113 protein-coding genes and 1 tRNA gene (2 of these 114 running past the window's edge) are annotated in these 112,382 nt (G+C 66.1%); 63 read left to right on the top strand and 51 right to left on the bottom strand.

From position 1 onward, the window contains the following. The 3 genes from NX778_RS20405 to moaC all read right to left on the bottom strand — a co-directional run. Positions 1-240: the 5' portion of a hypothetical protein gene (locus NX778_RS20405; RefSeq protein ID WP_258813630.1), read on the bottom strand. It extends 1,209 nt beyond the left edge of the window; 240 of the gene's 1,449 nt are visible here — the first part of the coding sequence; it begins with the start codon at positions 238-240; its stop codon lies off the left edge, out of view. Positions 241-478: 238 nt separating this feature from the next. Then, positions 479-862, bottom strand: coding sequence for a VOC family protein (locus NX778_RS20400; protein ID WP_258813629.1), 384 nt, complete (start codon positions 860-862; stop codon positions 479-481). A 101-nt stretch (positions 863-963) separates the two neighbouring features. After that, positions 964-1,446, bottom strand: coding sequence for a cyclic pyranopterin monophosphate synthase MoaC (gene moaC / locus NX778_RS20395; protein WP_258813628.1), 483 nt, complete (start codon positions 1,444-1,446; stop codon positions 964-966). Positions 1,447-1,603: 157 nt separating this feature from the next. Here moaC and NX778_RS20390 point away from each other — a divergent pair, with 157 nt between their 5' ends. Continuing rightward, the gene (locus NX778_RS20390; protein WP_258813627.1) at positions 1,604-3,133 is read left to right on the top strand and encodes a beta-barrel assembly-enhancing protease; all 1,530 of its coding nucleotides are present in this window, start codon (positions 1,604-1,606) and stop codon (positions 3,131-3,133) included. Positions 3,134-3,182: 49 nt separating this feature from the next. Here the strand turns inward: NX778_RS20390 and NX778_RS20385 are convergent, their stop codons facing one another. From NX778_RS20385 to NX778_RS20375, 3 genes are read right to left on the bottom strand one after another with little or no spacing between them, the layout of a single operon-like run. Beyond that, positions 3,183-3,770, bottom strand: a complete 588-nt coding sequence (locus tag NX778_RS20385) for a DUF2946 family protein (RefSeq protein WP_258813626.1) — start codon at positions 3,768-3,770, stop codon at positions 3,183-3,185. 1 nt (position 3,771) lies between these two features. Then, positions 3,772-4,746 carry a YheT family hydrolase gene (locus tag NX778_RS20380; protein WP_258813625.1) on the bottom strand — a complete coding sequence of 325 codons (975 nt, stop codon included), beginning with the start codon at positions 4,744-4,746 and terminating at the stop codon, positions 3,772-3,774. A gap of 17 nt (positions 4,747-4,763) precedes the next feature. After that, a complete protein-coding gene (locus NX778_RS20375) occupies positions 4,764-4,958 on the bottom strand; it encodes a zinc-finger domain-containing protein (protein ID WP_258813624.1) in 195 nt (64 codons plus the stop codon). A 124-nt stretch (positions 4,959-5,082) separates the two neighbouring features. On the opposite strand from NX778_RS20375, the gene NX778_RS20370 reads away from it, so the two are divergent. The 12 genes from NX778_RS20370 to NX778_RS20315 all read left to right on the top strand — a co-directional run bounded on the left by NX778_RS20370 (position 5,083) and on the right by NX778_RS20315 (position 17,795). Next, positions 5,083-5,811 carry an AzlC family ABC transporter permease gene (locus NX778_RS20370; protein ID WP_258813623.1) on the top strand — a complete coding sequence of 243 codons (729 nt, stop codon included), beginning with the start codon at positions 5,083-5,085 and terminating at the stop codon, positions 5,809-5,811. Next, on the top strand, positions 5,804-6,148 hold the full coding sequence (locus NX778_RS20365) for an AzlD domain-containing protein (RefSeq protein WP_258813622.1): 345 nt from the start codon (positions 5,804-5,806) through the stop codon (positions 6,146-6,148). Before NX778_RS20370 ends, NX778_RS20365 begins: the two co-directional genes overlap by 8 nt. A gap of 33 nt (positions 6,149-6,181) precedes the next feature. Then, the gene (locus NX778_RS20360) at positions 6,182-7,387 is read left to right on the top strand and encodes a phosphoglycerate kinase (protein ID WP_258813621.1); all 1,206 of its coding nucleotides are present in this window, start codon (positions 6,182-6,184) and stop codon (positions 7,385-7,387) included. Between the two features lie 53 nt (positions 7,388-7,440). Then, positions 7,441-8,889, top strand: a complete 1,449-nt coding sequence (gene pyk, locus NX778_RS20355) for a pyruvate kinase (protein WP_258813620.1) — start codon at positions 7,441-7,443, stop codon at positions 8,887-8,889. Positions 8,890-8,916: 27 nt separating this feature from the next. After that, positions 8,917-9,981, top strand: a complete 1,065-nt coding sequence (gene fba / locus NX778_RS20350) for a class II fructose-bisphosphate aldolase (RefSeq protein WP_258813619.1) — start codon at positions 8,917-8,919, stop codon at positions 9,979-9,981. A 147-nt stretch (positions 9,982-10,128) separates the two neighbouring features. After that, complete coding sequence (locus NX778_RS20345) at positions 10,129-11,025, top strand: phosphoribosylaminoimidazolesuccinocarboxamide synthase (protein ID WP_258813618.1); 897 nt, start codon at positions 10,129-10,131, stop codon at positions 11,023-11,025. Position 11,026: 1 nt separating this feature from the next. Then, positions 11,027-11,527, top strand: a complete 501-nt coding sequence (gene purE, locus NX778_RS20340; RefSeq protein WP_258813617.1) for a 5-(carboxyamino)imidazole ribonucleotide mutase — start codon at positions 11,027-11,029, stop codon at positions 11,525-11,527. Next, positions 11,524-12,702: a 5-(carboxyamino)imidazole ribonucleotide synthase gene (locus tag NX778_RS20335; RefSeq protein WP_258813616.1), complete on the top strand. Its 1,179-nt coding sequence runs from the start codon at positions 11,524-11,526 to the stop codon at positions 12,700-12,702. The genes purE and NX778_RS20335 overlap by 4 nt, the downstream gene beginning before the upstream one ends. Further along, a complete protein-coding gene (locus NX778_RS20330) occupies positions 12,699-13,703 on the top strand; it encodes an L-threonylcarbamoyladenylate synthase (protein WP_258813615.1) in 1,005 nt (334 codons plus the stop codon). The genes NX778_RS20335 and NX778_RS20330 overlap by 4 nt, the downstream gene beginning before the upstream one ends. 290 nt (positions 13,704-13,993) lie before the next feature. Then, positions 13,994-15,502 carry an alpha/beta hydrolase family protein gene (locus NX778_RS20325; RefSeq protein WP_258813614.1) on the top strand — a complete coding sequence of 503 codons (1,509 nt, stop codon included), beginning with the start codon at positions 13,994-13,996 and terminating at the stop codon, positions 15,500-15,502. A 189-nt stretch (positions 15,503-15,691) separates the two neighbouring features. After that, positions 15,692-17,050, top strand: a complete 1,359-nt coding sequence (locus tag NX778_RS20320; protein ID WP_258813613.1) for an SGNH/GDSL hydrolase family protein — start codon at positions 15,692-15,694, stop codon at positions 17,048-17,050. Between the two features lie 61 nt (positions 17,051-17,111). Next, positions 17,112-17,795, top strand: coding sequence for an OmpW/AlkL family protein (locus NX778_RS20315; protein ID WP_258813612.1), 684 nt, complete (start codon positions 17,112-17,114; stop codon positions 17,793-17,795). Between the two features lie 67 nt (positions 17,796-17,862). Here NX778_RS20315 and NX778_RS20310 read toward each other — a convergent pair whose 3' ends face one another. Both NX778_RS20310 and NX778_RS20305 read right to left on the bottom strand, forming a co-directional pair. Next, the gene (locus NX778_RS20310; RefSeq protein ID WP_258813611.1) at positions 17,863-19,047 is read right to left on the bottom strand and encodes an acyl-CoA dehydrogenase; all 1,185 of its coding nucleotides are present in this window, start codon (positions 19,045-19,047) and stop codon (positions 17,863-17,865) included. Between the two features lie 137 nt (positions 19,048-19,184). Beyond that, complete coding sequence (locus tag NX778_RS20305; RefSeq protein ID WP_258813610.1) at positions 19,185-19,688, bottom strand: flavin reductase family protein; 504 nt, start codon at positions 19,686-19,688, stop codon at positions 19,185-19,187. Positions 19,689-19,826: 138 nt separating this feature from the next. Between NX778_RS20305 and msrA the strand changes: the two genes are divergently transcribed. Beyond that, positions 19,827-20,375, top strand: a complete 549-nt coding sequence (gene msrA / locus NX778_RS20300) for a peptide-methionine (S)-S-oxide reductase MsrA (protein WP_258813609.1) — start codon at positions 19,827-19,829, stop codon at positions 20,373-20,375. 147 nt (positions 20,376-20,522) lie between these two features. On the opposite strand, the gene NX778_RS20295 is transcribed toward msrA, so the two are convergent. After that, positions 20,523-21,725, bottom strand: a complete 1,203-nt coding sequence (locus NX778_RS20295) for a class I SAM-dependent methyltransferase (protein ID WP_258813608.1) — start codon at positions 21,723-21,725, stop codon at positions 20,523-20,525. Positions 21,726-21,770: 45 nt separating this feature from the next. Next, positions 21,771-22,961, bottom strand: a complete 1,191-nt coding sequence (pdxH, locus tag NX778_RS20290) for a pyridoxamine 5'-phosphate oxidase (protein WP_258813607.1) — start codon at positions 22,959-22,961, stop codon at positions 21,771-21,773. An 87-nt stretch (positions 22,962-23,048) separates the two neighbouring features. Between pdxH and tcdA the strand changes: the two genes are divergently transcribed. From tcdA to cysK, 3 genes are read left to right on the top strand one after another with little or no spacing between them, the layout of a single operon-like run. Then, the gene (gene tcdA / locus NX778_RS20285) at positions 23,049-23,915 is read left to right on the top strand and encodes a tRNA cyclic N6-threonylcarbamoyladenosine(37) synthase TcdA (RefSeq protein ID WP_258813606.1); all 867 of its coding nucleotides are present in this window, start codon (positions 23,049-23,051) and stop codon (positions 23,913-23,915) included. Positions 23,916-23,954: 39 nt separating this feature from the next. Continuing rightward, the gene (locus NX778_RS20280) at positions 23,955-24,446 is read left to right on the top strand and encodes an FKBP-type peptidyl-prolyl cis-trans isomerase (protein WP_258813605.1); all 492 of its coding nucleotides are present in this window, start codon (positions 23,955-23,957) and stop codon (positions 24,444-24,446) included. A 31-nt stretch (positions 24,447-24,477) separates the two neighbouring features. Beyond that, positions 24,478-25,410: a cysteine synthase A gene (gene cysK, locus NX778_RS20275; protein WP_258813604.1), complete on the top strand. Its 933-nt coding sequence runs from the start codon at positions 24,478-24,480 to the stop codon at positions 25,408-25,410. 62 nt (positions 25,411-25,472) lie between these two features. On the opposite strand, the gene NX778_RS20270 is transcribed toward cysK, so the two are convergent. Both NX778_RS20270 and NX778_RS20265 read right to left on the bottom strand, forming a co-directional pair. Then, on the bottom strand, positions 25,473-26,435 hold the full coding sequence (locus tag NX778_RS20270; protein WP_258813603.1) for a cation diffusion facilitator family transporter: 963 nt from the start codon (positions 26,433-26,435) through the stop codon (positions 25,473-25,475). Then, complete coding sequence (locus NX778_RS20265) at positions 26,432-26,749, bottom strand: ArsR/SmtB family transcription factor (protein ID WP_258813602.1); 318 nt, start codon at positions 26,747-26,749, stop codon at positions 26,432-26,434. The genes NX778_RS20270 and NX778_RS20265 overlap by 4 nt, the downstream gene beginning before the upstream one ends. Positions 26,750-26,985: 236 nt before the next feature. Here NX778_RS20265 and NX778_RS20260 point away from each other — a divergent pair, with 236 nt between their 5' ends. Further along, a complete protein-coding gene (locus NX778_RS20260; protein WP_258813601.1) occupies positions 26,986-28,383 on the top strand; it encodes an APC family permease in 1,398 nt (465 codons plus the stop codon). Positions 28,384-28,407: 24 nt separating this feature from the next. Here NX778_RS20260 and NX778_RS20255 read toward each other — a convergent pair whose 3' ends face one another. Then, complete coding sequence (locus NX778_RS20255; protein WP_258813600.1) at positions 28,408-29,271, bottom strand: DMT family transporter; 864 nt, start codon at positions 29,269-29,271, stop codon at positions 28,408-28,410. A gap of 155 nt (positions 29,272-29,426) precedes the next feature. Here NX778_RS20255 and NX778_RS20250 point away from each other — a divergent pair, with 155 nt between their 5' ends. Further along, positions 29,427-30,797, top strand: coding sequence for an aminotransferase-like domain-containing protein (locus NX778_RS20250; RefSeq protein ID WP_258813599.1), 1,371 nt, complete (start codon positions 29,427-29,429; stop codon positions 30,795-30,797). On the opposite strand, the gene NX778_RS20245 is transcribed toward NX778_RS20250, so the two are convergent. From NX778_RS20245 to NX778_RS20215, 7 genes are all read right to left on the bottom strand, one after another. Continuing rightward, a complete protein-coding gene (locus NX778_RS20245; RefSeq protein WP_258813598.1) occupies positions 30,767-31,939 on the bottom strand; it encodes a purple acid phosphatase family protein in 1,173 nt (390 codons plus the stop codon). The two genes, NX778_RS20250 and NX778_RS20245, sit on opposite strands and share 31 nt — an antisense overlap. A gap of 31 nt (positions 31,940-31,970) precedes the next feature. Beyond that, complete coding sequence (locus NX778_RS20240) at positions 31,971-33,254, bottom strand: DUF2264 domain-containing protein (protein WP_258813597.1); 1,284 nt, start codon at positions 33,252-33,254, stop codon at positions 31,971-31,973. Between the two features lie 116 nt (positions 33,255-33,370). Then, positions 33,371-36,187, bottom strand: coding sequence for a M16 family metallopeptidase (locus NX778_RS20235; RefSeq protein ID WP_258813596.1), 2,817 nt, complete (start codon positions 36,185-36,187; stop codon positions 33,371-33,373). Between the two features lie 30 nt (positions 36,188-36,217). Next, positions 36,218-36,676: a hypothetical protein gene (locus NX778_RS20230; RefSeq protein ID WP_258813595.1), complete on the bottom strand. Its 459-nt coding sequence runs from the start codon at positions 36,674-36,676 to the stop codon at positions 36,218-36,220. A 6-nt stretch (positions 36,677-36,682) separates the two neighbouring features. Continuing rightward, complete coding sequence (locus tag NX778_RS20225) at positions 36,683-37,411, bottom strand: nucleotide-binding protein (RefSeq protein ID WP_258813594.1); 729 nt, start codon at positions 37,409-37,411, stop codon at positions 36,683-36,685. 31 nt (positions 37,412-37,442) lie between these two features. Further along, entirely contained in the window at positions 37,443-38,330 is an 888-nt protein-coding gene (locus NX778_RS20220) for a metallophosphoesterase family protein (RefSeq protein WP_258813593.1), read from the bottom strand. After that, positions 38,330-38,812, bottom strand: coding sequence for a CinA family protein (locus tag NX778_RS20215; RefSeq protein ID WP_258813592.1), 483 nt, complete (start codon positions 38,810-38,812; stop codon positions 38,330-38,332). The genes NX778_RS20220 and NX778_RS20215 overlap by 1 nt, the downstream gene beginning before the upstream one ends. A 296-nt stretch (positions 38,813-39,108) precedes the next feature. Here NX778_RS20215 and NX778_RS20210 point away from each other — a divergent pair, with 296 nt between their 5' ends. Both NX778_RS20210 and NX778_RS20205 read left to right on the top strand, forming a co-directional pair. Continuing rightward, the gene (locus NX778_RS20210) at positions 39,109-41,082 is read left to right on the top strand and encodes a sensor histidine kinase, YfiR-like protein-associated (RefSeq protein WP_258813591.1); all 1,974 of its coding nucleotides are present in this window, start codon (positions 39,109-39,111) and stop codon (positions 41,080-41,082) included. Beyond that, the gene (locus NX778_RS20205; RefSeq protein WP_258813590.1) at positions 41,079-43,664 is read left to right on the top strand and encodes an EAL domain-containing protein; all 2,586 of its coding nucleotides are present in this window, start codon (positions 41,079-41,081) and stop codon (positions 43,662-43,664) included. The genes NX778_RS20210 and NX778_RS20205 overlap by 4 nt, the downstream gene beginning before the upstream one ends. On the opposite strand, the gene NX778_RS20200 is transcribed toward NX778_RS20205, so the two are convergent. Next, on the bottom strand, positions 43,661-44,542 hold the full coding sequence (locus tag NX778_RS20200; RefSeq protein ID WP_258813589.1) for a LysR substrate-binding domain-containing protein: 882 nt from the start codon (positions 44,540-44,542) through the stop codon (positions 43,661-43,663). The genes NX778_RS20205 and NX778_RS20200 overlap by 4 nt on opposite strands. Positions 44,543-44,630: 88 nt before the next feature. Here NX778_RS20200 and NX778_RS20195 point away from each other — a divergent pair, with 88 nt between their 5' ends. Continuing rightward, positions 44,631-45,398, top strand: coding sequence for a sulfite exporter TauE/SafE family protein (locus NX778_RS20195; RefSeq protein ID WP_258813588.1), 768 nt, complete (start codon positions 44,631-44,633; stop codon positions 45,396-45,398). 90 nt (positions 45,399-45,488) lie between these two features. Here NX778_RS20195 and thiL read toward each other — a convergent pair whose 3' ends face one another. From thiL to NX778_RS20175, 4 genes are all read right to left on the bottom strand, one after another. Beyond that, entirely contained in the window at positions 45,489-46,460 is a 972-nt protein-coding gene (thiL, locus tag NX778_RS20190; protein WP_258813587.1) for a thiamine-phosphate kinase, read from the bottom strand. Positions 46,461-46,627: 167 nt separating this feature from the next. Next, the gene (locus tag NX778_RS20185) at positions 46,628-47,794 is read right to left on the bottom strand and encodes an NAD(P)/FAD-dependent oxidoreductase (RefSeq protein WP_258813586.1); all 1,167 of its coding nucleotides are present in this window, start codon (positions 47,792-47,794) and stop codon (positions 46,628-46,630) included. 2 nt (positions 47,795-47,796) lie between these two features. Further along, positions 47,797-47,961, bottom strand: a complete 165-nt coding sequence (locus tag NX778_RS20180) for a rubredoxin (RefSeq protein WP_258813585.1) — start codon at positions 47,959-47,961, stop codon at positions 47,797-47,799. A 32-nt stretch (positions 47,962-47,993) separates the two neighbouring features. Next, entirely contained in the window at positions 47,994-48,473 is a 480-nt protein-coding gene (locus tag NX778_RS20175) for a rubrerythrin family protein (protein ID WP_258813584.1), read from the bottom strand. Between the two features lie 206 nt (positions 48,474-48,679). Between NX778_RS20175 and NX778_RS20170 the strand changes: the two genes are divergently transcribed. The 12 genes from NX778_RS20170 (at position 48,680) to NX778_RS20115 (ending at position 61,638) form a co-directional block, all read left to right on the top strand. Further along, a complete protein-coding gene (locus NX778_RS20170) occupies positions 48,680-50,992 on the top strand; it encodes an NADP-dependent malic enzyme (RefSeq protein ID WP_258813583.1) in 2,313 nt (770 codons plus the stop codon). Between the two features lie 279 nt (positions 50,993-51,271). Then, positions 51,272-52,315: a GDP-mannose 4,6-dehydratase gene (gmd, locus tag NX778_RS20165; RefSeq protein ID WP_258813582.1), complete on the top strand. Its 1,044-nt coding sequence runs from the start codon at positions 51,272-51,274 to the stop codon at positions 52,313-52,315. A 3-nt stretch (positions 52,316-52,318) separates the two neighbouring features. Continuing rightward, positions 52,319-53,245, top strand: coding sequence for a GDP-mannose 4,6-dehydratase (locus NX778_RS20160; RefSeq protein WP_258813581.1), 927 nt, complete (start codon positions 52,319-52,321; stop codon positions 53,243-53,245). After that, positions 53,242-54,384 (top strand): glycosyltransferase family 4 protein, encoded by a 1,143-nt coding sequence (locus NX778_RS20155; protein ID WP_370661355.1) that lies wholly within the window; start codon positions 53,242-53,244, stop codon positions 54,382-54,384. Before NX778_RS20160 ends, NX778_RS20155 begins: the two co-directional genes overlap by 4 nt. An 11-nt stretch (positions 54,385-54,395) precedes the next feature. Next, on the top strand, positions 54,396-55,544 hold the full coding sequence (locus NX778_RS20150; RefSeq protein ID WP_258813580.1) for a glycosyltransferase family 4 protein: 1,149 nt from the start codon (positions 54,396-54,398) through the stop codon (positions 55,542-55,544). A gap of 93 nt (positions 55,545-55,637) precedes the next feature. Beyond that, a complete protein-coding gene (locus NX778_RS20145; protein WP_258813579.1) occupies positions 55,638-56,390 on the top strand; it encodes a substrate-binding periplasmic protein in 753 nt (250 codons plus the stop codon). 150 nt (positions 56,391-56,540) lie between these two features. Then, complete coding sequence (locus NX778_RS20140) at positions 56,541-57,209, top strand: c-type cytochrome (protein WP_258813737.1); 669 nt, start codon at positions 56,541-56,543, stop codon at positions 57,207-57,209. 19 nt (positions 57,210-57,228) lie between these two features. Beyond that, positions 57,229-58,488: a c-type cytochrome gene (locus NX778_RS20135; protein ID WP_370661354.1), complete on the top strand. Its 1,260-nt coding sequence runs from the start codon at positions 57,229-57,231 to the stop codon at positions 58,486-58,488. Between the two features lie 10 nt (positions 58,489-58,498). Beyond that, a complete protein-coding gene (locus tag NX778_RS20130; RefSeq protein ID WP_258813578.1) occupies positions 58,499-58,681 on the top strand; it encodes a hypothetical protein in 183 nt (60 codons plus the stop codon). Beyond that, a complete protein-coding gene (locus tag NX778_RS20125) occupies positions 58,681-59,241 on the top strand; it encodes a cupredoxin domain-containing protein (RefSeq protein ID WP_258813577.1) in 561 nt (186 codons plus the stop codon). The genes NX778_RS20130 and NX778_RS20125 overlap by 1 nt, the downstream gene beginning before the upstream one ends. A gap of 16 nt (positions 59,242-59,257) precedes the next feature. Further along, positions 59,258-60,862 (top strand): cbb3-type cytochrome c oxidase subunit I, encoded by a 1,605-nt coding sequence (locus NX778_RS20120; protein WP_258813735.1) that lies wholly within the window; start codon positions 59,258-59,260, stop codon positions 60,860-60,862. Next, on the top strand, positions 60,859-61,638 hold the full coding sequence (locus NX778_RS20115; protein WP_258813576.1) for a c-type cytochrome: 780 nt from the start codon (positions 60,859-60,861) through the stop codon (positions 61,636-61,638). The genes NX778_RS20120 and NX778_RS20115 overlap by 4 nt, the downstream gene beginning before the upstream one ends. A gap of 194 nt (positions 61,639-61,832) precedes the next feature. On the opposite strand, the gene NX778_RS20110 is transcribed toward NX778_RS20115, so the two are convergent. From NX778_RS20110 to NX778_RS20095, 4 genes are all read right to left on the bottom strand, one after another. Beyond that, positions 61,833-62,393 carry a Spy/CpxP family protein refolding chaperone gene (locus NX778_RS20110; protein WP_258813575.1) on the bottom strand — a complete coding sequence of 187 codons (561 nt, stop codon included), beginning with the start codon at positions 62,391-62,393 and terminating at the stop codon, positions 61,833-61,835. Positions 62,394-62,480: 87 nt separating this feature from the next. Further along, positions 62,481-63,896 carry an ATP-binding protein gene (locus tag NX778_RS20105; protein WP_258813574.1) on the bottom strand — a complete coding sequence of 472 codons (1,416 nt, stop codon included), beginning with the start codon at positions 63,894-63,896 and terminating at the stop codon, positions 62,481-62,483. Between the two features lies 1 nt (position 63,897). Beyond that, positions 63,898-64,587, bottom strand: a complete 690-nt coding sequence (locus tag NX778_RS20100; protein WP_258813573.1) for a response regulator transcription factor — start codon at positions 64,585-64,587, stop codon at positions 63,898-63,900. Positions 64,588-64,764: 177 nt separating this feature from the next. Beyond that, positions 64,765-64,849, bottom strand: a tRNA-Leu gene (locus NX778_RS20095). 143 nt (positions 64,850-64,992) lie between these two features. Between NX778_RS20095 and NX778_RS20090 the strand changes: the two genes are divergently transcribed. Both NX778_RS20090 and NX778_RS20085 read left to right on the top strand, forming a co-directional pair. Next, the gene (locus NX778_RS20090; protein WP_258813572.1) at positions 64,993-66,963 is read left to right on the top strand and encodes an APC family permease; all 1,971 of its coding nucleotides are present in this window, start codon (positions 64,993-64,995) and stop codon (positions 66,961-66,963) included. Then, the gene (locus NX778_RS20085) at positions 66,960-67,115 is read left to right on the top strand and encodes a hypothetical protein (RefSeq protein WP_258813571.1); all 156 of its coding nucleotides are present in this window, start codon (positions 66,960-66,962) and stop codon (positions 67,113-67,115) included. Before NX778_RS20090 ends, NX778_RS20085 begins: the two co-directional genes overlap by 4 nt. A gap of 3 nt (positions 67,116-67,118) precedes the next feature. On the opposite strand, the gene NX778_RS20080 is transcribed toward NX778_RS20085, so the two are convergent. The 8 genes from NX778_RS20080 to hutC all read right to left on the bottom strand — a co-directional run bounded on the left by NX778_RS20080 (position 67,119) and on the right by hutC (position 73,336). After that, positions 67,119-67,601, bottom strand: a complete 483-nt coding sequence (locus NX778_RS20080) for a hypothetical protein (RefSeq protein ID WP_258813570.1) — start codon at positions 67,599-67,601, stop codon at positions 67,119-67,121. 146 nt (positions 67,602-67,747) lie between these two features. Further along, a complete protein-coding gene (locus NX778_RS20075; protein WP_258813569.1) occupies positions 67,748-69,472 on the bottom strand; it encodes an ArnT family glycosyltransferase in 1,725 nt (574 codons plus the stop codon). 119 nt (positions 69,473-69,591) lie between these two features. Next, entirely contained in the window at positions 69,592-69,861 is a 270-nt protein-coding gene (locus NX778_RS20070; RefSeq protein ID WP_258813568.1) for a type B 50S ribosomal protein L31, read from the bottom strand. Positions 69,862-69,995: 134 nt separating this feature from the next. After that, complete coding sequence (locus tag NX778_RS20065; RefSeq protein WP_258813567.1) at positions 69,996-70,244, bottom strand: hypothetical protein; 249 nt, start codon at positions 70,242-70,244, stop codon at positions 69,996-69,998. A gap of 35 nt (positions 70,245-70,279) precedes the next feature. Then, on the bottom strand, positions 70,280-70,627 hold the full coding sequence (locus NX778_RS20060; RefSeq protein ID WP_258813566.1) for a hypothetical protein: 348 nt from the start codon (positions 70,625-70,627) through the stop codon (positions 70,280-70,282). Between the two features lie 6 nt (positions 70,628-70,633). Beyond that, a complete protein-coding gene (rho, locus tag NX778_RS20055; RefSeq protein WP_258813565.1) occupies positions 70,634-71,896 on the bottom strand; it encodes a transcription termination factor Rho in 1,263 nt (420 codons plus the stop codon). A 134-nt stretch (positions 71,897-72,030) separates the two neighbouring features. After that, positions 72,031-72,357, bottom strand: coding sequence for a thioredoxin TrxA (gene trxA / locus NX778_RS20050; RefSeq protein ID WP_258813564.1), 327 nt, complete (start codon positions 72,355-72,357; stop codon positions 72,031-72,033). Between the two features lie 259 nt (positions 72,358-72,616). Then, a complete protein-coding gene (hutC, locus tag NX778_RS20045) occupies positions 72,617-73,336 on the bottom strand; it encodes a histidine utilization transcriptional repressor HutC (RefSeq protein WP_258813563.1) in 720 nt (239 codons plus the stop codon). A 127-nt stretch (positions 73,337-73,463) separates the two neighbouring features. Here hutC and ada point away from each other — a divergent pair, with 127 nt between their 5' ends. The 9 genes from ada (at position 73,464) to hutI (ending at position 84,321) form a co-directional block, all read left to right on the top strand. After that, the gene (ada, locus tag NX778_RS20040) at positions 73,464-74,525 is read left to right on the top strand and encodes a bifunctional DNA-binding transcriptional regulator/O6-methylguanine-DNA methyltransferase Ada (protein WP_258813562.1); all 1,062 of its coding nucleotides are present in this window, start codon (positions 73,464-73,466) and stop codon (positions 74,523-74,525) included. Beyond that, positions 74,525-75,205 carry a 2OG-Fe(II) oxygenase gene (locus tag NX778_RS20035; protein WP_258813561.1) on the top strand — a complete coding sequence of 227 codons (681 nt, stop codon included), beginning with the start codon at positions 74,525-74,527 and terminating at the stop codon, positions 75,203-75,205. The genes ada and NX778_RS20035 overlap by 1 nt, the downstream gene beginning before the upstream one ends. A 91-nt stretch (positions 75,206-75,296) precedes the next feature. Further along, a complete protein-coding gene (locus tag NX778_RS20030; RefSeq protein WP_258813560.1) occupies positions 75,297-76,943 on the top strand; it encodes an amidohydrolase in 1,647 nt (548 codons plus the stop codon). Between the two features lie 109 nt (positions 76,944-77,052). Continuing rightward, on the top strand, positions 77,053-78,765 hold the full coding sequence (hutU, locus tag NX778_RS20025; RefSeq protein ID WP_258813559.1) for a urocanate hydratase: 1,713 nt from the start codon (positions 77,053-77,055) through the stop codon (positions 78,763-78,765). A gap of 8 nt (positions 78,766-78,773) precedes the next feature. Beyond that, entirely contained in the window at positions 78,774-80,321 is a 1,548-nt protein-coding gene (hutH, locus tag NX778_RS20020) for a histidine ammonia-lyase (RefSeq protein WP_258813558.1), read from the top strand. Between the two features lie 29 nt (positions 80,322-80,350). Continuing rightward, positions 80,351-81,139: an N-formylglutamate deformylase gene (hutG, locus tag NX778_RS20015; protein ID WP_258813557.1), complete on the top strand. Its 789-nt coding sequence runs from the start codon at positions 80,351-80,353 to the stop codon at positions 81,137-81,139. Further along, positions 81,136-82,503, top strand: coding sequence for a formimidoylglutamate deiminase (locus NX778_RS20010; RefSeq protein ID WP_258813556.1), 1,368 nt, complete (start codon positions 81,136-81,138; stop codon positions 82,501-82,503). The genes hutG and NX778_RS20010 overlap by 4 nt, the downstream gene beginning before the upstream one ends. Beyond that, the gene (locus NX778_RS20005) at positions 82,500-83,078 is read left to right on the top strand and encodes a HutD/Ves family protein (RefSeq protein WP_258813555.1); all 579 of its coding nucleotides are present in this window, start codon (positions 82,500-82,502) and stop codon (positions 83,076-83,078) included. The genes NX778_RS20010 and NX778_RS20005 overlap by 4 nt, the downstream gene beginning before the upstream one ends. Beyond that, on the top strand, positions 83,071-84,321 hold the full coding sequence (hutI, locus tag NX778_RS20000) for an imidazolonepropionase (RefSeq protein ID WP_258813554.1): 1,251 nt from the start codon (positions 83,071-83,073) through the stop codon (positions 84,319-84,321). Before NX778_RS20005 ends, hutI begins: the two co-directional genes overlap by 8 nt. A gap of 4 nt (positions 84,322-84,325) precedes the next feature. On the opposite strand, the gene NX778_RS19995 is transcribed toward hutI, so the two are convergent. The 5 genes from NX778_RS19995 to NX778_RS19975 all read right to left on the bottom strand — a co-directional run bounded on the left by NX778_RS19995 (position 84,326) and on the right by NX778_RS19975 (position 87,325). Next, a complete protein-coding gene (locus NX778_RS19995) occupies positions 84,326-84,523 on the bottom strand; it encodes a hypothetical protein (RefSeq protein WP_258813553.1) in 198 nt (65 codons plus the stop codon). 284 nt (positions 84,524-84,807) lie between these two features. After that, positions 84,808-85,296 (bottom strand): GNAT family N-acetyltransferase, encoded by a 489-nt coding sequence (locus NX778_RS19990; RefSeq protein ID WP_258813552.1) that lies wholly within the window; start codon positions 85,294-85,296, stop codon positions 84,808-84,810. Then, positions 85,293-86,231 carry a DMT family transporter gene (locus NX778_RS19985; protein WP_258813734.1) on the bottom strand — a complete coding sequence of 313 codons (939 nt, stop codon included), beginning with the start codon at positions 86,229-86,231 and terminating at the stop codon, positions 85,293-85,295. Before NX778_RS19985 ends, NX778_RS19990 begins: the two co-directional genes overlap by 4 nt. Positions 86,232-86,330: 99 nt before the next feature. Beyond that, positions 86,331-86,780, bottom strand: a complete 450-nt coding sequence (locus NX778_RS19980) for an outer membrane lipoprotein (RefSeq protein WP_258813551.1) — start codon at positions 86,778-86,780, stop codon at positions 86,331-86,333. Between the two features lie 98 nt (positions 86,781-86,878). Continuing rightward, positions 86,879-87,325, bottom strand: a complete 447-nt coding sequence (locus tag NX778_RS19975) for an Mpo1 family 2-hydroxy fatty acid dioxygenase (protein WP_258813550.1) — start codon at positions 87,323-87,325, stop codon at positions 86,879-86,881. A 107-nt stretch (positions 87,326-87,432) separates the two neighbouring features. Between NX778_RS19975 and NX778_RS19970 the strand changes: the two genes are divergently transcribed. Both NX778_RS19970 and infA read left to right on the top strand, forming a co-directional pair. Beyond that, complete coding sequence (locus NX778_RS19970; RefSeq protein WP_258813733.1) at positions 87,433-87,936, top strand: DNA-deoxyinosine glycosylase; 504 nt, start codon at positions 87,433-87,435, stop codon at positions 87,934-87,936. A gap of 280 nt (positions 87,937-88,216) precedes the next feature. After that, on the top strand, positions 88,217-88,477 hold the full coding sequence (infA, locus tag NX778_RS19965; RefSeq protein WP_258813549.1) for a translation initiation factor IF-1: 261 nt from the start codon (positions 88,217-88,219) through the stop codon (positions 88,475-88,477). 43 nt (positions 88,478-88,520) lie between these two features. Here infA and NX778_RS19960 read toward each other — a convergent pair whose 3' ends face one another. Together NX778_RS19960 and NX778_RS19955 are read right to left on the bottom strand one after the other, a co-directional pair. Continuing rightward, entirely contained in the window at positions 88,521-89,687 is a 1,167-nt protein-coding gene (locus tag NX778_RS19960) for a tetratricopeptide repeat protein (RefSeq protein WP_258813548.1), read from the bottom strand. Positions 89,688-89,743: 56 nt separating this feature from the next. Then, positions 89,744-90,598: an HDOD domain-containing protein gene (locus NX778_RS19955; protein ID WP_258813547.1), complete on the bottom strand. Its 855-nt coding sequence runs from the start codon at positions 90,596-90,598 to the stop codon at positions 89,744-89,746. A 157-nt stretch (positions 90,599-90,755) separates the two neighbouring features. Between NX778_RS19955 and NX778_RS19950 the strand changes: the two genes are divergently transcribed. Continuing rightward, positions 90,756-91,331, top strand: a complete 576-nt coding sequence (locus NX778_RS19950; protein ID WP_258813546.1) for a DNA-3-methyladenine glycosylase — start codon at positions 90,756-90,758, stop codon at positions 91,329-91,331. Between the two features lie 135 nt (positions 91,332-91,466). Here NX778_RS19950 and NX778_RS19945 read toward each other — a convergent pair whose 3' ends face one another. Together NX778_RS19945 and NX778_RS19940 are read right to left on the bottom strand one after the other, a co-directional pair. Continuing rightward, positions 91,467-93,158, bottom strand: coding sequence for a methyl-accepting chemotaxis protein (locus tag NX778_RS19945; RefSeq protein WP_258813545.1), 1,692 nt, complete (start codon positions 93,156-93,158; stop codon positions 91,467-91,469). A gap of 53 nt (positions 93,159-93,211) precedes the next feature. After that, on the bottom strand, positions 93,212-93,664 hold the full coding sequence (locus NX778_RS19940) for a cache domain-containing protein (RefSeq protein WP_258813544.1): 453 nt from the start codon (positions 93,662-93,664) through the stop codon (positions 93,212-93,214). 269 nt (positions 93,665-93,933) lie between these two features. On the opposite strand from NX778_RS19940, the gene NX778_RS19935 reads away from it, so the two are divergent. From NX778_RS19935 to NX778_RS19925, 3 genes are read left to right on the top strand one after another with little or no spacing between them, the layout of a single operon-like run. Continuing rightward, positions 93,934-95,346, top strand: coding sequence for a KamA family radical SAM protein (locus NX778_RS19935; protein WP_258813543.1), 1,413 nt, complete (start codon positions 93,934-93,936; stop codon positions 95,344-95,346). Between the two features lie 6 nt (positions 95,347-95,352). Beyond that, positions 95,353-96,654 (top strand): MFS transporter, encoded by a 1,302-nt coding sequence (locus tag NX778_RS19930; protein WP_258813542.1) that lies wholly within the window; start codon positions 95,353-95,355, stop codon positions 96,652-96,654. Further along, complete coding sequence (locus NX778_RS19925; protein WP_258813541.1) at positions 96,623-97,474, top strand: fumarylacetoacetate hydrolase family protein; 852 nt, start codon at positions 96,623-96,625, stop codon at positions 97,472-97,474. The genes NX778_RS19930 and NX778_RS19925 overlap by 32 nt, the downstream gene beginning before the upstream one ends. 55 nt (positions 97,475-97,529) lie before the next feature. Here NX778_RS19925 and NX778_RS19920 read toward each other — a convergent pair whose 3' ends face one another. Together NX778_RS19920 and NX778_RS19915 are read right to left on the bottom strand one after the other, a co-directional pair. Beyond that, entirely contained in the window at positions 97,530-98,855 is a 1,326-nt protein-coding gene (locus tag NX778_RS19920; RefSeq protein WP_258813540.1) for an aspartate aminotransferase family protein, read from the bottom strand. Positions 98,856-98,983: 128 nt separating this feature from the next. Continuing rightward, positions 98,984-99,910, bottom strand: coding sequence for a LysR family transcriptional regulator (locus NX778_RS19915; RefSeq protein WP_258813539.1), 927 nt, complete (start codon positions 99,908-99,910; stop codon positions 98,984-98,986). Positions 99,911-100,086: 176 nt separating this feature from the next. Here NX778_RS19915 and NX778_RS19910 point away from each other — a divergent pair, with 176 nt between their 5' ends. The 8 genes from NX778_RS19910 to NX778_RS19875 all read left to right on the top strand — a co-directional run bounded on the left by NX778_RS19910 (position 100,087) and on the right by NX778_RS19875 (position 107,218). Then, positions 100,087-100,779: a hydrolase gene (locus NX778_RS19910; RefSeq protein ID WP_258813538.1), complete on the top strand. Its 693-nt coding sequence runs from the start codon at positions 100,087-100,089 to the stop codon at positions 100,777-100,779. A 64-nt stretch (positions 100,780-100,843) separates the two neighbouring features. Further along, a complete protein-coding gene (locus NX778_RS19905; RefSeq protein ID WP_258813537.1) occupies positions 100,844-101,116 on the top strand; it encodes a XapX domain-containing protein in 273 nt (90 codons plus the stop codon). A gap of 144 nt (positions 101,117-101,260) precedes the next feature. Next, positions 101,261-103,156, top strand: a complete 1,896-nt coding sequence (locus tag NX778_RS19900; protein ID WP_258813732.1) for an amidohydrolase — start codon at positions 101,261-101,263, stop codon at positions 103,154-103,156. 11 nt (positions 103,157-103,167) lie between these two features. Continuing rightward, the gene (locus NX778_RS19895; RefSeq protein ID WP_258813536.1) at positions 103,168-103,620 is read left to right on the top strand and encodes a DoxX family protein; all 453 of its coding nucleotides are present in this window, start codon (positions 103,168-103,170) and stop codon (positions 103,618-103,620) included. After that, on the top strand, positions 103,617-104,711 hold the full coding sequence (locus NX778_RS19890; protein WP_258813535.1) for a porin: 1,095 nt from the start codon (positions 103,617-103,619) through the stop codon (positions 104,709-104,711). Before NX778_RS19895 ends, NX778_RS19890 begins: the two co-directional genes overlap by 4 nt. A gap of 51 nt (positions 104,712-104,762) precedes the next feature. Continuing rightward, entirely contained in the window at positions 104,763-105,428 is a 666-nt protein-coding gene (locus tag NX778_RS19885) for a YoaK family protein (protein WP_258813731.1), read from the top strand. Between the two features lie 26 nt (positions 105,429-105,454). Further along, positions 105,455-106,606 carry a low temperature requirement protein A gene (locus NX778_RS19880; protein ID WP_258813534.1) on the top strand — a complete coding sequence of 384 codons (1,152 nt, stop codon included), beginning with the start codon at positions 105,455-105,457 and terminating at the stop codon, positions 106,604-106,606. A gap of 57 nt (positions 106,607-106,663) precedes the next feature. After that, positions 106,664-107,218: a carboxymuconolactone decarboxylase family protein gene (locus NX778_RS19875; RefSeq protein ID WP_258813533.1), complete on the top strand. Its 555-nt coding sequence runs from the start codon at positions 106,664-106,666 to the stop codon at positions 107,216-107,218. A 103-nt stretch (positions 107,219-107,321) separates the two neighbouring features. Here NX778_RS19875 and NX778_RS19870 read toward each other — a convergent pair whose 3' ends face one another. From NX778_RS19870 to yjgA, 3 genes are read right to left on the bottom strand one after another with little or no spacing between them, the layout of a single operon-like run. Continuing rightward, positions 107,322-107,987, bottom strand: coding sequence for an alpha/beta hydrolase (locus NX778_RS19870; protein ID WP_258813532.1), 666 nt, complete (start codon positions 107,985-107,987; stop codon positions 107,322-107,324). A 3-nt stretch (positions 107,988-107,990) separates the two neighbouring features. After that, complete coding sequence (mog, locus tag NX778_RS19865) at positions 107,991-108,608, bottom strand: molybdopterin adenylyltransferase (RefSeq protein WP_258813531.1); 618 nt, start codon at positions 108,606-108,608, stop codon at positions 107,991-107,993. Next, entirely contained in the window at positions 108,592-109,182 is a 591-nt protein-coding gene (gene yjgA, locus NX778_RS19860) for a ribosome biogenesis factor YjgA (RefSeq protein WP_258813530.1), read from the bottom strand. Before yjgA ends, mog begins: the two co-directional genes overlap by 17 nt. A gap of 90 nt (positions 109,183-109,272) precedes the next feature. Between yjgA and pmbA the strand changes: the two genes are divergently transcribed. The 4 genes from pmbA to NX778_RS19840 form a co-directional block, all read left to right on the top strand. After that, entirely contained in the window at positions 109,273-110,625 is a 1,353-nt protein-coding gene (gene pmbA, locus NX778_RS19855; protein ID WP_258813529.1) for a metalloprotease PmbA, read from the top strand. Positions 110,626-110,811: 186 nt separating this feature from the next. Then, positions 110,812-111,816 carry a DUF4214 domain-containing protein gene (locus NX778_RS19850; RefSeq protein WP_258813528.1) on the top strand — a complete coding sequence of 335 codons (1,005 nt, stop codon included), beginning with the start codon at positions 110,812-110,814 and terminating at the stop codon, positions 111,814-111,816. 100 nt (positions 111,817-111,916) lie between these two features. Then, positions 111,917-112,111: a YgaP family membrane protein gene (locus tag NX778_RS19845; protein ID WP_258813527.1), complete on the top strand. Its 195-nt coding sequence runs from the start codon at positions 111,917-111,919 to the stop codon at positions 112,109-112,111. Between the two features lie 2 nt (positions 112,112-112,113). Then, positions 112,114-112,382, top strand: partial view of a carboxymuconolactone decarboxylase family protein gene (locus NX778_RS19840; protein ID WP_258813526.1) — the 5' portion only. The gene runs 97 nt beyond the window's last position; 269 of the gene's 366 nt are visible here — the first part of the coding sequence; the start codon lies at positions 112,114-112,116; its stop codon lies beyond the right edge, outside the window.

Genomic DNA, 112,382 nt, shown 5'->3' with positions numbered 1-112,382 from the left:
CTGCAATCCGACCTGGTCCGGCTGGCGCCCCAGCAGCCACCAGTACAGACCGGTGATCTGGTCGGACAGCGCGGCCGGCGCCACAACCGGGGCCTGCGTTGTTTCCGAGGCCGCCAATTGGGTAGCCGACGGTGACGCCGGCGGCGGCGAACCCCCGCAGGCGGCCAGCAAGGCAAACATGGCGCAACAGGACAGCATCCCGGCGCGGGCATCCGATGCCAAACGACTCAGCATATTCATCGCGTCTTCCTTCTTGTTCTTCATGGGTTGGGAAAAGCGCCGACGAATGCATGCATGCTGTTCAATTCAGCGCAAGCATTTGAGAGGGGGATACTGATGCGGTTCATTGCGCGAAGGCTGAGCCTGCGCGGGATCAAGCGCTGAGGTTGGCTTTGCGGATTGCGGGCTCGACGGAGCCGGTGGAAGACAAAAAAAATGCCCCGCCTGGCGCGGGGCATCGCTGGTGGCGAGCGGAGACTCAGGTCATCGAGTGCAGGCCGACCATGTTCCCTTCGGTGTCGTTGACCAATGCGATAAAGCCATATTCGCCGATCGAGAACTTGTCCTTGAAGATCTTGCCACCGCTGGATGCCGCCCTCGCAGCCGCGGCAGCGCAATCGTCCGTGATGAAGTAGACCAGCACGCCGTTCCCCCCAGGGACAAAGCCTTCCATCTTCACCAAGGCACCGGGCGAACCATAGGCATTCTGCTGTGCCGGGAAGGCGTACATCAGCGGGCCGCCATCGCTATGGTCGGGCGAGTGCATGTTCGTCAGTTGCGTCTGCAAGACGGTTTCATAGAACCGCCGCGCGCGGTCCATGTCCTGTACATAAATCTCAAACCAGCCAACCACGTTGTTCATGGCATTCCTTTCGAGGAAAAGATGGAACTACAGGGTGTGACAAGGGGGGAGTGTACCTCAGCCTGTGTCAGACCAAGGCCCGCATTCGTGCGCCCCCGTCGCTAGAGTGCCGCCGTCCAGTCGCCGCTCTTGCCGCCATGCTTTTCCAGCACGCGCACATTGGTCATGACCATGCCGCGGTCGGCCGCCTTGCACATGTCATAAATCGTCAGCAGGCCGACCTGCACCGCGGTCAGCGCCTCCATCTCAACCCCGGTCTTGCCCACCGTTTCCACCTGCGCCCGGCAGTGCACCGCGCTGGCCTCCTGGTCCACCTCGAAATCGACGGCGACCCGGGTGATCGGCAGCGGATGGCACAGCGGCACCAGGTCGCTGGTGCGCTTGGCGCCCATGATCGCGGCGATCCGCGCGATGCCCAGCACGTCGCCCTTTTTCGCAGTGCCGGACACGATCAGCGCCAGCGTCTCCGGTTTCATGCGGATGGTGCCGGCGGCCACCGCGGTGCGGTGCGTGTCGGCCTTGGCGCCGACGTCGACCATGTGGGCCTGGCCGGCGGCGTCGAAATGGGTGAGGGGAGCGGTCATCGATTGTGGGAAAAATAAGCCTGTGTAACAAAATATCGGCCAGCCGTTCAACGGCCGCCGATGAGGGTATGATAGCACCGTGAAATCGAAACCCGTCCCAGCGATGACGCCGCCAAAGGCCAGGTGGCCCCGCGCTCTGACTGCCGTCTGCCTGTCCATGGCAGCTGCGTTCGCCGTCGCCTCCAGCGGCGGCGCCGACGTCTACCGCAAGCCGCCCGATACCACCAACCTGCCGCGGCTGGGCGATGCCTCGCGCGAGGACCTGTCGCCGATCCTGGAGCGCAAGCTGGGCGAAGAGATCATGAACGACATCCGGCGCGACCCGGACTACCTCGACGATGATCCGACCCTCGAATACCTGAACAATTTCGGCAGCGCGCTGGTCGCCGCCGCGCCGGACGCGCGTGGCGAGGCCAACCTCAATTTCTTCTTCTTCGCCGTGCGCGACCCGATGATCAACGCCTTCGCGCTGCCGGGCGGTTTCATCGCCGTGCACTCGGCCCTGCTGATCGCGGCGCAGAACGAGTCGGAACTGGCCTCCGTGATGTCGCACGAGATCGGCCACGTCCAGCAGCGCCACATCGCGCGCCAGCTGGGCAAGCAGCGCGAGGACATGCTGCTTCCGCTGGCCTCGCTGATCCTGGCGGCGCTGGCGGCCAAGGCCAGCCCGGACGCGGCGATGGGCATCGCGCTGGGTGGACAGGGGCTGGCGATCCAGCGGCAGCTCAACTTCAGCCGCGACGCCGAGCGCGAGGCCGACCGGGTCGGCTTCCAGATCATGAACTCGGCCGGCTTCGACACGTCCGGCATGGTCGCCTTCTTCAAGCGCCTGCAGAACGCTACCCGCCTGTACCCGGACCCGCCGCCCTGGCTCAGCAGCCACCCGATGACCGAGGAGCGTATCGCCGATATCCAGGCCCGCATCCGCACGGCGCCGCACCACAAGCCGCGGCCGGACTCGCTCGACTTCCACATCATCCGTGCCCGGGCGCGCGTGCTGCAGGACGGCAGTGTGAAAGGGAACGATGACAACAAGGCCTTCTTCGAAAGCCAGCTGACGCAGCCAAACCGGCAGGAGCAGATCGCGGCGCAGTATGGCATGGCCTTCCTCGCGCTCAAGAAAGGCGACCTGGCCGGAGCGCAGAACTGGCTGGACAAGGCGCGCGGCGCGCTGAAGCCGAAGCCGGGCGTATTCTCGGCCGAAAGCGATGGCTCCGACGGCGCGCCCCTGTTTGCCGGGCTGCAGCTGGAAATCGAGCTGGCGCCCGGGCAGTCGGACGCGGTGGTGCAGCGCGCGGTGAAGGACGCGGCCATGGCTTATCAGCAGTTCCCCTTGTCGCGTGCCATTGCGCATCAAAACGCGGAGGCGCTGATCGCCGCCGGCAAGTACGAGGAAGCGGCGCGTTTCCTGCGCGACCAGATCCAGCAGTACCGCGCCGAGCCCAAGCTGTATGACACGCTGGCTCGCACCTATGCCAGGGAAGGCAAGATCGCCCTGCAGCACATGGCGCTGGCGGAGTCGTATGCGCTGAGCGGGGCGCTGCCCGCGGCCATGGACCAGCTCGGCCTGGCGCGCAAGGCGAAGGATGTCTCGTTCTACGACCAGTCGGTGATCGACGCGCGCGAGCGGGAGATCAAGGCCAAGCAGAAGGACGAGAAGGACGAGAAGAAGGACAGCAAGTTCTAGCTATAAGATGCCGTCGATCCCGCGCACGCGGGAACGACGATTGGTTGGGTTAAGGTGCGGGATTTCTAGCGAACTCGAACCGCGAAGCCACTTCTCTGCTGGCAATGCGGTCAAGTGAGACGCGCCGCTCGCCCAAGCGCAGCACCATCTTGCCGCTGCCGCCATCCAGCCACGCCATCAATGCATCGTCCGATGCCGGCTTACCCTCACACTCCAGCAAACCCAGCACCTGCGCCACGTCCCGGTCATCGACCTGCGCGACGGTCTCGCCCGCTTGCAGGACCACGGCCCCGGCTTCGGTCATGAACGCATGCTCCACCGCCCCCATCGGCTGTCCCGTATGCAACACGAACCCCGCCACCGGATCGGTGCGTGCAATGAACGGCGTGGCCTCCAGTATCACGTACACCCGCTGCGGCCCGTTCTGGAAGTACCAGCAGCCCCGTGCACCACGCTGGTAATTGCGGTTGATGAAACCCACCAGCGCCGCATTGGTCAGCTTGTCCCCGGGCCTGTTCGCGCGCTGCGCCGCCTCGTCGCGCATGCGCCAGCTGCCGCGCGCGTCGAGCGCGAGCCAGTCGTAGCAATGCGGCACATTCGGCCACTTGGCCATGGCCTGTTTGACGATCTCATCCATGTCAGCCTCCGGCAGGTCGGGCGTGCTCGAAGAAATGCAGCAGGCGGCGCGGCAGCCAGTCGATCCGCCCCGGCGGTGCGCCGACCGCGAAGCCCACGTGGCCGCCGGTCTCGGGATATTCCAGCACCACGCAGGATGCGGCCTCCTGCGGCAGGTGAATCCCCGGCATGAAGGGATCGTTGCGGGCGTTGAGCACCAGCGTTGGCACCGTGATGTCGTTCAGGATGTGCTTGGCGCTGGCGCGGTCCCAATAATCGTCGGTATCGCGAAAGCCGTGCAGCGGCGCCGTGACGATATTATCGAATTCGTAGAGATTGCGCGCCGAGAGCAGGGCGTCGCGGTCGAACAGGCCGGGGAAGTGTTCCAGCTTGGCCAGGCATTTCGGCTTCATACTGCGCAGGAACATGCGCGTGTACAGCATATTGAAGCCGGACGACAGCGACTCGCCGCCGCGCGCCAGGTCCATCGGCGCCGACACGGCGCAGGCGATGTCGACGATCTCGGCCTGGTGCTGCGATTCGCCCAGCCAGCGCAGCAGGGCATTGCCGCCGAGCGAGACGCCGGCCACGAAGAACTTGCCGCCGGCGCGGGCGCGCAGGCGGCGCAGGATCCAGTCGAGTTCGGCCGCATCGCCGGAATGGTAGAAGCGGGCCGCGCGGTTCAGTTCGCCCGAGCAGCCACGGAAATGCGGCACCGCGCCCGACCAGCCGAGCGCGGCGACGGCTGCCATCAGGGAGCGCGCATAGTGGCTGTCCGACGAGCCTTCCAGTCCGTGGAACAGCACCACGAAGGGCTGCCCAGGTGCGCCATCGACGAAATCGACGTCGATGAAGTCGCCGTCCGGCGTATCCCAGCGCTCGCGCCGGAACGCCACCTTCGGCTTGGGTGTGAAGGTGGCCGGGACGATGGTCTGCAGGTGGCCGTTCGGCAGCCAGCGCGGCGCGCGGTATCCGGGGCGGTCGTCAGCGGGGTTCATGGCGCCCCGCGACCGGCTTAGTGGTGGCCCGGTTCGACGCCCGGCGCCAGCTTGTACTGGGTGCCGCAGTACGGGCATTTGGCTTCGCCGTGGTGGTCGAAGTCGAGGAAGACGCGCGGATGCGACGACCACAGCGGCATGGCCGGGTTGGGGCAGTAGGCCGGCAGGTCCTTGGCCTGCAGTTCCACTACGGGGATCGTCTTCTCAGTCATTCTGGTTCTCCGTCAGGCAATGCGCAAAACCACGATTCTAACGGATTCGGCCCGGTTGCCGGAATGGCCGGGTACAATGTCGGGCTCAGCAGATTGCCAGTTCGTCCGTTTTTTTCCAATGAATATGTCGCGTAAAGACGCCATCGGCCTGCCCGGGCCGCCACTGTGGCGCGAGGGCCTGCGCGACGGCATGCCGCTGCTGCTCGGCCTGGCCGCGTGGGCGGTGGTGGTCGGCGTCACCATGGTCAAGAGCGGGCTCACCGCGGCCCAGGCCAGCGGCATGACCCTGCTGGTGTACGCAGGATCGGCCCAGCTCGCATCGCTGCCCCTGATCGCGCTGCACGCGCCGATGTGGCTGATCGTGCTGACCGGGCTGGTGGTCAACCTGCGCTTCGTGATCTTTTCCGCCCTGCTGGCCCCGCATTTCGCCCACCTGCACTGGCGCCGCCGGCTGCTGCTCAGCTACATCGCCGGCGACGGCACCATCGCCCTCTACCTGCAGCGCTTCCCGGCCCCCGGCATGGACCCGGGCCAGCTGTCCTACCTGAAGGGCCTGCTGTATTCGAACTGGATCATCTGGCAAGTGTTCTGCATCGCCGGTGTGCTGCTGGGCAGTGTGATCCCGGCCAGCTGGGGCCTCGATTTCGCGGGCACCGTCGCACTGCTGTGCATGACGGTGCCAATGATTACCAGCAACGCGGCCCTGTGCGGCGTGGCCGTGGCGGGCGGGGTCGCGGTGCTGGCGTTCGCGCTGCCCTACAAGCTCGGCCTGCTGCTGGCGGTCGTGGCCGGGATGCTGGTGGCGATGGCCGTGCAGGCCAACAATGACAAGCGCAAGGAGCGCCATGCCTGAGCTCGACACCTGGATCGTGATCGTGGCGCTGGCCGCCACCACCGTGCTGACCCGCAGCGGCATCGTCCTGCTCGGCCACCGCGTGATGCTGCCGCGCCGCGTGCAGGAGATGCTGCGCTTCGCCCCCGCCTGCGCCTTGGCCGCGATCGTGGTGCCGGACCTGGTCGTGAACCACGCCGGCCAGCCCGACCTGCGCCTGGCCAACCCGCGTTTGCTGGCCGCGCTGCTGGCCCTCGGCTACTACTTGCTGCGGCGCAATCTGTTGCAATCCATCGTGTTCGGGATGCTAGTGTTCACACTCCTGCGCGTGTTTCACGTTTTTGGCGCGGTGGGCTAGGTTAGAATACCAATTTTTCAAGCTGAGCAAGCCATGGACGCCGTTCTCAACTTCACCCGTTTGCAAGACCTGATCGCCCAAGGCGCACTCAAGGGCAAGCGCGTATTCATCCGTGCCGACCTGAACGTCCCCCAGGACGCCGCCGGCAATATCACCGAAGACACCCGCATCCGCGCCTCCGTGCCGGCGATCCGCGACGCGCTCGCGGCCGGCGCCGCGGTGATGGTCACCTCCCACCTGGGCCGCCCGACCGAGGGCGAGTTCAAGCCGGAGGACAGCCTGGCGCCGGTCGCCAAGCGCCTGTCCGAGCTGCTCGGCCAGGCGGTCGAGCTGAAGCAGAACTGGGTCGACGGCGTCGAGGTCGCGCCGGGCCAGGTCGTGCTGCTGGAAAACTGCCGCATCAATAAGGGCGAGAAGAAGAATTCCGACGAGCTGGCCCAGAAGATGGCCAAGCTGTGCGACATCTACGTCAACGACGCCTTCGGCACCGCGCACCGCGCCGAAGCCACCACCCACGGCATCGCCAAATACGCGCCGGTGGTGTGCGCCGGCCCGCTGCTGGCGGCCGAACTGGACGCGCTGGGCAAGGCCCTCGGCAAGCCGGCGCGTCCGCTGCTGGCCATCGTGGCCGGTTCCAAGGTCTCGACCAAGCTGTCGATCCTGCAGAGCCTGGCCGACAAGGTGGACAAGCTGATCGTCGGCGGCGGCATCGCCAACACCTTCATGAAAGCCGTCGGCCTGCCGATCGGCAAATCGCTGGCCGAGGCCGACCTGGTCGAGGATGCCAAGCGCATCATCGACCTGATGGCCGCGCGCGGCGCCCAGGTGCCGATCCCGGTGGACGTGGTGTGCGCCAAGGAGTTCTCGCCGACCGCCACCGCCACCGTCAAGGACGTGGCCGACGTTGCCGACGACGACATGATCCTCGACATCGGCCCGAAGACATCCGCCCTGCTGGCCGAACAGGTCGCCAAGGCCGGCACCATCGTCTGGAACGGCCCGGTGGGCGTGTTCGAGTTCGACCAGTTCGCCGAAGGCACCAAGACCCTGGCGCTGGCGATTGCCGCGTCCCCGGCGTTCTCGATCGCCGGCGGCGGCGACACCCTGGCCGCGATCGCAAAATACAAGATCGCCGACCAGATCGGCTATATTTCGACTGGCGGCGGCGCCTTCCTGGAGTTCCTCGAAGGGAAGACCCTGCCGGCGGTGGAAATCCTGCTGCAGCGCAGCGCCAAGTAAGTAGCTCACAGCGCAGCCCGATGGCTGCGCTTTTCCATTTCGAAGGATCCCTCATGTCTCGTGGTACCAAGATCGTCGCAACCATCGGCCCAGCTTCTTCTGACTTCGATGTGCTCGTCCGGATGATCCGGGCCGGCGTCGACGTCGTGCGCCTGAACTTCTCGCACGGCCGCGCGCAGGACCACATCGACCGCGCCAACCTGGTGCGCCGCGCCGCCGCCGAATGCGGCCGCGAAGTGGCGATCATGGCCGACATGCAGGGGCCGAAGATCCGCGTCGGCAAGTTCGAGAACAACAAGATCGAGCTGACCAACGGCGACAAGTTCATCCTCGACGCCAAGTGGGGCGACAACGGCGAGCTGGGCAACCAGGAACGCGTCGGCCTCGACTACAAGATGCTGCCGCGCGACGTGCGTCCCGGCGACACCCTGCTGCTGAACGACGGCCTGATCGTGCTGATCGTCGAGCGCATCAGCGGCAGCGAGATCCACACCGTGGTCAAGGTCGGCGGCGAGCTGTCCAACAACAAGGGCATCAACCGCATGGGCGGCGGCCTGACCGCGCCGGCCCTGACCGCCAAGGACATGGAGGACATCAAGACCGCGATGCGCTTCCAGGCCGACTACCTGGCGATCTCCTTCCCGAAGAGCGCGACCGACATGGAAATGGCGCGCCAGCTGGCCAATATCGCCGGCGAGCCCTACCACCACAAGCCGCTGATGATCGCCAAGATCGAGCGCGCCGAGGCGATCCCCGTGCTGCAGGAAATCCTGGACGCGTCGGACGGCATCATGGTCGCGCGCGGCGACCTGGCGGTGGAAGTGGGCAACGCGGCCGTGCCGGCGCTGCAGAAGCGCATGATCCAGATGGCGCGCGACTCCAACAAGCTGGCCATCACCGCGACCCAGATGATGGAGTCGATGATCGTCAACGCCGTGCCGACCCGCGCCGAAGTGTCGGACGTCGCCAACGCCGTGCTGGACGGCACCGACGCCGTGATGGCCTCGGCCGAGACCGCCGCCGGCAAGTACCCGGTCGAGACCGTTGAAATGATGTCCGCGATCTGCCTTGAAGCGGAGCGCTCGGAATACAACAAGCTCGAAGCGGACTTCCTGAACATGCAGTTCACCCGCATCGACCAATCCATTGCTTACGCGACGCTGTTCACGGCACACCACCTGAACGTGAAGGCGATCGTCGCCCTGACCGAGTCCGGCTCCACCGCATTGTGGATGAGCCGGCACCGCGTCAACACCCCGATCTTCGCGCTGACGCCGTCCCAGACGACACAGCGCAAGGCATCGTTGTATCGTAACGTGCAAGCTTTCCATTTGTTGCAGGAAGGCGGCAGCCACGCCGTGCTCGCCAAGGCCGAAGAACTCCTGACGAAGGAAGGCATGGTCAGGAAAGGCGACATGATCGTGGTCACCTGGGGCTCCCCGATGGGCCAGGCCGGCGGTACCAATGCCCTGAAAATCGTGCGGGTGGGGGAATACGAATAATCGATTTCTTATCTCTGGAGTAATACCATGGCACTCGTATCAATGCGTCAGTTGCTGGACCATGCCGCCGAAAACGGTTATGGCCTGCCGGCATTTAACGTCAATAACCTGGAGCAGGTGCAGGCCATCATGGCCGCCGCCGACGCGGTCGGCGCGCCGGTCATCATGCAGGCCTCGGCCGGCGCCCGCAAATACGCCGGCGAAGCCTTCCTGCGCCACCTGATCGAGGCGGCGGTCGAGGCATACCCGCACATCCCGGTCGTCATGCACCAGGACCACGGCCAGTCGCCGGCGGTGTGCATGACCGCGATCCGCTCCGGCTTCACCTCGGTGATGATGGACGGCTCGCTGGAAGCCGACGGCAAGAGCGTCGCCAGCTACGAGTACAACGTGGCCGTGTCGAAGGAAGTGGTCAAGTTCTCGCACTCGATCGGCGTCACCGTCGAGGCCGAACTGGGCGTGCTGGGCTCGCTCGAAACCATGAAGGGCGACAAGGAAGACGGCCACGGCGCCGAGGGCACCATGACCCGCGAGCAGCTGCTGACCGACGTCAACCAGGCCGCCGACTTCGTCGCCCAGACCCAGTGCGACGCGCTGGCGATCGCGATCGGCACCTCGCACGGCGCCTACAAGTTCACCCGCAAGCCGACCGGCGACATCCTCGCCATCGACCGCATCAAGGAAATCCACGCGCGCATCCCCAACACCCACCTGGTGATGCACGGCTCGTCGTCGGTGCCGCAAGACCTGCTGGCCATCATCCGCGAATTCGGCGGCGACATGAAGGAGACCTACGGCGTGCCGGTCGAGGAGATCCAGGAAGGCATCAAGCACGGCGTGCGCAAGGTCAATATCGACACCGACATCCGCCTGGCGATGACGGCCGCGATCCGCCAGTACATGGCGCAGAACCCGTCCAAGTTCGACCCGCGCGACTACCTCAAGCCGGCCCGCGAAGCCGCCATGAAGATCTGCAAGGAGCGCTACCTGTCCTTCGGTTGCGAGGGCATGGCCGCCAAGATCAAGGCGATTCCGCTGGACAAAATGGCTGAGCGCTACAAAGCCGGCGATCTGGCCCAGATCGTGAAGTGAAGTAAAATAGCGTTTTCCCGGATATAAATAAGCGCTTTCGCGCATATAAGTTACCGTCGTTCCCCGCCTGCGGGAACGGCGGAACCGACTTTCGGATACACCGTGACCGGCGACCTTCGCCGGTTCCGTTTTTCTAGAATCCCTTCTATGAACAGCCTCTACGAATCCACCATCAAGTCGCTGCCCCTGCTGGGCCGTGGCAAGGTCCGCGACAACTACGCCGTGGGCGACGACAAGATCCTGATCGTCACCACCGACCGCCTGTCTGCCTTCGACGTTGTGATGAACGAGCCGATCCCGGGCAAGGGCATGGTGCTCAACCAGATGACCGATTTCTGGTTCGACAAGCTCGGCCACATCGTGCCGAACCACCTGACCGGCATCGCCCCCGAGTCCGTCGTGGCCCCCGATGAAGTGGGCCAGGTCAAGGGCCGCGCCGTGGTCGCCAAGCGCCTGAAGCCGATCCTGGTGGAGGCGGTGGTGCGCGGCTACATCATCGGTTCCGGCTGGAAGGACTACCAGGACACCGGCGCCATTTGCGGCATCCAGCTGCCGGCCGGCCTGCGCCAGGCCGACAAGCTGCCCGAGCCGCTGTTCACCCCGGCCGCCAAGGCCGACCTGGGCGAGCACGACGAGAACATCAGCTTCGCCGAGATGGAACAGCGCATCGGTTCGGAACTCGCGAACAAAATGCGCGACATCAGCATCCAGCTGTACAAGACCGCGGCCGATTATGCCGCGACCAAGGGCATCATCATCGCCGACACCAAGTTCGAGTTCGGCCTGGACGACAACGGCGTGCTGCACCTGATGGACGAAGTGCTGACCGCCGACTCCTCGCGCTTCTGGCCGGCCGACTCGTACGCGCCGGGCATGTCGCCGCCGTCCTTCGACAAGCAGTTCGTGCGCGACTACCTCGAAACCCTGAAGGACTGGGGCAAGACCGCGCCCGCGCCGGCGCTGCCGCCGGAAGTGATCGAAAAGACCCGCGCCAAGTACTTCGAGGCGATCGAGCGCCTCACCGGCGACAAGCTGAAGGCATAAGATGAGCGACCAGGCCAAGCCGCTGGTCGGCGTCATCATGGGTTCCTCGTCCGACTGGGACGTCATGCAGCACGCGGTCGCCATCCTCAAGCAGTTCGGGGTGCCGCACGAGGCGCAAGTGATTTCGGCGCACCGCATGCCGGACGAGATGTTCGCGTATGCCGAAGCCGCGCGCGGACGTGGCCTGCGCGCCATAATCGCGGGCGCCGGCGGCGCCGCCCACCTGCCGGGCATGGTGGCCGCCAAGACCATCGTGCCGGTGCTGGGCGTGCCGGTGCCGTCCAGGTACCTGCGCGGCGAGGATTCGCTGCTGTCGATCGTGCAGATGCCCAAGGGCGTGCCGGTGTCGACTTTCGCCATCGGCGAGGCCGGCGCGGCCAACGCGGCGCTGACGGCGGTGGCGATGCTCGCCGCGACCGATGACGCGCTGGCCGCCAGGCTGCAGGAATTCCGCAGCCAGCAGACCGCGGCCGCCAAGGCCATGCATCTTCCGAACGTATGAGCGAAGCGTTTCTTCCCGACGCGAATCCGCCCACCTGGCTGGGCGTGATGGGCGGCGGCCAGCTGGGCCGCATGTTCGCGCAGGCCGCGCAGATGATGGGTTACCGCGTCGCCGTGCTGGAGCCGTCGCAGGACTGCCCGGCGGGCCTCGTGGCCGAGCGCCTGGTCGAATCGGCCTACACCGATGCCGCCGGCCTCGATGCACTGGCGGCGCAGTGCGTGGCTGTCACCACCGAATTCGAGAACGTGCCGGCGGAATCTTTGTCCCGCCTCGCCGAACGCGTGTTCGTCGCGCCGAACGCATCGTGCGTCTCGATCGCCCAGGACCGCATCCTCGAAAAGCGCTTCTTCGTCGAGTGCGCGCCGCATTCGGGCGTGATGCCGGCGCCGCACAAGGCGATCGCTTCTCACGCCGACATCGACGCCATCGGCGACAATCTGCTGCCGGGCATCCTGAAGACCGTCCGCATGGGCTACGACGGCAAGGGCCAGGTGCGCGTGAAGAGCCGCGAAGACGTGCGCGCGGCCTTCGACCAGATGGGCGGTGTTCCCTGCCTGCTCGAGAAGATGCTGCCGCTGGCGTACGAAGTGTCGGTGCTGACCGCGCGCGGCGCCGACGGCGTGTCGGTGGTCTATCCGATCGCCGAGAACGTTCACCGCGACGGCATCCTGTTCACCACCACGGTGCCGGGGCCGAACGTATCCGACGACTGCGCGAAGAAAGCGCAGGACGCGGCCACCGCGATGATTGCGCAGCTCGGCTACGTGGGCGTGCTGTGCATCGAATTCTTCGTGCTGAAGGACGGTTCGCTGGTGGTCAACGAGATGGCGCCGCGCCCGCACAACAGCGGCCACTACACCATCGACGCCTGCATCACCAGCCAGTTCGCGCAGCAGGTGCGCGCGATGGCGCGGCTGCCGCTGGGCGACACGCGCCAGCATTCGCCGGCCGTGATGCTCAACATCCTTGGCGACGTCTGGTATGAAGGCGAGACCGTGCGCGAGCCGGCATGGGACCAGGTGCTGGCGCTGCCCGGCGCCAACCTGCACCTGTACGGCAAGGAAGAACCGCGCCGCGGCCGCAAGATGGGCCACGTGACCTTCGTCGCCGAGACGCTGGCCGACGCGCAGGATCACTTGCAAGCCGCCTGCATCATCCTGGGCATCGCGCCGTGAGCGAGGCGCAGCAGATCGGGCAGGCCGCGCGCCTGCTCGAAGAAGGCAAGCTGGTCGCGTTCCCCACCGAGACCGTCTATGGCCTGGGCGCCGACGCCGAGAACCCGGCGGCGGTGGCCAGCATCTACGCCGCCAAGGGACGTCCGCAAGACCATCCCGTGATCGTGCACCTGGCGCCGGAAGGGCGGCTCGACTACTGGGCCGCCGACATCCCCGGGCAGGCGCGCGCGCTGGCGCAGGCGTTCTGGCCCGGGCCGCTCACCATGATCCTCAAGCGCGCACCTGGCATCCCGGACGCCGTCAGCGGCGGCCAGGACACGATCGGCCTGCGCTGCCCTTCGCACCCGGTGGCGGTGGCGTTGCTGCGCGCCTTCAAGGGCGGGCAGGGCGGCATCGCCGCGCCGTCGGCCAACAAGTTCGGACACGTGAGCCCGACGCTGGCCCAGCACGTGCGGGACGAATTCGCCGGCGGCGAGCTGGCGCTGGTGCTCGACGGCGGCGCTGCGCAAGTGGGCATCGAATCGACCATCGTCGACCTGTCGCGCCTCGCGACGCACGGGCCGGTGCTGCTGCGGCCCGGACATATCAGCGCGGACGACATCGAAGCCGTGATCGGGCAGCGGCCTGCCGCGCCGGATGCGGCCGCGCCGCGCGCATCGGGCACGCTGGAATCGCACTATGCGCCGCGCACGCCGGTGGTGCTGATGGAGCGCGCCGATTTGCCGGCGACGCTGGCACGGCTGGCTGCCGCCGGGCGCAAGGCGGCCTTGATCCACTTCTCCGGTGTTCACCCGGCACACGCCGAAATCGGCTTGTCGGCCAATCCGCACGGCTACGCGCACGACCTGTACGCCGCGCTGCGCGCGATGGATGGTGTGAGCGCGGACGTGATCCTCGTCGAAACTCCGCCGCAGGACGCCGCCTGGCTCGGCGTGAACGACCGCCTGCGCCGCGCCGCGCACGGCTCGGAGCGCGTGCTCGACACCCTTCTTCACTCCTAGTATTCCAGCACGTCGTCCCCGCGCAGGCGGGGACCCATAGAACGCGTGCTTTGTCGACAACCATGCGCCTGTGGCGATTCGTATAATGTTTCCGGATTAGCTGCCGTCACTCTCCGTGGCCCATCAGCAACATCCATCCCTCCACCCAGCTCATCAGTGGTACGATTTTGAACGTACCGGCCGCAGCAGCAGCCATCTCCGCCTCAACCCCATCGCCGCACCCGCATCCCGCCTTGGCCGCCTGTGGCGCCGCGCGTCCGCGTGCCTGCAACACAAACACTGGAATCACCATGCGCAGCACCCCATTCGCTTTCGCCCTGACCATCTTGCTTGCCGCTTGCAGCGGCGGAACAACGGTCGGCGGCACGCCGGAAGGCGTCGCCAATGCGAACCAGGTCGCCGCGCCCGCCCGCGGCAGCCTGATTGGCGGCGTGACGCCGGTGCCGATTGCCCTGTCCGCCACGGTCAGCGCCAGCACCGCGCAGCCGTCCGCGCTGGGCGATTTCTTCAACGCCGCGCAGGCCGGCACCACCGACATCTCGGGCCCGCCGCAATGTGCGGTGTCGGTCTACCGCGTGCATTACAACACGGTCGGCGGCGCCGGCGAGCCGACTGACGCCAGCGCGACCGTGATGGTGCCCTCCGGCAGCGGCACCTCGTGCGCGGATTCGCGCCCGGTGCTGCTCTACGCCCACGGCACCTCGCTGCAAAAGTCCTACGACATGGCCGACCTCGCGAACAACACCGAAGCGCGCCTGGCCGCCGCCGTGTTCGCGGCGCAGGGCTTCATCGTGGTCGCGCCGAACTACACCGGCTATGGCGGCTCCTCGCTCGGCTACCATCCCTACCTCGACCGCGATGCGCAAGCGGCTGACATGATCGACGCCCTGCGCGCCGCCCGCGCCGCCTTCCCATCGATCGGTGCGCGCGATTCCGGCAAGCTGATGGTGACCGGCTATTCGCAGGGTGGCTACGTGGCGGTGGCGACCCAGCGCACGATGCAGCTGCAGGCCGGCGCTGAATTCGCCGTGACCGCGGCGGCCGGCATGTCCGGCCCCTATGCGATGGTGGAGTTCGGCGACCAGCTGTTCGGTGGCGCACCGCGCGACGGCGCCACCGTGGTGGTTCCCTTCATCATCAATGCTGGCCAGCACGCCGGCGCCAGGCTGTACAACACGCCCGGCGACATCTACGAGAGCCAGTACGCCGCCGGCATCGTCGACCTGGGCCCGGGCACGCTCGGCAGCAGCGATTTGGTGAACCTTGGCAAGCTGCCCGCGACCGCGCGGTTCGCCGCCGATTCGATGCCGCAAACGGCCGGCTACACGCAGTATTTCGGCCCTGGCAACCTGATCCGCAGCGCCTACCGCGCCGCCTACCTGGCCGACATGGCCGCGCATCCGTGCAGCCAGAACGCACCGTCGCCGCTGGCCTGCGCGCCGGCCCAGGCCCTGCGCGCATGGCTGGTGCGCAACGACCTGCGCAGCTACAAGCCCGCCATGCCCCTGCTGTTGTGCGGCGGCGACGGCGACCCGACCGTTCCCTGGTTCAATACCGCCGACAGCTACATCTTCTTCAAGGCCAGCGGCGCCGACGTCATCCAGCTCGATATCGACTCCTCGCTGGACGGCATCAACGACTTTTTCCGCCTGCCCAAGATCGGCTTCGCGGCGGCCAAGGCGGCCCTGCGCGCCTCGCAGGGCGGGGATGCGGTGGCGTCCAGTTACCACGCCGGGCTGGTCGCGCCGTTCTGTATGGCGGCCACGCGCGATTGGTTCCAATCGATCCTTGCACGCTAGTCAACTCGCAGGCTGATGGGCTTGTTATAATCGCGCCCTCCGGCAGACTTAACGTTTCAAGCTTGTGGTTTCACATATACGTTTGCGAAAGTTTTTCTATATACAAGCAAGCAGAACACTGGCATATTAGTCGCGACACGAATAGCACGGCCGTTCGTTTCAACAAGAACATTCAATCTAGGAGACACAATGCGTCACACCAATCTCGCGCTCGCGCTGCTGACCGCGGCGGTCCTCACTGCGTGCGGCGGCAGCGGCAGCAAGCCGGGCGACCAAACGCTCAAGACCAAATTCAGCTCCATGGTGACCTTCGGCGACAGCCTGGCTGACGTCGGCACCTACGCCGTGGGCGGCGTCGCGGCGCTGGGCGGCGGCAAATGGACCATCAACGGCGACAACACCGCCAAGGAACCGACGCTGACGGGCAAGAACTGGAGCGAGCTGGTGTCGGCGCAGCTGGGCCTGGGGGCATCGTGCGCCGCCCAGACTGGCCTGGTCGGCACCGGAACCTTCGCGGTTGCGGTCACCAACCACGCCGGCTGCTTCAACTATGCGCAGGGTGGCGCGCGCGTCACGATTCCTTATGGCCCGGGCAACCCGGCAATCCAGCCGGGCGGCTTCGAAATGACGGTGCCGGTGGTGACCCAGGTCGCCAACCACCTCGCCGTTTCCGGCGGCAAGTTCAGCGGCACCGAGCTGGTGACGATCACGGCTGGCGGTAACGACATCCTCACCCTGATGGGCGGTCTGTCGGCAGCGGCTACCGCGGCCGGCACCGCGGCCGGTTCGACCGCCTTCGCCACCTCGCTGACCACCCAGCTGGCGGCCGGCGCCACCAACCCGCTCACCGCCGCGCAAGCGATCGGCCTGGCGATCCAGACGGAAGCGGCCAAGCCCGGCCATACCGACACCAGCGTCGTCACCGCCGCCGTCACCGCCGCGGTGCAGGCCGGCAATCTGGCGGCGGCATCGCCGACCGTCTACGGCCCGATGGTCGCCAAGGCCCAGGCCGACGCCAGCGCCGCCGGCGCCAAGGCCGGCGCCGACTACTTCGCCGCCAACGCCCCGGGCGTGGTTACCGCGATGGCCACCGCCGGCACCGAGCTGGCCAACCTGGTCAAGACCCAGATCATCGCCAAGGGCGCGACCAAGGTGGTCGTCAACAACCTGCCGGACGTCGCCAGCACCCCGTCTTCGATGGCCCAGACGGCGGACGTGCGTGCCCTGATCGCCTCCGCGGTCGACGCCTTCAACAAGGCGCTCAGCGCCGGCCTGGCGGGCCAGTCGCAAGTGCTGTACGTCGACCTGTGGTCGATCAGCCACGACCAGATCACGAACCCGGGCCCGTATGGCCTGACCAACACGAAGACCCCTGCTTGCGGCCCCAACGCGCTGGGGACCACCTCGCTGGTCTGCAATGGTTCGAACGTGATTGCCGGTGACGTCAGCCACTACATGTTCGCCGATTCGATCCATCCGACCCCATACGAGAACTCGCTGATCGCGCGCTACGTGCTCGAACAGATGGTCGAGGCGGGCTGGCTCTAATCCATCACGGCGGGCCCGCCCTCGGCGGCGGGCCGTTCCACCATAAGAATCAGGAGATAAAATGAAAGTACGTGTGAATAAAGTCGTGAAGATGCTGGTGCTGGCGGGGGCGTTCGGCGTGGCTTCGGCCGCGTCGGCACAGTCGGCCGGCCAGTGGACCGCGGCAATCGGCGCCAACAAGGTCACCCCGCACGTCGTGAGCGGCGACATCAGCGCCCCGGCGCTGCCGCACTCGCAGGGCACCATCGACAGCAACACCCAGCCGGTACTCGTCGTCACCTACAGCTTCACCGACAATATTTCGCTCGAAGGCGCGATCGGCACGCCGTACAAGCACAATATTTACGGCGCCGGCGCGATTGCCGCCACCGGCAAGCTGGGTTCGGCCGAAGTCCTGCCGCCGACCCTGTTCGTGCAGTATCGCTTCTTCTCGCCGAGCTCGAAGCTGCGCCCCTTCGTCGGCTTTGGCCCGACCTACGCCCGCTTCCAGAAGGCGACCGGCTCCGGCCAGATAACGGCGCTGACCAACCCGGGCGCCGGCGTGCCGACGACCTTCAAGCTCGACAACAAGTTCACCTATTCCGGCCAGATTGGCCTGCAGGGGAATTACGACGAGCGCTGGTTCGCTTCGGTGGCGTACATCAAGACCAAGCTGTCGACCGATGTGCATTTCTCCAGCGGACAGGAACAGCATATGAAGCTGGATCCGAGCTCGGTGATGCTGACCGTCGGCTACCGGTTCTGAGCTGAAAGGCAGCCAAAAGAAAAACCCCGCCGCGGCGGGGTTTTTTTGTTGTTACCTTGCTGAGTACTTAGAATGCAGCGATACCGGTCTGGGCGCGGCCCAGGATCAAGCCGTGGATATCGTGCGTGCCCTCGTAGGTATTGACCACCTCCAGGTTCAGCATATGCCGCACGATGCCGAACTCATCCGAGATGCCATTCCCGCCCAGCATGTCGCGCGCCACGCGTGCGATGTCGAGCGACTTGCCGCAGGAATTGCGCTTCATGATCGAGGTGATCTCGACCGCGGCCGTGCCTTCGTCCTTCATGCGGCCCAGGCGCAGGCAGCCTTGCAGCCCCAGCGTGATCTCGGTCTGCATATCGGCCAGCTTCTTCTGCACCAGCTGGTTGGCGGCGAGCGGCTTGCCGAATTGCTTGCGGTCCAGCGTGTACTGGCGCGCCGTGTGCCAGCACGCTTCGGCGGCGCCCAGTGCGCCCCAGGCGATGCCGTAACGGGCCGAGTTCAGGCAAGTGAACGGACCCTTGAGGCCGCGCACGTCCGGGAAGGCGTTCTCTTCCGGGCAGAACACTTCATCCATCACCACCTCGCCGGTGACCGAGGCACGCAGGCCGAACTTGCCATGGATCGCCGGCGCCGACAGGCCCTTCATGCCTTTCTCCAGCACGAAGCCGCGGATCTCGCCTTCGTCGTCCTTGGCCCAGATGACGAACACGTCGGCCACGGGCGAGTTGGTGATCCACATCTTGCTGCCGGTGAGCGAGTAGCCGCCGTCGACCTTGCGCGCGCGGGTGACCATCGAGCCGGGGTCGGAGCCGTGGTTCGGCTCGGTCAGGCCGAAGCAGCCGATCCATTCGCCGGTGGCGAGCCTGGGCAGGTATTTCTGGCGCTGCGCTTCGGTGCCGAACTCGTAGATCGGGATCATCACCAGCGAGGACTGCACGCTCATCATCGAGCGGTAGCCGGAGTCGACCCGCTCGACTTCGCGCGCGATCAGGCCGTAGCTGACGTAGTTGAGGCCGGGGCCGCCGTACTGTTCCGGGATGGTCGGGCCAAGCAGGCCCAGTTCGCCCATTTCGCGGAAGATCGAGGTATCCATCCGCTCGTGGCGGAAGGCCTCCAGGATGCGCGGCTGCAGCTTGTCTTGCGAGTAAGCGTGGGCGGCGTCGCGCACCATGCGCTCTTCTTCAGTCAGCTGTTCGTTCAGCAGCAACGGATCGTCCCAGTGGAACTGGGCTTTGCGGGAAGGCTTCATTGGCGGGGTCCTGTCTCAGTCGGGTTCTTATCGGATAGACGCGGGCCGGCATGGCCGCCCGCGGGCTTGCCCATTATAGAAAGCCGCCCCGGCCGCATCTTTTCAATCTGCGACAGGCATTTTCATTTTTGCCAGCGCTAGCTGGTGCTGCCGAACTGGCCGCGATGGAACAGCAGGGCCGCTTGCGGCATCGCCGCGCATTCCTCGACTTCGCCGACGAAAATCACGTGATCGCCTTCCGGATAGCGGCTGCGGTTGTGGCATTCAAACCACGCCGCCACGCCCGGCAGGATGGGCTGGCCGGTGCGCGACAGGGTGAAGCCGAGGTCGCCGAAGGGGTCGGTGCTGCGGCGCGAAAAGCGGTCCGCCAGTTCCTGCTGGCCGGCCGCCAGCACATTGATGACGTAATGCGAATTGCCCGTGAAGATGGGCAGGCTGTTGGCGGCGTTGCCCAGGCTCCACAGCACCAGCGGCGGATCCAGCGAGACCGAATTGAAGGAGCTGGCCGTCAAGCCGCGATAACTGCCATCGGCCAGCCGCGTGGTGATGACCGTGACGCCGGTCGCGAACTGCGAGAGCGCGCGCCTGAACTGGATGGAATCGAAACCGCGTTCATCGGCGCGGGGAAAGCTTGTGTTCATGGGAAGCCTGAGAAGTTCCTGCCATTATGCCATTGCCGGGCAGGGGCCGCAGGTCCCCCAGCCGGATTGTTAACGCACAACACAAGCAGTTTGCGATACAGTGAATGGCATGGGGAATATCGTGGCGAGGGGTGTGTAATGACGCAGCAATCAGCGACCGAAGTGGCCATCTTGGGTGGCGGGTGCTTCTGGTGCCTGGAAGCAGTCTACCTGGAGGCACGCGGCATCAAGCGCGTGGAATCCGGCTACATGGGCGGCGACGCTGCCGACCCGACCTACGAGCAGGTGTGCGCGGGCAGCACCGGGCACGCCGAAGTGGTGCGGCTGGAGTTCGATCCGCATGTGATCAGCTACCGCGACATCCTGGAGATTTTCTTCACCATCCACGATCCGACCACGCTGAACCGCCAGGGCAACGACGTCGGCACCCAGTACCGCTCGGTGATCTTCTTCACCTCGCCCGAGCAGGAAGCGACCGCGCGCAAGGTGATGGCGGAAATGGCGGCGGTGTGGGATGCGCCCATCGTCACGCAGATCGTGCCGGCCTGCGCCTGGTACAAGGCCGAGGCGTATCACCAGGATTACTTCAACCAGCATCCGCTGCAGGGTTACTGCGCTTTCGTGGTCGCGCCGAAAGTGGCCAAGTTCAGGAAGATGTTTGCGGATCGCTTGAAAGACCAGGCTTAGCCCGTCGCCAAAAAAGTTACCGTCGTTCCCGCGCAGGCGGGAATCCATGCTGAGTTAGCAGTCCTGCTGCCCATACCATCGGTCAGGCGTTCCATGGATCCCCGCCTGCGCGGGGACGACGTGCATAATTGCGGACTCAAGACGGACTTACTGGTACATATACTGCCGCGACCACGGAATCTGCACCGGATCCTGCCCCGCCTTGCCGCACACGATCTGGTACAGGCTGATCCAATCGTGCGCGAACGCGTAGGCGCAGCCGGCCAGGTAGACCCGCCAGATGCGGTAATGCTTCTGGTCCGTCATTGACTTGATCTTCTCGGCGTTGTTCTCGAAATTGTCCGACCAGGTGGCGCAGGTGCGGGCGTAGTGGCGCCGCAGGTTCTCCACGTCGCGCACCTCCAGCCCGCCTTGCTGCATGGCCTTGATGACGGTCGACAGGTGCGCCAGCTCGCCGTGCGGGAACACGTACTGGTCGATGAATTCGCCGCCGCCGTAAGGCGTCGAGCGCGACTCGATGTCGGTGGTGGTAATGCCGTGGTTCATCACTACGCCATTCGGCCCCAGCAGCTTGTTGACGCGCTCGAAGTATTCCGGCAGGTTGTCCACGCCCACGTGCTCGAACATGCCGACGCTGGTGATGCGGTCGAACTGTCCCTCGACGTCGCGGTAGTCCTGCAGGCGGATCTCGACCATGTCCTGCAGCCCCAGCCTGGCGACCCGTTCGCGCGCCAGCGCAGCCTGGTTCTCCGACAGCGTAACGCCGATGCAGCGCGCGCCGCGCTGGGCCGCGCGGATGACCAGCGCGCCCCAGCCGCAGCCGATGTCGAGCAGCGAGTGCCCCCGCTGCAGGCCGATTTTATTGAGGATGTGGTCGATCTTCTTGACCTGTGCATCGGCCAGGTCTTCCGCGCCGGTGTCGAAGTAGGCGCAGGAATAGACCATGTTCGGGTCGAGAAATTGCTGGTAGAACTCGTTGGAAACGTCGTAGTGGTAGCGGATCGCCTCGGCGTCCTTTTCCCTGGTGTGCTGCGGGATCAGGTGCAGGGCGCGCGACAGGCGCCCCGGCACCTTGGCCGACGAGGCCGCGAGTTCGTTGCCGATGCTGATGATGTCCGCCACCCGCCCGTGCAGGTCGATCGCGCCTTCGACGTAGGCGCGGCCGAGGTTGTACAGGGATGGCACCATCAGGTAGCGCATGGCCGACGGGCCACTCACCTTGATGGTGACGCGCGGCGGGTCGGAGGACAGGTCGAAGGTCTGTCCGTTCCACAACTCGACCCGCAAGGGCAGCTTGAGTTTGCTGCGTACGCCCGTGGTCCAGGCGGAAAGCTTCATCTCGGTGAACACGCATGACCTCCGGCTTGACGGCAAGCCGGCCTAGCGCCGGCCAGCCTACGGTTGTAAACGTTGCCGCGTCCAGCTCCCGTCCGCCTGCCGCTCGTACACGATGCGGTCATGGAAACGGGAACGTCGTCCCTGCCAGAATTCGATGCGCTCCGGCACGAGACGGAACCCTCCCCAATGCTGCGGGCGGGGCGGCTCCTCGCCATACTGCCCTGCTACTGCTTCGTAGTTCTGTTCTAGCGCAGCGCGGCTCGCGATCGGCGCGCTTTGGTGGGAAGCGATGGCCGACAGCCGGCTTTGCAGCGGCCTGCTGTGGAAATATTTGTCGCTTTCCTCGGCCGATGTCAGCTCTACCTTGCCTTCGATCCGCACTTGGCGTTCGAGTTCGCTCCAAAAGAATAGCAAAGCGGCAAATGGGTTGGCGCTCAATTGCTTTCCTTTTTGGCTATCGTAGTTTGTGTACCACACGAAACCACGTTCGTCGAAATGTTTTATCAGGACGATACGCGAGCTTGGCCGGCCATCGGGCGCGACCGTGGACAGCGTCATCGCGTTCGGCTCATTGACCTCGGCCTTGAGCGCCTCCTCGAACCAGGCGGCGAACTGGTCGACCGGATCCTCGTCGACGTCCTCTTCCGACAGGCTGGCCTGGCCGTAGTCTTTACGGAGGTCCGCGACCCGCGCGCCGACCGCGACCGGGGCCGCTTCGCCAATCCCGCGCCGCGCCTGCATCGATTGGCCCATGCGCTCCATCTGTTCCGGGCTGAACAGGCGCAGGGCCATCGGCGCGATCATTGTCTCCTCGCGTTCCATATGCCCGGTGTAACGCTCGGCGAAGCGGCGCGCGTTGTCGGCCGACAGGGAGCGGCCGCTGCCTTCGGCGATCAGCTGCAGCTCGGGGCGCAAGGCGTTCCACAGCGCATCCATTTCCTGGTGGTCCTGCAGGATCGAGGGCACCAGCGCATCCAGCGTCGCCGCGTCCTCGCCGGTGGCGACGGCGCGCAGGGTCGGGATCAGGTCGCGCTCCTCGTCTTCGTGATGCAGGTGGGCCGCCTTGTCGAAATAGTTGAGGATGGAGGTCGCCGCCTGCTGGGCCTGCTGGTCGGCGCCATGCGCGGGCAGGTGGGCGAGCAGCTTGTCGAGGGTGGCCAGCTGCTTGCGGATGCGGCCATGGCAATGCTTGAGCACGGCGATCGGCTGGTCGAATCCGGGCGCCGCTTCGGGAAGGAGGTTCTGCATGTGCGGGTTTCTGACAGGAGAAAAAAATTGCTTGACGAAGAGCTATTTTAGGCCAGTCCGTACGGAAACGTCCGCTAGAATTCAGGAATGAGTACAAGCAATTCCCAAATTCTCGCCGCCGCACTGGACGACGAGGTCGATTTCGCGCGCCGCTTCGGCGGCATTGCACGCCTGTACGGCGAGCGTGCGCTGGAACGATTCCGCACGGCGCACGTTTGCGTGATCGGCGTGGGCGGCGTCGGCTCCTGGGTGGTCGAGGCGCTGGCGCGCAGCGCCATCGGCCAGCTGACCCTGATCGACCTGGACAACGTGGCCGAGTCCAACATCAACCGCCAGATCCAGGCGATGTCGTCGACCGTCGGCCTGCCGAAGATCGAGGCGCTCAAGCGCCGCATCGCCGAGATCAACCCGTTCTGCGACGTCACCCTGGTCGAGGACTTCATCGACCCGGACAACCTCGATACCCTGATCGGCATCGACCGATACGACTACGTGATCGACGCGATCGACGGCGTCAAGGCCAAGGCCGCGCTGATCGCCTATTGCGGCAAGCACAAGATTCCGCTGCTGACGAGCGGCGGCGCCGGCGGCCAGCTCGACCCCACCCGCGTCGAAGTGCGCGACCTCGGCCGCACCGAGCAGGAACCGCTGCTGAAGAAGGTACGGAAGATCCTGCGCGCCCACTACGGTTTTGCCAAGGGCGAGAAGAACAAGTACCACATCGATGCCGTGTTCTCGACGGAACCGTTGCGCTATCCGGACAGCGGCGACGCCTGCGCCGTCGATGCCAACAGCGTGACCGGCCTCAATTGTGCGGGGTTCGGATCCGGTATGGTGGTCACCGCGACTTTCGGCATGGTCGCGGCCGGCCATGTGCTGCGCCGCCTGGCCGAGGCCGCCAATGCCCCCGTCCCGGTAGAAACTGTGCAACAGGAAGCAGCCTTGCTATCATAAGGATCGGTTTGAAATCTTTTCATTGAAGAAAGAGCCAACATGATCCGTCGTTCCGTATGTATCGCCCTGCTGTTCGCCGCGGCCGCCGCCAGCGCGCAAGAGGGCAGCCAGCCAGCCGCCGGCGCCGACCAGGCCGGCAGCGCGCAAGCCACCGCCACCGGCCAGGCCCAGCCGCAAGGCCCGCAGCTCCAGGTCATCGACCACGTGGTCGGCAAGGGCAAGGAAGCCGAGCCCGGCAAGACTGTCGTCGTCCACTACACCGGCTGGTTCTACAAGCCGCTGCTGGTCAGCCACCACGGCCGCAAGTTCGATTCCTCGCGCGATCCGGGCCGCACCCCGCTCGACTTCAAGCTCGGCGCCGGGCAGGTCATCAAGGGCTGGGACCAGGGCGTGGCCGGCATGAAGGTGGGCGGCAAGCGCACCCTCATCATCCCGAGCGACCTGGCCTACGGGCCGCGCGGCGCGGGCGGCGGCGCCATCCCGCCGAATACGGACCTGATTTTCGACGTGGAACTGCTGGACGTGAAGTAAGCTTTTCCACACCACCAGCGGGAGGCCGGCAATGCGAATCGCGAACGATGTCACTGAACTGATCGGCAACACTCCGCTGGTGCGTATCGGCCGCATGGCGCGCGGCGCCGGCGCCGAGGTGCTGGCCAAGCTCGAGTTCTACAACCCGGCGCACAGCGTCAAGGACCGCATCGGCCTGGCGATGATCGAAGCGGCCGAGGCCGCGGGCCGGATCGGCCCGGACACCATCATCGTCGAGCCCACCAGCGGCAACACCGGCATCGCGCTGGCGATGGTATGCGCCGCACGCGGCTACCGCTGCCGGCTGGTGATGCCGGAAACCATGAGCAGTGAGCGGCGCATGCTGCTGCGGGCCTACGGCGCCGAGCTCGTGCTCACGCCGGGCTCCGAAGGCATGGTCGGCGCCATCAGGCGCGCCGAGGACATCGTCGCGGCCGATCCCAACTGCTTCATGCCGCAGCAATTCAACAATCCCGCCAACCCGGACGTGCACCGGCGCACCACGGCCGAGGAAATCTGGCGCGATACCGACGGCAAGGTGGACATCCTGGTCGCGGGTGTCGGCACCGGCGGCACCATCACCGGCGTTGGCGAAGTGATCAAGGCGCGCAAGCCCGGCTTCCAGGCGATCGCGGTGGAACCGGACGCCTCGCCCATCCTGTCGCGGGGCACCAAGGGACCGCATCCGATCCAGGGCATCGGCGCGGGCTTCGTGCCGGAAGTGCTCAACACCAAGGTGTATGACGAGGTCATCACCGTCAAGAACGAAGACGCGTTCGAGACGGCCCGCGCGGCCGCGCGCGAGGAAGGGCTGCTGGTCGGCATCTCGTCCGGCGCGGCGCTGTGGGCCGCGCTGCAGGTGGCGCGGCGGCCCGAGAACGCGGGCAAGATGATCGTGACCATCATCCCCTCGTTTGGCGAACGCTACCTCAGCACCGCGCTGTACGCCAACCTCGGCAGCTGAACAAAAGAAATTTGTGAAGGAAAGAGAACGACGTTCTCTTAATTCAAGCTTTGCATCGGCGCTCAGTGCGCCCCGCCATGCAGCACGCACCCGTGATCCGTCGTGCCTTCCTCCACCTGCAGCGTGCAATGGTGGATCTTGAAGTCATGCCGTAGCTCCTCCACGATCGCATCGATGGCCGCATCGCCCGGATAGCCGCCGGGCATGACGATATGCGCGGTCAGCGCCGATTCCGTCGTGCTCATCGCCCAGATGTGCAGGTCGTGCACCTCCGACACGCCAGCCCGCTGCGCCAGGAAAGCCCGCACCTTGGCCGCATCGATATGGGGCGGGACCGCGGCCAGCATCAGCTGCGCCGACTCGCGCAGCAGCGACCACGTTCCCGCCACGATGATCACGACGATGGCCAGGCTGGCCGCCGAATCCAGCCAGGCCCAGCCGGTCCACATGATGGCCAGGCCCGACACCACCACGCCCAGCGAAATCGCCGCGTCTGCCGCCATGTGCAGGTAGGCGCCGCGCACGTTCAGGTCATCCTTGCGGCCGGCCATGAACAGCAGTGCCGAGAAACCATTGACCAGCACGCCGATGCCGGCTACCACCGACACCGTGAGTCCGGCCACCGGCGGCGGGCTGCTGAAGCGCAGCACGGCTTCCCACGCGATCGCGCCGCACGCGACCAGCAGCAGCAAGGCATTCGCCAGCGCCGCCAGGATCGACGAGCTGCGCAGGCCGTAGGTGTAGCGCTCGTCCGGCTTGGACTTGGCCAGCATGGCCGCGCCCCAGGCCATCAGCAGGCCCAGCACGTCCGACAGATTGTGGCCGGCGTCGGCCATCAGCGCGGTCGAGTTGGCGATGAAGCCGTAGACGAATTCCACCACCACGAACAAGGCATTGAGCGCGACCGCGATCGCGAAGGCGCGCGTGTTGTCGCCCGGCGCCGGGTGGTGGTGGTGGTGGCCATGCCCATGGTCGTGATCATGGTCGTGGTCGTGGTCGTGATGATGGTGATGATGGAGGCTCATGCTTCGGAATGGTGCGCCGGTTCGGCGATGTGTTCGGCCATATTGGCCAGGAGGTTGCTGATGTGGGCATCGGCAGCCGAGTAAAAGACCTGCTTGCCCTGGCGCTCGGCCTTGACGATGCGCGCGGCGCGCAACAGCCGCAGATGGTGGCTGACCAGCGAGCTGGACAGTTCAAGCGAGGCCGCGATATCGCCGACCGCGATCGGCTGCTCAAGGCAGGCCAGCACGATACGCAAGCGCGTCGGATCGCCCAGCAGGTGGAACAGGTCGGCCAGTTGCTCGATCCAGTCGTCGGGAGGAGGGTGATTGTTCATGATAAACATGTGAAGATACGTTCACATGTTAAGCCAGAAGCGCGATGTCCACAAGGGCCATTGCTGTTTCGTGCGGATGGAAGTTTGGACAAACGGCCGGCTGTTTTCGATGACGATGCTTCTGCATAAATCCGCTCTCGGAAAAATGGCGCGTCACTATAATCAAAGACATCTTGGCAATCACCCTCTCGTGAACCGACGTTTCTCCTTGTAATCATGGACTGATTGGGAGGTATATGGATCGGGATGAGCTCACGCCGCAAAGGCATTCGGCAGGGGAGGGCCTGGAAGAAAATTCGCTGGGCCTTGGCGAGTCGGTGGTGATGGGGGTGGCCGGTACGGCGCCGGCCTACAGTATCGAGATCACGACATCGACGATCATCGCGACAGCAGGAGTGTTGTCGCCGGCGAGTATCCTGACGTGCGGACTGATCATGTTCGGCATTACGTTCGCCTTCATCAACCTCAACAAAGCGATCGCGAGTGCGGGAACGTCCTATGCCTGGGTGAGCCTCGTCTTTGGAAAAACCCTCGGATTCTTCGCCGGATGGGCGCTGCTCGTCCTGTGCTGCGTCTTCATGGTGTCCGCAATGATTCCGGTCGCAAACGCGACCCTCCTCATCTTCAAGCCCGCGCTGATGAATAATGTGCACCTGGTGACGATCATTGCGGCGCTATGGCTGACCGCGATCAGTGCCGTCATTGTCAAGGGAATCAAGCTCACCAGCTACGTGCAGGTGATCATGACGATCATCGAAGGGATTATTCTTCTCGCGATCATTGTGAGGAGTTTCGTCGTCTTCCCGCATGCACAACAACATGCCTTTTCATGGAGCTGGTTCTCCCCATTCAATTTCACTCCGCAGCTCTTTGCCAATGGCGCGCTAGTGGCAATATTTTTCTACTACGGATGGGATGTCACGATGAACTTGAGTGAAGAAACCAGGGAGCCGAACCGCACTCCCGGGCGAGCGTCGTTCTGGGCGATGATCTTTCTGATGGCTTTTTTTGTCGTCTTCATTGTTGTCACGCTGCTGGGACTTTCCGACGCAGAGATCCGGCATTACAACACCAATATTATTTTTGCGATCGCCGAGAAACTGTTTGGAGCAACGTGGGGGTATGTCGCGATCGTCGCGGTGCTGCTCAGCACGGTGGGAACGGTGGAGACGCAGATGCTCCAATTTACGCGCACGCTCTTCGCAAAGGCACGTGACGCAACGATCCATCCCCGGTATTCCAAGCTCCATCCAAAGTGGCGCACGCCGTACATCGCCATCTTCTTTATCTGGATCACGGGGCTGATGCTTCTTTTTATTTCGTCCTATCTCCCGACCATCAACGTGATCCTGCAAGATTCGATCGCCGCGATCGGCTTTCAAATCTGCTTCTACCTCGGGCTCACCGGGCTGGCCTGCGCGTGGTACTACCGCACGATGATCAGCAGCAGGACATGGTCATCGCTCACCCACGTCATCTGGCCAGCCTTGAGCGGACTTTTCCTCTTCTTCATTGCGCTCTATAGCATCCCGACATTCGACCTGATCACCAACATTGTGGGGATAGGCGGCATCGCCATCGGGGCCGTGCCGCTTCTCCTCAATCGCAAGCATATTTGGAGGACCCAAGCCTGACGACTGCCGGCGAGCGCCCTTGGGTCAGCTGGCGAATTTCTTCGCCCCCGCGACACAGATCACCGCGCCCAATGTCACCACGATCATTGCCCCGTTGACCTTCTCATGAAGCAGCAAGGCCGCGAGACCGAGGCCCATGAATGGCTGGAACAATTGCAGTTGGCCGACGGCCGCGATGCCGCCCTGCGCCAGGCCGCGATACCAGAACAGGAAGCCGATGAGCATGCTGAACACCGAGACGTAGGCGAGTCCCATCCATGCCGACGACGCGACCAGGCCCGGCGCAGCGGGCATGGTCAGCAGCGCAAGCGGCAGCATCACGGGCAGCGACAGCGCCAGTGACCAGCTGATGACCTGCCAACCGCCCAGCGTGCGGGTGAGGCGCGCGCCCTCCGCATAGCCGAGTCCGCACACGACGATGGCGGCCAGCATCAGCAAGTTCCCTTCCAGCGAAGGCCCGACACCGCCGCTTGCCGCATAGCCGGCGACGACAGCGGCGCCGACCAGCGAGAAAGCCCAGAACGGCGCCCGCGGACGCTCGCCGCCACGCATCACGGCGAAGCTTGCCGTCGACAATGGCAGCAGGCCCAGGAAGACGATCGACTGGGCCGACGTGATGTGCTGGAGCGCCAGCGCGGTCAGCAGCGGAAAACCCAGCACCGTGCCGAAGGCGCCGATGGCCAGCGAGGGCAAGTCGGCCGCTTTCGGCCTCGGCTGGCGGAACAGGAGCAGCATTGCCAGGCCGAGCAGAGCGGCGATGGACGCCCGCGCGCTCGTCACAAAGGCCGGCGACAGGCCGGCCACGGCCACCCGTGTCGCCGGCAATGACCCTGCGAAAATCGTCACCCCAATAAATCCGTTGATCCAGCCGTTCGCCGTCTTTTCCATCAAAAACTCCATCGTTGACAGCTTCCAGTAGAGCATCGGCGACGGTGGCCCCGCCAGACACAATCCAATACAATTGAAAAGAACTGTTATGTACATCAGGCCAGTACGGCCGGGGAGGGGAAGTGAGGCGAGGCGGCACGAGGATCAATGCGGTGATGGCCGACATCCGGTCGCGGATTGCATCGCGCGCCGACCTGCCCGGAGCGCGCCTGCGCTCGGTCCGCGCGCAGGCGCAGGCGATGCAGGTGTCGGTGTCGACCGTGGTCGAGGCTTACGAAAGGCTGGCCGCCGAAGGCGTCATCGTGTCGCGTCCCGGATCGGGCTTTTATGTGGCCGGGCCGGTCGCGCCGCTGGCCCTGTCGCGGATCGGACCCAAGATCGACCGCGAAGTCGATCCCTTGTGGATCTCGCGCCAGTCGCTGGAGAACGAGGCCGACGTCCTCAAGCCGGGCTGCGGCTGGCTGCCATCCGACTGGCTGTATGAGGAAGGGATGCGCCGCGCCCTGCGTTCACAGGCGCGTGCCGATACGCTGGAACTGACCGACTACGCGACCCCGCTCGGCCACCCGGAATTGCGCCGCTTCCTGTCACGGCGGCTGATGGGTAACGGCATCGAGGCCCCGCCCGAACAGATCATGCTCACCGACTCGGGAACGCAGGCGATCGACCTGATCTGCCGCTACCTCCTTCAGCCAGGCGACACCGTGCTGGTGGACGATCCCTGCTACTTCAATTTCCACGCGCTGCTGAAGGCGCATCGCGTGAAGGCGGTGGGCGTTCCGTACACGCCGGCGGGACCGGATGTCGAGGCCTTCGGGGCCGCCTTGCAGGAGCACGCGCCACGGCTCTACATCACCAATTCTGGTCTCCATAATCCGACCGGCGCCGTGCTGTCGCCCGTCACCGCGCACCGGATCCTGAAACTCGCCGACAGCTCGGATCTCGTGATCGTCGAGGACGATATCTTCGCCGACCTCGAAGTCAACCCGGCGCCGCGGCTGGCTGCTTTCGATGGCCTGTCGCGCGTGATCCAGATCGGCAGCTTTTCCAAGACCATCTCGGCCTCGGTGCGCTGCGGCTACATTGCGGCACAGGCCGACCGGATCGACAGCCTCGCGGACCTGAAGCTCGCCACCTCGTTCAGCGGCAGCCGCCTGGCGGCCGATCTGGTCCTTCGCGCGCTGACCGACAGCGGCTACCGCAAGCACATGGAGGCAGTGCGCTTGCGGCTGGCGGAGCAGATGGCGAAGACGATCACCCGGCTCGCGACGATCGGCATCAAGCCCTGGCTGGTGCCGCAGGCCGGCATGTTCCTCTGGTGTCGATTGCCGCATGGGGCCGATGCGGCCGGCGTCGCGCGGGCATGCCTGGAAGAGAAGGTGGTGCTCGCGCCCGGCAACGCGTTCAGTCAGTCACTGAGCGCACGCGACTTCGTGCGCTTCAACGTCGCGCAATCGGGCGACGACCGGATCTTCAAGGTCCTGGCACGCGCGCTTCAGCGGCGTGCCGGGATCGTGAGCGTGTAGACCGGCGCGCCTTTGTCCGTGCTCACCTTCACCGTCAGCACGCGGTCCGTCGCGTCTACGCGCGCAAGCTGGTCCTGCCCCAAGATCAATTGATGGTAGCTGTGCTGCTGGTTGGGGGCCTCGTAGGAAAACTTGTGATCATGGCCGGCGATGATCAGGTCGATGCCCGCCTGGTTGGCCAGCGCGGTCCATGCCGCGCCCTTGTCCGGCAGCGCTCCCCAATCGCTTTGATGCATCGCCACCACGCGGAACGGCGCATTCGCCAGGTGCTTGTCGCCGCTTACCTGGCCGCGCAGCCACGCCAGTTCTTCTTCGCGATATGGCTGCGTGCGATTCAGTTGCGCATAGACGTTGGTGTCATCCGGCTTGTCCTCGGCCGTATCGAGCACCAGCAGGTGCACCGGCCCCATCGCACGGGAATAGTAATAAGTCCCTTCGGGCGTTGGCACGTAGCCGGACAGCTGGCGTGCGAAGGCGCCGCGCAATTCATGATTGCCGCGCGCGTACAGCAAGGGTTTGCCGGGGCCCATTGCCGCAAATGTGGGACGCAGCCATTTGCCGAACAGCTGCTCTTCCGAATCGAGCCAGTTGAAGGCGTCGCCCAGATGGACCAGCGCGTCGGTGCGGCTCCAGTCGACGAGTTTCAGCAGGCGCCCGATGCGGGCCGTGTCCTCGTGAGTATCCGTGATGACGCTGAACGAGGCCGCGGGTTGGCGGGCGCTGAAGGTCGTGAAACTGGCGGCCGGACTGCTGATGCTCAGCCCTTTGTCGGGCCAGTAGGGCTTCAGCTTGACGACCCGGGTGGCGATGGCCTCGTAGGAGTAGCGCGTGCCCGGCGCCAGCCCGGTGATGGTGACGACGTGCCGCAGGCCGACCGGCACCAGGCCGTCGACCTGCGGTTCGATCTCGCGCACCTTGCTGCCGTCGTCCAGGCGCACCTTGGCATGGCTTGGCGCATCGGTCATCCACACCACCGACACGGCGGTGTCGGACATGGCGACCAGATAGGGGCCTTCGGTGATGACGGGCTTGGTGTCGAATACCTTGTACGGTTCGGACTGGGCCTGGGCCACCTCGTGCGCGGCCAGCATCGACAAGCTGGCGCAGAGCGCGGCCAGGGCCTTCTTCATTTTGGAAATCAAGCTGGGTTCCTTTTTATTGTCTGCACGCGAATCAATAATTGACGGCGTAGTCCTTGGGGAAGGGCTGTCCCGCAAACGCCTTCTTCTGCGTCCAGTCCAGCGCCGGGCTGGTCCAGTAGGAGTCGCTCGCCGGCAGGCCGAGGGACAGCAGGCCGGTCGAAGCGATGTACATGCTGCCGTTGTTCGAATAGGAGTCCGCGATCTGCGGATTGTGGCCGGCGAAACCGAGCGTCAGGAATCCGTCCGCGGTGAAATTGGTCGGATTGCGCCACACCGCCGTGTGCACGGCGTGCAGGGCGGCACGGACCTGGCCTTCCGGCAGCGACGCCGGCAGTTGTTTGCGCAAGGCCAGCAAGGCAAGCGGCTGGAACGCCGCCGTGCGGTAGGTCAGCGAGCGGCCGATGGTCGGATAAGTTCCTTCCGGCGAAATCAAGCGCTCCAGGTGTTCGCAATAGCGCTGCATGCGCTTGAGCGCTAGGTCGCGGATGTCCTCCGGCTTCCGGTAGAAAATCGCGCGCTGATGGCCGGCCATCTGCTCCAGGATTTCAAGCAGCATCGGATGGATGACGTACGAATTGTAGTAATCGAAGTGGAAGGCTTCGCCATCCTTGACCCAGCCATCGCCCGCGTACCACTCCTCCATCTTGCGCACGGCGGTATCGATGCGCAGGATGTCGAACTCCTCGCCGATGGACAGCAGCCACGCCTCGTTCATGGCGGCAAACAGCAGCCAGTTGTTGTAGCCCAGCTCGTAGCGGCGCACGCCCTTGATCTCCGCGATGATGCGCTTCTTGGTCACCGCGTCGAGCGGATCCCACAGGGCCTTCGGCGCCCGCATCAGCGCGTTCGTGAAATAGGCGGAGTCGACCAAGGTCTGGTTGCTCGACACCCAAGCCAGGTAGTCGGGGTTGGCGGGGTCGACCGAATTGGCGAAGCTTTGCAAGGCAAGCTCGCGTAGCTGGCGGCGCAGCTTGCCTTCCGCGCTGTCGTCATCCGGCAGGGCCAGCCAGGGCGCGAGGCCGGCGATCAGGCGTCCGAAGCATTCAAGATAGGCGACCCGCGTGTCCGCCTTGCCCCAGCTGGGGCTCAGTTCAAGCGGGAACTTTTTCTTCAACTGCCCCCTCGCCATGTTTTCCAGCACGGGCATGGCCATTTTCCGCAAGAGCTCGAGCTGGTAGGCGCGCGCATCGCTCGCAGGCGCAGACAGCGACAGGCTTGCTCCGTTTGCTTCGCTGGTGCCGCGCGCTTCGCTCCCGGCGCTTGCGCCCAGTCCCGCGCAGCTCATCATCGCGCCAAGAAAATGTCGGCGTTCCATGGGTCTCCTTTATGAGGTTTTTGAAAATGTAATCAATAAGCTCGATAAAGGAAAGAAAAATTTAGCGATTCGTAAGCATGCTCTTTCGAATCAGCTTATAACGAAAGAACTTTATTTCATTTTCCTGTTTGCTCCAGCAACTGCCCATCACTGTCGCGCAACTCCATCTTGCCGAGCCTGAGCGCATCCAGCTGCGGCTGGATCTTGGCGCGATCGCCCACCGCCACCACCACCATCTGCTCGGGCGCCAGATACTTTCGCGCCACCGCCTGCGCCTGCTGCGCGCTCACGGCCGACAGGCGCGCCGGCAGCTGCTGGTAGTAATCCGCGGGCAGGCCGAACACGAACAGGTCGGCCATGCTGCCGCTGATCGCTTCATCGGTCTCGAACAGCGCCGGCAGGGACAGAATCTGCGAGTTGCGCGCGCCTGCCAGTTCCTGCTCGCGCATCGGCTGCGCGCGCATGCGCTCGACCTCCTTGAAAATTTCGCTCACCGAGGCGCCGGTGACGTCGCCGCGCACGCTGCCGGACACCGCGAACGGCCCCGCGGTGCGGTCGTAGCGGAACTGCGAGAACATGCCGTAGCTGTAGCCTTTCTGCTCGCGCAGCTTGTTGTTGATCCGGCTCGAAAACAGTCCGCCGAGCGCCGCGTTCATCACCTCCAGTGCGGGATAGTCCGGCGTCGTGCGGGCCGCACCGATGCTTGTCACGCGCAACGCGGTCTGCGCCGCGCCCGGCTTGTCGACCATGACGACGCGCGCCTGCGTGGTCTCCGGCGCGCCCGGGCCGGAGCCGTCGCGTAGCGCGCCGGACCAGCCCTGCAGCTGCGATTGCGCCAGCGTGCGCAGCTCGTCGCGTGTGATGTCGCCGGCCACCACCAGCGCCGCATTGGCCGGCACGTAGTGGCGGCGCCAGAAGTCCAGCAGGTCGTCGCGCGTCACGGCGCGGATCGCAGGCTCGGTGCCGAGGCGCCCGTAGCCGTAGGGATGATCGGCGCCGTACAGCGCGCCACTGGCGGCCACCGCCGCCACCAGCTCAGGTTCGTCGCGTTGCTGTGCCAGTTCGGCCAGGCGGCTGGCGCGCTGGCGCTCGACTTCGGCGGTGGGGAAGGCCGGACGCAGCGCGACGTCGGCCAAAATCTCGAAGCCGCGCGCGAAGTTCGATTTCAGCGCGAACAACGATACCGCCGAGGCGTCCGCCGTGCTGCCGCTGCCGAACGAGGCGCCCAGCTGCGCGATCTCGTCGGCCAGCTGCGGCGCGCTGCGCGTGGCCGTGCCTTCGTCCAGCGTGGTGGCGGTGAAGTCGGCCAGGCCCGGCAGGTCGGCAGGATTGGCATCGGTGCCGCTGCGGACCACCAGCCGCGCCGCCACCAGCGGCAGCGCCGGATTGTAGTAGTGGATCACCGTGAGCCCGTTCGCGAGCTGGAAGCTGTTCGCCTTGGGCGGCGTGAAGCGCGGCGCCGGGCCGGCCTTGGGCGCCTTGTAGCGCCAGGCTTCGTCGCGGTTGATGCCCGCCACCGGCGCCGCTTTCTGCTTGGACGGCGGCGGCGCCGGCACGTCGGGCGGCAGCTGCTGCTTGCCGGGCACGCCCTCGACCACGGCGCGCGCATTGCGTTGCAGGTACTGGCGCGCCGCGCGCTGGACGTCGGCGGCGCTCACGCGGCGCACGCGCTCCAGGTCCTTCTGCAGATAGCCCGGGTCGCCCGTGTACTGGTTGTAGCGGTTGACCAGGTTGGCCAAGCCTTCGCCGCCGAGCTTCTGGACCTGTGCCACCAGCCGCGTCTCGATGGTGTTGCGAGCCCGTTCGATTTCGCGCTCGGTGGGGCCGTTGTCGCGCAGCGCCGCGAGCTCGGCGTCGACCGCGGCCTCGATGTCATGCAGCGACTGGCCCGGCCGCGCGGTGACGTCCACGACGAAGGTCGAGGCGAGCGCGTACGAGTTCTGCGACGCGTTCACTTCCTGCGCGATCTGGCGGTCGTACACCAGCGTCTTGTACAGCCGGCTCGACTTGCCGCCGGCGAGGATCTGCGCCAGCACGTCCAGTTCGGCGTCGCCCGGCTGGTAGGCCGGCGGCGTCAGCCAGCCGATGAACACGCGCGGCAGCTCGATCCGGTCCGGCACCGTCACGCGCCGTTCGCTGGTAATCGCCGGCGTGGCTACCGTGCGCCGCGCGACCGGCTCGCTGCGCTTGAAGCTGCCGAAGTATTTGCGCACCAGCGCGAGTGTCTTCGCTTTGTCGATGTCGCCGGCGATGACGACGCTGGCGTTGTTCGGCCCGTAGTAGCGGCGGAAGAATTCGCGCACGTCGGCCAGCTTCGCGCCCTGGATGTCGGCGTGCGATCCCATCACATCGGCGTAGTAGGGATGCTCCTTCGGGAACAGCGTGTGGTAGAGCGCCTCCTCGACGATGCCGTAGGGCCGGTCCTCGATGTTCTGGCGGCGCTCGTTGCGCACCACGTCCTGCTGGTTCGACAGCGCCGCCTGGTCCAGCACGTCGAGCAGGTAGCCCATGCGGTCGGCGTGGACCCACAGCGCCAGTTCGAGCTGGTTGGACGGCGCGGTGTCGAAGTAGTTGGTGCGGTCGAAGTCGGTGCTGCCGTTGCTGTCGGTGGCGCCGGCGCCTTCCAGCAGGCTGTCGGCCATCCCGCGTGGCACGTGGCGCGTCTGCGCGAACATCATGTGTTCGAACAAGTGGGCGAAGCCGGTCAGTCCCGGCGCCTCGTTGGCCGGCCCGACGTGGTACCAGATATTGACCGCGACCACGGGCAGCCGGTGGTCCTCGACCAGGATCACTTCCAGCCCGTTGGCCAGCACCGTCTTCTGGTAGTCGATGCGCACCGTGGGCGCGGGCGGCACGGCGGGGGCGGCGGCCGGAACGGGGCCGCACAGCCCGGCCAGCAGCAGGGTGGCGGCGAACAGCAGTCCAGGCTTCATGTCGTCCTCCATGCGGCCCGGGCGGCCGCGTCAGGGTTTCTGCATTTCGGCTTCGATGGCGCTGCGGGTTTTTTTGTCCAGTTTCGAGACGATGCGGGCCAGCTTTTCGCCCTGCTGGAGCGCGGCGCTTTGCTCGGGCGTGAGTTCCTTCGCCTGCAGCACCGGCGCGGCCGCCGGGGCGGGCCGGAAGAACAGGGCCTGCCCGACCAGCACCAGCACCGCGCCCAGTACGGCGGCGCCGCCTGCCACCAGCAGCATGCGCCGCTCACCGCCGCCATGCGCCACCGGCGCCGCGTCGGCGCGGCCCTGCAGCGAGGCCACCTTGCCCGCCAGCGCGCCGCTGGCTTCGTGCAGCAGGCCGACGTGGCGCTCGACCGCTTCTTCCAGCACCGCCTCGTTCAGCGCGACCAGCGCGAACACGGGATCGTCGACGTCGATCTTCACGCCGGTCTTTTCGAACACCAGGGTGCGCAGTTTTTGCTGGTCCATGGTGGTTTACCAGCCGGCCTTGTCGAGCTGCTCGAACAGGTCGCGGAATACGACCTTGATGCGCTGCTTCTCCATCACGTTGAAGCGTTCGCTCTCACGCACTTCGGACAGGGTCAGGCGGCCGGTGTTCATCTTCTTGATGTCGGCGCCGAAGGTGTCCGGGTTGCGCGCCGCCAGCACCACCCGCCCACACACGCGCGTCGCGTGATCGAGGTAGGTCTGCGCTTCGGTGAACACCTTGCCGCTGGGGGAGGCGAGGCGGCCGAAGTGCTCGTTCTCCCACAGGATCAGCGGCACGTGCGTGGCCTTGGCGGTGGCCGCGAAGCCGGTGGCGGTGTCGTGCAGGGTGTCGCCGCCGCCGACGATGGTGTGGATGTAGACCTTGCGCCCGGCTTCCTCGAGCATCGCGAAGCAGTCGTTCTCGATCAGGTAGGCCATCAGCGGCGTGAAGCTGTTGGCGCCGTTGTCGACCACGCAGTCGCCTTCTTCTTCCAGGATGTCGATCATCAGCGCGTCGAAGCGCTTGGGGTCGATGTTGCGGGTGTCGGTCATCACCGGCACGTGCTTCACATTCAGGGCCTTGTAGCGCGAGAAGGTGGGGTTCTCCTGGTCGGTGTCGAAGCAGCGCAGCCTGGCGTCGTCCTTCTGGGCCAGCCATTGCGCGAGGATGGTCGAGACCAGTGTCTTGCCGATGCCGCCCTTGCCCTGCAAGATGAAGTGAACCGTGTTGTGCATCCCTAAGCTCCAGATATATTTTTTGTGTGCGTCAGTGGCAGCGCCCGCTGCCGTGGTCCGGCTCCGGCCCCTGGCCCTCGGTCCCGGCCACCGGCAAAAAGCGCCACTCGTAGCCGCCGTCCGCCAGCTTCAGGCGCAGCACGCCGAAGCGGGAATTCTCCCGCGATTCGGTATGCGCGACCGGCCAGCGGAACGGCGTCGGATAGGCGCCGCCGGTCCCGACCACGAACTGGCGCAGGCCGTGCGCCTCGTCCAGCCGGCCGTCGGCGTCCTGCGGCGCGAAGCGTTCGTAATCGTGGTCGTGGCCGGACAGGACCAGGTCGGCGCCGGCCTGGTACAGGATGCGCCATGCCTCGCGCATGACCGGGTTGGGCGCGTGTCCGCCTGAACTATACAGGGGGATATGCCAATAGGCGAGCGTGCAGCGGGCCTTGCGGCCGGCCAGGTCCTGGCGCAGCCACGCCAGCTGCTCGCGCATCGGCGCACCGGACAGGCCGCTGTTCAGCGACACCACATGCCAGGCGCCGAGTTCGACGCTGTAGTAACCCTTGCCGGCGCGTTCGCCGAAGTAGGCGAAGTAGGGCGCCGCGCCCTTGCTGGCGTATTCGTGGTTGCCGGGCGAGGGCCAGGTGCGGTCGCGGAAGCGGCCCCAGGTCGGCGCATAGCAGGTGTGAAATTCGGCGGTGCGACCGTCGGGATAGGTGTGGTCGCCCAGTGTCAATACGGCGGCCGACGGATCCTGCGCCAGGCCGTGCGACACGATGGCGGCGGTGGCCGCGGCGCCGGACCATTTCGGGTCGGCCGAACCACAGCGCGCGATGTCGCCCGCCGCATACACGGTCACCGCGGGCGCCGCGTGCGCGCCAGCGCCGGCCAGCGCCAGGCTGGCCGCGGCCGTGCGCCAGGCCAGCCGGCGCACTACTCGATGAAGCGCAACAGCCCGCGCAGCGCGTAGGCCACCGTCTGTTCACGCACCGCCGCGCGGTCGCCCGAGAACACCAGGCGCTCGGTGTGGGTGGTGTCGCCGCGCGACCAGCCGAAGCACACCGTGCCGACCGGCTTGCCCGGCACCGCGCCGCTGGGTCCGGCGATGCCGGTGGTCGAGATGGCGATGTCGGCGGTGCTGTTGGCCAGCGCGCCCTCGGCCATCGCCGCCGCCACTTCCTCGCTGACCGAGCCGAATTGCGCGATCAGCGCGTCCGGCACCTGCAGCATCTCGGTCTTGGAGGCGTTGGAATAGGTCACGAAGCCGCATTCGAACCACCCGGTCGATCCCGCGATCTCGGTGATCGCCTGCGATACCCCGCCGCCCGTGCACGACTCGGCGGTCGCCAGTGTCAGCCGCTTGCCCTCCAGCGCCCGGCCAACCTTGGTGGCCAGTTCGATAAGTTCGTTCGTCACATTTCGCTCCTTGATCCGTGGCTGTGGAAGCGCGCTCGCGCGTCTCCATTCTACTGCGCAGCGCGGCGAACTGTGTTGCAAAACGTTCATTCGTGACGCGGCCATGGTGGACGCCCGTTCGATCGTTCCGTGCGACATGACGCGGGCGCCTGCTGCTATCCTGAAATGCGCCTTCACGAAGGCTTTCTCCAACTATCACCACGACCCGAGATGCCATACTCCCGTATTGCATGTCCGCGGCCGACACGGCAGTGATCAGGCTGCGTTCAATACGCACGAAGCTGATGGCGGTTGTGATGTCGACCACGTTCGCCGCCACCGTGGTTTCGGTCGGCACCGTGATCGGGTACGACCTGCGCAGCTACCAGCGCACCCTGAAGGCCGACCTGGTGACCGAGGCCGAGCTGCTCGGCCACATGACCGCGGCCGCCCTCAATTTCGACGATGCGCGGCTGGCGCGCGAGAACCTGTCGACGCTGCGTAGCCGCTCCACGGTGCGCGCCGGCGCCATCTACAACGCGTCCGGCCGGCTGTTCGCGACCTATGTGGCCCCGGGCGAGCTGCCGGCCTTTCCGCTGCATCCGCCCGGCGGGCCGCCGCGCGCGCATGGCGACAACGTCGAGATGGCGGCGCCGATCATCGACAATGGCGAGATGCTGGGCATGGTCTACCTGCGGGTCGAAAACACCCTGCTCGACCGCACCGCCGACTACCTGCTGATCGCGGCCGGGGTCACCCTGCTGGCGCTGGCCACCGCCTGGCTGGTCGTGCGCCGCCTCGGACGCGTAGTGACGACGCCGATCGTGGCCCTGACCGGCATCGCGCGCGACGTGGTCAGCACCCGCGACTACTCGCGCCGCGCACAGCGCATCAGCAACGACGAGGCGGCCGACCTGGTCGACTCCTTCAACACCATGCTGGGCGTGATCCAGCAGCGCACCCGCGACCTGGAAAACTCCTACCGCGACATCGCGCGCGAGGCCGAGGAACGCGCCAGCGCGCAAAAGGAAGTGATGCGCCTGAACGCCGGGCTGGAGCAGCGCGTGCACGAGCGCACCGGGCAGCTGGAGCAGGCCAATGCGGAGCTGGAGCGCGCCATCGACGAGGCGCGCCGCGCCGACCAGGCCAAGTCGGCCTTCCTGTCCTCGATGAGCCACGAGCTGCGCACGCCGCTCAACGCCATCCTTGGCTTCGCCCAGATCCTGAACTCCGACGCGCTGCCCGCCAGCGACGACCAGAAGCGCGAGTTCGCCGGCCACATCGTCAAGGCCGGGCGCCACCTGCTCACCCTGATCAACGAGATCCTCGACCTGGCCAAGATCGAGTCGGGCGCGGTGTCGCTGTCGGTCGAGCCGGTCGGGGTCGACGAGCTGCTGGCCGAGTGCCGCGTGATGATCGAGCCGATGGCGGCCGCGCGCGGCATCCGCACCCTGTTTCCGGAGCCGTCCGGCGCCATGGTGCGGGCCGACCGCACGCGCCTGAAGCAGGTGCTGCTCAACCTGCTGTCGAATGCGGTCAAGTACAACCGCGAGGGCGGCTCGGTGGTGCTGGCCTGCGTGCCGGGCGATCCGGGGCGGCTGCGGCTGTCGGTGCAGGACACCGGCATGGGCTTGTCGCAAGCGCAGCTCGGCCAGCTGTTCCAGCCCTTCAACCGGCTCGGCCAGGAGAACGGCGCGCAGGAGGGCACCGGCATCGGGCTGGTGGTGACGCGGCGGCTGGTGGAGCTGATGGGCGGCGAGATCGACGTCGCCAGCAGCCAGGGCGTCGGCAGCACCTTCTCGATCCAGCTCGACGCGGCGGTGGCGCCGCAGCTGGGGACGCGCCAGGAGGCGACGGCGGAAGCCGCCGCGGATCCCGCGCCAGGGCCGGACCTTGCGCCGCACCTGCTGCTCTACATCGAGGACAACCCGGCCAACCTGCGCCTGCTGGAGGAGATCGTGCGCATGCGCGCCGACCTGCGCCTGCTGACCGCGCCCGACGCCAAGCTGGGCCTGGACATGGCGCACGCGCACCGCCCCGAAATCATCCTGATGGACCTGAACCTGTCGGGCATGAGCGGCTACCAGGCCGTGCGCGCGCTGCGCGAAGACCCGGCCACCGCCACCATCCCGGTGATCGCGCTGACCGCCAACGCGATGCCGCGCGACGTCGAGCGCGGGCTGGCCGCGGGCTTCTTCCGCTACCTGACCAAACCGATCGACATCGCCATGTTCAACCAGGCCATCGACAGCACGCTGGCGCACCTGCGCGAACGGGAGAGCGCCGCATGATCTCGCAAGCCGACATCCGCCGCGCCCGCATCCTGGTGGTCGACGACCAGCAGGTCAACGTGCAGCTGCTGGAATACCTGCTCAAGACCACCGGCTACGACAATGTCGACAGTGTGACCGACCCGCGTCAGGTCGCCGAGCTGCACCGCGAGAAGCAGTACGACCTGATCATCCTCGACCTGCACATGCCCTTGATGAGCGGCTTCGAGGTGATGGAGCAGCTCAAGGAAGTCGAGCCGGGCGCCTGGCTGCCGGTGCTGGTCGTGACGGCCGAGCCGGACAAGAAGCTCGCCGCGCTCAAGGCCGGCGCGCGCGACTTCATCAGCAAGCCCTTCGACACCGTGGAGGTGATGGCGCGCATCCGCAACCTGCTCGAAGTGCGCCTGCTGCACCGCGAGTCGAACGACTACGGCGCGCGCATGGAACGCAAGGTGAAGGAGCGCACCGCCGAGCTGGCGCGCTTTCGCGGCGCGATGGATGCCACCGCCGACGCCATCTTCCTGATCGACGCCGCCAATATGGCGATGGTGGACGTGTCGGACGGCGCCTGCCGCATGCTCGGCTTCTCGCGCGACGCGCTGCTGCGGATCGACCCGGTGGCGCTCGGCCTGGCCACCCGCGAACACCTGCAGCGCCTGCTGCGCGACGAGGGCACGCCGCGCGAGCACGACGTGGTCGAGACCGACCTGCTGCGCGCCGACGGCCAGGGCTCGGTGCCGGTGGAGATCGGCTGGCAGAAGCTGAGCGAGGGCCACAGCCACATGCTGATCGCGGTGGCGCGCGACATCAGCGAACGCATCCACGCCCAGCAGCGCCTGAAGCACCTGGCCCACTACGACGGCCTGACCGGCCTGCCGAACCGTTCGCTGTTCTTCCAGAACCTGCGCGACGCGATCGAGCTGGCGCGCGACAAGCAGTGGCGGGTGGCGGTGCTGTTCATGGCGATCGACCGCTTCAAGATCATCAACGATTCGCTCGGCCCGGCGCTGGGCGACGAGCTGCTGCGCCAGTTCAGCACGCGGCTGGTGCGCTGCGTGCGCCTGCGCGACACGGTCGGGCGCCTCGGCGGCGACGAGTTCGCGCTGATCCTGACCATGGCGCGCGACCAGCAGGAAGCGGTCAACACCGCCAACGAGGTGCGCGAGTCGATGCGCGCGCCGTTCGACCTGCACGGGCAGCAGGCCGCGCTGACCGTCAGCATCGGCATCGCCATGTACCCGGACGACGCCACCGATCCCGGCACCCTGGTCAAGTACGCAGACACCGCCATGGTGCGGGCGCGCGAGGCCGGACGCGACGGCTTCCGCTTCTTCACCGCCGGCATGAACGTGCAGGTGCTGGCGCGGCTCGACCTCGAACTGGCGCTGCGCAGCGCGCTCGACGACGACCAGTTCGAGCTGCACTACCAGCCGAAGATGGACCTGAACACCGGCCGTGTCAGCGGGGTCGAGGCGCTGCTGCGCTGGAACCGTCCCGGCTTCGGCCTGGTGTACCCGGCCGAGTTCGTGCCGGTGATGGAGGAGACCGGCCTGGTGGTGCGGGTCGGCGAGTGGATCATCGGCGAGGCCTGCCGCCAGATCGCGGCCTGGCAGGAGCAGGGCCTGCGCGACCTGCGGGTGGCGGTCAATGTGTCGAGCCGCCAGTTCGCGGAGGGCGACCTGGGACAGACCGTGCACGAGGCGCTGGAGCGCCACGCGGTCGAGCCGGCGCTGCTGGAGCTGGAGCTGACCGAGAGCGCCCTGATGCGCCAGGCCGAGCACACTATCGAAGTGCTGGCGCGCCTGAAGCAGATGGGCATCAAGGTCGCGATCGACGACTTCGGCACCGGCTATTCGAGCCTGGCCTACCTGCGCCGCTTCCCGATCGACAAGCTGAAGATCGACATCGCCTTCGTGCGCGACATCATCACCAATCCGGACGACGCCGCGATCGCGCAGGCCATCATCAACATGGCGCACAGCCTGCACATGCTGGTGATCGCGGAAGGGGTGGAGACGCGCGCCCAGATGGCCTACCTGCGGCGCCACCGCTGCGACGAGATCCAGGGCTTCCACTTCTCGCGCGCGCTGACGCCGGACGCGCTGGTGGCGATGGTGGAAGAAAACCGCAGCCAGCCCGACAAGCCCTCGGCCGACGACCGCAATGTGCAGACCCTGCTGGTGGTGGACGACGACGTCAACGTGCTGGGCGCGCTGCACCGGCTGTTCAGGCGCGACAACTACCGCGTGCTGACGGCGGCGTCCGCGGCCGAGGGCTTCGAGCTGCTGGCGCTGCATAACGTGCAGGTGATCCTGTGCGACCAGCGCATGCCGGTGATGAGCGGGACCGAATTCCTCAGCAAGGTCAAGGAGATGTACCCGGACACGATTCGCATCATCCTGTCCGGCTACACCGAGGTCGGCACTGTGCTCGAATCGATCAACCGCGGCGCGATCTACCGCTTCTACACCAAGCCCTGGGACGACGACGAGCTGCGCGAGAACGTGCGCCTCGCCTTCCGCCACTACTGGCTGCAGCACGGGCCTTACGACGACCGCAAGACCCCGCGCATGGGCGAGGGGCCGGCGCCGAGCGAGCGCTAGGCGGCCTGCTGCAAGAGCTGCTGCGCCAGCAAGTGCGTGTGCGGCGGCAGAGCGGCGAAATCGCGCGCGCACAGGTAGATGCGGCGCGTAGCCCACACTTCGGCCAGCGGCAGCACGGCCAGGTCGCGGTGCAGGGTGCGCGCCGCCGCATCGGACATGATCGAAACCCCGATGCCGGCTTCGACGTGCATTGCCACCATTTCCGTGCTGCGCAGCTGGACCCGGTAATCGAACTGGCGGCCCAGGCGCGAGGCGCGTTCCGCGAGGTGGGTTTCGAGCGCGGCGTCCTTCAGGCCGACGAACGGTTCGTCGAGGACTTCGGAAAAGGCGACGGCTGCTTGCCGGGCCAGGCGGTGCTTGTGGGCTGTGAGGACGACCAGCTTGTCGGTGGCGATCAGGTGGGTCTGCAGCATGCCCAGGTCGGTGGTGTCGGCGACGATGCCGAGGTCGGCGCGGCGGGTGACCAGTGCCTGCACGATGCCGGTGCTTGTCAGCTCCTCCAGGTCGACCGCCAGGTCGCGGTGGGCCGCGAGGAAGCGGCACAGCTGCTGCGGGAGAAAGGTGGACAGGGCGCCGCTGTTGGACAGCAGCCTGACGCGGCCTTTCAAGCCGGTGGCGTAGGTGCGCAGTTCGCCGCGCATCTGCTCTACCTGGCCGAGGATCGAACGCGCGTGCCGGACCAGGGCTTCGCCGGCGGCGGTGGCGCGCACGCCGCGCCGGTTGCGCTCCAACAGCGGCGCGCCGAGGGCCGCCTCCATGCCGGCGATGCGTTCGCTGACCGAAGCCAGCGCCAGGTGCATCGCGCGTGCGCCCTGGGTCAGGCTACCGCACTCCACCACGGTCAGGAACAGCCGCATATCGGTCAGGTCGAAGCGCATCGCAAAGCCTTCTGCATTCGGAATTTCCGAAGTGTAGCACCGGAATTGCCAGATTGCGGAGGCGTCCCACGGGCACTACCATGACTGGATGAACACGATGATCCTGGTGCTTCTGGCCGGAGTGGTGGCGGGGGCGATGAATGCGTTGGCGGGCGGTGGCTCCTTCGTCAGTTTGCCGGCGATGATCGCGGCCGGCGTGCCACCGGTTCAGGCGAATGCTTCGAGTACGGTCGCACTGTTTCCCGGCGGGCTGGCGAGCGCCTGGGCCTACCGCGACGGCTTGCGTCCGGTGGGCGCTGTATCGCTGCGCGCGCTGCTGGGCGTGACTGTGTGCGGCGGCCTGGCCGGGGCGCTGCTGCTCCTGCGGACTTCGTCGGCGGCCTTCACGTTCGTGCTGCCCTGGCTGCTGCTGGCCGCTTCCATTGCGCTGGCGTTCGGGCGGCGCATCGGCGAGGCGATGCGGGCACGCTTCCACGTCCATGCGCGTGCGGTGCTGGCCGTCCAGTTCGCGCTTGGCGTCTACGGTGGCTATTTTGGCGGCGCGGTCGGGATCATGATGATGGCGATGTGGGGACTGCTCGACAGCTGCGAGCTGAAGGAGCTCAACGCGCCGCGCACGCTGCTGGTCAGCGCGGCGAACATGGTGGCCGTGGTCGCCTTCATCATCGCCAACGCAGTGCACTGGCACGAGACGCTGGCGATGCTCATCGGTGCGGTCATCGGCGGCTATGGCGGCGCGCATCTCGGGCGGCGCGCTTCGCCGCAGCTTATCCGCACCGTCACGCTGCTCGCCACGTCCTGCATCACGCTGGCGTTCTTCATCAAGGCCTACGCGCCGGCGCTGCTGCAGCGCTGATTCAACGGGAGGGAAGCATGATCGACGTATTGCTGGAAACGCTGGGAGCGCTGGCGATGGTCGCCAGCCTCGCGGCCAAGTTCGCCCGGCCTACTGCTGGAAGTGATCCCAGCCGCGCAGCGACAGCGCAAGCGGCACGCCATGCGCGTCGACCAGGCGCAGCCCGGGCGCGGCTTCGATGCGTCCGACGCGCGTGACCGGGGTGGCGCTGGCGCGCCCGGCATCCTCGATCGCGGCGCGCTGTGCCGGTGCGGCGGTGAAGCACAGCTCGTAGTCGTCGCCGCCCGCGAGCGTGAAGCGGCGCCGCAGGGCCTGGTCCTCGCGCTGCAGGGCGAGGCCGGCCGGCAGCGCATCGACGTCGAGCGTGGCGCCGACCCGCGATGCGGCCAGGATGTGGCTAAGGTCGCCGATCAGGCCATCCGAGATATCGAGCGCGGCACGGGCCAGTTTTTGTTCGGCCAGCAGGCGGCCCAGCGCCACGCGCGGCGTCGGCGTGTGCATGCGTGCGCCGGCCTGCTCGTGGCTGGCGGCATCGAGCCAGGCTTCGTTGCGGTAGCCGGCCAGCGCCAGGCGCGCGTCGCCCAGGGTGCCGGAGATCCAGATGTCGTCGCCGTCGCGGGCCGCGTCGCGCCGCAGCGCGTGGCCCGGTTCGATTTCGCCGAACACGGTGATGCAGATATTGAGCGGGCCGCGGGTGGTGTCGCCGCCGATGAGTTCACAGCCATATTCGTCGGCCAGCGCGAACAGGCCTTCGGAGAAGCCGGCCAGCCAGTCGGCATCGGCCTGCGGCAGCGCCAGCGCCAGCGTGAACGCGAGCGGGCGCGCGCCCATCGCGGCCAGGTCCGACAGGTTCACGGCCAGGCACTTGTGCCCCAGCTTGCGCGGGTCGGCGCCGGCAAAGAAGTGGCGGTCCTCGACCAGCATGTCGGTCGATACCGCCAACTGCATGCCGGGCGTGGGCGCGAGCAGGGCGCAGTCGTCGCCGACGCCGAGCACGGTCGAAGCGCGGCCGGCGCGCTCGCGCGTGAAGTAGCGTTTGATGAGGTCGAATTCGGAGAGCATGGCGGCGTCATTGTACTCCGCAGCCCTTTGCCGTCGTTCCCGCGCAGGCGGGAACCCCATTTTGGCGGCGCAGTGCTAACGCATCGAGCACACGTAGCGTCTGCTCAGCGAAATGGGGTTCCCGCCTGCGCGGGAACGACGGTCTCTTACTTTGCACGAATTAGTGGCTACGCAGCCCTGCCCAGCTCCGCCAGCAACTGGTTGCGCAGCGCGGGGGTGTGCTGGGTGAGGCCGAAGCCGCGCAGCACCCCGTCCTTGTCGTGGAAGCGCGCTATGATCCGCTCGCCTTCGGCTTGCGCCAGCCAGCTGCCCGCCACGCCGCGCGGCGGCGGGAGCAGGGCCAGCTTGCAGCTCGGCGTCTTGACGATCACCGCTTCCTGCTTGAGCACGATCGGCGTCGGCGTGCCCGCCAGCGTGGCCGCGATCGCACGCGCCGCCACCAGCATCGGCGCCACGAAGGGCATCACGGCGCTGCCATCGCCCACGCTGTATTCGGCACAGTCGCCCAGTGCGTAAATATCATCTGCGCTGGTCTTGCCGAAGTCGTCGATGCGAATGCCGCGCGCGACCTCCAGCCCGGCCTGCATGGCCAGCGATACGGACGGCCGCAGCCCGACCGCCGAAACCACCAAATCTGCCTGCACCAGCGTACCGTCGGCCAGCGTCAGTTCGTAGGCATCGCCGTCGCGCGCCACGCTGTCGACTGTGGTGCCGAGCCTGAGCGTGACCGGGCGCGCCGACCACGCCTGCACCAGGGCCTCGCCCAGCACCGGCGCGGCCAGTGCGGACAGCGGCAGCGAACCGGGATCGACCAGCGTGACCCGGTAGCCGGCGCCCGCCAGGTCGTCCGCGAATTCGCAGCCGATCAATCCGGCGCCGATGATGGCCACGCGCGCCGCCGCTCCAGCGGCCGCAAGGCGCTCGCGCAGCAGTGTGTAGTCGTGCAGGTCGTTGACCGACATGACATCGGCCGCGCCATCGCCGGCGAGCGGCAGGCGCACCGGATCGGCGCCCAGCGCGAGCACCAGTTGGCTGTAGGTGAAGCGGCCTTGCGCGGTGTCGATTTCGCGCGCCTCGTGGTCGATGGCGGTGACCCAGGTGTTGGCCAGCACGGTCATGTCCAGCGTGTCAGCCATCTGCTCCGGCCCGGCCTGCACCAGCGCATGCGGCTCCTTGCCCAGCGCCAGCGCATTCGACAGCGCCGGCTTGGCGTAGGCATGGGCGGCGCCGCCCGCGACCAGCATCAGCGGCGTGGCCTGGTCCAGCTTGCGGAACTCGCGTGCCAGGCTATAGGCGGCCATGCCGGCGCCGATGATGATGACCGGATCGCGCATGCTCAGACCTCGACCATCTCGAAGTCGGCCTTGGCCACGCCGCAATCCGGGCAGGACCAGTCGGCCGGGATGTCGTCCCAGCGGGTGCCGGGGGCGATGCCTTCGTCCGGCATGCCGGCCGCTTCGTCATAGATGAAACCGCAAACGATGCATTGGTAGGTTTTCATGGTCTTCCTTTCTTTCGAGTAGTCGGTGGTGCTCAGGCGGCGTTCAGCTTGTCGAGCGCGGCCTGGTAGTGGTTGGCGTGGCGCTCCTCGACCTTGGCCAGCGCGGCGAAGCGCTTGGCGGCCAGTTCCAGGGTGCGCTTGAACTGCTCGGCGTGTTCCTTCGATTCGGCGATCTGCTCGTCGTATTCAGCCACCGCGGCGCGGTTGCCTTCCTCGACCGCGAGGTGGCGGAACTTGGGGTACATCTCGGTGTACTCATAGGTCTCGCCCTCGATCGCGATCTCCAGCGCGCGCGCCGGGGTCAGCTTGTCCTTGGGGTAGAGCAGGTCGAGGTGGCCGAAGGCGTGCATCACTTCCTGGTCGGCGGTCGCCTCGAAGGCTTCGGCCACCTCGATGGCGCCGGCGGCGCGCGCCATGCGGGCGAAGTAGCGGTATTTGATGTGGGCCATCGATTCGCCGGCAAAGGCGGCTTCGAGGTTTTCGATGGTCACGGATTGGGTCTGCTTGGCCATGCTGCTCTCCTGTTTGATTAAGGAAGTTAATCGGTATGGAGAGGATGATAGCCAGTTCTTTTCAATTTAAGAAATTGATTATTCTCATCGAATTGATCAGTTTTTCTTATGAAGTATCGACAGTAAGGAGAAATACGTAGGGAGCCACCACCGCCTAGCTCTGATAGAATCGACAGCCCCCACCGCAAGTTCAGGAAGGCTGTAGCATGGATTCATCAATGGACAAAAAAGAAGAACTCCGCCAACAACTTCGTGCTGCAGCACTGGTTTATCACGAGACTCCGCAGCCGGGCAAAATCAGCGTCACGGCCACTAAACAGCTGCTCAACCAGCGCGACCTGGCGCTGGCCTACTCGCCCGGCGTCGCCGCGCCCTGCGAAGAAATCGTCAAGGATCCGGCCGCTTCGTATAAATACACGTCGCGCGGCAACCTGGTGGCGGTGATCAGCAACGGCACCGCCGTGCTTGGCCTGGGCAATATCGGCCCGCTGGCGTCCAAGCCTGTGATGGAAGGCAAGGGCGTGCTGTTCAAGAAGTTCGCCAACATCGACGTGTTCGATATCGAGATCAACGAGACCGATCCCGACAAGCTGGTCGACATCATCGCCTCGCTGGAGCCGACCTTCGGCGGCGTCAACCTGGAAGACATCAAGGCGCCGGAGTGCTTCTACATCGAGCGCAAGCTGCGCGAGAAGATGAAGATCCCGGTGTTCCACGACGACCAGCACGGCACCGCGATCATCGTCGGCGCCGCCATCCTGAACGGCCTGAAAGTGGTGGGCAAGGACATCAAGCAGTGCAAGCTGGTGGTGTCCGGCGCCGGCGCGGCCGCGCTGGCCTGCCTCGACCTGCTGGTCGACCTCGGCTTCCCGATCGGGAACATCTTCGTCACCGACCTGGCCGGCGTGGTCTACAAGGGCCGCACCGAGCTGATGGACCCGGACAAGGAACGCTTCGCGCAAGAGACCGACAAGCGCTCGCTGGCCGAAGTCATCCCTGACGCCGACATCTTCCTCGGCCTGTCCGCCGGCGGCGTGCTCAAGCCGGAGATGGTGGCCAAGATGGCGCCCAACCCGCTGATCCTGGCGCTGGCCAACCCGACCCCGGAGATCCTGCCGGAAGACGCCAAGGCGGTGCGCGGCGACGCCGTGATCGCGACCGGCCGTTCGGACTATCCGAACCAGGTCAACAACGTGCTGTGCTTCCCCTATATGTTCCGCGGCGCGCTCGACTGCGGCGCCACCACCATCACGCGCGAGATGGAAATCGCGGTGGTGCATGCGATCGCCGACCTGGCCCACGCCGAGCAGTCGGACGTGGTGGCCAGCGCCTACGGCATCTCCAACCTGTCGTTCGGCCCCGACTACCTGATTCCCTATCCGTTCGACCCGCGCCTGCTGACCCACATCGCGCCGGCCGTGGCCAAGGCCGCGATGGACGGCGGCGTGGCGACGCGCCCGATCGCCGACCTGGCCGCCTACGCCCAGAGCCTGGAGCAACTGGTCTACCGTTCCGGCAGCTTCATGAAGCCGCTGTTCGCGATCGCCAAGAAGGCCCCGGCCGAACTGAAGCGCATCGTGTTCGCCGAGGGCGAGCAGGAACGCATCCTGCGCGCGGTGCAGGTGGTGTCGGACGAGAACCTGGCGCGCCCGATCCTGGTCGGCCGCCCCAAGATCCTGGAGCAGCGCATCGAGCGCTTCGGCCTGCGCCTGAAGCAGGGCGTGCACTACGAGGTGATCAGCCCCGAGTATGACGAGCGCTACCGCGACTACTGGCAGACCTATTTCGAAATGACCTGCCGCAAGGGCGTGACCCAGGACTGGGCCAAGCTCGAAATGCGCCGCCGCCACACCCTGATCGGCGCGATGATGGTGCACAAGGGCGATGCCGACGGCCTGATCTGCGGCACCATCGGCGCCACCCACTTGCACCTGAACTTCATCGACCAGATCCTGGGCAAGCGCCCCGGCTCGAACGTGTATTCGGCGATGAACTTCATCATCACCCCGGACCGCCAGCTGGCCCTGGCCGACACCCACGTCAACGAGAACCCGAGCGCCGAGGAGATCGCCGAGATCACCCTGATGGCCGCGCAGGAGCTGGAAAAGCTGGGCATCCCGCCGAAGGTCGCGCTGCTGTCGCACTCGAACTTCGGCTCGTCCAACAGCGAGTCGGCCCGCAAGATGCGCGCCGCGCTGGCGCTGGTGCAGCAGAAGTCGCCGGACCTGGAAATCGACGGCGAGATGCATGGCGACACCGCGCTCGACGCCAAGACCCGCAACCAGGTCATGCCGAACTCGACTCTGAAGGGCGACGCCAACCTGCTGGTGATGCCGAACCTGGATTCGGCCAACATCGCCTATAACCTGCTCAAGACCGCGGCCGGCAACGGCATCGCGGTGGGACCGGTGCTGCTCGGCTGCGCACGCCCGGCCCACATCCTCACCCCGTCCGCCACGGTGCGCCGGATCGTCAACATGACGGCCCTGTGCGTGGTGGACGCGGTCTGCGGACGCTGATATTTACGCGCGCCGGCCGGACTCAAAAAGTTCGGCCGGCCGTGCCATGTATTGACGCCTCTCACCGCGGCGCCCGATCGTGCGCCTGCTCATCCTGAATGACGTAACAATTCGTTTCGCCGCTGGGATATGCATATTTTTGCCGGGATAATTGTCAGAAACTTTTCTCATTCTGTCACACTGTATTTTCCCTAAAGGTGGCGGACAACTGCTCTGTTACAATATTGTGTTGTCAGTAGCTACTCGCCTGATTGGGCGATCACCACCAAGAACTTGAACATGCAAACAAAAAAAAGAGCCCTGGTCACTGGCATCACCGGGCAGGACGGCGCGTACCTGGCGGAGCTGCTTCTGGAAAAGGGTTACCAGGTCACCGGCACCTTTCGCCGGTCCAGCTCGGTTAATTTTTGGCGCATTGAAGAACTCGGCATTGCCAACCACCCGGACTTGTCCCTGGTCGAGTACGACCTGACCGACCTGTCCTCCAGCGTGCGCCTGATCCAGAGCGCCGCCCCGGACGAGGTGTACAACCTGGCCGCGCAGAGCTTCGTCGGGGTGTCGTTCGAACAGCCGGTCGCCACCGCCTCGATCACCGGCCTCGGCGTGGTCAACCTGCTGGAAGCGATCCGCATCGTCAACCCGGCGATCCGCTTCTACCAGGCCTCCACCTCCGAAATGTTCGGCAAGGTGCAGGCCGTGCCCCAGGTCGAGGACACGCCCTTCTATCCGCGCAGCCCCTACGGCGTCGCCAAGCTGTACGCGCACTGGATGACGGTCAATTACCGCGAGTCCTACGGCATCTTCGGCTCGTCCGGCATCCTGTTCAACCACGAGTCGCCGCTGCGCGGCCGTGAATTCGTCACCCGCAAGATCACCGACGCCGCCGCCAAGATCGTGCTGGGCAAGCTCGACGTGTTAGAGCTGGGCAACCTGGACGCCAAGCGCGACTGGGGCTACGCCCGCGAATACGTGGACGGCATGTGGCGCATCCTGCAGGCCGAGCAGCCCGACACCTATGTGCTGGCCACCAACCGCACCGAGACCGTGCGCGACTTTGTCAGCATGGCGTTCAAGGGCGCCGGTGTCACGGTAGAATGGACCGGCAGCGGCGAGCAGGAGCGCGGCTTGTGCGCCAGGTCCGGCAAGGAACTGGTGCGCGTGTCGCCCCGCTTCTACCGCCCGGCCGAGGTCGACCTGCTGATCGGCGACGCGTCCAAGGCCAGGCGCGAGCTGGGCTGGGAGGCGCAAACCACGCTCGAGCAGCTGTGCCAGATGATGGTCGATGCCGACCTGCGCCGCAACCAACAGGGCTCTTCCTTTTAAGCCATGACTCCGCTAGCCACCGAAGCTGTCCCGCGCGAAGGCGAGGGCAGGCGCGCGCTCATCACGGGCGTGCGCGGCTTCACCGGCTACTACCTGCAGCGCGAGCTGGAACAGGCAGGCTACGAGGTGTACGGTACCGTGCTGCCGGGCGAACCCGCCGGCGGCCGCCTGTTCGCGATGGACTTGCTGGACCAGGCCTCGGTCGAGGACGTGATCCGCCAGGTGCGCCCGGACGTCGTGGCCCACCTGGCCGGCATCGCCTTCGTCGGCCACGGCGACGCCGGACAGATCTACCAGGTCAACGTGGTCGGCACCCGCAACCTGCTGGCGGCGCTGGCGTCCTGCCCCTACCGCCCGTCCTGCGTGCTGCTGGCTTCGTCGGCCAATGTGTACGGCAATGCCGACGTCGCCGTCATCGACGAGCACGTGCTGCCGGCCCCGGCCAACGACTATGCGGTCAGCAAGCTGGCGATGGAATACATGGCCCGGCTGTGGATGGACAAGCTGCCCATCGTCATCGCGCGGCCGTTCAACTACACCGGCCCCGGCCAGACCGAAAACTTCCTGCTGCCCAAGATCGTCGCCCACTTCCGCCAGGGCGCGCGCCAGATCGAACTGGGCAACCTCGCCATCGCGCGCGACTTTTCCGATGTGCGCATGGTCGCCTCCTGCTACCGGCGCCTGCTGGCGACGGCGCCGGCCGGCCAGACCTTCAACGTCTGTTCGGGACGCTCCCATTCGCTGGCCAGCGTCATCGAAATGGTCGAGGACCTGGCGGGCTACCACATCGAGGTGCGGGTCAACCCCGCCTTCGTGCGCGCCAACGATGTGCTCACCCTGGTCGGCAGCAACGATCGCCTGACCCAGGCCATCGGCCCCACCCGGCCGGTCCCGCTGGCCGAGACGCTGCGCTGGATGTACCAGGCGTGAGCGCGGCCCCGCTGGCCGTCGGCCTCGGCACCAATATGGTCGAGCCGGGCCTCACGGGCGGGCGGCTGGATGGCATCGGCGTCTACACCCAGGCCCTGCTGCGCCACCTGCCGCGCGCAGGCTGCGCGGTGCAGGGCTATTCCTGGCCGCGCGCCTTCGGCAGCGGCGCGGACGCCATCAGCGTCGGCCAGCCCATGCCGCAATCCTTCGAGGCCGCCTCGCTGGTCGACCTGTTCACGCCCGGCGCGCACCGCGTGCACATGCCGGCCGACCTGTTCCACGTTACCGATTACCGCGTGGTGCGCATGGACTGCCCGCTGGTGGCCACCTTGCACGACGCGCTGCCGATCAAGTATCCCGAGTGGTGCAATCCGCGCCTGCGCCAGCTGAAGAACTGGCTGCAGCGCAAGGCCGCGCAGAAGGCCGACCATGTGATCGCGCTGTCGCATTTCGCGGTGGACGAGCTGGTCGAGTGCTTCGGCGTCGATGCGCGGCGGGTGTCGGTGGTGCCCTGCGGCGTCGACGACGAATGGCTGGAGGCGCCGGACCCGGCCGCCGTGCAGGCCACCCTGTCGGAACATCGTTTGACGCCGGGTTATTTCCTGTTCGTCGGCACGCTACAGCCGCGCAAGAACGTCGAGCGCCTGCTGCAGGCCTGGTTGGCGCTGCCGCGCGAAGTGCGCCAGGCGCACCAGCTGGTGATCGTCGGCGCCCCCGGCTGGCGCTGCGAGGAACTGGTGGCGCGCATCCGCGCCGCCCAGGCCGAGGGCGAACCGGTGGCCTGGCTCGACCGCCTCACCGACGGCCAGGCCCTGCGCCATCTGTACGCCGGCGCCGGCGCCTTCGTGTTTCCCTCGCTGTACGAAGGCTTCGGCATCCCGGTGGTGGAAGCCTTCGCCTCCGGCGTGCCGGTGGTGTCCTCCAACGCCAGCTCGCTGCCGGAAGTGAACCAGGGCGCGGCGCTGGAAGTCGACCCGCTCGACGCCGGCGCCCTGGGCGAGGCGATGCTGGCGCTGGTGCGCGACCAAGCCCTGCGCGCGCGCTGCATCGCGGCCGGCCGCGAGAGGGCCGCACGCCTGACCTGGCTCGAAACGGCGCGCCAGACCGCAGCCGTGTACCATACCGTTCTTAACCGTTGAGTAGTCAGCCGATGCGCGTCCTTCATTTCTACAAGACCTACTATCCCGATTCGCTGGGCGGCATCGAGCAAGTGATCCGCCAGCTGTGCAACGGGACGGGCAAGCTGGGCGTGCGCAACGAGGTGCTGTCGCTGTCGCGCCAGCCCAATCTGCAGCCCTACGAGCTGGACGGCACCCGGGTGCACCGCGTGCCGCTCGACTTCGAGATCGCCTCCAACGCCTGCTCGCTGGCCGCGATCGGCGCGCTGGCGCGGCTGGCGCGCGAGGCCGATGTGGTGCACTACCACTTCCCGTGGCCGTTCATGGACCTGGCCCACTTCCTGGCCCGCATCAAGAAGCCGAGCCTGGTTACCTACCATTCGGACATCGTGCGCCAGAAGCACCTGCTGCGCCTGTACCAGCCGCTCAAGCACCGCTTCCTGCAGAGCGTGGACACGATCGTCGCCACCTCGCCCAACTACATGGCCTCGTCGGCGGTGCTGGACCGCTACCGCGACAAGACCCGCGTGATCACCTACGGCCTCGACCGCGCCACCTATCCCGAGCCCTCGCAGGAGCTGGTCGACCAATGGCGTGCCCGGGTCGGCGACAAGTTCTTCCTGTTCGTCGGCGTGCTGCGCTACTACAAGGGCCTGCATATCCTGCTCGACGCGGTCGAAAAGCTGGACTACCCGGTGGTCATCGTCGGCGCCGGCCCGATCGAGCAGGAACTGAAGGCCCACGCCGAACGCCTGGGACTGAAGCACGTGCTGTTCGTCGGCGCACTGGACGACCCGGACAAGGTGGCCCTGCTCAAGCTGTGCTACGCGGTGGCCTTCCCCTCGCACCTGCGCTCGGAAGCCTTCGGCATCTCGCTGCTGGAAGGCGCGATGTTCGGCAAGCCCATGATCTCCAGCGAGATCGGCACCGGCACCACCTACATCAACGTCGACGGCAAGACCGGGCTGGTGGTGCCGCCGTCCGACCCGCAGGCGCTGGGCGCGGCGATGCGCACGCTGTGGGAAAATCCGCAGCTGGCGGCCGAGATGGGCGCCCGCGCCGCCGAGCGCTACCGCGAGCTGTTCACCTCCGAGCAAATGGCGGCCAGCTACAGCGCGCTGTACCAGGAGCTGGTGCGGCGCCATGCCGGCGGCCTGGTGCCGGCCGGCGCCGGCGCCTGAGCGCCGTGCGGCGATTTCTTGCCGCCGCTGAGTTCTTGCTGCTATGCTAGGCCCAACCGCGCTTCCCGCAGCGCACCCGGATTGGGGCCATCCATGCCGATGAAACGACGCGTGTTCGCCATCCTGCTGGCCCTGGGCGCCGTCGCGGCGCATGCCGAGCCCCGGCTCTACCTGGCCACCGAACACTCGCCGCCGTCCAGCATGCTGGAGGACGGCCGCGTGGTCGGCATCGGCACCGACAAGGTGCGCGAGATGATGGCGCGCGCCGGCATCGCCTACACCATCGAACTGCTGCCCTGGAAGCGCGCCTACACCGCCGCGCGGGAACGGGCCGACGCCTGCGTCTACTCGACCACTCGCACGCCCGAGCGCGAGGCGCTGTTCAAGTGGATCGGCCCGACCGACGAGGCCGACTGGGTGCTGGTGGCGCGCGCCGGCAGCGGCATCCAGCCGCGCAGCCTGGACGAGGCGCGCCGCTACACCATCGGCACCTACAACGGCGACGTGCGCGACCAGTACCTGCGCGAGCGTGGCTTCAAGGTCGACCCGGCGCCGGACGACCTGATCAACCCGAAGAAGCTGATGATGGGCCGGATCGACCTGTGGGCCGCCGGCCTGCGCCGCGGCGGCAACCTGCTCGAACGCCACGGCTGGGACAAGCAGCTGGTCCGGGTGCTGACTTTCAACCAGATCCGCGTCTACCTCGCCTGCAACCCCGGCGTGCCGGACGCGATGGTCGCGCGCATGAACGCCGCACTCGATTCCATGCGCCACGACGGCACCATGCGCCGCATCGAACGCAATTACGAGAACTGGGTGCAGGCGCCGGCCGGCGCCAAGCACTGATCCGGGGCCGCCGCGCGAGCCGAACCGTGCGGCGCGCTTCCCCAGCCTTTGTTACGCTGTCCAGACGTTGACACGAGCGGTGAGGGGCGGGCACGCCCGGGCCGCGGGAGAGGTGCGGTGAAGTTTTTCTTCAATCGATTTCTCATCCTGATGGCCTGCGCAGCGCCGGCGTTCGCGCAGCAGGGCGTGCCCGAGCGCATCCCCGACACCATGGAGGCGCGCGTGGCCGCCTGCATCGGCTGCCATGGCGACAAGGGGCGCGGCGTCGAGAACGTCTACTTCCCGCGCCTGGCCGGCAAGCCCGCCGGCTACCTGTACAACCAGCTGGTCGCCTTCCGCGAGGGGCGCCGCAAGTACGTGCCGATGAACTACCTGCTGGAATACCTGCCCAATGCCTACCTGATGCGCATGGCCGAGTATTTCGCCGCGCAGAATCCAGCGCCGCTGGCGCACGCCAGGCCCAACGCCGGCGCCCGGCAATTGCGCGACGGCCAGCGCATCGTCACCGGCGGCCTGCCCGGCAAAAAGATCCCGGCCTGCATCGCCTGCCACGGCGCCGAACTCACCGGGCGCGAACCGGGCATTCCCGGCCTCCTTGGCCTGCGCGCCGACTATGTCAGCGCCCAGCTCGGCGCCTGGCGCTACGGCGTGCGCACCGCGCTCGCGCCCGACTGCATGCAATTTGTCGCCTCCAGCCTCAGCGAGCCCGAAGTGGCGGCGGTGGCGGCCTACCTGGCCTCGCTGCCGACGCCGGGCGCGCGCCCGGCCCCGCGCGGCGGCCCGCGCCTGCCGCTGGCCTGCGGCAGCCAGCCGCAATAGCCGTAAGGAAAGCCAGAACATGCTGACACGCCATTTCGCCAGTCTTGTCTTGCTGATGTGCGCGCTGCCCGGCCTGGCCCAGGCCCAGCAGCGGAACCGCGCGCCCGCCGCCCCGTCGCAAGTCGAGCGCGGGCGCTACCTGGCCCAGGCCGGCGACTGCATCGCCTGCCATACCATCCCCGGCGCCAAAATCTTCTCCGGCAACCGGCCGATGCCGACCCCGTTCGGCACCCTGTACTCGCCCAATATCACGCCCGACAAGGAAACCGGGATCGGAAAGTGGAGCGCCGAAGAGTTCTACCAGATGCTGCACACCGGCCGCTCGCGCAACGGCGACCTGCTGTACCCGGCCATGCCGTTCGCGTCCTACACCCGGGTCACGCGCGCCGACAGCGACGCCATCTTCGCCTACCTGCGCTCGGTGCCGCCGGTGCGCCTGGCTTCGCGCCCGCACGATTTGCGCTTCCCCTACAACAACCGCTCGCTGCTGATCGGCTGGCGCACCCTGTATTTCAACGAAGGCGAGTACCAGCCGGACCGCGGCAAGTCGGCCGAATGGAACCGCGGCGCCTACCTGGTGCAGGGCCTGGGCCACTGCGCGATGTGCCACACCCCGATCAACGCGCTGGGCGGCTCGTCCGAGGCGCAGGCTTTCCAGGGCGGCCTGATCCCGATGCAGAACTGGTACGCGCCCTCGCTCACCTCCAACCGCGAGGCTGGCCTGGGCAACTGGGAAATCCGCGACATCATGGACTTGCTGCAGGCCGGCGTGTCGGCCCGCGCCACCGTGTACGGGCCGATGGCCGAAGTCACCTACAACAGCCTGCAGTACATGACGGACGAGGATATCCGCGCGATGGCGGTCTACCTCAAGAGCCTGCCGGCGGACCAGCCGGTGTCCGCCGACACCGCCAAGTCGCCGCTGCGCGCCGACGTCAACCAGGCCGCCAGCGAGGGCCGCCGCATCTATGGCCAGCGCTGCGCCAGCTGCCACGGCGCCGAGGGGCGCGGCAAGCCGCCGCACTATCCGCCGCTGGCCGCCAACCAGTCGATCGGCATGACCTCCGACGTCAATCCGATCCGCATGGTGCTGAACGGCGGCTACCCGCCGGGCACCAGCCGCAACCCAATGCCGTACGGAATGCCTCCGTTCGCGCAAGTCCTCAACGACAACGAGGTCGCGGCCGTGGTCACCTTCATCCGCACCGCCTGGGGCAACCGCGGCGCGCCGGTGTCGGTGCGCGACGTCAACCGGCTGCGCGCCGCCACCGTCGAATGAAAGGGCAGCCATGATCCATGAACCGACCGAACTGGACGCCGATCCGGCCGAGCAGCAGCGCCGGGTCGACGCGATCGTCGCGCGCGGGCCGGGCGGCGCCTTCGCCGTGGCCGGAGTGGGGCTGGCCGTGGTGATGCTGTGCTGGCTGGTGTTCTTCTTCTACGTGTTCGTCGGCCGTGGAGGCGGCAACTGATGGCCACCCACGACACCCACCCGTCCGAATCCGTCGCCGTCGCCGCCGAACGGCGCTGGGGCATGGTGGTCGGCGCCGTCATCCTGTTCCTGCTGTGCATGATGGGCTATATGAGCCTGCACTGGGCCTCGATGCCGCCGGTGCGCACCGAAACCATCGATCCCTCGACCCTGCACATCGCCGGCGAATTCGTCGAGACCAATCTCGGCAGCGCGGTCGAGAACGACGGCTCGGTCACGCTGCGGGTGCTGGCCAACCAGTATTCCTTCACCCCGCAATGCATCCTGCTGCCGGCCGACACGCCGATCCGGGTCCGCGCCACCGCGGCCGATGTGGTGCACGGCTTCTCGATCGACCGCACCAACGTCAACATGATGCTGGTGCCGGGCTACATCTCGAACTTCCGCACCCGCTTCTCCGAACCCGGCGAGCACGTCATGCCCTGCCACGAATTCTGCGGCACCGGTCACGCGGCCATGTGGGCCCATGTGCAGATCATCGACAAGGCCGATTTCCTGCGCCGCGCCGCCACCTCCAGGAGGTTGAGCTGTGTTGAGTAACGAGACCAAACGCCTGGTGCTGGCCCACTTCTGGGTCGCGTTCGCCGCCTTCTTCGCCGCGCTGCTGCTGGGCGAATGGCAGATGTACATCCGCAGTCCCCTGCACGACTGGATCGGCAACCCGGAACTGTACTACCGCTCGGTGACCGCGCACGGCTCCGCCATGGGCTATGTGTTCCCGACCCTGGTCGCGATGGGCTTCGGCTACGCCATCGTCGAGCTGTCGCTGAAGCAGGCGCTGGTCGGCAAGCGCTGGGCCTGGTTCGGCTTCTTCCTGCTGGCGGCCGGCGTGCTGATCGCCATGGCTCCGGTATCGATGGGCCTGTCCTCGGTGCTGTACACCTTCTATCCGCCCCTGATCGGGCACCCGGCCTACTACATCGGCATCGTGCTGGTGGTGGTCGGCTCCTGGGTCTGGGTGGCGCTGATGTCGGTCAACCTGCACGTATGGAAGAAGGCCAACCCGGGCGTGGCGGTGCCGCTGCCGATGTTCGCCAACGTGGCCGGCGCCTACCTGTGGGCCTGGACCTCGCTCGGCGCCGCGATCGAGATCCTGTTCATGATCCTGCCGGTGGCGCTTGGCTTCAAGACCACCATCGACGCCGGCCTGGCGCGCGTGTTTTTCTCCTGGACCCTGCACGCCATCGTCTACTTCTGGCTGATGCCGGCCTATATCGCCTTCTACACCCTGGTGCCGCGCGCCATCGGCGGGCGCCTGTACAGCGACACCATGGCCCGCATTTCCTTCGTGCTCTTCCTCGTGTTCTCGATGCCGATCGGCATCCACCACCTGTTCCAGGACCCGCAAGTCGGCTCCGGCATCAAGTTCCTGCACGCCGTGTTCACCGCCATGGTGTCGGTGCCGACCCTGCTGACCGTGTTCACCATCACGGCTTCGGTCGAGATCGCCGGACGGCTGCGCGGCGGCCGCGGCGCGCTGGGCTGGGTCAAATCGCTGCCCTGGCACAACCCGATGATGCTGGCGCTTGCCTTCTCCTTCATCCTGCTCGGCTTCGGCGGCGCGGGCGGCCTGATCAACATGAGCTACCAGCTCGACTTTGCCGTGCACAACACGCAATGGATCACCGGCCACTTCCACCTGATCTTTGCCGGCGCCATCGTCATCATGTATTTCGCGCTCAGCTACGACCTGTGGCCGCACCTGACGGGACGCGGCCTGCACGCGGGCGGGCTGATGAAGACCCAGCTGTGGCTGTGGTTCGTCGGCATGATCATCCTGACCTTCCCCTGGCACGTGGTCGGCGTGATGGGCATGCCGCGCCGCATGGCCTATTTCGACTACAGCAACCCGGCCATCGCGCCACAGGCCATCACGGTCGTGCTCAGCTTCTTCGGCGGGCTGCTGCTGGTGATCTCGGGGCTGCTGTTCATCATCGTGCTGCTGCGTGGCCACGGCGGCGCCCGCGTCACGCTGCCCGAGTTCCGCTTCAGCCAGCCGGTGCACGCGGTCGCGCGGGTGCCGCTCGCGCTCAACGGTTTCGCCCTGTGGCTGGCGCTGATGATCGGGCTGTCGGTGGTGAATTACGGCTACCCGATCGGGCAGCTGATGGCGCTGCCGCAGACATCGGTGCCGGCGGTGCCGGTGGGAGGCCATCCATGAGCGAGATCTTCAGCACCCGGAACCGCTGGTTCACCGGCAGCGTGCTGGCGCTGCTGGTGGTCTTCGTCATCGCGGCGCTGGTCGGCCTGGTCTGGCTGCCGCGCGCGCACGCCAGCGGCGAGAGCCTGTGGGATGCGATCTGCAGCGCGGCCGGGGCGCCGGGGCGATTCGAGAACGCCAGCTTGCCGGAAGAGAAGGCCGTGTACCCGACCAGTGTCGTGGTCAGCGCCGACATGATGGGCGCCACCACGCCGCAGCAGGTGGGGCATGGGGCCACGCTGGCGCTGGCCTGCACGATGTGCCACGGCGCCCAGGGCACCAGTCCGGCCGGCACGCCGCACCTTGCGGGGCAGCAGGCCTCCAGCCTGTACAAGCAGCTGCGCGATTTCAAGTCCGGGCACCGGCAGAGCGCCATCATGCAACCGCTGGTGGCGAACCTGTCCGAGCAGGACATGCGCGACCTGGCCGTGTACTACGCCAGCCAGACCCGCGACAGACCGACCCCGGACCGGGTGGGGCCGGCCACGCCGCGCCTGGTGCGCGACGGTGACCCGATGCGCAACGTCGGCGCCTGCGCGTCGTGCCACAGCCCGAATGTGCGGCGCCCGGCCACGCCGACGCTGGACGGCATGAACGCCGACTACCTGCGCGCCCAGCTGCTGGCTTTCCACAGCGGCGCCCGCGCCAATGACATCAACCGCCAGATGCGCAACGCCGCGCACCTGCTGACGCCGCAGGAGATCGACGAGCTGGTGCGCTATTACGCGAGCCGTTAGCCAACATGCCGTCGTTCCCGCGCAGGCGGGAACCCATGCTGAGCGCACAGGCTGCTAACGCTAGCTTTCACCCCCGGCCGTCGCCCCGGCGCAGGCCGGGACCCATGCTGAGTGAGCGGGCCAGCAGCATCGACTTTTCGAAAACTCAAATTGTCCATGGGTCCCGGCCTGCGCCGGGATGACGGGCAACTCGATTAATGCGCGTCAGGTTTCGGCGCACGCTCGCCAGCGCGCGCACCGCCACGCGGGCCGCGCGCGCCACGCTCCATCGGCATCCCGCACGGCTGCGCCAGCCGCTGGCGCTGCTCCGGCGTCAGGATCGCGAACACCTGGCTTTCGAAGCGCGCCCGCATCAGCGCCAGGCCAGCCTCGGCCTGCGCCAGGCTGTCCGCCAGCGGCTTCGCCTGCGCATCCGAGAACTGCCCCGACCGCCCCAGCTCGGCCAGCGCCTTGTGCGCCTTCATGGCCTGCTTGTGCAGGGTCCGCTGCTGCGGCTCCATGTCGTGGCGCAGCGCGAACAGCTTGTCCTGTTGCGCCTCGTCCAGCTGCAGCCGGGCCAGCATGCCGCCATGGCCCATCCCATGACCCATGCCAGGATGCGACGCCATCCCCGGGCCGCCCGCCATGCCGCAGCCGAATTGGCCGAACGGCGGGTGGCCGCCATCGCGCATCGGCCCCCGCTGGGCCAGGGCCAACGCCGGCAGCAGCGCCAGCACCAGCGCGCTGCGGCGGATCGTACGAGAGAAGGTGTGCATTGCTGTCCTTTCAAAATAAAAAACGGGTGCTGGCAGTGTAGCCAGCGGTCCCGTTAATTCCTGTACAGCAGAGCAAAGTTTTGTAAATCAGGCATGTTCCGCCAGCGGCAGCGCGATCTCGACGCACAGGCCGCCGCTGTCGCGGTTGTGCGCGTGGATGCTGCCGCCGTGCTTGCGCACCACGCGGTCGGCGATCGCCAGGCCCAGGCCGTTGCCTGGCAGGTTGCCGTTCTGGCTGCCGCGCTGGAAGGGGCGGAAGATCAGCTCCAGCTCGCCCGGCGGCACGCCCGGCCCCTGGTCGCACACGCTGATGCGCACCTTGCGCGCCGCCTCATCGCGGCTGACCGTGACCGTCACCTCGCTGCCCTCCGGGGTGTGCTTGACGGCGTTGCGCATCACATTCTCGATCGCGCTGTGCAGCAGCTCGGCGCTGCCGCGCACGCTGGCCGGACCGTGCGCCTCGATCCGCACCGACTTGCCCGCCGCCTGCGCCTCGAAGCCGGCGTCGTCCGCCACCTGCGCCACCAGCTCGTCCACGCTGATGTCCTCGTCCAGCGCCTGGTCGACCCCGCCGTCCAGCCGCGCCAGCGCCAGCACGTCGCCAATCATCCCGTCCATGCGCTCGCTCTCGCGCTCGATGCGGTCGAGCCAGGTGTCGACCCGCTCCGGCCGCTGCCGCGCCAGCCCGATCGCCGCCTGCAGACGCGCCAGCGGCGAGCGCATCTCGTGCGACACATCGTGCAGCAGCTGGCGCTGCGCATCCGCCGAGTTTTCGAGCTGCTGCGCCATGCGGTCGAAGTCGCGCGACAGTTCGGTCAGCTCGTCGCCGCCCTTGGCCGGGGCGCCGACCCGGGTATCGAGCTTGCCGTGGGCCACGGCGTCGACCGCGTTGCGCAGGCGCCGGATCGGCTTGGCGAAGTGCCAGGCCATCAGCGCCGCCGACACCAGGCTGCCCAGCATCGCCAGCAGCATCGGCATCACGGGGAAGTAATTGTCGCGCGGCGGCCGGTGTGCGCGCGGGATGATGCCGTCGCCCGTTCCGCGCATGGCGCCGAGGCCGCTGGTGGCCGCCGGGTGCACCCCGCCGACCGCGCCGCCCGGCGGGCGCGGCTGGCGCGCCGCGAACAGCAGCCAGGTCTCGTCCTGCGTCTTCACTTCCTGCAGGGCATGCGAGTTCGGATCGGTCTCGTGCAGCTGGCGCAATTGCTGCAGCAGGGTGGGGCTGGTGGTGCGGTCCAGCAGTTCGTGGTCCTTGCTGTCCACCGCGTACACGGCCAGCCAGCCATGTTCCTGCAGCAGCGCGCGCAGCGCCTGCAGGCCGCCGTAGCGCAGCGTGTGCGCAGCCGCATCGACCGCGAAGGCGGCCGGCGGCCCGAAGTCGACCCGCGCATTGCGCCGCGCCGCGTTCTTGTCCTTGAACCAGACCCCGGTGCTGAGCGCCAGCACCGCGATCGCCTGCACCAGCCAGGACGCAAAGAAGAACTTCCAGAACAAACGCCCCATGTCAGTCCTTGACCAGCACGTAGCCCTGGCGGTGCACGGTCTGGATGCAGGAACGCCCGTCCGACAGCGTGCCCAGCTTGTGGCGCAGGCTGCTCATGTGCACGTCCACGTTGCGGTCGAAGCGCGCGAGCGGGCGGAACAGGCCTTTTTCCGACAGTTCCTGCTTGCTGACGGTGTGGCCGGCATTGCGCGCCAGCACCTCCAGCAGGTTGAATTCGGTGCTGGTCAGCGCCACCGCGCCGCCATCCCAGTGCACGCGGCGCTGTTCCGGCCACATGGCCAGCTTGCCGATCACCAACTGGCTGGCGCCTTCGGCCGCGGCCGGGGCCTGCTGGGTGCGGCGCAGGATCGCGCGAATCCGCGCCGACAGCTCGCGCGGCGTGCATGGCTTGGACACGTAGTCGTCGGCGCCCAGTTCCAGGCCGAGGATGCGGTCGGCGTCGTCGCCCTTGGCGGTCAGCATCAGCACCGGCATCTGGCTGCGCTGGCGCAGCTGGCGCAGCGTCTCCATGCCTTGCAGGCGCGGCATCATCACGTCCAGCACCGCGATCGCGAACTGGCCGCTGTTGGCCTGCGCCAGCCCGTCCGCGCCATTGTGCACGGCCGTGATCTCGTAGCCTTCCTGCTCCAGGTATTCCTTCAACATGTCGACCAGCTCAACATCGTCGTCGACCAACAAAACCTTCGTCATGCCTAACCTCCGTGGGAAGCCTCATGATACCGGCGGGCGCGCCGCCGCTGCCGGGCGGGCCAGCTTTCTTTACGTTAATTTACCCCAGTTTTACGACCGAGAATGAAGGCTGCGGGACGGGAAAGCGGGGCCGGAAATGAAAAAAGCACCGGCAAGCGGTGCTTTCTTACGTAATCCTGGTGCCTCGGGCCGGAATCGAACCGGCACGCCTTGCGGCGGCGGATTTTGAGTCCGCTGCGTCTACCAATTTCACCACCGAGGCAGGTGCGAGCCGCATTATCTCTGATTTGCCCTGCAGCGGCAACTTTCACCCGGTGGCGCACGCGTGCTGTGTGCAGGAAAGGCGTTCCAGCGTATCATCTCGCCTTACTCAGAAACAGAGCCTCCCCGAGGGTGGCGGACACAATGAAAAACAAGAAGATACGCGAGATCATCCTCGGCAAGCCGCTGGACCCGATGAAAAGCGAGACCCGCCACTCGATGGCGCTGGTCGCTTTCCTGGCCTGGGTCGGGCTGGGCGCCGACGGCCTGTCCTCATCCTCCTACGGACCGGAAGAGACTTTCCGCGCGCTGGGCGCCCACACCCACCTTGGCCTGTACATGGCGATCGCCACCGCGGTCACCGTGTTCATCATCGCGCTGGCCTACAACCAGGTGATCGAACTGTTCCCCACCGGCGGCGGCGGCTACCGCGTCGCCACCAAGCTGGTCGGACCCTATCTCGGCCTGGTGTCGGGCTGCGCCCTGATCCTCGACTACGTGCTGACGATCGCGATTTCGATCGCATCCGGCGTCGACGCGCTGGCCTCCTTCCTGCCGCTCGGCTTCCAGGCCTACAAGCTGTGGGCCGAGGCTTTCTTCATCGCCGCGCTGATCGTGATGAATTTGCGCGGCCTGAAGGAAGCGATCCAGATCCTGCTGCCGATCTTCCTCGGCTTCGTCGCCACCCACCTGGTGCTGATCGTGTACGGCATCGTGGCCCACGCCTCGCACTTGCCCGAGCTGGTGCCCACCACCCTGGCCGACACCCGCTCGCTGGCGCAGGGCATCGGCTGGACCAGTGTGGCCGGCATGCTGCTGCTGGCCTATTCGCAGGGCGGCGGCACCTATACCGGCCTGGAGGCGGTGTCCAACAACGTCAACCTGCTGGCCGAGCCGCGCGTGCGCACCGGCAAGATGACGATGTTCTACATGGCGCTGTCGCTGTCGGTCACGGCCGGCGGCATCATCCTGCTCTACCTGCTGTGGGACGCCCATCCGACCGCCGGCGAAACCCTCAACGCCACCGCCTTCAAGTCGATCATCGCGCACATGGGTATCGGCAGCCAGCTGCTCAACCAGGTGATGCTGGCCGTGGTGCTGGCCTTCGAGGCGGGCCTGCTGTTCGTGGCCGCCAATACCGGCTTCCTCGGCGGGCCCTCGGTGCTGTCGAACATGGCCTCCGATTCCTGGGTGCCGCACCAGTTCCGCTACCTGTCCTCGCGCCTGGTCACCCAGAACGGCATCCTGGTGATGGGCATCGCCGCGCTGATCATCCTGTTCTGGACCGGCGGCCAGGTGACGCTGCTGGTGGTGCTGTACTCGATCTCGGTGTTCCTGACCTTTGCCATCTCGCTGTTCGGCCTGTGCGTGTACTGGTGGCGCAATCGTCATAATCACGAGCAGGGCGTGCGCTGGATCCGCCGCTTCGTGCTGTCGATGATCGGCTTCGTGATTTGCGCCGGCATCCTGGCGGTCCTGCTGGTCGAGCGTTTCCTGCAGGGCGGCTGGGCCACCGCCGCCATCATCGCCGCCATCGCCTGCCTGTGCGTCTACATCCGCAACCACTACCGCGAGACCAAGCGCGCGATCCAGTCGGTCGACAATGTGTTCGCCAGCCAGCCTTTCGGGCCAGAAACCGGGACCATCGAGCCGGATCCGGAAGCGCAGACCGCGGTGTTCATCGTCGGCACCTCGCGCGGCGGCGGCTTGCATGCCCTGCTGTGGGTGCAGCGCATGTTCCCTGGCCACTTCAAGAACTTCCTGTTCGTGAATGCGCGCACGGTCGATGCCCACGTCTACGGCGGCGAGGGCGCGATGGAGCAGATGCGCGAGGATGCGGCCGAGACCCTGGAATTCTTCGTCGACTTCTGCCAGAGCCACGGCATGGCCTCGGCCTCCTACATCGGCTTCGGTACCGACGCGGTCGAGGAGATCACGCGCATGTGCGAACGCATCAGCCACCAGTTCCCGAATTCGATCTACTTCACCAGCAAGCTGGTGTTCGCTACCGATAACTGGTTCACCCGCCTGCTGCACAACCAGGCTTCGCTGGCGGTGCAGCGCCGCCTGCACCTGGAAGGCCTGCAGATGGTGATCCTGCCGATGAAGGTGTGAGCGTGAGAGGCCTGCTCGCCGCCGTGCTGCCGGCCTGCTCGATGGCGGCCAGCGCGGCTGCGCTGCCGGAGCCGCCGCCGCGCGCCGACCATCACCAGCACCTGTTCAGCCCCCGCCAACGAGGTGCCTTGGCTGCAGTGATCGCCCTATGAGATTCAGTTGCGCTGGGGGCCGCCCAGGCATTTGCGCAGCGCGTGCAGGGTGAGCGCCGGGCCGCTGACCGACAGCACGTGTTCGCCCAGCAGGACTTCGATTTCCTTGGCCGGCCAGCGCGCGCCCAGGCCCTGGCGCGGACGGTAGCGCAGGTAGCCGGGCGGGGCGCTCATCCTTTCGTAGCCGAGTCCGGCCAGCCCCTGTTCCAGCGTGCGCAGCAGGTGGCGCGCTTCGAAACGGGTGGTGGCCTCGAACCGCGCCGGCATCAGCGCCAGCAAGGGGACGATGCCGCCGGCAAGCACGGGGATGACGATGAATTCCAGCGGCGTGCCGGGATCGAGGCGGTGGAACAGCAGGACCAGGCTGGCCAGCCCCAGCACCATGAACAGGACAAACGAGGCCAGCCGCAGGCGCGGACGGGCCGGGCTGAGCCAGGGGGCAAGCTCATGCGCGTACATGACTTCCGAAAACATCACGCTCTTCATCGAGACCCTCCTGTGCGGATGAGTGGCGCCAGCCGTGGATTACTGCATTTTCACGGCCGGGTTCGGCGTACGCTTGATTTTGCTCAATTGTGCGGAAATTTGCAAGATGTCAATGTTGCGTCGAGCCAATGCAATCCGGGTAGGCTTCAGCGCCGGCGGTACAGGCGGAAGCGTTCCTTGCGGTCGGACGGGCGGCGGCCTTCCCACAGCAGGGTGAAATTGCGCAAGTTGTACTTGCTGAGCGATTCTTCCTCATCCTTGACCACCACGCTGTCCTGCAGCAGCAGGTAATCGCAGCGCTCCGATTCCACGCTGGCGAAGGGCAGGTGGCCGAAGTAGGCGAAGGAGGCGCGCTGGGCCGGCCCGGCATTGGTCTCGATGCAGCCGGGCTCGGCCGGCAGGCGGGCGGCGATCTGCTGGGCCACGCTGGCGTAGCTCTTGCCGTAGTTGAGGTCAGGCAGGAACAGCGTCATCAGCAGCACCCACAGCAGGATCAGGCCGCCGGACGACAGCACCACCGCGCGCCACAGCACCGAGGGCTGGCGCGAGATGCGCCAGTGGACCAGGAAGAACCAGCCGATCGTGGTCGCGGCCGCCACCGTGAAAGCGACGATGCCGAATTCGGGATGGAAGCCGGGCACCAGCTTGAGCGCGTTGCGGGCCAGCTTGGCCGGGGTGCCGGTCAGCTTGGCGATCCAGAACAGCCACACCATGCCGCCCAGGGTAGTCAGCACCATCACCGAGAACCAGTCGATGCCGTTGATGGCGCCGCGCTTCATGGTCGGCAGGCCGAACGCGGCCATCAGGGCCAAGGGCGGCAGCAGGCGCAGCAGGTCGGGATTGTCCGGCACCGGATCACAGATGATCAGCGCGGTCAGCGCCGCCACGAAATACAGCGGCAGCACGATGTGCAGCAGCTTTTCCTGGCGCCGCCAGGCCCAGATCGCCCAGATCGCGAACGGCCAGGCCGGCCAGAAGAACCACACGCCGGCGCGGAAGAAGGTGGCGATCGAGAACCAGCTCGGCGGCGCCAGCTGCGACGCGTTCCACGCCATCCAGTCGGTCAGCGGGTTCTGGAGGTAGGGCTGGAGCGCCAGCGCCGGGATGATCCAGGCCAGGCAGATCGCCAGCGCCACGGCCACTGCCAGGCCCATGTCGCGCAGCGTGGCGCGCGCGTCCATCTTGAGGAAGCGGGTGCACAGGAACAGGGCCAGCAGCAGGATCACCGGCGAGGCATAGCCGCGGGTCAGGGCCAGCGCGCCGAGCGACAGGCCGATCAGGGCGGCATTGCGGGTCGAGGCCAGTTCGACGTAGCGCACCGAGCGGAACAGGAAATAGGCCACGAGCGAGCCCTGCAGCGTGGCGGCGATGGTTTCGTGCGACAGCAGCAGCAGGCCCAGGCAGCCGAGGTAGATCAGGACCGCGGTGTCGGCCAGGGTGCGCCCGTAGGCGTCCGGTTCGGGCTGGCCGCCGAAGGCCAGCCGCAGCGGCTGGGCCTCGGCGCGGCGGCCGAGGTGGAAGGCGGTGTACCAGAGCGAGCCCGTGCCCAGCAAGAAGATGCCGATGGTCGACACCCGCGCGGCCAGCACGTCGCCCAGCAGCCAGCCGAACAGCTTGATGCAGATGGCGCCCAGCCAGAACGCGAGCGGGCCTTCGTCGCCGGCCGGCAGCCCCGCGATATTCGAATACAGCCAGTCGGCCGGGTGGCCATGGGCCATGGTCCACATGATGCCGAAGCTGGCGGCGTCGGCATCGTCCTTCCACGGGTCACGCCCGATCAGCCCCGGCAGGATGTACAGCAGGCCAAGCGCGAGGAGCGCCCAGCGTGGCAGCGCGAGGGTGGCGGCGGCGGGAAGGCGGACTGGTTTCATCGATAGCAAGGTTGTCAGATTCTTGTAGTCGCGTAGTATAGCCGCGAAAAAAAAAGAAGCCGACCAGGCGGCTTCTTTTCTTCGGGAAACCGTAGCTTCCCAGGTCGTACAGCGCAGACTTAGCCGTTGGCGACGGAGGTCTTCGAGCCGACGGAACCGAATTTCTGGCGGAACTTCTCGACGCGGCCAGCGGTGTCGACGATCTTGTGCTTACCGGTGTAGAACGGGTGCGACTCGGCGCTCACCTCGATCTTGACCAGCGGGTACTCTTTGCCTTCGAAGTTCGTGGTTTCGCGGGTGGCGATGGTCGAACGGGTGATGAATTTGAAATCGCACGACAGGTCGTGGAACACGACTTCGCGGTAATCCGGATGGATATCGGTCTTCATGGTTTTGCCTCGGTTAGTTTGGTAGCCAACCAGCACTTCGTCGGTCGCCTTGCTTCTTGACCCGATTGCCGATCACTTGCCACGGTTGGAAACTGAACCGGCGATTATAGCGCGGAGCGACAGGCGAGGCAATATCAATGGCGCAATATCGCGATGATGAGCCCGGAGAAGCCGATGACCATCGTAACGAACATTGCTGAGATCCACCTGGAGAGCGAGGAAAAGTCTGTCCTGAATTCGGCTTTCAGCTCTGCAAGGTCGGCTTTCGTGGCCAGCGTCGGCAGGATTGTGTCGAAGCGGGTCTCAAGGATCGTCAGGCGACGGTCGAGCTGGTAGAAATCGGCGTCGCGCGGAGGTGGCAGGTTGTTCAGGTCGCTGGCCATTTGCTGTACGCGTTGAATGTGATCGACGAATAGAATCAGTGGCGCAATAGAACAGTCGCAATGACACCTGCGAGCCCGAGGATGATCGTGATGAAGTACGCAAACATGGCGGATTTCAGCTCGAACTTCAGCCCGACCAAGTCCGTCTTGGTCGCCAGCGTCGGCAAGATCGTGTCGAAACGGGTTTCAAGGACCGTCAGGCGACGATCGAGTTGGTAGTAGTCGGCATCCCGCGGCGGCGGCGGGTTGTTCAGATCGCTTTCCATATCATCCTCCGTGCGAACGCCGATTTTTGCAAATCCGGGCGAATGCACATTGATGTACACATCGTAGCGGACAAATAAAAAAGGCGGCACGCGGCCGCCTTTTCGTGAATGCGCCAAGCAGGCTTAGCCGCCCCTTCGCATCATGTCGAAGAACTCCACGTTGTTCTTCGTCGCGCGCATCTTGTCGAGGATGAACTCCATCGCCTCGATCTCGTCCATCGAGTACAAGAGCTTGCGCAGGATCCAGATCTTCTGCAGCTGGTCCGGCTTGATCAGCAGCTCTTCGCGGCGGGTGCCCGACTTGTTCAGGTTGATCGCCGGGTAGACGCGCTTCTCGGCCAGGCGGCGCTCCAGGTGCACCTCCATATTGCCGGTGCCCTTGAATTCTTCGTAGATCACGTCGTCCATGCGCGAACCGGTTTCGATCAGCGCGGTGGCCACGATGGTCAGCGAGCCGCCTTCCTCGATGTTGCGCGCGGCGCCGAAGAAGCGCTTCGGGCGCTGCAGCGCGTTGGCATCCACACCGCCGGTCAGCACCTTGCCCGATGCCGGGATCACGGTGTTGTAGGCGCGCGCCAGGCGAGTGATCGAGTCCAGCAGGATCACCACGTCCTTCTTCATCTCGACCAGGCGCTTGGCCTTTTCCAGCACCATCTCGGCGACCTGCACGTGGCGCGTGGCCGGCTCGTCGAATGTCGAGGCGACCACTTCGCCGCGCACGCTGCGCTGCATCTCGGTCACTTCCTCCGGGCGCTCGTCGATCAGCAGCACGATCAGGGTGCAGTCGGGGTGATTGGCCGTGATCGCATGCGCAATGTGCTGCAGGATGACCGACTTGCCCGACTTCGGCGACGCCACCAGCAGGCCGCGCTGGCCCTTGCCGATCGGCGCGATCAGGTCGATGATGCGGCCGGTAATGTTCTCGGCGCCGTTCATGTCGCGCTCCAGGCGCAGCGGCACGTTCGGGTGCAGCGGCGTCAGGTTTTCGAACAGGATGCGGTGCTTGGACGCTTCCGGCGATTCGCCGTTGACCTTGTCCACCTTCACCAGCGCGAAATAGCGCTCGCCGTCCTTCGGCGTACGCACCTCACCCTCGATCGAGTCGCCGGTGTGCAGGTTGAAGCGGCGGATCTGCGACGGCGAGATATAGATATCGTCGGTCGAGGCCATGTAGCTGGCGTCCGGCGAGCGCAGGAAGCCGAAGCCGTCCGGCAGCACTTCGAGCGCGCCGTCACCGAAGATCTGCTCGCCTTGCTTGGCGCGCTTCTTCAGGATCGCGAACATCAGTTCTTGCTTGCGCAGGCGTGCCGCATTGTCGATATCGAGGCTGATTGCCATCTCCAGCAAGGCCGAGACGTGCATTGCCTTCAGTTCTGAGAGGTGCATGTGTGTGGATGTCCCGTGGCGGGAATTAAAGGTAGGGGAGGGAACTACGTGGCTTAGTTCACTGGGCCGGCCGGCTAGAAAGCGGTGCCCGTTTCAAATGACGGCAGCGCGGGCGCGCTGCCGCCGCTATGGTATCAGATATTGCTGTCGATGAACGAAGTCAATTGGCCCTTGGCCATTGCGCCAACTTTCTGGGCAGCCGCGACACCGTTCTTGAACAGGATCAGGGTCGGGATGCCGCGGATGCCGAACTTGGCCGGCACGGCCTGGTTGGCATCGACGTCCAGCTTCGCGATCGTGATCTTGCCGTCGTATTCCTTGGCGACTTCTTCCAGGATCGGGGCGATCATCTTGCAGGGGCCGCACCACTCGGCCCAGAAGTCGACCAGGACCGGGCGCTCGGACTTGAGCACGTCGGTTTCGAAAGAGGCATCGCTGATGTGTTTGATATTTTCGCTCATGTTGTCCTCAAAAGAGGTGAAATCAATTAACGCCGTCACCGTTCAATCAACAGCCGGCTGCCGCCTGCCCTTCGGGCCTGCGCACAACTATGGTGGAGACACAGTGTGCAAAATTCAATGTTCGGAGGGCGACAAAGGGGAAGTCAGGCGGGGGATTAGTCGGAATAATAACGCATTTTCCAGGAAAGTGGTCCCGACCTTGTACAAAAACTCAACACCCCGACGGCTTGGCGCAACGGCGTCGACGAACGGCGCGTCCTTACGCGACGTCGCCCGTATATTGCGACAACTGGCCGGGGTGCCACATGGTGGCCACCGAAGCGACCCGGCCGCCCGACCAGGTCTTGCGCCGCAGGACCAGGCAGCAGGCCTGCGCCTCGATGCCGAGCATGGCCGCGACATCGCGCGTAGCGGGCAGGGCTTCGATGCTGTAGGTGGCACGGTCCAGCGGCGCCGCCTTCATCAGGTGCTCGTTGGGCGTGATGGTGGAAAAGTCCTGCTGCAGGTAGGCCGGCGCGCTGGCCGGGTTGACCCAGCGGTCTTCGACCTGCAGCGGCACCTCGTCCTCGAAATGCACGATCACGGAATGGAACAGCGGCGTGCCGGGCGCCAATTCGAACTGGGCCGCCAGCGCGTCGCCCGGCCGGGCCTGTTCCAGCAGTTGCGGGCTGCTGCGGTGGCTGCGGCCGCGCGAGCGGATCTCGTCGGCGATGTTGCGGATCTCGAGCAGGGTGGCTTCGAACTTGCGCGGCGCGACGAAGGTGCCGGCGCCCTGGCGGCGCGTCAGCACCTGCTCGGCGGTCAGCTCGCGCACGGCGCGGTTGACGGTCATGCGCGATACCCCGAACTGGCGCACCAGCGCCTGTTCCGAGGGAACCATATCGCCTTCTTTCCAGCGGCCCGACGCGATTTCGCCGAGCAGGTAGTCCTTGATGCGTTGGAAGATCGGGGTGTTGTCTTGCGCGCTCTGTTCTTCCAAACTACTCTCCGAAGTCGGCGTATGGACGGGCATTCTAGCCAGCATCCGGATTCGAAAGCAATAGCCGGAGTGCGCAGGCGCCGCCGCCGCAATACAGTGGCGCCAACGTCAACTTGAGGACCGAGCCATGCAAGCAAACAGCAAATTCGCCACCGAAGCCGCGCGCTGGGACGCGGTGCGCGCCCGCGACGCCGAGGCCGACGGCCACTTCGTGTATTCGGTACGCAGCACCGGCGTGTACTGCCGGCCGTCCTGCCCCTCGCGTCCGGCGCGGCCGGAGAATGTCGCCTTCCACGACAGCTGCGAACAAGCCGAGGCCGCGGGGTTCCGCGCCTGCCTGCGTTGCCAGCCGAAGGCGCCGCCGCTGGCCGAACGGCGCGCGCAGGCGGTGGCGCGGGCCTGCCGCCTGATCGAAACGGCGGACGAGGAACCGGACCTGGACAGCCTGGCGCGCGAAGCCGGCATGAGCCGCTTCCATTTTCACCGCGTGTTCAAGGCCCACACCGGCATCACGCCCAAGGCCTATTTCGCCGCCTGCCGCGCCGGTCGCGTGCAGCGCGAGCTGGCCGGCGCCGCCAGCGTCACCGATGCGATGTATGACGCCGGCTTCAATTCCAGCGCCCGTTTTTATGCCGCTTCGAAGGACATGCTGGGCATGGCGCCGGCTACTTTCCGCACCGGCGGCAGCGGCGAGACGATCCGCTTCGCGGTCGCCGGCTGCTCGCTCGGCGCGATCCTGGTCGCGGCCACCGGCAAGGGCATCTGCGCGATCCTGATGGGCGACGATCCCGACGCCCTGGTGCGCGACCTGCAGGACCGCTTCCCGCGCGCCGAGCTGCAGGGCGGCGACGCCGGCTTCGAACGCACCGTTGCGATTGTGGTCGGCTTCGTCGAGTCGCCCGGCATCGGCCTGGACCTGCCGCTGGACGTGCGCGGCACCGCTTTCCAGCAGCGCGTGTGGCAGGCGCTGCGCGAGATCCCGGCCGGCCAGACCGTCAGCTACGCGGAGCTGGCCGAGCGCGTCGGGATGCCCGCGGGCGCGCGTGCGGTGGCGGGCGCCTGCGCGGCCAACCCGGTGGCGGTGGCGATCCCCTGCCACCGCGTGGTCCGCAACGACGGCTCGATCTCCGGCTACCGCTGGGGCATCGAGCGCAAGCAGGCCCTGCTCGAACGTGAAGGCAGCCGGTGATGGACTGGGACCGCATCGGCGCGGAGCTCGACGCCTTCGGCTGCGCTGTGATTCCCGGCCTGCTCGATGCCGCCGCCTGCGCGCAGCTGGCCGCCAGCTATGCGCAGGCGGAGCTGTTCCGCAGCCGGATCGTGATGGAGCGCTTCAATTTCGGCAGCGGCGAGTACCAGTATTTCGCCTATCCGCTGCCGGCGCCGGTGGCGGCGCTGCGCACCTCGCTGTACGCGCCGCTGGCGCGCATCGCCAACCGCTGGCAGGCCGTGCTCGGCGAGGCCGCGCGCTATCCCGCGACCCATGCCGACTATCTCGCGTCGTGCCACGCGGCCGGACAAACGAGGCCGACGCCCCTGCTGCTGCAGTACGGCGCCGGCGACTACAACTGCCTGCACCAGGACCTGTACGGCGAACTGGTGTTCCCGCTGCAGGTGGCGGTGCTGCTGTCGCGGCCCGGCGTCGATTTCAGCGGCGGCGAGTTGGTGCTGACCGAACAGCGCCCGCGCATGCAGTCGCGCGCCGAAGTGGTGCCGCTGGGGCAGGGCGACGCCGTGGTGTTCGCGGTCAGCCAGCGGCCCGTCAACGGCAGCCGCGGCCCCTACCGCGTGAATATGCGGCACGGCGTGAGCCGCGTGCGCAGCGGGACGCGCCATACGCTGGGCATCATCTTCCACGACGCGGCCTGACGCGGCGTTGACCATTCCATAATTTTCTATACACTCTCCCATCTGCCGCGCCGCCACGGCGCAGCCCATGAAAAGAACGGAGAGAAGACCAATGCGCCTGCGCCAGATCCCCCTGCTGTGTTCCCTCATCGCCGCCGGCGCCCATGCCGACACCATCATCGAGCACGCCAACGGCTACACCCTGAACGCCAAGGGCGACATGGTGCAGTTCGACGCCATGGCCTTCGACGACCAGGGCCGCATCATCGCGGTCGGCACGGCGGCGCAGGTATCGGCCAAGGCGCCCAAGGCGAAGCGGGTGGACATGAAGGGCCAGACCGTGCTGCCGGGCCTGATCGACGCGCACGGCCACGTGTTCGGCCTGGGCGGCATGCTGACCCAGCTCGACCTGTCCGCCACGACCTCGCTGCCGCAGGCGCTGAAAGCCATCGGCGCCTACGCCGCCAGGCAGCCGCGCGACGGCTGGCTGATCGGCCGTGGCTGGAACCAGGAGAACTGGAAGCTGGGCCGCTTCCCGACCGCAGCCGAACTGGATGCCGTCGTCGGCGACCGCCCGGTGTGGCTCGAGCGCGTCGACGGCCACGCCGGCTGGGCCAACAGCCGCGCGCTGGCGCTGGCCGGCGTCACCAAGGCGACGCCCGATCCGGTCGGCGGCAAGATCATGCGCGATGCGAACGGCAACCCGACCGGCGTGCTGGTCGACCACGCCGTCGAGCTGGTCGGCCGCGTCGTGCCCAAGCTGAACGACGAGCAGGCGCGCCGCCAGCTCGACGCCGCGCTGGCCGAGATGGCGCGGGTCGGCCTGACCGGCGTCGACGATGCCGGCATCGGCGTGCAGCAGGACCGCCTGTACCGCGACTACGCCGACCACGGCAAGCTGACCGCCCGCGTCTACGCGATGATCGGCGGGACCGGCGCGGAGTTCGACCAGCTGTCGAAGAACGGACCCTTGAACAGCTATGGCAAGGACATGTACGCGCTGCGCGCCGTGAAGCTGTACGCCGACGGCGCGCTGGGCAGCCGCGGCGCCGCCCTGATCGAGCCGTACAGCGACGAGCCGAATTCGCACGGCCTGCTGTTCCAGACCAACGAGCAGATCGACGCCATGATGCACAAGGCGATGGCCAAGGGCTACCAGGTCAACGTGCACGCGATCGGCGACGCCGGCAACCGCCAGATCCTCGACACCTTCGCGAAGGAGATCCCGGCCACGCATACCGAGGCGCAGCGCCACCGCATCGAGCACGCCCAGGTGGTGGCGCTGGCCGACCTGCCGCGCTTCCAGTCGATCGGCATCATCCCCTCGATGCAGCCGACCCACGCGACCTCGGACAAGAACATGGCCGAAGCCCGCGTCGGCCATGAGCGCATCAAGGGCGCCTACGCCTGGCGCACCTTCCTGCAGCAGGGCTCGCGCATCGCCTGCGGTTCCGACTTCCCGGTCGAGTCGCCCAACCCCTTCTATGGCATCCACGCGGCCGTCACCCGCATGGACCACGAGGGCCAGCCGATCGCCGGCTGGTATCCGGAACAGGAAATGTCTCTGAAGGAAGCTTTCCGCTGCTTCACGCTTGACGCAGCGTACGCCGGCCACCAGGAAGACAAGGTAGGCTCGCTGGAGCCGGGCAAGTACGCCGATTTCATCGTGATCGACCGCGACATGTTCAAGATCACGCCCTACGACATCTTCAAGATCAAGGTGCAGCAGACCTGGGTGGGCGGGCGCAAGGTACATTGAGCAGGGCGGCGGCGGGGACCGGAAGGTATTTGACTTAGTTGTATAGACAACTTAGACTCTGAGCATCGCAAGGCGCGCCGCGCCGCGTTCTTTCATCGAAGGAGCTGCCATGACCACAGATTCCAAGCACCCCGACGCCGACCCGCGTTTCGATCCCGCGCGCGTGATCCGCGCCCCGCGCGGCAGCCAGCTCAGCTGCAAGAGCTGGCTGACCGAAGCGGCCTACCGCATGATCCAGAACAACCTGGACGCCGAGGTGGCCGAAAACCCGCAAAGCCTGGTGGTGTACGGCGGCATCGGCCGCGCCGCGCGCAACTGGGCCTGCTATGACCAGATCCTGGCCAGCCTGCGCGAACTGGAAGACGACCAGACCCTGCTGATCCAGTCGGGCAAGCCGGTGGGCGTGTTCCGCACCCATCCCGGCGCGCCGCGCGTGCTGCTGGCGAACTCCAACCTGGTGCCGAAATGGGCGACCTGGGAGCACTTCAATGAGCTCGACCGCAAGGGCCTGTTCATGTTCGGCCAGATGACGGCCGGCAGCTGGATCTACATCGGCACCCAGGGCATCGTGCAGGGCACCTACGAGACCTTCGCCGAGGCCGGGCGCCAGCACTTCGGCGGCGACATGGCCGGGCGCTGGATCCTGACCGCGGGCCTGGGCGGCATGGGTGGCGCGCAGCCGCTGGCCGCCACCTTCGCCGGCGCCGTGTCGCTGGTGGTCGAGTGCGACCAGACCCGCATCGACTTCCGCCTGCGCACCCGCTACATCGACAAGCAGGCCAGGGATATCGACGAGGCGCTGGCCCTGGTCAAGCAGCACACCGCGGCGCGCGAGGCGGTGTCGATCGCCCTGCTCGGCAATGCGGCCGAAGTGCTGCCGGAACTGGTGCGCCGCGCGCGCGCGGGTGGCCTGGTGCCGGACCTCGTCACCGACCAGACCTCGGCGCATGACCTGATCCACGGCTACCTGCCGCGCGGCTGGAGCATCGAACAGTGGCGCGCCGCGCAGCGCGACCCGGCCCGGCATGCGGCACTGAAGGCCGCGGCGGCCGCATCCTGCGCAGAGCACGTGCGCGCCATCCTCGACTTCAAGCGCATGGGCGCGCACGCCGTCGACTACGGCAATAACATCCGCCAGGTCGCCCTCGACGAAGGCGTGCAGGACGCATTCGACTTCCCGGGCTTCGTGCCGGCCTATATCCGCCCGCAGTTCTGCGAAGGCCGCGGCCCGTTCCGCTGGGTCGCGCTGTCCGGCGACCCCGAGGACATCTACAAGACCGACGCCAAGATCAAGGAGCTGTTCCCGCAGCACCAGCACGTGCACCGCTGGCTCGACATGGCGCGCGAGCGCATCGCCTTCCAGGGCCTGCCGGCGCGCATCTGCTGGCTGGGGCTGGGCGAGCGCCACCGCGCCGGCCTCGCGTTCAACGAGATGGTCAGGAACGGCGAGCTGAAGGCGCCGATCGTGATCGGCCGCGACCACCTCGACACCGGCTCGGTGGCGAGCCCCAACCGCGAGACCGAGAGCATGCGCGACGGCTCCGACGCGGTGTCCGACTGGCCGCTGCTGAACGCGCTGCTGAACACCTCCAGCGGCGCGACCTGGGTCTCGCTGCACCACGGCGGCGGCGTCGGCATGGGCTATTCGCAGCATGCGGGCGTGGTGATCGTCGCCGACGGCACCGACGCCGCGGCCGAGCGGCTCGGGCGCGTGCTGTTCAACGACTGCGCCTCCGGCGTGATGCGCCACGCCGATGCCGGCTACGAGACCGCGATCGCCTGCGCCGCGCGCAATGGCCTCAACCTCCCGATGATCAAGTGACCAATCCAATGAACGAGCACAAAACCGGCCTGACCCTGCGCCCTGGCGAACTGTCGCTGAACGACCTGCGCGCGGTCTGGCGCAGCCACGCGCCGCTGGCGCTGGACCACGCCGCCTACGCCGATATCGAGGCTTCGGCCGCCGCCGTCGAGGCCATCGTCGCCAAGGGCGATCCGGCCTACGGCATCAACACCGGCTTCGGCCTCTTGGCCAAGAAGCACATCGAGCAGGAACAGCTGGCGCAGCTGCAGCGCAACCTGATCCTGTCGCACGCGGTGGGCACCGGCGAGCTGCTGCCCGATTCCGTGGTGCGCCTGATCGTGCTGATGAAGATCGGCAGCCTGGCGCGCGGCTACTCCGGCGTGCGCCCGCTGATCGTCGACACCCTGATCGCCCTGTTCAATGCCGGCATCATGCCGGCCATTCCCTCGCAGGGATCGGTGGGCGCCTCGGGCGACCTGGCGCCGCTCGCCCACATGACCCTGGCCATGCTGGGCGTCGGCCAGGTGCGCATGCACGGCCAGCTGATGGATGCCGCCGCCGCGCTGGCGGCCGCGCAGATCGCGCCGGTCGAGCTGGGTCCGAAGGAGGGCCTGGCGCTCATCAACGGCACCCAGGTCTCGACCGCGCTGGCGCTGGAAGGCCTGTTCATGGCCGAGCGCCTGCTGGAAGCGGCGATGGTGGCGGGCGCCCTGTCGCTGGACGCCGCGCGCGGCAGCGATGCTCCCTTCGATCCGCGCGTGCACGCGGTGCGCGGCCAGCCCGGCCAGATCGCCGCGGCCGCCATCTACCGCGAGCTGGTGGCTGGCAGCGCGATCCGCGCCTCGCACCTGGTCGGCGACGAACGGGTGCAGGACCCGTACAGCCTGCGCTGCCAGCCGCAGGTGATGGGCGCCGTGATGGACATCATCGGCAATGCCGGCCGCACCCTGCTGATCGAGGCCAATGCGGTGACCGACAACCCGCTGGTGTTCGCCGCTGCCGGTGAGGTCATCTCGGGCGGTAACTTCCACGCCGAGCCGGTGGCCTTCGCGGCCGACACGCTGGCGCTGGCGATCGCCGAGATCGGGGCCCTGTCCGAGCGCCGCATCGCGCTGCTGATCGACGCCACCCTCTCCGGCCTTCCGCCCTTCCTGGTACGCGACCCGGGCGTCAATTCCGGCTTCATGATCGCCCACGTGACGGCGGCCGCGCTGGCATCCGAGAACAAGTCGCTGGCCCATCCGGCCAGCGTCGACAGCCTGCCGACTTCCGCCAACCAGGAAGACCATGTCAGCATGGCGACGTTCGCGGCGCGCCGCCTCGGCCAAATGGCGCACAATACATCGGTCATCGTCGGCATCGAGCTGCTGGCGGCCGGGCAGGGCATCGAGTTCCACCGTCCGCTGACCAGTTCCCGCTACCTCGAGGACGTGCATGCGCGCCTGCGCCGGCGCGTGGCGCGCTTCGACGAAGACCGCTTCTTTGCGCCCGATATCGAGGCCGCGCGCAAGATGGTTATCGAGGGCGAACTGTCGGCGACGTGCAAGGAGCTGTTCGCGCGGCTGCACGTCTGACGCATCACATTTGAAAGCAGGAGTGGTCCATGGATTTCCGGTTCAAGGCGGGCACTGCGCCGATGTTGCTGTCGATGCCGCACGTGGGCACCGATATCCCCGACGACGTCGCGGATGCGCTGGCGCCGTGCGCGCGGGTGCTGGCGGATACCGACTGGCACCTCGCGCAGCTGTACGAATTCGCCAGCGCGATGGGCGCGTCGGTGCTGTCGGCGCGCTGGTCGCGCTACGCGATCGACTTGAACCGGCCGCCGGAAGACACCAACCTGTATCCGGGCATGGACACCACCGGCCTGTGCCCGGTCGACACCTTCGGCCGCGAGAGCCTGTACCTGCCGGGCCGCGAACCCGGCCAGGATGAAGTCCGGCGCCGCCTGGACCGCTACTGGCGGCCCTACCACCACCAGCTGCGCGCGGAGCTCGACCGCCTGCTGGCGCTGCACGGCCGGGTGCTGCTGTGGGACGCCCATTCGATCGCATCCAGGGTGCCGCGTTTCTTCGAGGGACGCCTGCCGGACCTGAACTTCGGCACCGCCGACGGCAAGTCCTGCGACCCGGGCATGCAGGCCGCGGTGGTCGATGCCGCCAATGCCAACGGCCGGTTCACGGTGGCGGTCAACGGCCGCTTCAAGGGCGGCTACATCACGCGCCACTACGGCCAGCCGCAGCACAACGTGCATGCCATCCAGCTGGAGATGTGCCAGTGCCTGTACATGGACGAGAGCGCGCCATTCGCGTATCGCCCGGAGCTCGCGGCCGCGGTCCAGCCGCTGCTGGCGCAAGTGACGGGCGCCGCGCTCGAATGGGTGCGCGCATGACGGCGCTGTTCGCCCGCCACGCGCTGCTGCCCGAGGGCTGGCGGCGCGACGTGCTGGTCGAATGGAACAGCAAGGGCGACCTGACCCTGGTGCAGCCGGATGCCGCGCCGCGCATCGGCGTGGCGCGCGCCGACTATGTGGTGCCGGGCATGGTCAACCTGCATTCGCACGCCTTCCAGCGCGCGCTGGGTGGGCTCACCGAGCGCGCCGGGGACGGGCCGGACAGCTTCTGGACCTGGCGCGAGCTGATGTACCGCTTCGCCAACTGCATCACCCCCGAGCAGATGGAAGCGATCGCGGCCCAGCTGTACGCGGAGTGCCTGCGTTACGGCTATACCTCGGTGTGCGAGTTCCATTACCTGCAGCGCGAGCCGGGCGGCGCCCTGTACCAGCGGCCGGCCGGGATGGCCGAGCGCATCGCCGCCGCCGCGCAGGAAAGCGGCATCGGCCTGACGCTGCTGCCGGTCCTGTACAGCTATGCGGGCTTCGGCGAGCAGCCGCTGCGGCCGGAGCAGCAGCGCTTTCGCACCGATGTCGCCGACGTGCTGCATATCGCCGAGGCGCTGGCCCCGCTGCGCAGCGCCCAGCTGGAAGTGGGCGCGGCCCCGCATTCGCTGCGCGCAGCCGGCGCCGCCCAGATCCGGGAGCTGGCTGCGGCGCTGCCCGCGGAACGGCCGCTGCACATCCATGTGGCCGAGCAGCAGGCCGAGGTCGAGCAGAGCCTGGCCCTGTGCGGCAAGCGCCCGGTCGAATACCTGATGGAGCGCATCGACATCGACGAGCGCTGGTGCCTGGTCCACGCCACGCACCTGACGGATGAAGAGACCGGCGCGCTGGCCGCCAGCGGCGCGGTCGCCGGCCTGTGCCCCAGCACCGAGGCGAACCTCGGCGACGGGCTGTTCCCGCTCAAGCCCTACATCGACGCCGGCGGCCGCTTCGGCATCGGCAGCGACAGCCATGTGTCGCACAGCCCGGTGGAAGAGCTGCGCTGGCTGGAGTACGGCCAGCGCCTGGCGCGGCAGGCGCGCAATGTCGCGGCCACGCACGAACAGCGTGACGTCGGCGCCTTCCTGTGGCAGGCTGCGCTGGCGGGTGGCGCCCAGGCGGCCGGGCGGCGCGTGGGCGCGCTGGCCGCCGGCCTGCGCGCCGACCTGCTGGTGCTCGACGGCGCCCATCCCAACCTGGATGGCGTGGCCGACGGCGAAGTGCTGGGCCGTTTCATCTTCTGCGGTAACGACAACCTGGTCCGCGACGTGCTCGCCGGCGGCCATTGGGTAGTGCAGGGCGGGCGGCATATGGCGCAGGAAGCGATCGCACAGCGCTACCGGCGCGCCATCCAACAATTGCGTGAGGTGCGCTCATGACCACTTTGATTCCTTTCGCAGGCCTGGCGCCGGTGTCGTGGAAAAACGGCGGCGGCAGCACGACCGAGATCGCTATCGCCCCGCTGGACGCGGGCTTCGACGAATTCGAGTGGCGCGTCAGCCTGGCCACCATCGCTGCGGACGGCGCGTTCTCCCAGTTCCCCGGGGTCGACCGCACGCTGGTGCTGGTCGACGGCCATGGCGCTACCCTCGACATCGACGACGACGAGCAGGTCACCGTGTCGGCGGACGAGCCGGTGCAGCGCTTCGCCGGCGAGTCGCGAGTGCAGGCAAAGCTGCATCGCGGCGCCACCACCGACTTCAACGTGATGACGCGGCGCGACATCTGCCACCACGAATTCGGCCGCCGCCGGCTGGAAGGCGTATCGAAATTCGCGACGCGCGCCGATGTCACCGTGCTGTTCCTGGCCTCGGGCGATGCGCTCACGGTGTCGAACGACGCCGAGCGCATCGGCATGGTGCGCTTCGACGCCGTGGTGTTCGACAGCCAGTCGCTGTGGACGCTGGACGCGGCGCAGGGGGAAGTCTTCATCGTCGACATCTACTATGAGTGAGCGCCCGGCGCCGCGCTGGGACGCGCTGTACACCAATGTGAACCTGGCCACCATGGTGGGCGGCTACGGCGAGCTGCGCGACGGCGCGATCGCGGTCGCCGGCGGCCGCATCGCCTGGCTCGGCCCGCGCACGCAGGCCGAGGGCAGCGCGGCCGTGGTCCACGACTGCGGCGGCGCATGGCTGACGCCGGGCCTGGTCGACTGCCACACGCATATCGTCCACGCGGGCAATCGCAGCGACGAATTCGAGGATCGCTTGCAAGGCGTGGGCTACGAGGAGATCGCGCGGCGCGGCGGCGGCATCCTGTCGACCGTGCGCGCCACCCGCGCCGCCGGCGTGGACGAGCTGCTGCGCCAGAGCGCGCCGCGCGTGGCCAGCCTGCTGGAAGAGGGCGTCACCACGCTCGAAATCAAGTCGGGCTACGGCCTCGATCTCGCCAGCGAAGAAGCGATGCTGCGCGCGGCGCGCCGCATCGGCGAATCGATGCCGGTGACGGTGGCCACCACTTTCCTCGGCGCGCATGCGCTGCCGCCGGAATTCGCGGGACGTGCCGACGACTACATCGACGACGTGTGCCGGCGCATGCTGCCGGCGCTGGCGGCAAAGGGACTGGTCGACGCGGTCGATGCGTTCTGCGAGCGGATCGGTTTTTCCAATGCGCAGACCGAACGCGTATTTGAAGCGGCGCGCGCGCTCGGCCTGCCGGTCAAGTTGCATGCCGAGCAGCTGTCGGACCAGGGCGGGGCGCAGCTGGTGGCGCGCTACCGCGGCCTGTCGGCCGACCATCTGGAGCATGTCTCCGCGCAGGGCGTGGCCGCGATGGCGCAGGCCGGCACGGTGGCCGTGCTGCTGCCCGGCGCCTTCTACTTTTTGCGCGAGACCGTGGCGCCGCCGGTGGCGGCACTGCGCGCGGCCGGCGTGCCGATCGCGCTGGCCACCGACTGCAATCCCGGCACCTCGCCGATGGCTTCGATCCTGCTGGTGCTGAACATGGCCTGCACCTTGTGGCGCCTGACGCCGCAGGAGGCACTGGCCGGCTGCACCATCCACGCGGCGCGCGCGCTCGGGCTGCAGGACGAGATCGGCACGCTGGAGGTCGGCAAACGGGCCGACTTCGCCCTGTGGGACATCGTGCGGCCGGCCGACCTGGCCTACGGTTTCGGCTTCAACCCTTGCCGCGCCGTCGTGCACGGCGGCCATTTCCGCCCGCGTGGCGCCCTGACCGCTACCCCTGCGGCCTAGGCGTTCACAAGGACTGCAGTTTGGCCCGCGTGGCGGACACGGCGCGGTGCAATATGCGCTCCGCATGGAAATCGTTCTCGCGCTGGGCCGCAATGGCCTGCAGGTGGCGCGAATAGCTGTCCAGCCGCGCGCGCAGCCATGCCTTTTGCCAGGCCCGGTACAGCCGTGACGCGGATGCCTTGACCTTCGCCGTCGATGTCATGTCGTCGCCCCGATCGGAAAGGCCCCATTGTCGGCGCGCCGCCGTCCTCGCGCTTGTGCTAACTCAATCGAACAGGGCCGCGGTCCGCTTGCGCGCGCTCAAACCGGACTTTTCCAGCTGGGTAATTATTGAACCAAGGGCAGAGCCAACACTGGTAACAGTCTGTAAAGAAAGCAAACCGGCCCGAGCCCAGCAGCTATAGTCAGTCCCGTATGCAAGTCTCCCCTCCCCATTGAAAAATGGGTTCACCCACGGCAGCGACACGCGCCGTGGGTTTTTCTTTGTCAGCCGCGCGCCGGTGTGGCCAGTGCGGTCAGGGCGTCGCCGGTAACGCGGCAGATGCGCCAGTCGGGCAGGATCTCCGCTCCCATCGTCTTGTAGAAATTGATTGCGGGCTCGTTCCAGTCCAGCACAGACCACTCGAAGCGGCCGCAGTGGCGCTCGACCGCGATCTCGGCCAGCTTCTTGAGCATCTCGCTGCCATAGCCCTGGCCGCGGTGGGCCTGGCGCACGTACAGGTCTTCCAGGTAAAGGCCCTTCTTGGTGAGGAAGGTCGAGAAGTTATGGAAGAACAGCGCGAAGCACACTACTTCGCCGCCGGCCTCGCCGACGATCGCCTCGCATGCCGGCTTGGCGCCGAACAGGCCTTCGTGCAGCAGTTCTTCGGTGGCGACCACCATGTGTTCGAGCTTTTCGAACACGGCCAGTTCCACGATCATCGAATGGATGTGGGCGATGTCGGACGGTTGGGCGGGGCGGATGGAGAGGGTCATTGTGTTTCCAGAGCGTTGTTGATCTTGATGGTTTCGGCGGCTTTGACAGCGGGCGAGCGCAGCGCCCAGGCCACGCTGCCCAGGCACACGACGATGCCCAGCAACTCGATGGCGCCGGGGCGGAAATGTTCGAAACGCACCGACAGCAGCACCGAAATCACCGGCGAGATGACGGTCGTGTAGACGGCCTTGTGCGAGCCGATGCGGTTGATCAGCGTGAAGTAGGCGAAGAAGGCGATCACCGAGCCAAACAGGGCCAGGTAGACCAGGCCCGCGTAATAGCTGGGGCGCGACGGCAGCACGAAGGGCTGGCTGGTCGCGAGCGCGAACGCGGCCACGAACAGCGCGCCCCACAACATCGACCACGCCATCGTCAGGATCAGGTTCGATGAGCGCTCGCGCACCTTGGTCACGACCACGCTGCCGGCGGACGCGGAAATCGCCGCGATCACCGCCAGCCCGATGCCGGCCAGGGAGCTGCCGGCGCCGCCGCTGGACAGTTCGTGCAGCGCGCCGGCGATCGCGTGCCAGAACAGCAGGGTCACGCCGGCCAATGCGGCCAGGCCCGCGGTCCAGGTGCGCGCCGACAGCGGCGTGCCGAGCATGAAGCGAGCGCAGATCGGCGTGAAGAACACCATCAGCGCGAACAGCACGGCTACCAGCGCCGACACCACGAACTGCTCGGCATTGTAGGTGCAGACGTAGGACACGCCGAAGGTCAGGAAACCCTGCAGCATCATCCAGCGCTGGGTGCGCCACGGCAGCAGGAGTTTGTCGCGGCGCGCCGCGCACGCGAGGAACAGCGCCGCGGCAGCCAGGCCGAAGCGGTACACGACGGAGATGGCGGGCGGCGCCTCACCCAGTTCGAGGGTGATGGCCCAGAAGGTCGAGCCCCAGATGAGCGCGGCGGTGGCAAAGAGCAGGGAAGATGGCATCACGAAAGTATACGTGCTTTCGTTGTTGCCTGCCTGCACCAGTTTGGCCGCAAGACCCCACCGCGCAGGGCTGCGCGTCCGGTGCGAGGCCGCGTCGCGTCAGTGCGACACGCGCGTCATCCCGCCGCTGCTCAGCAAGCGCACGCGCTCACCGGGGCGGAACATCTCATCGGCAACTTGGGTGATCGCGACCAGTTCACCACTGTCGAGGTGGACCGTGATTTCCAGGCCCTGGCGCATATTGGCGCCTTCCTCGACCCGGTTGCCGATCAGGCCGCCGGCGATCGCGCCGATCACGGTCGTTGCCGCTCGACCATTGCCGCTACCGATAGAATTGCCGGCGATGCCACCCAGCGCGGCGCCGCCGAGCGTGCCGACGCCGGATTGCGGCGGGCTGGCGATGGTAACGGTGCGGACGGACTCGACGGTGCCGGTGCGTACCACCTGCATGGTCTGGGTCTGGTAAGGGCTGTAGACGCTGGACGAGCGGGGCGGATACGCGCAGGCCGCCAGCAGGCTTGCGAGTACGATTACGGCGGCATTCTTCATGGCAGTCTCCGGTCGCGGTCGATGCGCGACTCAAAGACAGCTTACGCCGCTTGGCGCCGGCGGGCTACCGTGTTTCAGGTATCAAAAAGTATCAGCGCTCAGTAAGCCAGCTTCAGGCGACGATACAGGAAGGAAAGAACAAACAGGGGGCCGATCAGCAGGAAGCGCAGGTCGTCGAAAAACGAAGGCTTCTTGCCCTCGATCTTGTGGCCGATGAACTGGCCGATCCACGCCACCACGAACAGCGACAGCGACACCGGCAGCACGGTGAAACGCGGCATGGCCAGCAGCAGGGCGAGCATGAGCAGGCTCATCGCCAGCATGCCGAGCGCGAACGGGCGCGACAGCTTGTCGTAGTACCGCAGCGAGGCCGCCACCGCCGCCACCGCCAGCACCGGATGGATCGCCCACAGGATGCCGAGCAGGGTGAACACGATCACCGGCACGCAGATGATGTGGATGAGCTCGTTGGTCGGGTTGCGGTGGCTTTCCGCATACTGGTCGAGCAGGGCGTCGATGCTGCGCGGCGGGGTGGTCTGGTCCATGATCCGGGCTGTGTCGTGTGCGGAAAGATTCTACACCGGTCCTGCACGCAGTGATTGACCAGCCTCCGCTTGCGCCTGTTGGAGGCTCCGCCGCTAAAATCGCGGTCATGGCATCTATTTCCGCTGATTCAAATTTCCATCTTGCCGGCCTGGCGCCGGTGATTGCGCCCGACACGCGGGTGATTGTGCTCGGCAGTTTTCCGGGGGCGGCGTCGCTGGCGGCGGGACAGTATTACGCCCATCCGCGCAATCAGTTCTGGCGGCTGATCTCGGCGGTGCTTGGTGAGGACCTCGCGGCGCTGCCTTATCCTCAGCGCCTGCCGCGCCTGCTCGCGCACCGGTTTGGCTTGTGGGACGTGCTGGGCGCCTGCGAGCGCGAAGGCAGCCTCGACGCCAGCATCCGCAAGGCCCAGGCCAATGATTTCTTCCTGCTGCGTGCGCGCTGCCCGGAGCTGCACACTGTTGGGTTCAATGGACAGGCCTCGGGAAAATTTGCGCCACAGTTCGCCGCGGCGGGATTCCGGGCGCTGGTCTTGCCCTCATCCTCGCCGGCGCATGCCGCGATGACGTTCGATCAGAAGCTGTGCGCGTGGCTGTCGCTGCGCTCGTAATTCCTTGCGCCCATGTCCGTACAATCTCTTCGTGGGCCCTGAACCATTCGAACGCGATATCAGCGCGCGTGATACACTGCGCTTCGCTGCTTGCGATGCATCGGCAATCCATTGAAATCAACCCGCAGGACTGTGGGTTATTCCTCTCTCCCTCAACCCGGCCTTGGCAGTGCAAGGCTGACGTCCCTGTTTTCAGCTCGTACACGGCTTGCGCCTCGCGCAGGACCGCTTGTAATGCCGCGCTCGCCTGGCGGTGCTCTTCAATATAAAGGACATACGCATGGCAAAAGAAGAACTGATCGAAATGAACGGCCTGGTCACCGAAATCCTACCGGAGATGCGGTTTCGCGTTGACCTCGACAATGGCCACAAGCTCGTCGCATATACTGCGGGGAAAATGAAGAAGAATCACATCCGCATCCTGGCCGGCGACCGGGTAACGCTGGAGCTTTCCCCTTACGACCTGAACAAGGGAAGAATCGTGTTCCGCCATATCGAAACACGTTCCCCCTCACCGCAGGGCTACCGGCGGCGTCGCTGACCCGGGGAGTGCGTGAGCATCCCTTGATGGACGGACGGGGATCCTAATCCCCCTGCGGCCCCGTCACCAGCTTGTGCAAATGCACCAGCTTGGCCGCATACCGTTCGCGGTTGTCGACCGTGGTGCTGGACTCCATCGCCAGCGTGAGCTGTTCGCGCGCCAGCTGCGGCTGGCCAAGTTGAAGACAGGCCATCGCCAGCCAGAAGTGGAATTCGTCGTTATAGGGCGCGCGCTCGACCTCGCGCGCGAACAGTTCCTTGGCGCGTACGAAGTCGCCCTTGCGGTAGGCGCGCATGCCATCGTCGAAGTACTGGAAGGGCGGATGCGGATTGAGCTTCGCCACGCGCGCGGCCAGCGCCGCCGATTCGGCCTGCTTGCCGTTCTCCGCGAGCAGCGGCACCAGGTTCTGCATCGCCACCAGGCTGTTCGGATCGCGCTGCAGCGCGGCGCGGAACACCAGTTCGGCCTGGGCCAGGTCGCCGTGGTGCTGGTACACCACGCCCAGCGTATTGAACACCGATGCCGGCGCGTTCTCGCGTGCCGCGGCGCTGCGCGCCCACCAGTAGGCATCGTCGACGCGGCCCAGCACCAGCGACTCGGCGGCGCGGTTGTTCATGTACAGCGTGACGATGTCCTGCTCGGTCAGCGGTTCGGTGCGCAGCTTGGCGGCGTCCGGCGGCGGCAGGAAGTCGACCGTGGTGAGCTCGTCCGGCTCGCCGGTATGCAGCAGGTCGAGCATCGGCTTGCGGCCGAGCGAGACGTTGACGTGCGAACTGACCAGGTACAGGCTCGCGCTGCGGCTCCAGGTCTCGTCCACGTCCACGCTCTGGAAGCGCACCACCATGCCGATCTCTTTCGCGAACGCGGCGGTCATGATCACCAGCGACAGGCAGTTGCCGGCGCGCGCATCGAAGGTCTGCGCCGCGGTGCGCGTCATGCTGGAATCGTATTCGAGCCTGAGCTCCCCCTTCTCGTACAGCGCATCGAGCAGGCCGTGGATGCTGCCCTTTTCCTGCAACAGCTGCTGGAAGCGGGTGCTGTGCAGGTACTGCCGCATCGCGGGATTCAGCGTGAACAGGTTGTCCACCGAGACCGGCGCGGAGGGCGCGGCGAAGCGGGCGTCGGTGAACAGCGCCTCGGGCGCCGGGCCGTGGTCGACGGTGGCGCACCCCGTCAAGAATGCCAGCAGCAGCGCCGCGATGATCCTCATGCTGTCCTCCTGTACTTACAGGACAGTGTCGCGCCGTGCGCGGCGCTTGTCAAAGCCTATGCGTCGCCGTGCAGGGCTTCGTGCAGGCTGTCGAGCAGGTCGTCGGTTTCGTCTTCGGCCAGGCCGAGATAGGCGCAGCAGGCGTCGCCGCCCTTGGCCCATTCGAGCGAGCTGGCGTCGCCCTGGTATTTGCAGATCGCGCGCTCGGCCAGCACCGACAGCGCCACCAGCGAGCGCACCAGGTCCGGCGTGGCGCTGTCGTCCAGCACCGCGTAGTCGTGGTGGTGCAGGATGGCCCAGCCGACTTCCGCCGACAGGCCCCAGTTGCGCGCCAACAGGCAGCCCACCGCGGCGTGGTTGGTGTGGTGGCGCTCGTCTTCGAGCGCGGTGAACGCGCGCTCGCCGTCGTTGCGCGCGGCCTCGTAGGTCGCGCTGTAGCCGGGGAAGCGGTCCATCATCAGCGGCAGGCCGGTGTCGCAGAACAGGCCGAAGGTGTGGGCGATATCGGGCTCGCTGATGCGCAGGCGGCGCGACAGGTACACCATCGCGTGCGCGCGCAGGGTCGAGATGTCCCAGAAGCTGGCCAGCGCCGCGCTGTCGGCGGGCAGCGCCTGGCGCGCCAGCAGCCCGGTCATCAGCGCGGCCACCTGGTTAATCCCCAGGAACATGATCGCCTGCTCGACCGACTTGGCCTGGCGCTGGCCGCCGTAGAACGAGGAGTTGGCCAGCTTGAGCAGCGCACCGGCCATGCCGACGTCGCGCGCGGCGATGCGGGCGATGGTGTCCGGCGATGGCTCGCGCCGCGCCAGTTCGCTCTGGAGATCGGCCAGCAGGCTGGGACGGGGCGGAATGCGGATCGACTTGATCAGGGCGTCGACGTGTTCGGCGGCGGGGACTGCGAGCGTGCTCATGCGGCGGGACCGGGTGACTTTCCGTTTGGAAAATACGAAACCAACACTATAAACCAGAGCATTCGTACTTGCAGCTAAAGCATGTAAATTATCCTAATAATTGTCGCGAATCGGAACAGTACCCACGTGGTTTTTGGCGAGTATTAGAATGGCGGGCATGACAGAACAGCTTGCCGGAATCGACTTCTCGGCGCCGTCGGAGGTCGTCGCGCGCCAGCTGATCGGGGTGACGGTGCTCGTCGACGGGGTCGGCGGCCGCATCGTCGAGACCGAGGCCTACGACCGCGAGGATCCGGCCTCGCACGCCTTTTCCGGGCCGACCGAACGCAACGAGGCGATGTTCGGTCCGCCCGCCCACGCCTATGTGTACCGCTCCTACGGCATTCACTGGTGCCTGAATTTCGTGTGCCGCGAGGCCGGGCATGGCGCCGGGGTGCTGATCCGCGCGATCGAGCCGCTTTACGGCATCGACGTGATGCGCGAACGGCGCCGCACGGATGACGATTGGCTGTTGTGTTCCGGGCCCGGGAAGCTGTGCCAGGCGATGGGCGTGACGCGCGCGCTCAACGGCAAGTCGCTGGCGGCGTTTCCGTTCGAGCTGCTGCCGGGGACGCGCGGGCTGGAGGTGGTGGAGGGGCCGCGCATCGGCATCTCGAAGGCGATGGATGTGCCGTGGCGTTTCGGGCTGGCGGGGTCGCGCTTTGTCAGCAAGCCGTTCAGGCGCTCGCGTTAGCGTTCACCACTACCCGTAAAACCGTCGCCCCGGCGCAGGCCGGAGCCCATGCTGAGTTTCCGAATTCGGAAGCGTTCTATGGGCCCCGGCCTGCGCCGGGGCGACGGTTCTGGGTTAAAGGTGCAAGCAAACAGACTAGCCCCGCTTGCGCGCCCTGGCCGGATCCGGCAGGGCGCGCCGGTTAATCGAGCGCATCGGGCTGTCCGGCGCGCGCCGTTCCTGGCGCGGCTCGCGGAACCCGGCGCCGCTGTCTTCCTCCACCACGGCCGCCGGCACCGCCACGCCATCGATCTTGAAGATCGAGACCGCCTCGGACAGGTTGACGGTCTGCTCGGCCAAACTTCCGGCGGCCGCCGCGGCCTGTTCGACCAGCGCCGCGTTCTGCTGGGTCATGTCGTCCATCTGGCCCACCGCGCGGTTCACTTCAGCGATGCCGTCGGCCTGCTCGGTGCTGGCGGCGCTGATGCGTTCGATGATCTCGTTGACCTGCTCGACCGACGCCACGATGTGGCCCATGCTGGCGCCGGCCTCGTTGACCGAATGGCTGCCGTTGTCGATGATCGCGACCGAGTTGGCGATCAGCGACTTGATCTCCTTCGCTGCCGCCGCCGAACGTTGCGCCAGCATCCGCACCTCGGCCGCCACTACCGCGAAGCCGCGTCCCTGCTCGCCGGCGCGCGCCGCCTCCACCGCCGCGTTCAGCGCCAGGATATTGGTCTGGAACGAGATGCCGTCGATGACGCCGATGATCTCGACGATCTTGCGCGAGCTGGCCTTGATCGACTCCATCGTCGTCACCGCGCGGTCGACCGCCTGGCCGCCTTGCGAGGCGAGGCGTGTGGCTTCGGCGGCCAGTTCGGTGGCCTGGCGCGCATTGGTGGCGTTGTGCTTGACCGCGGCGGTCAGGGTCTCCATCGCGCTCGCGGTCTGCTGCAGCGAGCCGGCCTGCAGCTCGGTGCGCGTTGACAGGTCGAGGTTGCCGGTGGCGATCTCGCGCGAGGCGGTGTCGATCGACGCCACCGAGGCCAGGATCTTGCGCAGCGCCTCGTTCAGGTTGGCGATGGTGTGGTCGAGCGCGCGTGAGGTGTCGGCGATCTCGTCGCGCCCCGTGCTGCCCTTGCCCGCGGCGAGGCGGCCTTCGGCCAGCTCGCCCACCACCACCGAGATCGCGCGGATATCGGCCAGCATCGCGCGCCGCACCAGCATCGTCACCGCCATCGACAGGCCGACCGACAGCAGCACCAGCACCGCCATCGTGATGCCGAGCGTGCGGAATTCGGCGCGCGCGCCGGCGTAGGCCTGCTCGCTGAGCGACTTCTCCAGCGCAGACAGTTCTCCCAGCGCCTTGTTCAGCACCACGAACTGCGCCTCGGCCTTCTGCATCGAGTTGGCCGCGATCGACACGTCGACCTGCGACATCTCGATCGTCTCCAGCACGCTCTTGTGGTATGCGGCCAGCGCGCGGCCCGAGGCGTCGAGCAGCTTGCGCTCGGCCGGATCGGCCACTGCCGCCAGCGTCTTCAACTGCGCGGCGATCGCGGCGTGCTTGTGGTTGATGTCGGCGATCAGCGCGTCGAGCCTGGCCTTGGCGAAGCTGCCGTTGACCCAGGCCAGCAGCTGGTAGATGTTGGCGTGCGCGCCTTTCGCGTCGCCGGCCACGTCGGCCGCGTTCTTCAGGCGCGCGGCGCGCACCTGCACCATGTTTTCGAGCGAGGCATTCTGCCGCACCATGCCGTAGTAGGCCGCGCCCGACAGCAAGGTCAACAGCAACAGCACGAGGCCAGGCGCCAGCAGCAGCTTGGGGCCGATACGCAGTTTGTTCAACATGGGAGCTCCCGGCGAAGAGACCCGGCGGCCAGGCCGGCCGCCGGCGCGACCAATCACTTCTTGTAGATCCCTGCCTCGAGCACGAAGTCGTCCACCTTCAAAATATAGGTGGTCTTCGGCTCGATCTTCTGCGTCACCGGGTTCTTGTACATGTAGTCGACCCAGCCCTTGCCCTTGGCCGCCGCCAGCTCGATGATCTCGCGCCGGTACTTCTTGCCGTTGGCGTCCGGGACGTCGGTCAGGTCCTTGCCGACGATCGACGGGTTGTGCGGGTGGGCCAGCACGATGCCGCTCTTGATATCGCGCATGTCGATGTAGAGCGAGCCTTGCGAGAAGTCCGGATTCTTGGCGGTGATCGCCTTCATCAGCTCGTCCTTGCCGTGCGCCTTGAAGTAGGCGGCGCCGCGTTCGGCCATGGCGATGGCGTCCTTCTCGGTCGGTTCGCTGGCCAAGGCGTTGGCGGACAGGATGCTCAGGCACAGCGCGGCGGTGGTGGTCAGTTTCATGTCCTTGTCCTTTATGGAAGAGTCGTGGAAGCTGGATGCGATCACCACTCTACGCGTGCTGCTTAAAGGAAATTTTGCGTTACCGCAATTCGCGGACGGACCCGTGCGCCGATGCCACGTCGAAAGTTTGTTCCATGTGGAAATCCTCTGCGCAGCGGATTGATTGGAGCCAATGCACACCGGGTAGGGCGCGCCTACCATGTAATTCCCTATTGGCAATTCTTGTTGCCGAGAATGCCGCCCACCATCTTCCTCGCGAGGAGAATGCCGTGACCCACGCCGACGCCGCGCCCGCCAAGTTCAAGCCCTATACCCGCCAGACCATCGCCCTGGCGCGCCAGTGGCAGTGGCTCAGTCCCGACCTGCAGGAAGCGGTCCAGGTGGTGTCGCACGTGCTGCCGTTCCGCACCAACGAATACGTGATGGAGCAGCTGATCGACTGGACCCGGGTGCCGGACGATCCGATCTACCGCCTGACCTTCCCGCACCGCGACATGCTGCCGGCCGCCGAATACGAGCAGTTGCGCGACTTGGTCCTGTACAAGAAGGACGAGGCCGCGATCCGCGCGCTGGTGCACCAGATCCGCATGCGCATGAACCCGCACCCGGCCGGGCAGATGACCCACAACGTCCCGCGCGTGAACGATGCGCCGCTCAAGGGCCTGCAGCACAAGTACAAGGAGACCGTGCTGTTCTTCCCCAGCTCGGGCCAGACCTGCCACGCCTATTGCACCTTCTGCTTCCGCTGGCCGCAGTTCGTCGGCATGGACGACATGAAGTTCGACGCGCGCGAATCCGGCGAGCTGGTGGCCTACCTGAAAGCGCACCCGGACGTCACCGACGTCCTGTTCACGGGCGGCGACCCGATGATCATGAATACCCGTTCGCTGGCCGAATTCATCGAGCCGCTGCTGGCGCCCGAACTGGCGCACATCCAGAACATCCGCATCGGCACCAAGTCGGTGGCCTACTGGCCGCAGCGCTACGTCAGCGACAAGGACGCGGACGAGTTGCTGCGCCTGTTCGAGAAGGTGGTCGCCAGCGGCAAGAACATGGCGATCATGGGCCACTACAACCACGCGGTCGAACTGAGGAGCAGCATGGCGCAGCAGGCGGTCAAGCGCATCGTCGGCACCGGCGCCACGTTGCGCATGCAGGGGCCGCTGATCCGCCACATCAACGAAGACCCGGACAGCTGGGCCGAAATGTGGACCACCGGCGTACGCCTCGGCGCAATCCCTTACTACATGTTCGTCGAGCGCGACACCGGGCCGCGCGACTACTTCGCGCTGCCGCTCGCGCGTGCGCACGACATCTTCCAGCAGGCCTACCAGAAGGTGTCGGGCCTGTCGCGCACCGTGCGCGGGCCGTCGATGAGCGCCTTCCCCGGCAAGGTCGTGATCGACGGCGTGGTGCAGATCAACGGCGAAAAGCTGTTCGCGCTGCAGTTCCTCCAGGCGCGGAATCCGGACTGGGTGCGCAAGCCCTTCTTCGCCAAGTTCGACGCAAGCGCCACCTGGCTCGATCACCTCAAGCCGGCGTTCGGCCGCAAGAAGTTCTTCTTCGAGGAAGAGGGCGGCAGTATCGATGCCCACACCCCGGCCGGGCGCGTGATCCCGATCTCGCCCGCCCCGCGACAGGTCAACCAGCGCGCCAGCGACAACCAGCCCAACGCCGCCTGAACCGTCATGACGACACCTTCTACGCCGCCGCGCCTTTCGGGCGTGGCGGTTTTTTTTCATGTGTTCCTGCCGTTCGCGTTCGGACACTATCTGTCCTGCCTCCTGCGCAACGTGAACGCGGTGCTGGCGCCCTACCTGGTCGGTGCGCTGGCGCTCACGCCGGGGCAGCTCGGCCTCCTCACCAGCGCCCTGTTCTTCTCGTTCGCGCTGGTGCAGCTGCCGGTCGGGATCGCGCTCGACCGCTACGGGCCGCGCCGCGTGCAGCTGGCGATGATGTTGGTCGCCGCCGCCGGCATCTTCATGTTCGCCCGCGCGCACACCTTCGTGCAGCTGGTGCTGGCGCGCACCGTGATGGGGCTTGGCCTGGGCGGCTGCTTCATGTCGGCGATGAAGGCGATCTGTACCTGGATCTCGCCGGCCAAGCTGCCGTCGGTGAATGGCTACCTGATCGCGGCCGGTGGCCTGGGTGCGGCCACCGCGACCACGCCGGTGCGCCTCGCGCTGCAGTTCACCGACTGGCGCGGCCTGTTCGTGGTGCTGGCCGGACTGACCGCCATCGCCGGATTGCTGGTCGGCCTGCTGTCGCCGGAGCGGCAGGTGGAGCGCAGGCTGCGCTCCCCGGTCCTGCAGTCGATGCGCGAGGTGTACCGCCACCCCGCGTTTCGCGAGACCGCCGCGCTGGTGCTGGTTCCGCACACGGTCTTTTTCGGCATCCAGGGCTTGTGGATCGGGCGCTGGCTGTCGGACGCCGCGCACTTTTCGGATGCCGCGGTGGCCTACCTGCTGTACATGGGCATGGCTGCGGTCATCTTCGGCGCGATCGGCACCGGCATGATCACCGAATGGGCCGGGCGCCGCGGCTGGAAACCGCTCGACGTGGCCGCCGCCGGCGTGCTCTTGTTCACGCTTGCGCAGGCCGCAATGATGCTCAATTACGCGCCGGGCTTCCAGCTGCTGTCGGTGCTGTTCACGCTGGTCGGTTCTGTCACCGGGATCGAATACACCATCGTCGCGCAGCAGATGCCGCGCGAGCTGACCGGGCGCGCTTCCACCTGCCTGAACCTGTTGATCTTCATCGGCGCCTTCCTGGTGCAGGCGGGCTTCGGGCAGGTGATTGGCATGTGGCATCCGGACCGCTTCGGCCACGTGCCGGCGGCCGCCTACCGCGTCGCTTTCGGGGTGCTGGTGCTGCTGCAGATGCCGGGCCTGGTCCGCTACTTCCTTCGTCGCCGTCCGGTACAATGCGAACCTGTTTTGCTCGCAACGAAGGAAGAATATGAGATTGGTTCGCTACGGTCGTCCCGGTAAGGAAAAGCCGGGGATGTTCGATGAAGAAGGCCGCCTGCGCGACCTGTCCGGCGTCATTACCGACATCGACGCCTCGGTCCTGTCCGAGCGCGCGCTGAAGAAGCTGGCGAAGGTCGACTACAAGACGCTGCCGCTGGTGCGCGGGAACCCGCGCTTCGGCGTGCCGGTGGCGGGCAGCCGCAAGTTCATCGGCATCGGCATGAACTACGCCGACCACGCCGCCGAAACCGGCGCCGCGGTGCCGAAGGAACCGATCTTCTTCAGCAAGGCGATCACCTGCCTGTCCGGCCCGGACGATCCGGTCGTGCTGCCGCCAGGCGCGAAGAAGACCGACTGGGAAGTGGAGCTGGGCGTCATCATCGGCGCCAAGGCGCAGTATGTCGACGAGAAGGACGCACTCAAGTACGTGGCGGGCTACTGCGTGGTCAACGACGTGTCCGAACGCGCCTTCCAGTTCGAACGCGGCTCGCAGTGGGACAAGGGCAAGGGTTGCGACACCTTCGGCCCGGTCGGTCCCTTCCTGGTCACCAAGGACGAGATCTTCGACGTGCAGGACCTGGACCTGTACATGGAGTTGAACGGCAAGCGCATGCAGACCGGGAATACCGGCAACATGGTGTTTACGGTCGCGCAGATCGTCAGCTACCTGTCGCGCTTCATGACGCTGGAGCCGGGCGACATCATCTGCACCGGCACGCCGCCGGGCGTGGGCATGGGCCGCAGCCCGCAGCGCTTCCTGAAGAAGGGCGACCAGCTGCGGCTGGGGATTGCGGGGCTGGGTGAGCAGCAGCAGGAAGTCGTGGCTTATTCGAAGGCCTGATTCAGCCAGTAACAGAACAGCGTGGTCCCGGCGAAGGCCGGGACGACATTGTTCCCTATTGGCGCAACGCCGCGTCAATCGACTCCGACAAGCGTCCCACGATCTCCGCCAGATCCCCCGTCGTCGCGATGAACGGCGGCGCCAGCAGCACATGATCCCCGCGCTGCCCGTCGATGGTCCCGCCCATCGGGTACACCATCAGGCCGCGCGCCATCGCCTGCTCCTTTACCTTCGCATGCAGCTTCCTCGACGCCGGGAACGGCGACTTGGTCGGCCGGTCATGCACCAGCTCCAGCGCCATCAGCAGCCCGCGCCCGCGGATATCGCCCACGTGATGGTGCTTGCCGAACGCCTCGCCCAGCATGCGCCGCAGGCTCAGGCCGCGCTTTGCCACCTGCGCCAGCAGCTTGTCGCGTTCGATCACCTGCTGCACCGCCAGCGCCGCGGCGCAGGCCACCGGATGGCCGACGTAGGTGTGCCCATGCAGGAAGGCGCCGCTGCCCTGGCGAAGCCGGTCCACGATCGCGCCCTGAGCCAGTACGGCGCCGATCGGCTGGTAGCCTGCGCCCAGTCCCTTGGCGATGGCGATGATGTCCGGCGCCACCTCGTCCTGCTCGATCGCGAACATGGTGCCGGTGCGGCCCATACCGCACATGACTTCGTCCGCGATGAACAGGATCCCGTACCTGTCGCACAGCGCGTGCACGCCGCGGAAGTAGCCCGGCGTCGGCGGGATCGCGCCGCCGGTCGCGCCCACCACCGGTTCGGCCACGAAACCGATCACCTTTTCCGGCCCCGCGCGCACGATCGCCGATTCCAGCTCATCCAGCAGGTCCTGCGTGTACTCGTCGACGGTCTGGTCCTCGCCGCGCCCGCGGTACTCGTAGCACGGCGCGACGCGCGGCACGTCCATCAGCAGCGGCGCGAAGGCTTTGCGGCGCCACTCGTTGCCGCCGACCGCCAGCGCGCCCAGGGTATTGCCGTGATAGCTCTGGCGGCGCGCGATGAACACCGAGCGCTGCTCCTCGCCATTCTCGTAAAAGTACTGGCGCGCCAGCTTCAGCGCGGTCTCCATCGCTTCCGACCCGCCCGACACGAAGTACACCGCGCTGATCCCGGGCGGCGCCTGCGCCACCAGCTTGTCGGCCAGCTGCTCCGCCACCTCCGTGGTGAAGAAGGAAGTGTGGGCGTAGGCGCAGCGGTCGATCTGGCGGTGCATGGCCGCCAGCACGTCCGGATGCCCGTGGCCCAGCGACGACACCGCCGCACCGCCGCTCGCGTCGATATAGGCATTGTCCTCGCTGTCGCGAATGAAGATGCCCTTGGCGCTGTCCGCCACCGGTGGCACCTCGCGCAGGCTGCGATGGATGACATGGCTCATGGTTTCGCCTCCTTCTCGGGAATCGACAAAAGACCACGATAGGCGCAAGCGCGACCGGCCTTGTTGATCTTTGCTGGAAGCTGTGCGGATATTTTTCCGCCCGGACACTCGCGCAACAGGCAAGGCCGCTAGCGGGATTCAGCCTTCGCCCATGGCTCTTGAGCAACCCTCTGCGCCAGGTAATCGATCAGTGTCTGCACCCGCACGGGCCTGCGGCGCCCAGGGGGAGTGACGATGTGCAGCGCAATGGATTCCGCTTCCCAATCGTCCATGACCGTCTCCAATTCGCCCGATTGCAGGTGCTGCCAGGCGAGGAATTCAGGCTGCAACGCCAAGCCCAATCCAGCCAACAGTGCCGGCGTCAAGGCATCCGCATTATTGGCATGCAGGCAGGCGGGCACTGCCAGGCTGAATTCGCCATGGCGCTTGTGGCGGAAGCGCCAGGTCGATCCGCTGCTGCGCGAATAGGCGTATTGCATCACCTTGTGGGCGGCGAGCTCGCTTGGGTGCTGCGGCCTGCCGTGGCGCTCGAAATATTCCGGGGAACCGACCAGCAATATCCTGACACGACACAGTCTTCTCGCCAGCAAGCTGGAATCATCCAGATTGGCAATCCGAAGCCCTAGGTCGAATCGGTCGGCAACCAAATCCACCTGCCGGTCGTCAAATTGCACATCCAGCCGGATATCCGGATGGGTTTGAATGAATTCCGGCAGGATCGGCGCCAGCCGCGAAAGACCAAACGACATGGGCGCCGTCAGGCGAATCAATCCGTGCAGCTTGCCGCTCTGGTCCGATACCTCGGCCTCGACAGCTTCGCCTTCCTCCAGGATGCGGGCTGCCCGCTCCAGTGAGGCATGGCCGCTTTCAGTCAGCGATATGCGCCGGGAGGTGCGATGGAACAGGGTCACCTGCGTGCGTTCTTCCAGGCGCGCGATGGCCTTGGATACCGTTGCTTGGGACAAGGATAGCTCGGCAGCGGCGCGGGCAAAGGAACCCGTCTCCGCCACTTTCGCGAAGATTGCCCAAGCTTCCAGGTCGGGTAGCTTTTTCATGTCAGCTTTGGAAACAAATGATCGGATCCGTGAATTTTCTCATTGATTGAATTGCTACGTAAGAAATGGAAAAGTTGAAATTCCAAATATTGGCTTCCTTGTCATCATTTCCTCGCCTAGTATCAGAGCAGATGTCCCGACTGTTTCAACCCCCTCACTAAAATACGGAGAGCACCATGTCTCGCAAATACCTCGAAGTCCTGACACCGCAAAACAGTCAGCTCATCTTCATCGACCAGCAGCCGCAGATGGCTTTCGGCGTTCAATCCATCGACCGCCAGGTTCTCAAGAACAACGTCGTCGGCCTCGCCAAGGCCGCTAAGGCCTTCGACATCCCCACCACGATCACCACCGTCGAAACCGATGGCTTTTCCGGCCCGACCTACCCTGAACTGCTCGCAGTATTCCCCCAAAACCGCATTCTTGAACGTTCCTCGATGAACTCCTGGGACGATCAAAACGTGCGCGATGCGCTGGCCGCCAATGCCGCCAAGGGCCGCAAGAAAATCATCGTCTCCGGCCTGTGGACCGAGGTCTGCAATCTCGGCTTCGCGCTGTCGGCCATGCACGACACCGACTACGAAATCTACATGGTGGCCGATGCCTCGGGCGGCACCTCGCTCGCTGCGCATGACTACGCCATGCAGCGCATGGTGCAGGCCGGTGTCGTGCCCGTCACCTGGCAGCAGGTGCTGCTGGAATGGCAGCGTGACTGGGCCCGCAAGGACACCTACGATGCCGTGATGGCCATCGTGCGCGAGCATTCCGGCGCCTATGGCATGGGAGTGGACTATGCGTATACGATGGTGCACAAGGCGCCCGAGCGCGTGCAGCACGGCGAACGCATCGGTCCGAATCCGGCCAAGTAAAGCTGATCAACGTCCGGGCGGCGCCAATACGGCGCCGTCCGGCATTTCACTATTTGAGGGAGCCATGAAACTCTATATTTTGTCCCTTGGCGCCGGTCTTCTCGTTGGCATCATCTACAGCCTGTTGAATGTCCGCTCGCCCGCGCCGCCGCTGGTTGCCTTGATCGGCTTGCTTGGCATCCTGGTCGGCGAGCAGGTCATCCCGGTCGGCAAGCAGTTGTTGAATGGAACCGCATTCAAGACCGCCTGCAACGCGTCCGACGCCACCCAACACGTGTTCGGGCAGTTGCCTGGACGTCAGGCCGCGGAACAGGCTGCCGCTGAAGATCGCGTATGAGTCACCTGTTGTCAGAAAGGCGGACGCATGACATCCCGTCGACACATTCTTGGAGCCGCGACCACGCTGGCATCTGCAGTCGCGCTGAACGGCGCGCTGGTTCGCGGCGCAGCTGCTGAACTGTTCAGAAAAGGAAATTCTCCCATGAGCAACTCTGTACCGGACATCATCTTCCACAATGGGCAGATCACGACACTTGATCGTGCCAAGCCGGTGGCCAGTGCCGTCGCCATCAAGGATGGACGCTTCCTGGCTGTCGGCCAGGATGCGGAGATAATGCCGCTGGCCGGCGCCGGTACGCGGATCATCGACCTCAAGCGCCGGGCCGTGCTGCCCGGCCTGTTCGATAACCACACCCACGTGGTGCGTGGCGGCCTCAACTACAACATGGAGCTGCGCTGGGATGGCGTGCGTTCGCTTGCCGACGCCATGGACATGCTCAAGCGCCAGGTCGCCGTCACCCCGGCGCCGCAATGGGTGCGCGTGGTGGGCGGATTCACCGAACATCAATTCGTCGAGAGGCGTTTGCCGACCATCGAGGAGATTAATGCCATTGCGCCGGATACGCCGGTCTTCCTGCTGCACCTGTACGACCGCGCCTTGCTCAATGGCGCCGCGCTGCGCGCCGTCGGCTACACCAAGGACACCCCCGAGCCGCCGGGCGGCCAGATCATGCGCGATGCCAGTGGCAACCCCACCGGCCTGCTGCTGGCCAAGCCCAATGCGACGATCCTGTATGCAACGCTGGCCAAGGGGCCGAAGCTGCCGCTGGACTACCAGATCAATTCCACTCGCCACTTCATGCGTGAACTCAACCGCCTCGGCGTCACCGGCGTGATCGATGCGGGGGGCGGTTTCCAGAATTACCCCGAGGACTACGAGGTGATCCAGCGCCTGGCCGACGCGAAGCAGATTACCGTTCGCCTGGCCTACAACCTGTTTACGCAAAAGCCCAAGCAGGAAAAGGAAGATTTCCTGAAATGGACGTCTTCGGTCAAATACAAGCAGGGCGACGACTACTTCCGCCATAACGGCGCGGGTGAAATGCTGGTCTATTCCGCCGCCGATTTCGAGGATTTCCGCGTCGATCGTCCGGAGATGCCGCCGCAGATGGAAAACGAGCTGGAAGACGTCGTTCGCGTCCTCGTGCAGAACAAGTGGCCGTGGCGCTTGCATGCGACCTATGACGAAACCATTTCGCGTGCGCTGGATGTATTCGAGAAGGTGCACCGCGACACCCCGCTGACCGGCATTAACTGGTTCTTCGACCATGCCGAAACCATTTCCGACAAATCCATCGACCGCATAGCAGCGCTGGGCGGCGGCATCGCCGTTCAGCACCGGATGGCCTATCAGGGTGAATACTTCGTCGAGCGCTATGGCGCCAAGGCCGCGGAAGCGACCCCGCCGATCAAGCGGATCCTGGAACGGGGTGTGAAAACCTCCGCCGGCACCGATGCCACGCGTGTGGCCTCGTACAACCCATGGGTGTCCCTGTCGTGGATGGTCACCGGCAAGACTGTGGGCGGTACCAGCCTTTACCCACGCGCGAATTTGCTCGACCGGGAAGGCGCGCTGCGCATGTGGACTGAAAACGTCGCCTGGTTCTCGAACGAGGAAGGCAAGCGCGGGCGCATCGAGGCCGGCCATTTCGCGGACTTCATCGTGCCGAGCAAGGATTATTTCAGCGTCTCCGAGGACGAGATTTCCTTCCTGACCTCGCATCTGACGGTGGTGGGCGGCCGGGTGGTTTTTGGCGACGGCGAATTTGCGTCCCTGGACGACAATCCGCTGCCTCCCGCAATGCCCGATTGGTCGCCGACGCGCACCTTCAAAGGTTATGGAGCGTGGGGTGAACCGGAACGCGCGGGCAAAAACTCGCTGAATCCTGTGCGTCATCGCGCTGCAGCCGCCTGCGGGTGCGGCAGCAGTTGCGGCTTGCACGGCCACAGCCATGCCAATGCCTGGGCGTCGAGCGTTCCTGCCTCCGACCTCAAAGGCTTCTTTGGCGCGCTGGGTTGCTCGTGCTGGATGGTCTGAAAGGAGCTGCGATGAAAAGCACGAACCTTGGTATTGAAAGCCGCCTGGAAACGGCTGCCCGGATTGGCTTCGGCAGCCGTGCGGTACGCTGGCTCGCATATCTGGGTTTGTGCGCGGCGTATTTGCAAGGTGGCCTGGTCAAGCTCACCGACTTCCACGGGGCGCTCGGCGAGATGGCCCATTTCGGCCTGGCGCCGGCGCCTTTGTTCGCGGCGGCCGTGATCGTGCTCGAACTCGGGGCTTCCCTCATGATTCTTACCGGACGACTGCGCTGGTTGGGCGCACTCGGACTGGCGGGATTCACGCTGCTGGCGACCGGCCTAGCTTTGCGCTATTGGGAACTGCCCGCGGGACCGGGACGCTTTGGCGCTGAAAACGCCTTCTACGAGCACTTGGGGCTCGTGGGAGGTTTCCTGTTGATCGCCTGGCTGGATCTGCACGGGGACGAATCAGGAAAAATATGAAGACCCTATCCTTGATCGTCGCCAGCCTCGCCCTGTACTCCGGCCAGGCCAGCGCGCAGAGCGATGGCGTGGAAATTTATGGCCGCCTGAACGTGGGCCTCGAACGGGTGAATAACTCGGCAGACGCCAAAGGCAATGATGTGCGCATGACCCGGCTGTCGAACAACCGCTCGGTGCTGGGTTTTCGTGGAGAGGAGAAGGTCGGGAACGGCATCAAGGCCATCTTCCAGATCGAGGGTACGCTTTCGCCCGACACCGGCGCCGGCAGTCCTGCCCAGCGCGACACGCGGGTTGGCCTGGATACGCCGGCAGGAACCCTGTTTGTCGGCAATTGGACTACTTCCTACAATAACTCCACGTCGAGCCTCGATCCTTTCTACCCAACCACGGCGGGCTACATGAGCATCATGGGTAATGGTTCGGCGGCCACTGCGGATAATGTCAGCGACACATCGTCGTTCGATCGCCGCCAGCAAAACAGCGTGCATTACTGGTCACCCAAATGGAGTGGCTTCTCGCTGCGCCTTACTCATGGCATGAACGAAGAACGCCCGGCAAATGGCGCGAGACCTTCCTTGACCTCGCTGGCGGCCATCTACGAACGCGGCCCTTGGTATGCGGTGGCCGCTGCCGAGCGCCACCATGAATACCAGGGGCCGCATCTGAACGACAGTGGCAGCAAGCTCGCCCTGTCCTACAGCTTTGCGCACACACGCCTTTCCTTGATCGGCGAAAGACTGCGGTACGAAACCGCGCTCGGCACACTGCAGCGGAATGCCTGGTACTTGTCGGCCACTCACCAATGGGGCCCGCATATGATCCGTTTCGGCGTCGCTCGCGCTGGCGACGGTACCGGCAGCGCTCCGCTCAATACCCGAATCGGCTACTTGCGCAGGAATGCGGACACCGGAGCGATGCATGCCACGCTTGGTTACGACTATAACTTCTCCAAACGTAGCAGCGTATTTGCCTACTACACGCACCTGCACAACGAGAAGAATGCGGTCTACGATTTCGCGATCAACGGCGTCGGCACCTCGCCGGGAGCGACCGCCAAGGGAACCGTATTAGGTATGCGCCACAATTTTTGATTTGGGCGGAGCGATCGCTTTGAACAACCCAGTGAAAGAAAGGACGTGATCATGCTGAATGTTCTACGTGAGAAGAGGAACTCCTTGGCCCTGTCTTTTGTCTCGGGCTACGCGGATGCACTTTTCTTCATTCAACTGGGCGGGCTTTTTGTCGGGCTGGTGACGGGAAACGTCGTCCTCATCGGCCTGGGGCTCGTCGGTGACGAAAAAGGCGGCTTGCGCGGGCTGCAGGTCCTGACCTTCCCCCTCTTCATGCTGGGCGCGGGCGTGGCGGCATGCATCGTTGCCAGGATAAATCCTCTGGAGCGAGCGACGTTCTGGACCGTTATCCTTGCGGCGGTCCTGATGGCTTCAGCCGCGTTTTTCGCCCTTTTTAATGGGCCAACATCGGCCTGCGCCCTCGTCACGGTCACGGCAATGGGCATGTTGACGGGAATTAATCGACTCGACACCAGGCTTGGCCCGCCTTTTTCTCTGATGACAGGCAACATTGCGGGGCTCGCAATCGGCGTTGCACGTCGCCTCATTGGTTATTCAGAAAAGCCTGAAGAGTGGGGCCAGTCCTTGACCTCGATCGTTCTGGTGTGTGGATTTGTACTGGGCTGCGCGGCAGGTGCTTTGGCGCAAGTGACGGTTGGGGTGGCAGGGATGTTGGTGCCAGCATTGATCCTGGTCCTGCTCGGTCTGTTTTACGCACCAAATAAAGCGGCCAAGTAGAGATTGACTGCCAGAGCAGGCATGCCTTGCGTACCTTTCATTCCTTGAGCTTGCCGCCACGCGACCGCGAAGAGGCGCACCGCAGTTCGACATCGCTTGAATTGATGTTCGATCTTGCTACAGCAACGGCGGTAGGAGTTTGTTCGCTCGTGCTGGTACAGGACATCAAAGCGAATCATGTCGACCAGGGGATTGCCCGATTCGCCAGCAATTTCTTCATGACGTGGCTGGCCTGGGCGAACTACACCTGGTTCGCATCCGGCTATGACAACAAATCGACGGCGTTCCGTGCTGTTTCGATGTTCATCATGTTCGGGTCCTTGACCCTCGCAGGCGGAATTCAGAGCAGCATGGCGGACCGCCATCAATGGCTCGTCCTGATTGGCTTCAGCATCATGCGGATCGGCATGATCCTTCTATGGATTGGGGCTGCAATCGGCGATCGCCACGTGCGCCCGACAGCAGTGCGATATATCGTCGGTATCGCCGCGATGCAGGTCTACTGGAACACCTTGATTATCATGCTGCCGCAGCAGGCTCCCTTTTATTTCCTGCTCTTCGCGCTCGGTGCCGTTGGGGAGTTGATGGTACCGCTGGTAGCGGAGCGGCGCGGTGCAAGTAATTGGCATCACGATCACATCATCGATCGCTACAACTCCTTCAATATCATCGTTCTTTATGAAAGTTTCGCATCTGTTGCGCTGATCATTTCGTACGCGCCGGTTCCGGATTTCCGGCACTTCTGGCTTGCCGGCCTCTGTTCGATCATCGCATTTTCGATGTGGGGGCTCTATTTCGACCGCCATAAGCAACTACGTAGTCGCCGTCCCAAGACAGTTTTTACCTGGGCTTATGGACACTATTTTCTGTTTGCGGGTGGGGCTGCGATGTCTGCGGGTATCGCGATATTTCTTGGGTCAACTGGAAGTGGAGCAAGCGTCGGAAAGAGCGCCGCCCTGGCCATTGGCGTTCCAGTTTCCATGTATTTGAGTGCGCTTTGGCTCGTTCGTGATCGACAATCTCCGCTTGGGTCACTGCGCTCTCTTCTCCTGGCGGTTGCCGGGCTGGTCCTCCTGTGCAGTATGTTTTTTCCTTATGCGCTGGAATGGATTGCTGCCTTGCTCGCGATCTCCGTTTTTGTAAGAAACCGGTTCTATTGGGCGTCACCCAAAAGCTAGAAGATCGACCTGGCTCATCTGCACAAGCAGAAGAACGTGGTGTACGATTTCGCCATCATGGCAGATCGATTACCTCCCATCGCTTTCGACGAACTCAATGAGGACCAGAAGGTGGCGGCCCAAGCCATCATCGATGGTCCACGGGGCGCGGTGTACGGCCCTTTCGTACCGCTGCTGCGCAGCCCGGAGCTGATGGGGCATGCACAGCGGATGGGCGAGTACCTGCGCTACCGCAGCGCGATCGGGGTGCGCCTGTCCGAGCTGGCAATCCTGGTGACGGCGCGCGCATGGAACCAGCAGGTCGAGTGGGCGATTCACGCGCCGATCGCGGCGCAGATGGGCATTCCGCCCGACGTCATCAACGCCATCGCACGGCGCGAGCAGCCGGAGGGCATGCTGGTGGATGAGGCGGTGGTCCATGCATTCTGCGTGGAGCTTCATCGCGACAAGCAGGTGTCGGATCACACGTATGGAGAAGCGCTGGCCCTGTTCGGCGAGCAGGGCGTGGTCGATCTCATGGGGCTGAACGGGTACTACACCTTGCTGGCGATGGTGATGAATACGGCGCGGACGGAGGTGCCGCCTTCAACTGCCGCGCCGCTGCCTGAATAGGCCCTCGATACCGTCGTCCCGGCGCAGGCCGGGACCTATGCTGAGTGTGCGGCTACGCTGCGTGTCCATGGGTCCCGGCCTGCGCCGGGACGACGTGCGATTTTCAGGCCAGCACCTTGCGCAGCCACGCATTGATATCGCGGACCTCTTCGATGCACAGCGAATGCTGCATCATGTACTCGTGCCACTCGACCTGGTAGCCGAGCGACTTGAGCGCATCGCGCGACTGCTCCGCGCGGATGAAAGGCACCACCGGATCCTGGCGCCCGTGCGCCATGAAGATCGGCACCTGCAGGCTCTCCGGCGTGTGCTCGGCCGCGGTCTTGTCGGCCAGCGGCAGGTAGCCCGACAGGCACAGCATGCCCGCCAGCTTCTCCGGATGGCGCAGGCCCGTCTGCAGCGTCATCGCGCAGCCCTGCGAGAAGCCCGCCAGGATGATCTTCGACGCCGGAATCCCGCGCTCCTTCTCGCGCGCGATCAGCGCCTCGATCTGGCGCTGCGATTCGCGCAGGCCGCTCTCATCCTCGCGCCGGGTCAGCTCCGCGCCGGTGATGTCGTACCAAGCGCGCATCACGTAGCCGCCGTTGATCGTCACCGGCATCGTCTGCGCATGCGGGAACACGAAGCGGATCGCCGGCAGGCCGGTGTAGTCGAGCTCCTGCACCAGCGGGACGAAGTCGTTGCCGTCCGCGCCCAGGCCGTGCATCCAGATGATGGCGGCGGTGGGATTGGGGCCGGTCTCGATCTGGATATGTTCGAGCAGGGTCATTGCTTATTCCTTCGCAGGCTGCGGGCGCTGCGCGTTCTTCGGCCGCCATGCCGCGCACACGGCCGGATTGGTTTCGATGTAGGGGCCGCCAATCAGGTCGACGCAGTAGGGGACCGCGGCGAAGATGCCGCCGGCGACCACATTGCCGTCCGCGTCCTTCAGGCCCTCCAGCGTCTCCTTGATCGACTTCGGCTGGCCCGGCAGGTTCATGATCAGCGCGGCGTGGTCGGCGGTCTCGCGGATCACCGCCACCTGGCGTGACAGGATCGCGGTCGGCACGAAGCGCAGGCTGATCTGGCGCATCTGCTCGCCGAAGCCCGGCATCTCCTTGGTGCCCACGGCCAGCGTGGCTTCCGGCGTGACGTCGCGCCGCGCCGGGCCGGTGCCGCCGGTGGTCAGCACCAGGTGGCAGCGGCGGCGGTCCACCAGCTCGGTCAGCGTCGCCTCGATCTGCGCGCGCTCGTCCGCGATCAGGCGTGTCTCCAGGCGGTAGGGCGTGGCCAGCGCGGCCGCCAGCCAGTCCGACAGGGCAGGGATGCCCTTGTCCTCGTAGACGCCGCCGCTGGCGCGGTCCGAGATCGACACCAGCCCGACCACCAGTTCCTCATTCGGCGTCGGCATCCTCGTCCACCTCGTCGTCGGCCGCGGCGGGCGCCGCCTTGCCCAGGTCCTTCAGGATCTGGAAGATTTCGCGGTAGGCCTTGGGCGGCTTGCTGTCGGCCTGTTCCTTGCGGGCGTTGCGGATCAGGGTGCGCAGGTGCTGGCCGTCCAGCTCCGGATGCTCGGCCAGCAGCTCGGTCAGCGCCTTGTCGTCGGCCAGCAGCTTGTCGCGGCGGCGTTCGAGCGCGTGCAGCGCCGCCGTCTCGGCCTTGGACATGCCCTTCCAGCTGTCGATGGTGCGCTGGATGACCGCCACTTCCTCCTCGTCGAGGGTGCGCATCATCTTGCCCACGTACTGCATCTGGCGGCGGCGGCCTTCGTGGTTGCTGATGGTCTGGCACATCAGGATCGCGTCGCGCACGTGGTCCGGCATCGGCACCCGCTTGACGCGGTCGCGCGGCTCGGCGACCAGCTGCTCGCCGAGCTTCTGCAGGTCGTTACTCTGACGCTTCATCTCCGATTTGGAGGGGCGCTCGTATTTCTGTTCGAACTCGTTGGACTGGAAGCCCACCGAGCCACGGTTTGCGTTTGGCATGGCGATGATCCGATTGGCGCGAGGCCGATCAGTAAAAACAATGAACGGCTGCTATGATAACTGTTTTAACGCCCGCCACGAAAACACGACATGAACGAGTCCGTCTTCACCTACACCCAGGATCAGCTCAAGCAACTGGCCCAGGACATGCTTGGCTTTGCCCGCGAACAGGGCGCCAGCAGCGCATCGGTGGAGGTGAGCGAGGGTTCCGGGCTCGCGGTTTCGGTGCGCAAGGGCAATGTCGAGACCATCGAGCAAAACAAGGACAAGGGCATCGGCATCACGGTCTACTGCGGCCAGCGCCGCGGCCATGCCAACACCTCCGATTTCGCGCCCGCCTCGCTGAAGGCCACCGTGGAAGCGGCCTACAACATCGCCCGCTTCACCGCCGAAGATGACTGCGCCGGCCTGCCGGAAGCCGAACTGCTGGAAATGAACCCGCGCGACCTGCGCCTGTGCCATCCCTGGACCATCTCGACCGAAGAAGCGGTGGCCCTGGCCAAGCGTTGCGAAGATGCTGCGTTTGCGGTGGACCCGCGCGTCACCAACAGCGAAGGCGCCAGCGTCTACGTCCAGCAGACCCACTTCGTGGCCGCCAACTCGCTCGGCTTCTGTGCCGGCTACCCGTTTTCGCGCCACACGCTGGCGGTCGCGCCGATCGCCGGCAAGGGCAGCAAGATGCAGCGCGACGACTGGTACAGCTCGGCGCGTGACCCCAAGAAGCTGGCCGACGCCGAACAGGTCGGCCGCTATGCCGCCGAGCGCGCCCTGGCGCGCCTGAATGCGCGCAAGCTCGACACCCGCACCTGCCCGGTGCTGTTCGAAGCCCCGCTCGCCGCCGGGCTGCTGGGCGCCTTCGTACAAGCCACCTCGGGCGGCGCGCTGTACCGCAAGTCCAGCTTCCTGCTCGATTCGCTCGGCCAGCAGGTGTTCCCGGACCACATCCAGATCGTCGAAGACCCGCACCTGGTCGGCGCCATGGGCTCCTCCCCGTTCGACGAGGAAGGCGTGCGCACCGTGCGCCGCAAGGTCATCGATAACGGCGTGCTGCAGGGCTATTTCCTGTCGTCTTACTCGGCGCGCAAGCTGGGCATGCAGACCACCGGCAATGCCGGCGGCTCGCACAACCTCGAATTCCTGTCCACCAATACCAAGCGCGCCGACGACTTCGCCGGCATGCTGCGCAAGATGGACCGCGGCCTGCTGGTCACCGAGCTGATGGGGCAGGGCGTCAATTACGTCACCGGCGACTATTCGCGCGGCGCCTCCGGCTACTGGGTCGAGAATGGCGTCATCCAGTACCCGGTCGAGGAAATTACCATCGCCGGCAATATGAAAGACATGTTCCGCGACATCGTCGCCATCGGCAATGACGTGCTCACGCGCGGCAACAAATCCACCGGCTCCATCCTGATCGGCAAGATGGTCGTCGCCGGCGGCTGATGTGTCACGGCTTGTGGCCGGTGATGACAACTTGACGACAATTTAGCGGCAAATGCCGCAAACACCCGTGCTACCGTGTCAATACGGTATCGGCATGGGCGTTTCGACAACTTCCCGTCCCGAAACCTGCTAAGGGACGGGCGCCCGGTGCTGCCCTGTACCAATTCTTTCGACTATTGGAAAAACATGGCAAACCTCACAATCTCGCAGGCAAACTTTTCTTTCGGCCATCTCACGGACTGGAACTGGACGCTGTCCGACACGGTCCTCGGCCTCACTTACACCAATAATTCGCAGCAGAAGATCATTCTGGCAGGAACCTTCCTGGTCACCACCGACTCTTCGATCGCGGGGACCATCAACCAGGTCACGCTCCTGCAGTCCGGCGCGGAAGTCTTCAAGGTGACCGGCCTGTCGCTGGACGCCAAGACCATGGCCAACCTGGTCGACAATGTGACCGACTCCACGGCTGCTTTCGCCTATATGCTGGGCGGCGACGACACCATCGTCGGCAGCAGCGGCCGTGACCTGCTGTATGGCTACGCCGGCAACGACACGATCGTCGCTGGGGATGGCGATGACGTGATCGATGGCGGCTCGGGCAACAATATGCTGGACGGCGGCCGCGGCTTCGATATCGTGCGCTACAGCGGCAAGCTGGCCGATTACACCATCGCGCGCTCCGGCATCGATGGCGTGCTCGATAACTATACCGTTTCCGATAACAAGGGCGGCAGCAGGGATAGCTTGCACAGCGTCGAGATGATCGAGTTCTCGGACAAGGTGTTCCTGCCGATCGACGTGCACGGCGCCAGCGGGCAGATCTTCCGCCTGTACCAGGCCGCGCTCGACCGGCTGCCGGACGCCCCAGGCATCGGCTATTGGGAACACCAGATGGAGAGCGGCGCCTCGCTGACCTCCATCGCGCGTGAATTCGTCAAGTCGGCCGAATACCAGTCGCTGTACGGCGGCAAGAGCAATACCGAGCTGGTGAACGCCTTCTACCAGCACATCCTGCACCGGGCGGGCGATCAGGCCGGCGTCGACTTCTGGGTGGGCGTGCTCGACCGGCATGCGGCCACGACCGAACAGGTGCTCACCCTGATCAGCGACAGCCCGGAAAACGTGCAGCTGAGCGTGGGCGTGATCGGGGTTGGCCTGGTGGTCGATGCACCGATCATGACGCTCTGAAACGGCACGAGCGGTCCAAAAAGCTTAACCTGCTTCATTCCTCGCCGCCTGCATCCTTGATTACATTCGCAATTGCGCAAGTGTTCAAGGAGGAAGAAGCATGAAAGCGAATGTGGGTGGGATGGACCGTGTACTGCGCAACATCGTCGGCGTCGCCTTGATCGGCGCGACGCTCGCCGGCTGGATCGGCGCCTGGGGCTGGATCGGCTTGCTGCCGCTGGTGACCGGCGTGTTTCGCTTCTGCCCGGCCTACCTGCCGTTCGGCCTGCGCACCTGCGAACGCAAGCGGGGCTGACGATGGCGGCGATTCCAAACTACGACGAGCTGACGCGATCGGTATCGAAGAACCTGGCGACCATGCGCGCGGATTTGCCGGACGTGATGAAAGGCTTCAATGACCTGGCGCGCGCCGCCAGCGCCGTCGGGGCGCTCGACAAGAAGACCAAGGAGCTGATCGCGCTGGCGCTCGGCGTGGCCGCGCGCTGCGATGCCTGCCTTGGCTTCCACGCCAAAGCGCTGGTGCAGCTGGGGGCGACCCTTGCCGAGGTGGAAGAAGTGCTGGCGAT

This window comes from Massilia terrae (genome assembly GCF_024753145.1).
Lineage (GTDB): Bacteria > Pseudomonadota > Gammaproteobacteria > Burkholderiales > Burkholderiaceae_D > Telluria > Telluria terrae.
Note: the sequence above shows the minus strand (reverse complement) of the source record. Positions and strands in the feature narration are given on the sequence as shown.

Bases quoted from the DNA above. Each gene is read 5' to 3' on its own strand.
- NX778_RS20400 (WP_258813629.1), bottom strand. From the start codon at position 862: ATGAACAACGTGGTTGGCTGGTTTGAGATTTATGTACAGGACATGGAC.
- moaC (WP_258813628.1), bottom strand. From the start codon at position 1,446: ATGACCGCTCCCCTCACCCATTTCGACGCCGCCGGCCAGGCCCACATG.
- NX778_RS20390 (WP_258813627.1), top strand. From the start codon at position 1,604: ATGGCAGCTGCGTTCGCCGTCGCCTCCAGCGGCGGCGCCGACGTCTAC.
- NX778_RS20385 (WP_258813626.1), bottom strand. From the start codon at position 3,770: ATGGATGAGATCGTCAAACAGGCCATGGCCAAGTGGCCGAATGTGCCG.
- NX778_RS20380 (WP_258813625.1), bottom strand. From the start codon at position 4,746: ATGAACCCCGCTGACGACCGCCCCGGATACCGCGCGCCGCGCTGGCTG.
- NX778_RS20375 (WP_258813624.1), bottom strand. From the start codon at position 4,958: ATGACTGAGAAGACGATCCCCGTAGTGGAACTGCAGGCCAAGGACCTG.
- NX778_RS20370 (WP_258813623.1), top strand. From the start codon at position 5,083: ATGTCGCGTAAAGACGCCATCGGCCTGCCCGGGCCGCCACTGTGGCGC.
- NX778_RS20365 (WP_258813622.1), top strand. From the start codon at position 5,804: ATGCCTGAGCTCGACACCTGGATCGTGATCGTGGCGCTGGCCGCCACC.
- NX778_RS20360 (WP_258813621.1), top strand. From the start codon at position 6,182: ATGGACGCCGTTCTCAACTTCACCCGTTTGCAAGACCTGATCGCCCAA.
- pyk (WP_258813620.1), top strand. From the start codon at position 7,441: ATGTCTCGTGGTACCAAGATCGTCGCAACCATCGGCCCAGCTTCTTCT.
- fba (WP_258813619.1), top strand. From the start codon at position 8,917: ATGGCACTCGTATCAATGCGTCAGTTGCTGGACCATGCCGCCGAAAAC.
- NX778_RS20345 (WP_258813618.1), top strand. From the start codon at position 10,129: ATGAACAGCCTCTACGAATCCACCATCAAGTCGCTGCCCCTGCTGGGC.
- purE (WP_258813617.1), top strand. From the start codon at position 11,027: ATGAGCGACCAGGCCAAGCCGCTGGTCGGCGTCATCATGGGTTCCTCG.
- NX778_RS20335 (WP_258813616.1), top strand. From the start codon at position 11,524: ATGAGCGAAGCGTTTCTTCCCGACGCGAATCCGCCCACCTGGCTGGGC.
- NX778_RS20325 (WP_258813614.1), top strand. From the start codon at position 13,994: ATGCGCAGCACCCCATTCGCTTTCGCCCTGACCATCTTGCTTGCCGCT.
- NX778_RS20320 (WP_258813613.1), top strand. From the start codon at position 15,692: ATGCGTCACACCAATCTCGCGCTCGCGCTGCTGACCGCGGCGGTCCTC.
- NX778_RS20315 (WP_258813612.1), top strand. From the start codon at position 17,112: ATGAAAGTACGTGTGAATAAAGTCGTGAAGATGCTGGTGCTGGCGGGG.
- NX778_RS20310 (WP_258813611.1), bottom strand. From the start codon at position 19,047: ATGAAGCCTTCCCGCAAAGCCCAGTTCCACTGGGACGATCCGTTGCTG.
- NX778_RS20305 (WP_258813610.1), bottom strand. From the start codon at position 19,688: ATGAACACAAGCTTTCCCCGCGCCGATGAACGCGGTTTCGATTCCATC.
- msrA (WP_258813609.1), top strand. From the start codon at position 19,827: ATGACGCAGCAATCAGCGACCGAAGTGGCCATCTTGGGTGGCGGGTGC.
- pdxH (WP_258813607.1), bottom strand. From the start codon at position 22,961: ATGCAGAACCTCCTTCCCGAAGCGGCGCCCGGATTCGACCAGCCGATC.
- tcdA (WP_258813606.1), top strand. From the start codon at position 23,049: ATGAGTACAAGCAATTCCCAAATTCTCGCCGCCGCACTGGACGACGAG.
- NX778_RS20280 (WP_258813605.1), top strand. From the start codon at position 23,955: ATGATCCGTCGTTCCGTATGTATCGCCCTGCTGTTCGCCGCGGCCGCC.
- cysK (WP_258813604.1), top strand. From the start codon at position 24,478: ATGCGAATCGCGAACGATGTCACTGAACTGATCGGCAACACTCCGCTG.
- NX778_RS20270 (WP_258813603.1), bottom strand. From the start codon at position 26,435: ATGAGCCTCCATCATCACCATCATCACGACCACGACCACGACCATGAT.
- NX778_RS20265 (WP_258813602.1), bottom strand. From the start codon at position 26,749: ATGAACAATCACCCTCCTCCCGACGACTGGATCGAGCAACTGGCCGAC.
- NX778_RS20260 (WP_258813601.1), top strand. From the start codon at position 26,986: ATGGATCGGGATGAGCTCACGCCGCAAAGGCATTCGGCAGGGGAGGGC.
- NX778_RS20255 (WP_258813600.1), bottom strand. From the start codon at position 29,271: ATGGAAAAGACGGCGAACGGCTGGATCAACGGATTTATTGGGGTGACG.
- NX778_RS20250 (WP_258813599.1), top strand. From the start codon at position 29,427: ATGGCCGACATCCGGTCGCGGATTGCATCGCGCGCCGACCTGCCCGGA.
- NX778_RS20240 (WP_258813597.1), bottom strand. From the start codon at position 33,254: ATGGAACGCCGACATTTTCTTGGCGCGATGATGAGCTGCGCGGGACTG.
- NX778_RS20235 (WP_258813596.1), bottom strand. From the start codon at position 36,187: ATGAAGCCTGGACTGCTGTTCGCCGCCACCCTGCTGCTGGCCGGGCTG.
- NX778_RS20230 (WP_258813595.1), bottom strand. From the start codon at position 36,676: ATGGACCAGCAAAAACTGCGCACCCTGGTGTTCGAAAAGACCGGCGTG.
- NX778_RS20225 (WP_258813594.1), bottom strand. From the start codon at position 37,411: ATGCACAACACGGTTCACTTCATCTTGCAGGGCAAGGGCGGCATCGGC.
- NX778_RS20210 (WP_258813591.1), top strand. From the start codon at position 39,109: ATGTCGACCACGTTCGCCGCCACCGTGGTTTCGGTCGGCACCGTGATC.
- NX778_RS20205 (WP_258813590.1), top strand. From the start codon at position 41,079: ATGATCTCGCAAGCCGACATCCGCCGCGCCCGCATCCTGGTGGTCGAC.
- NX778_RS20200 (WP_258813589.1), bottom strand. From the start codon at position 44,542: ATGCGCTTCGACCTGACCGATATGCGGCTGTTCCTGACCGTGGTGGAG.
- NX778_RS20195 (WP_258813588.1), top strand. From the start codon at position 44,631: ATGAACACGATGATCCTGGTGCTTCTGGCCGGAGTGGTGGCGGGGGCG.
- thiL (WP_258813587.1), bottom strand. From the start codon at position 46,460: ATGCTCTCCGAATTCGACCTCATCAAACGCTACTTCACGCGCGAGCGC.
- NX778_RS20185 (WP_258813586.1), bottom strand. From the start codon at position 47,794: ATGCGCGATCCGGTCATCATCATCGGCGCCGGCATGGCCGCCTATAGC.
- NX778_RS20180 (WP_258813585.1), bottom strand. From the start codon at position 47,961: ATGAAAACCTACCAATGCATCGTTTGCGGTTTCATCTATGACGAAGCG.
- NX778_RS20175 (WP_258813584.1), bottom strand. From the start codon at position 48,473: ATGGCCAAGCAGACCCAATCCGTGACCATCGAAAACCTCGAAGCCGCC.
- NX778_RS20170 (WP_258813583.1), top strand. From the start codon at position 48,680: ATGGATTCATCAATGGACAAAAAAGAAGAACTCCGCCAACAACTTCGT.
- gmd (WP_258813582.1), top strand. From the start codon at position 51,272: ATGCAAACAAAAAAAAGAGCCCTGGTCACTGGCATCACCGGGCAGGAC.
- NX778_RS20160 (WP_258813581.1), top strand. From the start codon at position 52,319: ATGACTCCGCTAGCCACCGAAGCTGTCCCGCGCGAAGGCGAGGGCAGG.
- NX778_RS20150 (WP_258813580.1), top strand. From the start codon at position 54,396: ATGCGCGTCCTTCATTTCTACAAGACCTACTATCCCGATTCGCTGGGC.
- NX778_RS20145 (WP_258813579.1), top strand. From the start codon at position 55,638: ATGCCGATGAAACGACGCGTGTTCGCCATCCTGCTGGCCCTGGGCGCC.
- NX778_RS20140 (WP_258813737.1), top strand. From the start codon at position 56,541: ATGGCCTGCGCAGCGCCGGCGTTCGCGCAGCAGGGCGTGCCCGAGCGC.
- NX778_RS20135 (WP_370661354.1), top strand. From the start codon at position 57,229: ATGCTGACACGCCATTTCGCCAGTCTTGTCTTGCTGATGTGCGCGCTG.
- NX778_RS20130 (WP_258813578.1), top strand. From the start codon at position 58,499: ATGATCCATGAACCGACCGAACTGGACGCCGATCCGGCCGAGCAGCAG.
- NX778_RS20125 (WP_258813577.1), top strand. From the start codon at position 58,681: ATGGCCACCCACGACACCCACCCGTCCGAATCCGTCGCCGTCGCCGCC.
- NX778_RS20115 (WP_258813576.1), top strand. From the start codon at position 60,859: ATGAGCGAGATCTTCAGCACCCGGAACCGCTGGTTCACCGGCAGCGTG.
- NX778_RS20110 (WP_258813575.1), bottom strand. From the start codon at position 62,393: ATGCACACCTTCTCTCGTACGATCCGCCGCAGCGCGCTGGTGCTGGCG.
- NX778_RS20105 (WP_258813574.1), bottom strand. From the start codon at position 63,896: ATGGGGCGTTTGTTCTGGAAGTTCTTCTTTGCGTCCTGGCTGGTGCAG.
- NX778_RS20100 (WP_258813573.1), bottom strand. From the start codon at position 64,587: ATGACGAAGGTTTTGTTGGTCGACGACGATGTTGAGCTGGTCGACATG.
- NX778_RS20090 (WP_258813572.1), top strand. From the start codon at position 64,993: ATGAAAAACAAGAAGATACGCGAGATCATCCTCGGCAAGCCGCTGGAC.
- NX778_RS20080 (WP_258813570.1), bottom strand. From the start codon at position 67,601: ATGAAGAGCGTGATGTTTTCGGAAGTCATGTACGCGCATGAGCTTGCC.
- NX778_RS20075 (WP_258813569.1), bottom strand. From the start codon at position 69,472: ATGAAACCAGTCCGCCTTCCCGCCGCCGCCACCCTCGCGCTGCCACGC.
- NX778_RS20070 (WP_258813568.1), bottom strand. From the start codon at position 69,861: ATGAAGACCGATATCCATCCGGATTACCGCGAAGTCGTGTTCCACGAC.
- NX778_RS20065 (WP_258813567.1), bottom strand. From the start codon at position 70,244: ATGGCCAGCGACCTGAACAACCTGCCACCTCCGCGCGACGCCGATTTC.
- rho (WP_258813565.1), bottom strand. From the start codon at position 71,896: ATGCACCTCTCAGAACTGAAGGCAATGCACGTCTCGGCCTTGCTGGAG.
- trxA (WP_258813564.1), bottom strand. From the start codon at position 72,357: ATGAGCGAAAATATCAAACACATCAGCGATGCCTCTTTCGAAACCGAC.
- ada (WP_258813562.1), top strand. From the start codon at position 73,464: ATGCAAGCAAACAGCAAATTCGCCACCGAAGCCGCGCGCTGGGACGCG.
- NX778_RS20035 (WP_258813561.1), top strand. From the start codon at position 74,525: ATGGACTGGGACCGCATCGGCGCGGAGCTCGACGCCTTCGGCTGCGCT.
- NX778_RS20030 (WP_258813560.1), top strand. From the start codon at position 75,297: ATGCGCCTGCGCCAGATCCCCCTGCTGTGTTCCCTCATCGCCGCCGGC.
- hutU (WP_258813559.1), top strand. From the start codon at position 77,053: ATGACCACAGATTCCAAGCACCCCGACGCCGACCCGCGTTTCGATCCC.
- hutH (WP_258813558.1), top strand. From the start codon at position 78,774: ATGAACGAGCACAAAACCGGCCTGACCCTGCGCCCTGGCGAACTGTCG.
- hutG (WP_258813557.1), top strand. From the start codon at position 80,351: ATGGATTTCCGGTTCAAGGCGGGCACTGCGCCGATGTTGCTGTCGATG.
- NX778_RS20010 (WP_258813556.1), top strand. From the start codon at position 81,136: ATGACGGCGCTGTTCGCCCGCCACGCGCTGCTGCCCGAGGGCTGGCGG.
- NX778_RS20005 (WP_258813555.1), top strand. From the start codon at position 82,500: ATGACCACTTTGATTCCTTTCGCAGGCCTGGCGCCGGTGTCGTGGAAA.
- hutI (WP_258813554.1), top strand. From the start codon at position 83,071: ATGAGTGAGCGCCCGGCGCCGCGCTGGGACGCGCTGTACACCAATGTG.
- NX778_RS19995 (WP_258813553.1), bottom strand. From the start codon at position 84,523: ATGACATCGACGGCGAAGGTCAAGGCATCCGCGTCACGGCTGTACCGG.
- NX778_RS19990 (WP_258813552.1), bottom strand. From the start codon at position 85,296: ATGACCCTCTCCATCCGCCCCGCCCAACCGTCCGACATCGCCCACATC.
- NX778_RS19985 (WP_258813734.1), bottom strand. From the start codon at position 86,231: ATGCCATCTTCCCTGCTCTTTGCCACCGCCGCGCTCATCTGGGGCTCG.
- NX778_RS19980 (WP_258813551.1), bottom strand. From the start codon at position 86,780: ATGAAGAATGCCGCCGTAATCGTACTCGCAAGCCTGCTGGCGGCCTGC.
- NX778_RS19975 (WP_258813550.1), bottom strand. From the start codon at position 87,325: ATGGACCAGACCACCCCGCCGCGCAGCATCGACGCCCTGCTCGACCAG.
- NX778_RS19970 (WP_258813733.1), top strand. From the start codon at position 87,433: ATGGCATCTATTTCCGCTGATTCAAATTTCCATCTTGCCGGCCTGGCG.
- infA (WP_258813549.1), top strand. From the start codon at position 88,217: ATGGCAAAAGAAGAACTGATCGAAATGAACGGCCTGGTCACCGAAATC.
- NX778_RS19960 (WP_258813548.1), bottom strand. From the start codon at position 89,687: ATGAGGATCATCGCGGCGCTGCTGCTGGCATTCTTGACGGGGTGCGCC.
- NX778_RS19955 (WP_258813547.1), bottom strand. From the start codon at position 90,598: ATGAGCACGCTCGCAGTCCCCGCCGCCGAACACGTCGACGCCCTGATC.
- NX778_RS19950 (WP_258813546.1), top strand. From the start codon at position 90,756: ATGACAGAACAGCTTGCCGGAATCGACTTCTCGGCGCCGTCGGAGGTC.
- NX778_RS19945 (WP_258813545.1), bottom strand. From the start codon at position 93,158: ATGTTGAACAAACTGCGTATCGGCCCCAAGCTGCTGCTGGCGCCTGGC.
- NX778_RS19940 (WP_258813544.1), bottom strand. From the start codon at position 93,664: ATGAAACTGACCACCACCGCCGCGCTGTGCCTGAGCATCCTGTCCGCC.
- NX778_RS19930 (WP_258813542.1), top strand. From the start codon at position 95,353: ATGACGACACCTTCTACGCCGCCGCGCCTTTCGGGCGTGGCGGTTTTT.
- NX778_RS19925 (WP_258813541.1), top strand. From the start codon at position 96,623: ATGAGATTGGTTCGCTACGGTCGTCCCGGTAAGGAAAAGCCGGGGATG.
- NX778_RS19920 (WP_258813540.1), bottom strand. From the start codon at position 98,855: ATGAGCCATGTCATCCATCGCAGCCTGCGCGAGGTGCCACCGGTGGCG.
- NX778_RS19915 (WP_258813539.1), bottom strand. From the start codon at position 99,910: ATGAAAAAGCTACCCGACCTGGAAGCTTGGGCAATCTTCGCGAAAGTG.
- NX778_RS19910 (WP_258813538.1), top strand. From the start codon at position 100,087: ATGTCTCGCAAATACCTCGAAGTCCTGACACCGCAAAACAGTCAGCTC.
- NX778_RS19905 (WP_258813537.1), top strand. From the start codon at position 100,844: ATGAAACTCTATATTTTGTCCCTTGGCGCCGGTCTTCTCGTTGGCATC.
- NX778_RS19900 (WP_258813732.1), top strand. From the start codon at position 101,261: ATGAGCAACTCTGTACCGGACATCATCTTCCACAATGGGCAGATCACG.
- NX778_RS19895 (WP_258813536.1), top strand. From the start codon at position 103,168: ATGAAAAGCACGAACCTTGGTATTGAAAGCCGCCTGGAAACGGCTGCC.
- NX778_RS19890 (WP_258813535.1), top strand. From the start codon at position 103,617: ATGAAGACCCTATCCTTGATCGTCGCCAGCCTCGCCCTGTACTCCGGC.
- NX778_RS19885 (WP_258813731.1), top strand. From the start codon at position 104,763: ATGCTGAATGTTCTACGTGAGAAGAGGAACTCCTTGGCCCTGTCTTTT.
- NX778_RS19875 (WP_258813533.1), top strand. From the start codon at position 106,664: ATGGCAGATCGATTACCTCCCATCGCTTTCGACGAACTCAATGAGGAC.
- NX778_RS19870 (WP_258813532.1), bottom strand. From the start codon at position 107,987: ATGACCCTGCTCGAACATATCCAGATCGAGACCGGCCCCAATCCCACC.
- mog (WP_258813531.1), bottom strand. From the start codon at position 108,608: ATGCCGACGCCGAATGAGGAACTGGTGGTCGGGCTGGTGTCGATCTCG.
- yjgA (WP_258813530.1), bottom strand. From the start codon at position 109,182: ATGCCAAACGCAAACCGTGGCTCGGTGGGCTTCCAGTCCAACGAGTTC.
- pmbA (WP_258813529.1), top strand. From the start codon at position 109,273: ATGAACGAGTCCGTCTTCACCTACACCCAGGATCAGCTCAAGCAACTG.
- NX778_RS19850 (WP_258813528.1), top strand. From the start codon at position 110,812: ATGGCAAACCTCACAATCTCGCAGGCAAACTTTTCTTTCGGCCATCTC.
- NX778_RS19845 (WP_258813527.1), top strand. From the start codon at position 111,917: ATGAAAGCGAATGTGGGTGGGATGGACCGTGTACTGCGCAACATCGTC.